The sequence below is a fragment of the Mesorhizobium sp. B2-4-3 genome, from assembly GCF_006442815.1.
Taxonomy (GTDB): Bacteria; Pseudomonadota; Alphaproteobacteria; order Rhizobiales; family Rhizobiaceae; genus Mesorhizobium.
Map to the genome: position 1 here is coordinate 56821 of NZ_VFVL01000005.1, position 113125 is coordinate 169945.

General features: G+C 63.8%; 115 protein-coding genes, 2 tRNA genes, 1 other RNA gene and 1 pseudogene (2 of these 119 running past the window's edge). 68 read left to right on the forward strand and 51 right to left on the reverse strand.

Going from position 1 to position 113125, the window contains the following annotated elements:
• The 5 genes from FJ956_RS07305 to FJ956_RS07330 form a co-directional block, all read left to right on the forward strand.
• Positions 1-356, forward strand: the 3' end of a protein-coding gene (locus FJ956_RS07305; RefSeq protein ID WP_140673076.1) for a cyclase family protein. Its footprint begins 436 nt before the window's first position; 356 of the gene's 792 nt are visible here — the last part of the coding sequence; the start codon falls outside the window, past its left edge; the stop codon is at positions 354-356.
• Between the two features lie 303 nt (positions 357-659).
• Positions 660-2231 (forward strand): NAD(P)/FAD-dependent oxidoreductase, encoded by a 1572-nt coding sequence (locus tag FJ956_RS07315; protein WP_140673078.1) that lies wholly within the window; start codon positions 660-662, stop codon positions 2229-2231.
• Positions 2231-2713, forward strand: a complete 483-nt coding sequence (locus tag FJ956_RS07320; RefSeq protein ID WP_140673080.1) for a MarR family transcriptional regulator — start codon at positions 2231-2233, stop codon at positions 2711-2713. Before FJ956_RS07315 ends, FJ956_RS07320 begins: the two co-directional genes overlap by 1 nt.
• Before the next feature lie 40 nt (positions 2714-2753).
• On the forward strand, positions 2754-4907 hold the full coding sequence (locus FJ956_RS07325) for an indolepyruvate ferredoxin oxidoreductase subunit alpha (protein ID WP_140673082.1): 2154 nt from the start codon (positions 2754-2756) through the stop codon (positions 4905-4907).
• The gene (locus FJ956_RS07330; protein WP_140673084.1) at positions 4900-6468 is read left to right on the forward strand and encodes an indolepyruvate oxidoreductase subunit beta family protein; all 1569 of its coding nucleotides are present in this window, start codon (positions 4900-4902) and stop codon (positions 6466-6468) included. Before FJ956_RS07325 ends, FJ956_RS07330 begins: the two co-directional genes overlap by 8 nt.
• A 32-nt stretch (positions 6469-6500) precedes the next feature.
• On the opposite strand, the gene FJ956_RS07335 is transcribed toward FJ956_RS07330, so the two are convergent.
• Positions 6501-6947, reverse strand: coding sequence for a pyridoxamine 5'-phosphate oxidase family protein (locus FJ956_RS07335; protein ID WP_140673086.1), 447 nt, complete (start codon positions 6945-6947; stop codon positions 6501-6503).
• A 267-nt stretch (positions 6948-7214) separates the two neighbouring features.
• Here FJ956_RS07335 and FJ956_RS07340 point away from each other — a divergent pair, with 267 nt between their 5' ends.
• On the forward strand, positions 7215-7484 hold the full coding sequence (locus FJ956_RS07340) for a hypothetical protein (protein ID WP_140673088.1): 270 nt from the start codon (positions 7215-7217) through the stop codon (positions 7482-7484).
• Positions 7485-7848: 364 nt separating this feature from the next.
• Here FJ956_RS07340 and FJ956_RS07350 read toward each other — a convergent pair whose 3' ends face one another.
• The 11 genes from FJ956_RS07350 to FJ956_RS07395 form a co-directional block, all read right to left on the reverse strand.
• Positions 7849-9039: a DUF1501 domain-containing protein gene (locus tag FJ956_RS07350; protein ID WP_140673407.1), complete on the reverse strand. Its 1191-nt coding sequence runs from the start codon at positions 9037-9039 to the stop codon at positions 7849-7851.
• Between the two features lie 69 nt (positions 9040-9108).
• On the reverse strand, positions 9109-10566 hold the full coding sequence (locus FJ956_RS07355; protein WP_140673090.1) for a DUF1800 family protein: 1458 nt from the start codon (positions 10564-10566) through the stop codon (positions 9109-9111).
• Positions 10567-10664: 98 nt separating this feature from the next.
• A complete protein-coding gene (locus tag FJ956_RS07360) occupies positions 10665-10949 on the reverse strand; it encodes a hypothetical protein (protein WP_140673092.1) in 285 nt (94 codons plus the stop codon).
• 111 nt (positions 10950-11060) lie between these two features.
• Entirely contained in the window at positions 11061-11501 is a 441-nt protein-coding gene (locus FJ956_RS07365) for a periplasmic heavy metal sensor (RefSeq protein ID WP_140673094.1), read from the reverse strand.
• Positions 11498-11947 (reverse strand): hypothetical protein, encoded by a 450-nt coding sequence (locus tag FJ956_RS07370; protein WP_140673096.1) that lies wholly within the window; start codon positions 11945-11947, stop codon positions 11498-11500. The genes FJ956_RS07365 and FJ956_RS07370 overlap by 4 nt, the downstream gene beginning before the upstream one ends.
• Before the next feature lie 74 nt (positions 11948-12021).
• Positions 12022-12561 (reverse strand): RNA polymerase sigma factor, encoded by a 540-nt coding sequence (locus tag FJ956_RS07375; RefSeq protein WP_140673098.1) that lies wholly within the window; start codon positions 12559-12561, stop codon positions 12022-12024.
• 45 nt (positions 12562-12606) lie between these two features.
• Complete coding sequence (locus tag FJ956_RS07380; protein WP_140673100.1) at positions 12607-13050, reverse strand: acid-shock protein; 444 nt, start codon at positions 13048-13050, stop codon at positions 12607-12609.
• 157 nt (positions 13051-13207) lie between these two features.
• On the reverse strand, positions 13208-13396 hold the full coding sequence (locus tag FJ956_RS07385; protein ID WP_140673102.1) for a DUF2158 domain-containing protein: 189 nt from the start codon (positions 13394-13396) through the stop codon (positions 13208-13210).
• Positions 13397-13949: 553 nt separating this feature from the next.
• Positions 13950-14040, reverse strand: a tRNA-Ser gene (locus FJ956_RS30455).
• Positions 14030-14356 carry a hypothetical protein gene (locus FJ956_RS07390; RefSeq protein ID WP_140673104.1) on the reverse strand — a complete coding sequence of 109 codons (327 nt, stop codon included), beginning with the start codon at positions 14354-14356 and terminating at the stop codon, positions 14030-14032. Before FJ956_RS07390 ends, FJ956_RS30455 begins: the two co-directional genes overlap by 11 nt.
• Positions 14343-15005 carry an MltR family transcriptional regulator gene (locus FJ956_RS07395; protein ID WP_140673106.1) on the reverse strand — a complete coding sequence of 221 codons (663 nt, stop codon included), beginning with the start codon at positions 15003-15005 and terminating at the stop codon, positions 14343-14345. The genes FJ956_RS07390 and FJ956_RS07395 overlap by 14 nt, the downstream gene beginning before the upstream one ends.
• 596 nt (positions 15006-15601) lie before the next feature.
• On the opposite strand from FJ956_RS07395, the gene FJ956_RS07400 reads away from it, so the two are divergent.
• Complete coding sequence (locus FJ956_RS07400; protein ID WP_140673108.1) at positions 15602-16258, forward strand: hypothetical protein; 657 nt, start codon at positions 15602-15604, stop codon at positions 16256-16258.
• A 16-nt stretch (positions 16259-16274) separates the two neighbouring features.
• On the opposite strand, the pseudogene FJ956_RS07405 reads toward FJ956_RS07400, so the two are convergent.
• A pseudogene (locus FJ956_RS07405) lies at positions 16275-17024 on the reverse strand (ATP-dependent DNA ligase); the annotation flags it as partial.
• A gap of 34 nt (positions 17025-17058) precedes the next feature.
• On the opposite strand from FJ956_RS07405, the gene FJ956_RS07410 reads away from it, so the two are divergent.
• Together FJ956_RS07410 and FJ956_RS07415 are read left to right on the forward strand one after the other, a co-directional pair.
• Positions 17059-17445 (forward strand): hypothetical protein, encoded by a 387-nt coding sequence (locus FJ956_RS07410; RefSeq protein ID WP_140673112.1) that lies wholly within the window; start codon positions 17059-17061, stop codon positions 17443-17445.
• 12 nt (positions 17446-17457) lie between these two features.
• Positions 17458-17619 (forward strand): tyrosine-type recombinase/integrase, encoded by a 162-nt coding sequence (locus tag FJ956_RS07415; protein ID WP_140673114.1) that lies wholly within the window; start codon positions 17458-17460, stop codon positions 17617-17619.
• Here FJ956_RS07415 and FJ956_RS07420 read toward each other — a convergent pair whose 3' ends face one another.
• Positions 17620-17811 carry a hypothetical protein gene (locus tag FJ956_RS07420; protein ID WP_140673116.1) on the reverse strand — a complete coding sequence of 64 codons (192 nt, stop codon included), beginning with the start codon at positions 17809-17811 and terminating at the stop codon, positions 17620-17622.
• Positions 17812-17887: 76 nt separating this feature from the next.
• A tRNA-Thr gene (locus FJ956_RS07425) sits at positions 17888-17963 on the reverse strand.
• 337 nt (positions 17964-18300) lie between these two features.
• Here FJ956_RS07425 and FJ956_RS07430 point away from each other — a divergent pair.
• A complete protein-coding gene (locus FJ956_RS07430) occupies positions 18301-19497 on the forward strand; it encodes a hypothetical protein (protein ID WP_140673118.1) in 1197 nt (398 codons plus the stop codon).
• Positions 19498-19944: 447 nt separating this feature from the next.
• Here the strand turns inward: FJ956_RS07430 and FJ956_RS07435 are convergent, their stop codons facing one another.
• A complete protein-coding gene (locus FJ956_RS07435; protein WP_140673120.1) occupies positions 19945-21546 on the reverse strand; it encodes a cisplatin damage response ATP-dependent DNA ligase in 1602 nt (533 codons plus the stop codon).
• Between the two features lie 232 nt (positions 21547-21778).
• Positions 21779-22789, reverse strand: coding sequence for a ligase-associated DNA damage response exonuclease (locus FJ956_RS07445; protein ID WP_140673409.1), 1011 nt, complete (start codon positions 22787-22789; stop codon positions 21779-21781).
• A 230-nt stretch (positions 22790-23019) separates the two neighbouring features.
• Between FJ956_RS07445 and FJ956_RS07450 the strand changes: the two genes are divergently transcribed.
• From FJ956_RS07450 to FJ956_RS07460, 3 genes are all read left to right on the forward strand, one after another.
• Positions 23020-23964: a methyltransferase domain-containing protein gene (locus FJ956_RS07450; RefSeq protein WP_140673122.1), complete on the forward strand. Its 945-nt coding sequence runs from the start codon at positions 23020-23022 to the stop codon at positions 23962-23964.
• 200 nt (positions 23965-24164) lie between these two features.
• Positions 24165-24473 carry a hypothetical protein gene (locus FJ956_RS07455; RefSeq protein ID WP_246671974.1) on the forward strand — a complete coding sequence of 103 codons (309 nt, stop codon included), beginning with the start codon at positions 24165-24167 and terminating at the stop codon, positions 24471-24473.
• Between the two features lie 75 nt (positions 24474-24548).
• Positions 24549-25079, forward strand: a complete 531-nt coding sequence (locus FJ956_RS07460) for an AAA family ATPase (protein ID WP_140673411.1) — start codon at positions 24549-24551, stop codon at positions 25077-25079.
• On the opposite strand, the gene FJ956_RS07465 is transcribed toward FJ956_RS07460, so the two are convergent.
• The 9 genes from FJ956_RS07465 to FJ956_RS07505 all read right to left on the reverse strand — a co-directional run bounded on the left by FJ956_RS07465 (position 25076) and on the right by FJ956_RS07505 (position 35523).
• Positions 25076-26017 carry a glyoxylate/hydroxypyruvate reductase A gene (locus FJ956_RS07465; RefSeq protein ID WP_140673126.1) on the reverse strand — a complete coding sequence of 314 codons (942 nt, stop codon included), beginning with the start codon at positions 26015-26017 and terminating at the stop codon, positions 25076-25078. The genes FJ956_RS07460 and FJ956_RS07465 overlap by 4 nt on opposite strands.
• Positions 26018-26057: 40 nt before the next feature.
• Positions 26058-27686: an ABC transporter ATP-binding protein gene (locus FJ956_RS07470; protein ID WP_140673128.1), complete on the reverse strand. Its 1629-nt coding sequence runs from the start codon at positions 27684-27686 to the stop codon at positions 26058-26060.
• Positions 27683-28183: a PIN domain-containing protein gene (locus FJ956_RS07475; RefSeq protein WP_140673130.1), complete on the reverse strand. Its 501-nt coding sequence runs from the start codon at positions 28181-28183 to the stop codon at positions 27683-27685. The genes FJ956_RS07470 and FJ956_RS07475 overlap by 4 nt, the downstream gene beginning before the upstream one ends.
• The gene (locus FJ956_RS07480) at positions 28183-28416 is read right to left on the reverse strand and encodes a hypothetical protein (protein ID WP_140673132.1); all 234 of its coding nucleotides are present in this window, start codon (positions 28414-28416) and stop codon (positions 28183-28185) included. Before FJ956_RS07480 ends, FJ956_RS07475 begins: the two co-directional genes overlap by 1 nt.
• A 143-nt stretch (positions 28417-28559) precedes the next feature.
• Positions 28560-29699 carry an ABC transporter permease gene (locus tag FJ956_RS07485; RefSeq protein WP_140673134.1) on the reverse strand — a complete coding sequence of 380 codons (1140 nt, stop codon included), beginning with the start codon at positions 29697-29699 and terminating at the stop codon, positions 28560-28562.
• The gene (locus FJ956_RS07490) at positions 29699-30793 is read right to left on the reverse strand and encodes a microcin C ABC transporter permease YejB (protein WP_140673136.1); all 1095 of its coding nucleotides are present in this window, start codon (positions 30791-30793) and stop codon (positions 29699-29701) included. The genes FJ956_RS07485 and FJ956_RS07490 overlap by 1 nt, the downstream gene beginning before the upstream one ends.
• A 30-nt stretch (positions 30794-30823) precedes the next feature.
• Positions 30824-32701 (reverse strand): extracellular solute-binding protein, encoded by a 1878-nt coding sequence (locus tag FJ956_RS07495; RefSeq protein WP_140673138.1) that lies wholly within the window; start codon positions 32699-32701, stop codon positions 30824-30826.
• Positions 32701-34581, reverse strand: a complete 1881-nt coding sequence (locus tag FJ956_RS07500) for an extracellular solute-binding protein (RefSeq protein ID WP_140673140.1) — start codon at positions 34579-34581, stop codon at positions 32701-32703. The genes FJ956_RS07495 and FJ956_RS07500 overlap by 1 nt, the downstream gene beginning before the upstream one ends.
• Before the next feature lie 252 nt (positions 34582-34833).
• A complete protein-coding gene (locus tag FJ956_RS07505; RefSeq protein WP_140673142.1) occupies positions 34834-35523 on the reverse strand; it encodes a cytochrome c family protein in 690 nt (229 codons plus the stop codon).
• 193 nt (positions 35524-35716) lie between these two features.
• On the opposite strand from FJ956_RS07505, the gene FJ956_RS07510 reads away from it, so the two are divergent.
• Together FJ956_RS07510 and FJ956_RS07515 are read left to right on the forward strand one after the other, a co-directional pair.
• Complete coding sequence (locus FJ956_RS07510; protein WP_140673144.1) at positions 35717-36445, forward strand: 3-deoxy-manno-octulosonate cytidylyltransferase; 729 nt, start codon at positions 35717-35719, stop codon at positions 36443-36445.
• Positions 36446-36455: 10 nt separating this feature from the next.
• Positions 36456-37319, forward strand: a complete 864-nt coding sequence (locus tag FJ956_RS07515) for a prephenate dehydratase (protein WP_140673146.1) — start codon at positions 36456-36458, stop codon at positions 37317-37319.
• A 256-nt stretch (positions 37320-37575) separates the two neighbouring features.
• Here FJ956_RS07515 and FJ956_RS07520 read toward each other — a convergent pair whose 3' ends face one another.
• From FJ956_RS07520 to FJ956_RS07530, 3 genes are read right to left on the reverse strand one after another with little or no spacing between them, the layout of a single operon-like run.
• Positions 37576-37878, reverse strand: coding sequence for a Dabb family protein (locus tag FJ956_RS07520; protein WP_140673148.1), 303 nt, complete (start codon positions 37876-37878; stop codon positions 37576-37578).
• 10 nt (positions 37879-37888) lie between these two features.
• Positions 37889-38830, reverse strand: a complete 942-nt coding sequence (gene nudC, locus FJ956_RS07525; protein ID WP_140673150.1) for an NAD(+) diphosphatase — start codon at positions 38828-38830, stop codon at positions 37889-37891.
• A gap of 53 nt (positions 38831-38883) precedes the next feature.
• Entirely contained in the window at positions 38884-39303 is a 420-nt protein-coding gene (locus FJ956_RS07530) for an HIT family protein (RefSeq protein ID WP_140673151.1), read from the reverse strand.
• Positions 39304-39487: 184 nt separating this feature from the next.
• On the opposite strand from FJ956_RS07530, the gene ffs reads away from it, so the two are divergent.
• From ffs to FJ956_RS07590, 12 genes are all read left to right on the forward strand, one after another.
• Positions 39488-39584: signal recognition particle sRNA small type (gene ffs, locus FJ956_RS07535), an RNA gene on the forward strand.
• Between the two features lie 106 nt (positions 39585-39690).
• The gene (locus FJ956_RS07540) at positions 39691-41505 is read left to right on the forward strand and encodes a DNA polymerase III subunit gamma/tau (RefSeq protein WP_140673152.1); all 1815 of its coding nucleotides are present in this window, start codon (positions 39691-39693) and stop codon (positions 41503-41505) included.
• Between the two features lie 20 nt (positions 41506-41525).
• Positions 41526-41849, forward strand: a complete 324-nt coding sequence (locus FJ956_RS07545; protein ID WP_140673153.1) for a YbaB/EbfC family nucleoid-associated protein — start codon at positions 41526-41528, stop codon at positions 41847-41849.
• A gap of 217 nt (positions 41850-42066) precedes the next feature.
• Complete coding sequence (locus FJ956_RS07550; RefSeq protein WP_140673154.1) at positions 42067-43053, forward strand: cell wall hydrolase; 987 nt, start codon at positions 42067-42069, stop codon at positions 43051-43053.
• Between the two features lie 90 nt (positions 43054-43143).
• Positions 43144-43749: a recombination mediator RecR gene (recR, locus tag FJ956_RS07555; RefSeq protein ID WP_126079441.1), complete on the forward strand. Its 606-nt coding sequence runs from the start codon at positions 43144-43146 to the stop codon at positions 43747-43749.
• 175 nt (positions 43750-43924) lie between these two features.
• Positions 43925-45202: a lytic murein transglycosylase gene (locus FJ956_RS07560; RefSeq protein WP_140673413.1), complete on the forward strand. Its 1278-nt coding sequence runs from the start codon at positions 43925-43927 to the stop codon at positions 45200-45202.
• Between the two features lie 270 nt (positions 45203-45472).
• Positions 45473-47107, forward strand: a complete 1635-nt coding sequence (locus FJ956_RS07565; protein ID WP_181170092.1) for an ABC transporter substrate-binding protein — start codon at positions 45473-45475, stop codon at positions 47105-47107.
• Positions 47108-47124: 17 nt separating this feature from the next.
• Positions 47125-48192: an ABC transporter permease gene (locus tag FJ956_RS07570; RefSeq protein WP_140673156.1), complete on the forward strand. Its 1068-nt coding sequence runs from the start codon at positions 47125-47127 to the stop codon at positions 48190-48192.
• A 181-nt stretch (positions 48193-48373) separates the two neighbouring features.
• Positions 48374-49300, forward strand: a complete 927-nt coding sequence (gene nikC, locus FJ956_RS07575; RefSeq protein ID WP_140673157.1) for a nickel transporter permease — start codon at positions 48374-48376, stop codon at positions 49298-49300.
• Between the two features lie 10 nt (positions 49301-49310).
• On the forward strand, positions 49311-50147 hold the full coding sequence (locus tag FJ956_RS07580) for an ABC transporter ATP-binding protein (protein ID WP_140673158.1): 837 nt from the start codon (positions 49311-49313) through the stop codon (positions 50145-50147).
• Positions 50144-50890, forward strand: coding sequence for an ABC transporter ATP-binding protein (locus tag FJ956_RS07585; protein WP_140673160.1), 747 nt, complete (start codon positions 50144-50146; stop codon positions 50888-50890). Before FJ956_RS07580 ends, FJ956_RS07585 begins: the two co-directional genes overlap by 4 nt.
• 177 nt (positions 50891-51067) lie before the next feature.
• Positions 51068-52345: a 4-aminobutyrate--2-oxoglutarate transaminase gene (locus FJ956_RS07590; RefSeq protein WP_140673162.1), complete on the forward strand. Its 1278-nt coding sequence runs from the start codon at positions 51068-51070 to the stop codon at positions 52343-52345.
• A gap of 49 nt (positions 52346-52394) precedes the next feature.
• Here FJ956_RS07590 and FJ956_RS07595 read toward each other — a convergent pair whose 3' ends face one another.
• The 3 genes from FJ956_RS07595 to FJ956_RS07605 are packed head-to-tail and all read right to left on the reverse strand — an operon-like array spanning position 52395 to position 54246.
• Positions 52395-52721 carry a type II toxin-antitoxin system RelE/ParE family toxin gene (locus FJ956_RS07595; RefSeq protein ID WP_140673164.1) on the reverse strand — a complete coding sequence of 109 codons (327 nt, stop codon included), beginning with the start codon at positions 52719-52721 and terminating at the stop codon, positions 52395-52397.
• Entirely contained in the window at positions 52721-52954 is a 234-nt protein-coding gene (locus tag FJ956_RS07600; protein ID WP_140673166.1) for a type II toxin-antitoxin system ParD family antitoxin, read from the reverse strand. The genes FJ956_RS07595 and FJ956_RS07600 overlap by 1 nt, the downstream gene beginning before the upstream one ends.
• 38 nt (positions 52955-52992) lie before the next feature.
• Complete coding sequence (locus tag FJ956_RS07605) at positions 52993-54246, reverse strand: FAD-dependent oxidoreductase (RefSeq protein WP_140673168.1); 1254 nt, start codon at positions 54244-54246, stop codon at positions 52993-52995.
• 415 nt (positions 54247-54661) lie between these two features.
• On the opposite strand from FJ956_RS07605, the gene FJ956_RS07610 reads away from it, so the two are divergent.
• From FJ956_RS07610 to FJ956_RS07760, 31 genes are all read left to right on the forward strand, one after another.
• Entirely contained in the window at positions 54662-55951 is a 1290-nt protein-coding gene (locus FJ956_RS07610; RefSeq protein ID WP_140673170.1) for an imelysin family protein, read from the forward strand.
• A 59-nt stretch (positions 55952-56010) separates the two neighbouring features.
• On the forward strand, positions 56011-56322 hold the full coding sequence (locus FJ956_RS07615) for a (2Fe-2S)-binding protein (RefSeq protein WP_140673172.1): 312 nt from the start codon (positions 56011-56013) through the stop codon (positions 56320-56322).
• Positions 56288-56773 carry a bacterioferritin gene (gene bfr, locus FJ956_RS07620; protein WP_140673174.1) on the forward strand — a complete coding sequence of 162 codons (486 nt, stop codon included), beginning with the start codon at positions 56288-56290 and terminating at the stop codon, positions 56771-56773. The genes FJ956_RS07615 and bfr overlap by 35 nt, the downstream gene beginning before the upstream one ends.
• Positions 56774-56785: 12 nt before the next feature.
• Positions 56786-58387, forward strand: coding sequence for a di-heme oxidoredictase family protein (locus FJ956_RS07625; protein WP_140673176.1), 1602 nt, complete (start codon positions 56786-56788; stop codon positions 58385-58387).
• 20 nt (positions 58388-58407) lie between these two features.
• The gene (locus FJ956_RS07630) at positions 58408-59487 is read left to right on the forward strand and encodes an imelysin family protein (RefSeq protein WP_140673415.1); all 1080 of its coding nucleotides are present in this window, start codon (positions 58408-58410) and stop codon (positions 59485-59487) included.
• A gap of 4 nt (positions 59488-59491) precedes the next feature.
• On the forward strand, positions 59492-60595 hold the full coding sequence (locus FJ956_RS07635; protein WP_140673178.1) for a DUF1513 domain-containing protein: 1104 nt from the start codon (positions 59492-59494) through the stop codon (positions 60593-60595).
• A gap of 123 nt (positions 60596-60718) precedes the next feature.
• Positions 60719-61408 carry a tRNA (adenosine(37)-N6)-threonylcarbamoyltransferase complex dimerization subunit type 1 TsaB gene (gene tsaB, locus FJ956_RS07640; protein WP_140673180.1) on the forward strand — a complete coding sequence of 230 codons (690 nt, stop codon included), beginning with the start codon at positions 60719-60721 and terminating at the stop codon, positions 61406-61408.
• Entirely contained in the window at positions 61408-61902 is a 495-nt protein-coding gene (gene rimI / locus FJ956_RS07645) for a ribosomal protein S18-alanine N-acetyltransferase (RefSeq protein WP_140673182.1), read from the forward strand. Before tsaB ends, rimI begins: the two co-directional genes overlap by 1 nt.
• A gap of 126 nt (positions 61903-62028) precedes the next feature.
• Positions 62029-62829: a lysophospholipid acyltransferase family protein gene (locus tag FJ956_RS07650; protein ID WP_140673184.1), complete on the forward strand. Its 801-nt coding sequence runs from the start codon at positions 62029-62031 to the stop codon at positions 62827-62829.
• A gap of 145 nt (positions 62830-62974) precedes the next feature.
• Positions 62975-64384, forward strand: a complete 1410-nt coding sequence (miaB, locus tag FJ956_RS07655; protein ID WP_140673186.1) for a tRNA (N6-isopentenyl adenosine(37)-C2)-methylthiotransferase MiaB — start codon at positions 62975-62977, stop codon at positions 64382-64384.
• 137 nt (positions 64385-64521) lie between these two features.
• Positions 64522-65514, forward strand: coding sequence for a PhoH family protein (locus tag FJ956_RS07660; RefSeq protein WP_226892268.1), 993 nt, complete (start codon positions 64522-64524; stop codon positions 65512-65514).
• A gap of 11 nt (positions 65515-65525) precedes the next feature.
• A complete protein-coding gene (gene ybeY, locus FJ956_RS07665) occupies positions 65526-66023 on the forward strand; it encodes an rRNA maturation RNase YbeY (protein WP_140673188.1) in 498 nt (165 codons plus the stop codon).
• Positions 66024-66050: 27 nt separating this feature from the next.
• Positions 66051-67124, forward strand: coding sequence for a hemolysin family protein (locus FJ956_RS07670; RefSeq protein ID WP_140673190.1), 1074 nt, complete (start codon positions 66051-66053; stop codon positions 67122-67124).
• Positions 67125-67136: 12 nt separating this feature from the next.
• On the forward strand, positions 67137-67607 hold the full coding sequence (locus FJ956_RS07675) for a VOC family protein (protein WP_140673192.1): 471 nt from the start codon (positions 67137-67139) through the stop codon (positions 67605-67607).
• A gap of 184 nt (positions 67608-67791) precedes the next feature.
• Positions 67792-69381, forward strand: coding sequence for an apolipoprotein N-acyltransferase (lnt, locus tag FJ956_RS07680; protein ID WP_140673194.1), 1590 nt, complete (start codon positions 67792-67794; stop codon positions 69379-69381).
• 140 nt (positions 69382-69521) lie between these two features.
• Positions 69522-69944: a helix-turn-helix transcriptional regulator gene (locus FJ956_RS07685; RefSeq protein WP_140645345.1), complete on the forward strand. Its 423-nt coding sequence runs from the start codon at positions 69522-69524 to the stop codon at positions 69942-69944.
• A gap of 164 nt (positions 69945-70108) precedes the next feature.
• Positions 70109-71374: a methionine adenosyltransferase gene (gene metK / locus FJ956_RS07690; protein WP_140673196.1), complete on the forward strand. Its 1266-nt coding sequence runs from the start codon at positions 70109-70111 to the stop codon at positions 71372-71374.
• Positions 71371-72081 (forward strand): tRNA (guanosine(46)-N(7))-methyltransferase TrmB, encoded by a 711-nt coding sequence (locus tag FJ956_RS07695; RefSeq protein ID WP_140673198.1) that lies wholly within the window; start codon positions 71371-71373, stop codon positions 72079-72081. The genes metK and FJ956_RS07695 overlap by 4 nt, the downstream gene beginning before the upstream one ends.
• Positions 72082-72150: 69 nt before the next feature.
• Positions 72151-72483, forward strand: coding sequence for a DUF1778 domain-containing protein (locus FJ956_RS07700; protein ID WP_140673200.1), 333 nt, complete (start codon positions 72151-72153; stop codon positions 72481-72483).
• A 50-nt stretch (positions 72484-72533) separates the two neighbouring features.
• Positions 72534-72776 (forward strand): CopG family ribbon-helix-helix protein, encoded by a 243-nt coding sequence (locus tag FJ956_RS07705; protein ID WP_181170085.1) that lies wholly within the window; start codon positions 72534-72536, stop codon positions 72774-72776.
• Entirely contained in the window at positions 72773-73060 is a 288-nt protein-coding gene (locus FJ956_RS07710) for a type II toxin-antitoxin system RelE/ParE family toxin (protein WP_140673202.1), read from the forward strand. The genes FJ956_RS07705 and FJ956_RS07710 overlap by 4 nt, the downstream gene beginning before the upstream one ends.
• Positions 73061-73215: 155 nt before the next feature.
• Entirely contained in the window at positions 73216-73848 is a 633-nt protein-coding gene (rimP, locus tag FJ956_RS07715; RefSeq protein WP_140673204.1) for a ribosome maturation factor RimP, read from the forward strand.
• A 46-nt stretch (positions 73849-73894) separates the two neighbouring features.
• Positions 73895-75490: a transcription termination factor NusA gene (gene nusA / locus FJ956_RS07720; protein ID WP_140673206.1), complete on the forward strand. Its 1596-nt coding sequence runs from the start codon at positions 73895-73897 to the stop codon at positions 75488-75490.
• A gap of 38 nt (positions 75491-75528) precedes the next feature.
• A complete protein-coding gene (locus FJ956_RS07725) occupies positions 75529-76179 on the forward strand; it encodes an RNA-binding protein (RefSeq protein WP_140673208.1) in 651 nt (216 codons plus the stop codon).
• The gene (gene infB / locus FJ956_RS07730) at positions 76176-78749 is read left to right on the forward strand and encodes a translation initiation factor IF-2 (protein WP_140673210.1); all 2574 of its coding nucleotides are present in this window, start codon (positions 76176-76178) and stop codon (positions 78747-78749) included. The genes FJ956_RS07725 and infB overlap by 4 nt, the downstream gene beginning before the upstream one ends.
• Before the next feature lie 124 nt (positions 78750-78873).
• On the forward strand, positions 78874-79290 hold the full coding sequence (rbfA, locus tag FJ956_RS07735) for a 30S ribosome-binding factor RbfA (RefSeq protein WP_140673212.1): 417 nt from the start codon (positions 78874-78876) through the stop codon (positions 79288-79290).
• Entirely contained in the window at positions 79291-80250 is a 960-nt protein-coding gene (gene truB / locus FJ956_RS07740; protein WP_140673214.1) for a tRNA pseudouridine(55) synthase TruB, read from the forward strand.
• A gap of 315 nt (positions 80251-80565) precedes the next feature.
• A complete protein-coding gene (gene corA / locus FJ956_RS07745; protein WP_140673216.1) occupies positions 80566-81660 on the forward strand; it encodes a magnesium/cobalt transporter CorA in 1095 nt (364 codons plus the stop codon).
• 147 nt (positions 81661-81807) lie between these two features.
• On the forward strand, positions 81808-82119 hold the full coding sequence (gene rpsO, locus FJ956_RS07750) for a 30S ribosomal protein S15 (protein WP_280950871.1): 312 nt from the start codon (positions 81808-81810) through the stop codon (positions 82117-82119).
• 378 nt (positions 82120-82497) lie between these two features.
• Positions 82498-84648, forward strand: coding sequence for a polyribonucleotide nucleotidyltransferase (pnp, locus tag FJ956_RS07755; RefSeq protein WP_140673218.1), 2151 nt, complete (start codon positions 82498-82500; stop codon positions 84646-84648).
• A 195-nt stretch (positions 84649-84843) separates the two neighbouring features.
• Entirely contained in the window at positions 84844-85851 is a 1008-nt protein-coding gene (locus FJ956_RS07760) for a class I SAM-dependent methyltransferase (RefSeq protein WP_140673220.1), read from the forward strand.
• Between the two features lie 123 nt (positions 85852-85974).
• Here the strand turns inward: FJ956_RS07760 and FJ956_RS07765 are convergent, their stop codons facing one another.
• From FJ956_RS07765 to fabA, 4 genes are all read right to left on the reverse strand, one after another.
• The gene (locus FJ956_RS07765) at positions 85975-87528 is read right to left on the reverse strand and encodes a bifunctional diguanylate cyclase/phosphodiesterase (RefSeq protein ID WP_140673222.1); all 1554 of its coding nucleotides are present in this window, start codon (positions 87526-87528) and stop codon (positions 85975-85977) included.
• A gap of 102 nt (positions 87529-87630) precedes the next feature.
• Entirely contained in the window at positions 87631-88443 is an 813-nt protein-coding gene (gene fabI, locus FJ956_RS07770; RefSeq protein ID WP_095765954.1) for an enoyl-ACP reductase FabI, read from the reverse strand.
• 32 nt (positions 88444-88475) lie between these two features.
• Positions 88476-89696, reverse strand: coding sequence for a beta-ketoacyl-ACP synthase I (fabB, locus tag FJ956_RS07775; RefSeq protein WP_140673224.1), 1221 nt, complete (start codon positions 89694-89696; stop codon positions 88476-88478).
• Positions 89697-89811: 115 nt separating this feature from the next.
• Positions 89812-90327, reverse strand: coding sequence for a 3-hydroxyacyl-[acyl-carrier-protein] dehydratase FabA (gene fabA / locus FJ956_RS07780; RefSeq protein WP_112101788.1), 516 nt, complete (start codon positions 90325-90327; stop codon positions 89812-89814).
• A 246-nt stretch (positions 90328-90573) separates the two neighbouring features.
• Here fabA and irrA point away from each other — a divergent pair, with 246 nt between their 5' ends.
• Together irrA and FJ956_RS07790 are read left to right on the forward strand one after the other, a co-directional pair.
• A complete protein-coding gene (gene irrA, locus FJ956_RS07785; RefSeq protein ID WP_140673226.1) occupies positions 90574-91005 on the forward strand; it encodes an iron response transcriptional regulator IrrA in 432 nt (143 codons plus the stop codon).
• Between the two features lie 10 nt (positions 91006-91015).
• Entirely contained in the window at positions 91016-91396 is a 381-nt protein-coding gene (locus FJ956_RS07790; RefSeq protein ID WP_140673419.1) for a DUF4260 domain-containing protein, read from the forward strand.
• A 140-nt stretch (positions 91397-91536) separates the two neighbouring features.
• Here FJ956_RS07790 and FJ956_RS07795 read toward each other — a convergent pair whose 3' ends face one another.
• Positions 91537-92094, reverse strand: a complete 558-nt coding sequence (locus FJ956_RS07795; protein ID WP_140673228.1) for an SH3 domain-containing protein — start codon at positions 92092-92094, stop codon at positions 91537-91539.
• Positions 92095-92364: 270 nt separating this feature from the next.
• On the opposite strand from FJ956_RS07795, the gene FJ956_RS07800 reads away from it, so the two are divergent.
• Positions 92365-93366, forward strand: a complete 1002-nt coding sequence (locus FJ956_RS07800) for a D-glycerate dehydrogenase (RefSeq protein WP_095765949.1) — start codon at positions 92365-92367, stop codon at positions 93364-93366.
• Between the two features lie 6 nt (positions 93367-93372).
• Here the strand turns inward: FJ956_RS07800 and FJ956_RS07805 are convergent, their stop codons facing one another.
• The 11 genes from FJ956_RS07805 to FJ956_RS07855 form a co-directional block, all read right to left on the reverse strand.
• Positions 93373-93786, reverse strand: a complete 414-nt coding sequence (locus tag FJ956_RS07805) for a DUF126 domain-containing protein (RefSeq protein WP_140673230.1) — start codon at positions 93784-93786, stop codon at positions 93373-93375.
• Positions 93783-95036, reverse strand: a complete 1254-nt coding sequence (locus FJ956_RS07810) for an aconitase X catalytic domain-containing protein (protein WP_140673232.1) — start codon at positions 95034-95036, stop codon at positions 93783-93785. The genes FJ956_RS07805 and FJ956_RS07810 overlap by 4 nt, the downstream gene beginning before the upstream one ends.
• A complete protein-coding gene (locus FJ956_RS07815) occupies positions 95033-95521 on the reverse strand; it encodes a GNAT family N-acetyltransferase (protein ID WP_140673234.1) in 489 nt (162 codons plus the stop codon). Before FJ956_RS07815 ends, FJ956_RS07810 begins: the two co-directional genes overlap by 4 nt.
• Positions 95522-95525: 4 nt before the next feature.
• A complete protein-coding gene (locus FJ956_RS07820; RefSeq protein ID WP_140673236.1) occupies positions 95526-96281 on the reverse strand; it encodes a molybdopterin-synthase adenylyltransferase MoeB in 756 nt (251 codons plus the stop codon).
• A gap of 135 nt (positions 96282-96416) precedes the next feature.
• Positions 96417-97556, reverse strand: coding sequence for a DNA replication/repair protein RecF (gene recF, locus FJ956_RS07825; protein ID WP_140673421.1), 1140 nt, complete (start codon positions 97554-97556; stop codon positions 96417-96419).
• Between the two features lie 160 nt (positions 97557-97716).
• Positions 97717-98835 (reverse strand): DNA polymerase III subunit beta, encoded by a 1119-nt coding sequence (dnaN, locus tag FJ956_RS07830; RefSeq protein ID WP_140673238.1) that lies wholly within the window; start codon positions 98833-98835, stop codon positions 97717-97719.
• 201 nt (positions 98836-99036) lie between these two features.
• Positions 99037-100584 carry a chromosomal replication initiator protein DnaA gene (gene dnaA / locus FJ956_RS07835; RefSeq protein ID WP_140673240.1) on the reverse strand — a complete coding sequence of 516 codons (1548 nt, stop codon included), beginning with the start codon at positions 100582-100584 and terminating at the stop codon, positions 99037-99039.
• An 842-nt stretch (positions 100585-101426) separates the two neighbouring features.
• The gene (gene rpsT / locus FJ956_RS07840; RefSeq protein WP_140645317.1) at positions 101427-101693 is read right to left on the reverse strand and encodes a 30S ribosomal protein S20; all 267 of its coding nucleotides are present in this window, start codon (positions 101691-101693) and stop codon (positions 101427-101429) included.
• A gap of 196 nt (positions 101694-101889) precedes the next feature.
• Entirely contained in the window at positions 101890-102663 is a 774-nt protein-coding gene (locus FJ956_RS07845; RefSeq protein ID WP_140673242.1) for an enoyl-CoA hydratase, read from the reverse strand.
• Positions 102664-102710: 47 nt separating this feature from the next.
• Positions 102711-103601, reverse strand: coding sequence for a bifunctional DNA-formamidopyrimidine glycosylase/DNA-(apurinic or apyrimidinic site) lyase (mutM, locus tag FJ956_RS07850; RefSeq protein ID WP_140673244.1), 891 nt, complete (start codon positions 103599-103601; stop codon positions 102711-102713).
• Positions 103594-104832 carry a phosphopentomutase gene (locus tag FJ956_RS07855; protein ID WP_140673246.1) on the reverse strand — a complete coding sequence of 413 codons (1239 nt, stop codon included), beginning with the start codon at positions 104830-104832 and terminating at the stop codon, positions 103594-103596. Before FJ956_RS07855 ends, mutM begins: the two co-directional genes overlap by 8 nt.
• 174 nt (positions 104833-105006) lie before the next feature.
• On the opposite strand from FJ956_RS07855, the gene FJ956_RS07860 reads away from it, so the two are divergent.
• Positions 105007-105900, forward strand: coding sequence for a PhnD/SsuA/transferrin family substrate-binding protein (locus FJ956_RS07860; RefSeq protein WP_140673248.1), 894 nt, complete (start codon positions 105007-105009; stop codon positions 105898-105900).
• A 4-nt stretch (positions 105901-105904) separates the two neighbouring features.
• Here FJ956_RS07860 and FJ956_RS07865 read toward each other — a convergent pair whose 3' ends face one another.
• From FJ956_RS07865 to FJ956_RS07875, 3 genes are all read right to left on the reverse strand, one after another.
• Entirely contained in the window at positions 105905-106531 is a 627-nt protein-coding gene (locus tag FJ956_RS07865) for a TadE/TadG family type IV pilus assembly protein (protein WP_140673250.1), read from the reverse strand.
• A gap of 41 nt (positions 106532-106572) precedes the next feature.
• Complete coding sequence (locus FJ956_RS07870; protein WP_140673423.1) at positions 106573-107136, reverse strand: TadE/TadG family type IV pilus assembly protein; 564 nt, start codon at positions 107134-107136, stop codon at positions 106573-106575.
• Between the two features lie 169 nt (positions 107137-107305).
• Positions 107306-107728, reverse strand: a complete 423-nt coding sequence (locus tag FJ956_RS07875) for a pilus assembly protein N-terminal domain-containing protein (protein WP_041007433.1) — start codon at positions 107726-107728, stop codon at positions 107306-107308.
• A gap of 358 nt (positions 107729-108086) precedes the next feature.
• Here FJ956_RS07875 and FJ956_RS07880 point away from each other — a divergent pair, with 358 nt between their 5' ends.
• The 6 genes from FJ956_RS07880 to FJ956_RS07905 all read left to right on the forward strand — a co-directional run.
• A complete protein-coding gene (locus FJ956_RS07880; protein WP_140673252.1) occupies positions 108087-108260 on the forward strand; it encodes a Flp family type IVb pilin in 174 nt (57 codons plus the stop codon).
• 168 nt (positions 108261-108428) lie between these two features.
• On the forward strand, positions 108429-108947 hold the full coding sequence (locus FJ956_RS07885) for a prepilin peptidase (protein ID WP_140673254.1): 519 nt from the start codon (positions 108429-108431) through the stop codon (positions 108945-108947).
• Positions 108948-109143: 196 nt separating this feature from the next.
• Entirely contained in the window at positions 109144-109956 is an 813-nt protein-coding gene (gene cpaB / locus FJ956_RS07890) for a Flp pilus assembly protein CpaB (RefSeq protein WP_140673256.1), read from the forward strand.
• Positions 109953-111461 carry a type II and III secretion system protein family protein gene (locus FJ956_RS07895; RefSeq protein WP_140673258.1) on the forward strand — a complete coding sequence of 503 codons (1509 nt, stop codon included), beginning with the start codon at positions 109953-109955 and terminating at the stop codon, positions 111459-111461. The genes cpaB and FJ956_RS07895 overlap by 4 nt, the downstream gene beginning before the upstream one ends.
• 14 nt (positions 111462-111475) lie before the next feature.
• Positions 111476-112207, forward strand: a complete 732-nt coding sequence (locus tag FJ956_RS07900) for a CpaD family pilus assembly protein (RefSeq protein ID WP_140673260.1) — start codon at positions 111476-111478, stop codon at positions 112205-112207.
• 45 nt (positions 112208-112252) lie between these two features.
• Positions 112253-113125: the 5' portion of a CpaE family protein gene (locus FJ956_RS07905; RefSeq protein ID WP_181170087.1), read on the forward strand. Its footprint extends 411 nt past the window's final position; only the first 873 of its 1284 coding nucleotides appear in the window; its start codon is at positions 112253-112255; the stop codon falls past the right edge of the window.

Here is a 113125-nt window from a genome sequence, read left to right on the forward strand (position 1 = left end):
TGATGCGCACCGACTGGTACAAGCGCAACGGCTCCGAGGCCGAGTTCCTCAATGCCAACGAGACCGGCCCGCACACGCCCGGCCCGACGGCGGAAGCCATCCAGTTCCTGATAGCCAAGGACATCAAGGGCTGGGGCTCCGAGACGATCGGCACAGATGCCGGCAAAGCAGGAGGAATGGAGCCGCCATTTCCGGCGCACACGCTGATGCACAAGGCCAATCGCTATGGGCTGGCCAGCCTCTGCAACCTCGACCAGCTGCCGCCGAAGGGCGCGATCCTGATCGCCGCCCCGCTCAAGATCGAGCGCGGCACCGGCAGCCCGATCCGCGCATTGGCGCTGGTGCCGGGCAAATAGGCGAGGTGGCGGTCTTCGGGAGAAGATCATGCTTGCGGGCGAAACTCTGATGACGAAGTTGGGGCGACCATCCCGTGGCGTCAGCGCTCTACGGCGCCCCCCTCTGTCCTGCCGGACATCTCCCCCACAAGGGGGGAGATTGGGTGTTTCGGCGCCCCGCTCAATCCTGCACCGTGGACAGTTGGCGAAAGCCGCGATGACGGCTGATCTCCCCCCTCGTGGGGGAGATGTCCGGCAGGACAGAGGGGGGCGCGAAGGAACTCAACATCGCGCGATTGAACTCCCAAGAACGGGGAGTCCCCAATGACCGCCCCCGATCACATCATCGTCGGCAGCGGCATCAACGCCCTGGTCTGCGCGGCGATGCTTGGCGCCAAGGGCGCGAGCGTGCTCGTGCTCGAGCGCAACGACCGCATCGGCGGCTGCGTGCGCACCGAGGAGATCACGGCTCCCGGTTTCGTCCATGACGTGATGGCCACGACCTTCGTCCTGTTCATCACCTCGCCGGCCTTTGCCGCGCTCGGCAAGGACCTTGCGCGGCATGGGCTGGAGTTCTGCCACACCGCCACGCCGACAGGCGTGCTCACGCCCGACGGCAGCCATGCCGTGCTCACCACCGACCGCGCCGCCAACATCGCGGCGCTGAACCGGATCGCGCCTGGTGACGGCGACCGCCACGGCACCGATGTCGGCGGCATCGAGCGCAATGCCGGACTGCTCTTCGGCCTGCTCGGCGGCGCGCTCTGGTCCTATCCGACGACGAAGCTCATCGCCGGCGAAGCCTGGCGGCGCGGTCCGCGCGACCTTGCCGCCTTCATGGGCGGGGCGATGGTGCCCGCGCGGGGCTGGTTGGAAACGACTTACACATCCGATGTCGTCCGCGCGCTCTGGGCGCCCTGGGTGCTGCATGCCGGGCTCGGACCGGAAGACGCCTTCTCCGGCCAGATCGCCAAGGTCATCGCCTTCGCGCTGGAGGCGGCCGGCGCGCCGATCGTCAAGGGCGGCGCGAAAAACCTGCTCGTCGCCTTCGAGGCGCTGATCAGGGAACGCGGCGGCGAAATCCGCGTCAACGCCGACGTCGCCTCGATCGTCCAGACAGGCGGCCGCGCCAGCGGCGTCCGGCTCGCCTCCGGCGAAACCCTGAGCGCCGCGAAGAGCGTCATCTGCTCGGTCACGCCGACGCAGCTCTATGGCCGTCTGCTCGGAGGGGATGCCCCAAAGCGCGACGTCGAAGCGACGCGCGTTTATCGCTACGGCAAGGGCAACTTCCAGATCCACTACGCGTTGGACAAGACGCCGGCCTGGCGCGGCGAAGGCCTCGACAAGGTGGCGCTGCTGCATCTGACGCCGGGGCTCGACGGCGTGTCGAAAGCCTGCAACGAAGCGGTGCGCGGCCTGCTGCCGGAGGTGCCGACGATCTGCGTCGGCCAGCCGCATGCGCTCGATCCATCGCGCTGCCCTCAGGGCAAGGCGATCCTGTGGCTGCAACTGCCGGAGGCGCCGCGCCACATCAAGGGCGATGCCGCCGGCAAGCTCGATGTCCCGGCCGACGGCCGTTGGACCGAGGCGTTGCGCGAGGCCTATGCCGACCGCGTCGAGGCGATCCTCGCCAACCACATCGACGGTTTCCGCGAGACGGTCATTGCCCGCCGCGCCTATTCGCCAGCCGATCTCGAGGCGATGAACGTCAATCTGGTCGGCGGCGATCCCTATGGCGGCTCGTCGACCATCGACCAGTCCTTCCTGTGGCGGCCGTTCAAGGGCAGCCGCAACCATGAGACCGGCATCAAGGGCCTCTACCATATCGGCGCCTCGACCCATCCGGGCGCAGGCCTCGGCGGCGGCTCCGGTTTTCTGCTGGCGGGGAGGCTGTGATGGAACAGAAGCTTCCGGAAAAGCGCCAGCGCATCTCGACCCTCGGCCAGATCGGCCTGCAGCAATTCGCGCCCTATCTGATGAACCGCATCATGGGCCGCTACAACGCCACGCTGCGCGACGACTTCCGCAAGCAGGGCCTGACCATCCCGCAGGTGCGTACGCTGGCCGTGCTGTCGGTCGCCGACGGCGTCACCGTCAACGACCTCTCGGTCTACACGGTGATCGAGCAGTCGACCTTGAGCCGCACGCTCGACACGCTGGAAGGCCAGGGCCTGGTGCGGCGCGAGCAGGGCGTCAGCGACAGCCGCTTCCGCCATGTGTTCCTGACCGATGACGGACGCACGCTCTTCACGCGCGCCTGGCCGGCCATGCACGACGCCTTCGAGGCGATGTTCGACGGTGTCGACGACGCCGAATATGCCGCGCTGATCGCGACGCTGCAGAAAATGCTGAACAACATCCGCAAGCACGAGATCTGATATACGCGCCGCCGCTTGGCGGCAACGGAAGGAGGCGGAGATGGCCGAACGGTCTTTTGCCAAGGAAGTCGAAAAGCTGAGGTTAGGGGCCGGCGAGGAATTCGCGGGCGAGGGCATCCTCGCCATCACCAAGGCGCTCTTGCAATGCGGCGTCGGCTATGTCGGGGGCTACCAGGGCGCGCCGATCAGTCATCTGATGGATGTGCTGGCCGACGCGCAGGATATCTTGGGCGAGCTCGGCGTGCATTTCGAGGCGAGCGCTTCCGAGGCGACAGCCACCGCCATGCTTGCGGCTTCAGTGCATTACCCGATCCGAGGGGCGGCGACCTTCAAGTCGACCGTCGGCACCAATGTCGCTTCGGATGCGCTCGCCAATCTGGCGTCCGGCGGCGTCACCGGCGGCGCGCTGATCATCGTCGGCGAGGACTATGGCGAGGGCTCCTCGATCATGCAGGAGCGCAGCCACGCTTTCGCCATGAAGAGCCAGGTCTGGCTGCTCGACCCGCGCCCGAACCTGCCCTCGATCGTCAAGGCGGTCGAGGATGGCTTCGAGCTGTCGGAGGTCTCGAACACGCCGGTTATGCTGCAGGTGCGCATCCGCTGCTGCCACGTGCACGGCCACTTCACCGCCAAGGACAACCAGCGCCCGCCGATGTCGGTCGCCGATGCGCTGTCGGCGCCGCGGCGCGACACCGGCCGCATCGTGCTGCCGCCTGCTTCCTTCCTGCATGAGAAGGAAAAGGTCGCCAAGCGCTGGCCGGCGGCGGTCGATTTCATCAAGAGCCGCAAGATCAACGAGACGTTCGGGCCGGACCACGGTTCGGTCGGCATCGTCATGCAGGGCGGCATGTATAATTCGGTCATCCGCGCGCTGCAGCGGCTCGGCCTTGCCGACACCTATGGCGAGACCGACGTGCCGCTCTATGTGCTCAACGCCGTCTACCCGCTGGTCGACGACGAGTTCCTCGCCTTCTGCGAAGGCAAGCAGGCGGTGCTGGTCGTCGAGGAAGGTCAGCCCAACTACATCGAGCAGGCCTTCGCCGCGATGCTGCACAAGGCCGGCCGCGGCACCAAGCTGGTCGGCAAGGAGCATCTGCCGATGGCCGGCGAATATACCGGGCAGGTCATGCTCGACGGCATCGGCTCCTTCCTGCGGGCGCACGCCCCGCATCTGCTGCCGGGCGAGGTGCGCGCGCCGAACAAGCTGGGCGAGGGCGTCGATACGGCCGATCTCATCAATGTCGTTCCGGGCCGCCCGCCGGGCTTCTGCATAGGCTGCCCGGAGCGGCCGATCTTCGCCGCGACCAAATTGGTCGAGCAGGAACTCGGCAAGCACCACATCGCCTCCGACATCGGCTGCCATCTGTTCTCCATCATGCCGCCCTTTGATCTCGGCGCCACCACCATGGGCTATGGGCTGGGGCCGGCCTCGGTTTCCGCCTTCAATTCGCCGGACGCAAAACGCCGCTCGATCTCCTTCGTCGGCGACGGCGGCTTCTGGCACAACGGCCTGACCTCCTCGATCGGCAACGCCGTCTTCAACCGGAATGACGGCGTCATCGTCATCGTCGACAACTTCTACTCGGCCGCCACCGGCGGCCAGGACATCCTGTCCTCGCGCGCCTCGAACCGCACCAAGTCGACCAAGCATCCGATCGACGAAGCGGTGAAGGGCATGGGCGTCAAATGGCTGCGCCACATCGATCGCACCTATGATGTCGGCAAGATGCAAGCCGCGCTGCGCGAGGCGCTGACCACCGAGGAGAAGGGGCCGAAGATCATCGTCGCCTCGTCCGAATGCATGCTCAACCGTCAGCGCCGCGAGAAGCCGCTGGTCGACAAGGCGATCAAGGGCGGCGAGCGCGTGGTGAAGCCGAAATTCGGCGTCGACGAGGACATCTGCACCGGCGACCATGCCTGCATGCGGCTGTCCGGCTGCCCGTCGCTGTCGGTGAAGTCGCTCGACGATCCACTGCGCGACGATCCGGTCGCATCGATCGACCAGAACTGCGTCGGCTGCGGCAATTGCGGCGAGGTGGCGGACGCCGCCGTGCTTTGCCCGTCCTTCTACCGCGCCGACGTCGTCCACAATCCGGGCCGCTGGGACCGTTTCCTGGAAGGCGCGCGCCGTGCCGCGATCGGCCTTCTGCAGCGCCGCCGCGAGAGCCGCCGCTTGACGTTCGCCGATGCTTGACCAGGCTTCTCCCCTGCGCCCGAAGGCGGGCGCCTCTGACGACGCGCAGGTGATAAAGATCGCCGTGCTCGCGGTCGGCGGCCAGGGCGGCGGCGTGCTTGCCGACTGGATCACCGACGTCGCCGAGCGCAACGGCTATGTCGCGCAATCGACCTCCGTCGCCGGCGTCGCCCAGCGCACCGGCGCCACGATCTATTACATCGAGATGGCCCGCGACACCGGCCGGCTGCCGGTCTTCGCGCTGTCGCCTTCGCAGGGTGACGTCGACATATTGATCGCCGCCGAGCTGATGGAAGCCGGCCGCGCCATCATCCGCGGTTTCGTCACGCCCGAGCGCACGACGCTGATCACCTCCTCGCACCGCATCGCCGCCGTCTCGGAGAAGATCGAGCCGGGCGACGGCCGCGCCTCGTCGGAGAAGGTGCACACGACGGCGCAAGCCGCGGCCAAGCGCTTCATCGCCTTCGACATGGAGAAGATCGCCGCCGACAACGGCACCATGATCTCGGCCAGCCTGCTCGGCGCGCTGGCCGGTTCCGACGCGCTGCCCTTCACTCGCGAGACTTACGAGCAGGCGATCGGCGCCGGCGGCCGTGGCGTCAAGCCAAGCCTCGCCGCCTTCGGTGCGGCTTGCGACCGCGCGCGTGGGATCGCGGCAGCGCCGGCGACGGCAGCGGAGAAACCGGCTGTCGCGGGAAGCAAACCCGCGCCAAAAGTCAGTGGCCCCGAAACGCTGTTGAAAGGCTGGCAAGAGCTTGCCGGCCGCGTCGCGGCGCTGCCGGAACCGTTGCGCGACATGGCCGAACGCGGGCTGAAGAAGGTCGTCGATTACCAGGACATCGCCTATGGCGGCGAGTATCTCGACCGGCTGGACAGGGCGGTGGCGCTGGACAATGCGGAGCGCGGCTACGCGCTGTCGATCGCCGCGGCAAAGCATCTCGCCAACGCCATGTGTTACGACGACATGATCCGCGTCGCCGATTTGAAGACGCGCTCGACACGCGACAAGCGCGTGCGCAAGGAGGTAGGCGTCAAGGAAGGCTCGGTCCTGCAGGTCACCGAATATTTCCATCCGCGCATCGAGGAGTTCTGCGGCACGCTGCCGGTGGGGCTGGGCAGCTACATCGAAAGCCGCCCGAAGCTTGCCGCCTTCCTCGACCGCCGCATCAACCGCGGCCGCCACATCCGCACCGACAGCTTCACCGGCTTCGCCATGCTGTGGTTCGTCGGCGGCCTGCGCCGCTGGCGCCGCCGCCTGCTGCGCCACAGGGTAGAGGTCGAGCATCTGGAGCGCTGGTACGGCCTGGCGCTCGGCTATGTACCCCTGGACTACGCTTTGGCCACCGAAATCCTGAACTGCCGCCGGCTGATCAAGGGCTACAGCGATACCCACGCCCGCGCCCAGTCGAAATTCGACCGTGTGCTCTCGGCACTGCCCATGCTGAAGGGCAGGGATGATGCCGCCGACTGGATCCGCCGCCTGCGCGAGGCGGCGCTGAAGGATGAGAAGGGCGACATGCTGGACGGCGCGCTGAAGACGGTGGCGACGCTGGGCGGATAGCCCGGCTCTGCAGACGCTCAGGTTGCTGCTGGCTATTCGGCCGCTTCCCGTCCAGAGACCTGCTCGACGAGGATCCGGAAAAAGACATGCGGCAGGCTATCTGAAAGAGGAGGCGTAACAGGCTTGAGCGCCCCGGGCTCCCACCAGTCGGTGTGCTTGCTCAGCAGCGCCCATGCATGGTCGCGCTGGACCTTGTGGCCGACCCGGTCGGGCAGTTCCTCATAACGGCCTTCGACGATCACGCTTCGCCAGCCGCGCCCCTGCGTGTGTTCTCCCACCTGCGCGCACACCAGGGGATTCTCCTGCATCCAGTCGACCTTCTTGCCCAGCAGGGAAAAAGCGTAGAGGTGGCTGTCGGCATAGGCGTAGTTGAAGGGCACGACATAGGGCTGTCCGTCCTTCGCGCAGGCCAGATGTCCGGTGCGATTGGCCGCCAGAAATTTTGTGCATTCCAGGGCGGAGAGCGTGCGGATCATCATCGGTGCGGTCTCCCGTTTTTTACCGGCCTTCGGCCTTAACGATCTCCGTCGATCGATTTCTCATGGACCTTAGTGCAGGACACGTCCCGGCTCATTGATATGGATCAATTCGTTATCGGGCGAAGTCCGCGGCCTGCCATGCGTGCCAAGCCGCACCGATCGAGCTGTGGCGAACCGGTCTAACGAAGATGTGATCGGTACTGCTCCGACGGAATTCGGCCATGTCCTCCGTTTCACGGCGGTAGGGATGAATTACGGAGAGAAAGCATGTTTACAAAATACTTACTGCCCGTTGCCTTGGCCGCCGGTACATTGGTGTTGTCCGGCGCCGGCTCCGAGGCTATGCCGATGGCCAAGCCCAATGCTGCGCCGCTGCCGGTCGAGACCGTCGGCTGGCGCTGCGGTCCCGGCTGGCACGTGAGCCGCTGGGGCAGATGCGTGCCGAACGGCCGGGTGATCATCCGCCCGATGCACGTACGCCATTGGCACCCCGGCTTCTGGTTTCACGGCCGCTGGCACCCCGGTTTCTGGAGATGATGGCCCGTCGAGGGGATCGACGCCCGCGCTGGAGACGGCGCGGGCGTTTTTTTGTTGAGTTTCCCGCGCAAGGGGTCAGACAGGATCACAGAGAGACGCTGGCGGGACAGCGCCCCCCTCTGTCCTGCCGGACATCTCCCCCACGAGGGGGGAGATCAGACGTTACGCCGGCTTTCGCCGGTCGCCGGCGTCGTACCGTTTTTCAACATCGCAGAAATTGGCACGGCGCCGGAGCTGCCAATCTCCCCCCAAGTGGGGGAGATGTCCGGCAGGACAGAGGGGGGCGCGAAGGATCGCGACTTATCTCACCTTCCGCCCCCGATCCTTGCACGATCGGCCTATCACTGACGAGCATACTCACGACTCACGCCACCAAATCCCGCATCGGCTTCACCGCCGCCGAATCCGGAAACACCTTGTCGCCAAGCACCGCCGCCGACAGCCCGAACTGGTCCGCCAACAGGCCCTTCAGCACAGCGCGCACATCGCTGGTCGGCGCCAGGTCGCGCTGTTCGTAGAGCTGCGCCGGCTTCAGCCCCGGCCAGTCGGCGATGACGCGGCCGCCCTTGATCGCGCCGCCGGCGAGCAGCGCCACAGTGCCTGTGCCGTGGTCGGTGCCGACCGTGCCGTTGATGCGGGCCGTGCGGCCGAACTCGGTGATCGCGACGACCGCCGTGTCCTGCCAGCGTTCGCCGAGCCCCTTCTCGAATTCCTCGAAGGCGCCGTCGAGGCCGCCGAGCAGATTGGCGAGCCGGCCGGTGGCGCCGCCTTCGTTGACATGCGTGTCCCAGCCGTCGAAGGCGAGCGCGGCGATGCGCGGCCCATCATCGGCCGCCATCAGCCTCGCTGCGCCCTGCGCCGACTGCCGCATACCGGCAGCGTTGTCGAGGCCGCCTTTCGGCTTCATCGTCTTGCCGTCAAGCACGTCGCCCATCGCCATCCGATCGGCGTCGAGCCCTTTCTGCAGCGCCGCCGCCAGCACAGGATCGCGGTGGTTGTAGAGGTCGAGCACGCGCTCCGCCAGCGCATCGCCGGGCGTCGGCAAGGCCTGCGGCGCCCAGCCGAGCACGGGTGCTGCGCCGCGGATCACCAGCGGCGTCGACGGCCCGACGGCCAACCCGCCGAGCTTCGCCACGCGTTCGCCCGCCGGCAGGCTGGCCAAAGCTCGGTTGAGCCAGCCGGTAGTGGCGTTGCCGGGGCCGGGCAAGCCGCTTTCCAGCACGTCCTGGCCGTCGAAATGCGAGCGGTCGCGGTAGCCGGTCGCGGCCGCGTGCACCACCGCCGCCTGGCCTGCCTTGAACAGGCGCGCAAACACCGGCATTGCCGGGTTGACGGCGAAGAAACCATCGAGCGGCAATGCCGGGTTGGCGCCTGAGAGCGAAAGCGCGATATCGCCATGCAGGCCGGCATAGTCCGGATCGCCGACCGGTCCGACCGTCGACAGCCCGTCCAGCGCGCCGCGCAGCACGATGACGATCAGGCGCGGGTCGCGATTGTCGGCCGCGCGGGCAAAGCGCGGCAGATAGGCCCAGGCAAACAGCGCGCCGCCGGTCATCAAGACGGCACGGCGGGACAGGTTGGGAGTTTCGCAGAGAAGGCTCACGGGTTCATCTCCATTGCTAGGTCACCGGCGCTGGAATTCGGGCGCCATCAACAGCAGCGCCAGGCCCTGCTGCTTGGACTCCGCGCGTGAAATCGCCTGCCGTGTCTCGGCCGAGACGGAGGTGCCGATCAGCGACGCCAGCGTCTCGTCGGGATCGCCGATGTCGTCCGCCTGCTTCGCGGCCTGCCAGGCGATGTCCAGCCGCGTCTTGAGGCCTTCGGCGGAAGCCCATGCATCCGTCCGGTCGGGAAAGCCGTTCGGCCCCGGCGGTCGCCATAGCGGCTCGCCGAGCACGCTGAGCCAGCGAAGCGATCGTTGCGGTTCGTTGCCGGCGGTAGTGCCGACCGCCCGCCGCAGCGCGACGACATAGTCCAATGGCGAACGCAGCTTCGTGAGCGGCACCGACCAGGCTTCGGACATGTCGATCAGCGTCAATGCGATCGAGCGCAGGTCGCCATCGGTCTTGGTGAAGACCGTGGCCAGGCGGGCGACAGCCGCCGGCGGCGGATCGTCCGCGATGAAATGGCCCGCAAGCTTGGTGGCGATGTGCCGCGCGGTGGCCGGATGACGGGCAATGTCGTTGAGCGCCGCCTCCGCCTGGCCCATGCCGCCGTCGGGATAGGTCTTGCAGAGCAGCACCGCCTTGCCCGGCTGATGCGCATTGGCGTTGAAGACGAAGCTTCCCGGCTCTCCCAATCGCCCCTCGCGTCCGGCCATCGTCCAGCCGGTCAGCATGCCGGCGAAGCTGGTGACGTCGGCTTGGGCATAGCCGCTGCCGACGCCCAGTGTGTGCAATTCCAGGATCTCGCGGGCGAGGTTCTCGTTGAGGCCGCGTCCACGTCGCTTGCCGGCTCGGGAATCGGGGCCAATGGACTGCTGGTTGTCGAGATAGAACAGCATGGCCGGGTGGTGCTCGACGGCCAAAAGCATGTCGGCGAAGCGGCCGAGCACGAAGGGGCGGATCGCCTCGCGCTCGAAGGCGCCGGCGCATGCCCGCACGACCGGTGCCTTGGCGACGGAGACGCAGAAATGGCTCGACCAGAAGCCGACCAGCCTCTCGACGAAGCCCGGTGTCGCGGCGAGCGCCTTGTCGAAACGGGCCTGCGCCTCGTCGCGGTAGATATCGGCCTCGACACGCGGCACTGCGGGTTTGGCTTTTGTCCCGATCGAGCCGGCCGGGTCTTCCGCGGCCATCGGCTGCATGGCGGCCGCCGCCTTCTCATCTCGCGCCGCCTTGCGTTCCATGGCTGCCGCCATGCTGGCCTGGATAGCCGCGGTGCTGTCCAGCAGCCCGGCATTCCGCGGATCGTCGGGGGGAATAAGCGCGATGTCCTGCTGCTTGAGCTCGGCCTTGAGGTAGCCGCGCGGATCGGCGGCGATCTTGCCGAAATCGTCACCGGGTTTTGCGCCGAGGCCGAACCGGTTGAGCGCGACCAGGGCGGGGTCCGGCGAGAAGGAATTTGCAAACGGTGCGGCCAACAAAGCCTCCGTTGGACCCGACGCCGATCACGTCGGTTTCATGGATCATAAGGGATCCTCACGACGCCGGCCGCAGCACCGGCGTCATGAGTGGGCCGTCACCAGCGGCGCCAGTGGTGCCAGCGATGGTAGGGATGCCAGACCGGGCCGATATAGACGCGCGGTCCGCTCCAGTAATAATAACCAGGATAGATCACGCGGCGGTTGGGCACGCAGCGGCCCCAGTGGTTGGGATGCCAGCCCGGACCGCAGCCCCAGGCGACATGCTCGATCACCGCCGGTGGGGTGACCGGCGCGATCGGCATCGCCGAGGCAGCGCTTGCGGCGGCCGTTCCGCCGATGGCGAGCGCGGCCGCGATCGAATATTTTGTCAGACTGTTCATGGGATACTCCCGAAGGTTTCGAGGTTGAAGAGAACCTGCCCGCCGCAAAGGCGGTCGCAGGCCTGTCCCTCTTTTCCTTGAACGGGGCGTGTCCGCTCTTTCCGTCGCCGCCTATGGCGATTTTTTTGCCGGCGGCTGCCTGCCGGCACGCCGAAGCAAGGCGTCGGCCAGAAGCTGACGGTCTTCCGACGAGCCCGATGCGGCGAACTCGATGATGCGTTGCTCGAGCCGGGTGCGCACGGTGACATCGGCATTGCGCGCGCGCTCCAGGGCGGCGGCAAGCGCATTGGTGTCGAGAGTTGGCTGTTGCAGGAGGTTCGCCGCCTCGCGCCGCGCGGCCTGGCCGTCGAGGATCACGTCCCGCGACTCCCGGCGCACCTCGCGCAATGCCTGGCGGAAGACCTTGCGGTCGGCGGCCGGCAGCCTGCCGCCGGCCGATTCCAGCGAATAGCCCGGATTGGACTTGCCGATCAGCCAGCCCGCTCCGCCCGCGAGCGCGCCGATCAGAAAAACATTCAGCACCAGCGATGCCGCAACAAGACGGGGGCTCATAGGTCTTCCTCGTAAGGATCGGCGTCGGGACCGGCATCGCCGAACGACGTCGCGTTGGCATCCATGACATAATGGTCGGGCTGCATGTCGGGGTTGACGATGGTCACCAGCGCCAGGCCGGCCACGGCGCCGGCCAGGCCGACACCGGCAAGCCCGAAGCCCAGCCACCAGAACCGGCGGCGGCGTTCCTGCCTGACCTCGGTCGCGGCTTGGGCGACGATCGCGCGATGCAGTGCCGGGCTGGGTGCTTCGACGCGATGCCGGTCGAGCATGGCGTCGAGCCTGCCGGCGCGCGCCAGGATGGCTCGGCCCTCCTTGGTGTCGGCAAACAGCATCGCTGCCGCTTGTTCGGCCGGCGGCCAGCGGTGCAATGCGCCGCCATAGGTATCCGCCAGCGCGGCGAAGCGCCCGGCATCCATTGGCCCGTCTGCGGTCCTCTCAGCCATCTCGTTCCCCCTTCCACCGTTTTGACGTGGCCCCCCACGCCGCAGTCCTCAGAAGTCGCAGTCCCTGCGAGATCTCAGTCATCGCCATCTCCCGCAAGCATGGCCTGCAACGAGCGACGACCCCGCGCGAGCAGGCTTTCCAGCGCATCGACGCTGACCTGCATGGCGCCGGCGGCCTCGATGTTGGACAGCTCCTGATAATACACCAGCACGATCGCCTCGCGCTGGCGCGGCGCGATACGCTGCAGCGCTTGGTTGACCCTGCGCTCTTCGTCGCCCGGCATTGCATCGGGAAGCGGCGCTTCATCGGCCACCTCCGGCAGCTCGTCCGTCGTCCATTCGCGCCGGCGCCGCAGCCGGTCGTAGCAGAGATTGAGCGCGACGCGATGGATCCAGGTGTCGAAGCGCGCCTGCCCGTGGCGCCAGCCGGAGGCGTTGCGCCAGATGCGCACGAAAGTCTCCTGGGCGACGTCCTCGGCCTCCGCCGCGTCGCCGAGCATCCGGGCGGCCACGGCCAGGATGCGCGGCAGCTTGCGCGCCACCATCGCCTGCACGGCGGCGGGGTCGCCGGCGCCGATGCGGCGTACCAGCTCCTCGTCCGGATCGGCGCCCATCACGTCGGGCGCTCGCGACTGTCATTGTGCGGCATAACCTCTTGGTCATTGCTCCTGATTGGGAGCGGTTTTATGGCCCGGCCTCTCGTCGGCGCTAAGCACGCCGTCGCTATTCTTGTCGAGCCTGGCGAAGCGCTTGGCGAGGAAGGCGTCAAGCTCGCCCTTGTCGACGAAGCCGTCCTTGTTGGTGTCGATGCGCGCGAAGGATTTGGCTGGATCGCCCTTGGCCTTGCGCTCGGTCTGGAAAGCGGTCCATTCGGCGAGGCTGACCTTGCCGTCATTGTCCGTATCGGCCCGCATGAACGCCTTTTCCCGGCGCGCCTCGAACTTTTCCAGTGTCAGGCCGGACTTGGTTTGGTCAGACTTGGTGGCCGGAGCCGAGGTGCTCGGCGCCGTCTGGGCCGGGGCAGGGGGCGGCGTCGTTGTCTGGGCGACCGCGGCCGCGGTCTGCAAGCCAAGGGCAACGACAAATATCGTTTGGCGGATCATGCTCTCGTCTCCGGTTGGGCGCGGCCATTGGCGGCCACGCTTCAGCCGTTAAACGCGAGGCAAAGCAAAATCCGTCGGTCCTTTTTCGACCGGACAAAAAGTCCCCGGGATCCGGCCCGACCGGACCGGATCGTCCCTGAAGGACCGAAAGCGACGACTATCTCGGGTGGTCGACGGCCACCAACTGGTCCGGCTTGAAGCCGGCATGCTGCGGGGTCCAGACGTCGCCTTCGCGGTTGAACCAGTGGCACAGATACGTGCCGGAAGCCGCACCGTCGCTGACGGTCATTTCCGGGCCTCCGGATTTCAGCCTGACGACGTCTCCGGTCTTGAAACTATTGGGCATTTCGACCTCCCATGCTGACCGGAGTTTCCCACCAACAGCGATTCCCGACAATGGCCGAGATGCGCCGATGACGTGGTGCAGGCGGGAAGGCGTGGAAAACTGGTGCCGCTAGCGTGATCCGCGAGGCAGCACTGTCATATCAAGGCTTTTGAGCTCCACTGATTGGCTGCCTTCTCCGCCCGGGAGGACGATCATGGACCTTTCTTCCGACAATTTGCGGCATGGGCGCACAGGTGGAAGCCCGGCTCGCTTTTTGTGGTTAGGATTTGAGGTCAGCAAGCCGGGCTATGCGCCGACCGATGGGCGGGGGGCTTGGGGTTATCAGCCGGCGCGATCGCGAGACTGTCTGATTTGCCTGCCAGCCCACAATCGACCGAGGTCCGTCCTGCCAAACGCATTGGTCCGAAAGGACCAAAGATATAGCCCCTTATTCCGTTGGGGCAGATTGCCTCCGCCGGTGACGTTTTGTCACCTGACCCCATTGCCTATGGTTCACGGGCAGACCGCTCAAGGCTCGGCCTCCGGTAACGGCTTGGTTCTCGTGGAGAAATTTTGGGGCCGCTTACGTGACTCGAACACGCGACCCCATCATTACGAATGATGTGCATTTTATGATTTTATTGAGTTTTCCCTTTAAAAAAGGCCGGAACAGAGCGAAAACATTCGATGGTTTCTGTACGGTTTCTGTGCGATGCGCATTCGTCCTGATGCCCGCTTCATGCAGGCGCTCGGGATCGTGCCTACCTGAAAATCGAACAGGATTGGGCGCCACCGCTCGGCCGCGAATGTGCCGACCAGCGATTGCAGTTCGTCGGCGGGCTCCTCGATGCCGATCGCGCGCAGCGCGGCGACGCCCGCGGCGATCGATACCGGCCCAGGGTTCTCGGTGAGCAGTTGCTCGAGCGCGGCAATGAGGTCAGACGCCTCATCGCCTTCTACGATAGCCTCAGTTGAGGTCATCACGCTCGGAGCGCTGGTAACCTCCAGCCACCGACTTCCTTTCCCGTAACATAGTGAGAATCACATTAACCGCCCCCATGAACTTTGCCTTTGGGCCAAACTCCGCTAGTCCCGCGTGTATCTCAGCGAGACTATTTACATGGTCGATCACGACCTGATCTTCGAATGAAAGAACTTTATGCGCATGGGCAAACTTGTTTCGCAACTTGCGCAGGCGGTGTAGTTCAGACCAGAGGGCGGAATCAATGATACCCATGGATTTTGCTAGGTCTATCTTTGCGCTAAAGGTCGCTAGAGGTGCCGATCCTTTGAAAAGAGATCTATCTAAGTGCCTATCCATGCCCGGCATATGACCGAATATCAGCTCAGTTAATTCGTTATCCACCAACTGAACGTACACTAAAGCCACAGCGTGCGGCCCCTGGCTCATCACGGCGTCTGTCATTTGGTTAAAAATGCCAATGATTGTTGCCTGTTGCTTTTGAATGTTCGTGATTTCAACTGCTATCGCGGCTTTCGACTTCTTAAAAAAATCAAGTTTCTCTTCTATGGTTGCGTCTTTGGGGGGGTGAAGCGATATCGCCGCAATCCTCTCTTCAGTCGCCACTCGTGACTTCTCGAGCATGGCTCGTAACTCTTCTGAGTTCACTGACGATTTCTCCCAAGATCACGCCTCGACGAACCTATAACATCTAAACTCATTCCCGTCTGTGGTGCTCGGCGTGTCGTCATGCCGGATCCTCGCGCCAGATCGGCACTCGGTTGATCTTGATCGCCACCAGGCGGCGGATGCGCAGCCCGACGGCTTCCCGGCCGGTCGGCGCGAATGCCTAGACGTCCAGCCGTCCATGATCGCGGCCGTTCTCGCACTTCATTCGCTCCATGAGTGAGTCGACATCGACGTCTCCGAAAATCTGGATCAGATCGGAGGGCTGGTAGCAGTGCTGGCGCTTACAATAGCGGCACCGGATGCGCACCAGGCGCATGGTGTCGTTAAGCGCGGACAGCGGGTAATCGCGTCGCTTCGGGCTATAGGTCTCCGGCATGAGAACGAAATGAGAACAAATTCCTTGCCCGTCAAGCCGGTTTGTGGAATCTTTTCACCAGAGCTGCGTACCGGCGCATCCCCCGACGAAGTTTCCGGCCGAGCCCCGAGTCGCGCTTTGTAGCGATAGTTTTATTGTGCAGCACCGTTGCGAAAGAGCCCAGCCGAGCTAGGATTGTCCGGCGCGGGGGGAGATGTGAATGGAACGCAGTGAAGCATGGTTTATTGCGATTGTAGCGGCGGTGATGGGTTTCATTCTTGGCAGTGCCTGGTCGGACGTCACTCATCACTCAAGCAAAGGCTGGCTCTATGACTATCAGACGCTAATTGCCGGCTTTGCTGCGGTCGCTGCGGGTTTTGTAACCGTCAATGCGATGACAAAGTCAGATGAACGGCAAAAGGAATTGACCTTACGGGGAGCAAAACTCTTAGCAATGAGGGCAGCTGTCGTGTCCCGTTATTTCTACAACCTCATCGTTGAGTTCTCGGATTCGTCAAAAGTATTTCGTGACAGGTACGATGTTCCATCTCCTCCAATGTTTAGCGCTCAAGACGTGGCAAAGGTCAGAGCTTTTCAATCCCGGTTGACCACTGGTTTGAGTTTCGAGTCCATAGCTTCGGCTGTCCCGATTTTTCCGCCCACCATGGCAGCCCGATACGAAATTCTGAAGTCTGTAAAGGAAAAATCTGACATACTTACTAAGCTCTTCGAGTCCATCATAAAGACAAAGGCGACAGTGCCGGCGGAGGCGATAAAAAAGGCGGCCATTAATTTCGCCGAGACCATTGAGTTTTCTGCACCTCACATTACGTTATTTGCAAAGGATTTGGAACAACTTGAGAGTAGTGTTAAATGACGCATGTAAATCTAACTTAGCGGTCGTGGCGATGTGCTTCGTCATAAAAATCCTGCAGCGAGGCGTGCCGCAGGTCTTCCTCCCCACGTAAGTGCTTCACTCGGCCGATCAATCCCGGCTTAACCCACTGCGTGGCCGGCCGCTTCATGCCCTTTGGCGCCGGCCCGGCATGCTCCTGGACGCGCTGCCAAAGCCGCTCGCGCATTTCGCGGTTCAAGGTGATGAAAGCCGACCCCACATAGCGCCCTGTGCCGCGCTCTGCCATCAAGGCAAAGGCCGGCTTGCCGGGCTCGCGCTCGACGCCAAGCAGCTCATACTCGTCGATGCTGTAGCATTTCGCCTTCTGCCAATTGGTCGAGGGGCCGCTTCGATAAACGCTGTCCTTGCGCTTGGAAACCACGCCCTCAAGCCCGGCCCGGTCAACAAGATGAAAGATCGATCGAGCGTCGCCGGGTAGCGCTTGACTGAACTGGATGCGCTTCCCGGTCGGAATAATCGCCTCGAGGATCTCGCGCCGATCGGTCAGCGGCATGTCGAGCAAGTCGTGGCCGTTGAGATGGAGAAGGTCGAACGCGACAAAATAGAGGTCGTGCTGTCGGCGCGTGATCGCTTTGCGCAGCTCTGCGAAATCCGAAATGCCAGCGTCATTCAGGACGATGATCTCGCCGTCGATGATTGCGGTGTCGGCCTGCAGCTCACCGGCGGCCTTGGCGGGGTCGCGGTATTTCGACGTCCAGTCGAGGCCTCGCCGGGTGAAAATGCGTACGACCCGCCGCCGCCATTCGAAATGGTGCCGCTACATGGTCGGTATCAACCGCCACCTTGCCCGCTTCATATTGCTCGGGCTCTACACCGGATCGAGAAAGCAGGCGCTGCTTGGCGCACAGTGGATGGCCAACGTCTCGGGCGGCTGGATCGATCTGGGACGGGGTATCATCCACCGCAAGGCGGCAGAGCAGGAAGAGACGAAGAAGCGTCAGCCAGCTGCGAAGCTCGGGCGGCGCATCCTTGCGCACCTGCGGCGCTGGAAGCGGCTGGACGACGCCGCACGGGCCGAGGCGGCGGGCAAGCGACCGGCCGAGGAACAGCACTTGCCCCTGCCGCTTTTCCTCCATGTCGTTTCATGGCGTGGCGGCGGCGTCGGATCTGTGCGCACTGCCTGGGAGGCCGCCGTTGAACTGGCCTGACTCGACGACGAAGTGACGCCGCACGTTCTCAGGCACACGCGCGCCACGTGGATGATGCAGGCTGGCGTCGACAAATGGCAGGCGGCCGGCGCGCTCGGCATGTCGCTTCAAATGCTGGAAGAAAACTACGGCCACCATCATCCCGACTGGCAGCGCGAAGCGGCCGAGGTCTGACTATTTCCGCCCCTGCCGGAAATAGGCCACCGCTCTCGCGATCAGCGCCAACACAAAAAGAACCCCCACAAAGACTGTGAAGGGATAGCCGGAAGACCCGGTCGAGCACCCATCCGCTCCTAGACAATCAAACGCCGCCGCGAGATCGGTGCTTAGCAAGAGGGCAGTCATGCAGAAAAGCGAGATCTTCATGCCTTCCCCAAATCGACCGTTTCTGTGCGGTTTCTGTACAAATCGGCCAGGACGTTCGGCTAAGTGCTTGAATTTTTGGTGCCGCTTGCGTGACTCGAACACGCGACCCCATCATTACGAATGATGTGCTCTACCAACTGAGCTAAAGCGGCCCGGGAAGCGTCAGGCTTCCAGAATGGGCTGGGTGATAGACTCAACCGCTCGCTAATTCAAGATGGGCAGCGGTGAATTCCAGCCTCGTTGGCGGCAATTCCGATCTAGGGTTACCGCGCAACGGGCGCAGGCGCGGCCCGTGGCGGCGTGCGGGCCGCACGTCCTTCGCACTTGGCTGGCCGGCGCGACCGCGCCGGTGGTGACGAAAAATGTTGATTCTTAAACAAAAAATGCCGAAATGGCTTTGGCCGGCAAGGCAGCCGCTCGCCGTTGATCGATTGGTCGCCTGCGGCTGACGATCAGACAACCGTGAGCGAACGCGCAGAGGGAGCTCGCTTGGACCCCATCGAGAAAGCGATCCGCAATGCCTTCGAGAAAGGCAATGCCGAGGACCGGGCGTTCCGCGAGAAGGTCTATCGATCGGCCTTTGCCGCGCTCGACCGTGTCCTGCAGGCCAATCCGAACGTCACGGTCGAGGCCGCCATCAGCCGCCGCAAGGCGGTGCAGGCCAAGATCACCGAGATCGAATCGGAGTTCCTGCCGGCCGTGCCCGATGTGACGCTGCCGCCGGAAAACGTCGCCTCGGCCGGCAATGGCGCGCCGGATCCCCGCGTCGAAGCGCCGGCCGTGTCGGCCGCGCCGTCGGTCGACGCGCCGCTGCCGCCATCGCAATCCGCGGCCTCACCCTCGATCACCGTCGACGGCCCGGTGCAGCCCGATGCTTCGGACCAGCCGCGCTCACGCGTGCTGCCGCGCGTGCCCGACATCATGCCGGACGAGACGGCGCTTCCCGACGCGCCGTCGCTCGACGATTCGCCGGGCGCTCCCGTCGGCAACGGCGCTGAGGTCGCGCCCGACCGCGACGAGCGGCGCATCAGGGGGCGGCGCTTGCCGCTGACCGCGATCTTCGTCGTCGCGACGCTGTTCGCGGCCGCCGGCATCGGCCTCTATTTCGCCAAGCAGACCGGCGTCTTCAAGACGGCGGCCGAGCTCGACACCGGCCCGCCGGAACCGACGCCGACGCTGGACGACGAGGATTCCACGCCGCCGGCCGAACCCGGCTCGCCGCAGAAGCCGGGCGAGGCCGACCAGTCGAAGAACTGGATCAACGTCTTCTCGCCGGCCGATCCGACCCGTGTCAGCACGCCGTCCGACGCCGCCGCCGAGGTGATGAAGGACGACACCGGCCAGTTCCTGCGCATCCGCTCGGGCGCGTCGGGTTCGGCCATCGCCTTCGATGTCGGCCAGGGCGTGCTGGAGAAGCTTGCCGGCAAGCACGCTATGTTCGACATCGTCGCCCGCTCGGAAGAAGGCAAGGAGACGCAGATATCGGTCGATTGCAATTTCGGCGATTTCGGCGATTGCGGTCGCAAGCGCTACGCGGTCGGCCACGAGCGCAACGAATATCTGTTCGATGTGCAGTTCCCGGACAAGCATCCGGGCGCGGCCGGCACCATCGCCGTCAATTCCGATTTTGACCAGAAGGGCAAGTCGGTGGATATCTACGAGATCCGCGTCTCGATAGCGGAATAGTTGAGCAGGCAGATGGCCGATTGCCAAAGTCGGCGCTTTGGGCCGACTGGGGTCATGCTTTCTAGTGCCACTGCACAGGGATTTTGACCGGTCGGCTCTGTTTGCATTGGCAGGTGGCATGCGTTGGAGATTGGCCAAAACGCCCATCGCGATCGTCATTCTAGGGCGGAGCAGGAGCGAAGCTCCGTCGCGAAGACCCTGGAATCCATGCCGTTACCTTCGCCAAGGCGTGCAACGGAGCAGAATTCTGCACCGCGGCAACGCTTCCAAGTCACGGCATGGATTCTATGGTCTGCGCCGCGTCGCTGCGCTCCTTGCTCCGCCATAGAATGACGAGGTTGGGGCGGCTTCAACCAATCCCCGGCGTTTGCGCTGATTTCACGCAAATGAAAGGAAAATCTTGCACCAAGACAAAACGGCAACCTTCAAAATCCCTGTGTCAGGGAACTAGCCATCCAGCAACGCCTGCAGCGTCTCTATCCGATCGGCCTCCGCCGCCGGCTTGTCCCAGCGCAGCCGAGAGATGCGGGGAAAGCGCATCGCGACGCCCGATTTGTGGCGCGTCGAGCGGTTGAGGCCTTCGAACGCCACCTCCAGCACCAGGCCGTTCCCGCGGTCGGCGCGCACCGAGCGCACCGGCCCGAAACGCTCGATCGTGTTGTCGCGCACATATTTGTCGATCTCTCTCAACTCCTCGTCGGTGAAGCCGAAATAGGCTTTGCCGACCGGCACCAGCTCTTCCGAACCCTCGGGGCCGGACCAGACGCCGAACGTGTAGTCGGAATAAAAGCTCGAGCGCTTGCCGTGGCCGCGCTGCGCATACATCAGCACCGCGTCGATGGTGTGCGGGTCGCGCTTCCACTTGAACCAGGGCCCTTTCGGCCGGCCGGCGAGGTACGGCGAATCCCAGCGCTTCAGCATCACCCCTTCGATGATCGGATGCGGCGGCGCCTGGCGCAGCCGCTCCAGCGTCTCCCAGTCGGAGAACGCGACCAGCGGCGAGAGATCGAAGCGGCTCGGGTCGAGCGTCTTGACGAAAGCCTCGAGCCGCTTGCGGCGCTCGCCGAAGGGCAGCGCGCGCAGGTTCTCGCCGTCGATCTGCAGCGCGTCGTAGCAACGCATGAACGCCGGATATTGCTGCTGGATCTTCGGCGACACGCTCTTGCGGTTCAGCCGCTGCTGCAGGTCCGAAAACGTGCCCGTCGCCTCGCGCGGGTCGCCGACCAGCAGCTCGCCGTCCAGCGCCGCTTCGAAATTCATGGCCGCGGCGAGGTCCGGGAAGGCACCCGACACGTCGTCGCCGGTGCGCGAATAGAGCCTGCGGACGCCGCCTTCGCACACCGCCTGCACGCGGATGCCATCCCATTTCCATTCCGCCGCATAATCGGCCGGGTCGAGCTTTTCGAGATCGCCGTCGTCGACGGCATTGGAGAGCATCACCGGCCGGAACAGCGCGAGCGCGGCGCTCCTCGGCTTTTCCGCCCGGCCCTCCAGCCAGGCGAACAGTTCGGCGTAAGGCGGCGCCAGACCGTGCCAGAGCTCCTCGATCTCGGCGACGTCGACTTGGCCGAGGTCGGCCAGCGCCTGCTTGGCGAGCCGCGCCGACACGCCGATGCGCAAGCCGCCGGTGACCAGCTTGATAATGGCGAAGCGCGCCGAGATGCCGGCGTCGTCGAGCAGCCGCGCCAGCACCTTCGGTCCGTCGGAGCGGCTTGCCGCCTGCAATTTGCCGACCACTTCGGCAAGCGTCGGGTGATCGTTGGGGATATGTCCTTGCGGTTGCGGCCAGACCAAAGACACCGTCTCGGCGAGGTCGCCGACATAGTCGTAGGAGTAGCCGAACAGCACCGGATCCATGCGCTCGACCACCAGCGCGCGCAGCATCGCCGGCTTCACCGCCGCGATCGAGAGATCGCCCGTGATCGCCGCCAGCGCCAGCCCGCGATCGGGATCCTCGACGCCGCGGAAATAATCGGTGAGCAGCGTCAGCTTGCCGTTGCGCGACGGCGTCAGCACGAGACGGTCGAGGAGCTCGGCGAAGCGGTTCATGGGCGCCAAGCCAATTGCGAGAGCCGGCGCGAGGCCCCCCTCTCTGGCCTGCCGGCCATCTCCCCCTCTAGGGGGGAGATCGGATGTCGCGCCGGCTTTCGCCAATCTTCGGCGCCGGTAGAGATGTGCCGGCGTTCAAGCTGCCAATCTCCCCCCTTGAGGGGGAGATGTCCGGCAGGACAGAGAGGGGGGCCGTAGAGCGCTGCGATGGCGATTGGCAAACTATGTCCCATCAATCGCCCTCGTCCTCATATCCCACGAGATGCAGCGGCCTCGCCGCAATGCCCTCCAGCTCGCACCAGCGCACCAGTGCTTCCTCGCGGCCATGCGTGACCCAGATTTCCTCCGCGCCGGTTTCCTTGATCGTGATGATCAGCTCGTCCCAATCGGCATGGTCGGAAATGATCAGCGGCAGCTCGACGCCGCCCTGCTTAGCCCGCTGGCGGATGCGCATCCAGCCCGAGGCGAAGCAGGAGATCGGGTCCGGAAAACGCCGCGCCCAGCGGTCGGCGAAGGCCGACGGCGGGCCGACCACGATCGCGCCGGCGAAATCGGCCTTGCCGCTGCTTTCGACCGTCGCCGGCTCGATCCGGCCGAGATCGATGCCTTGGCTCTGGTAGTACTCGCTGAGCTTGGCCAGCGCGCCATGGATATAGATCGGCCTGTCGTAACCGGCATCGCGCAGCAGCCGCATCACGCGCTGCGCCTTGCCGAGCGCATAGGCGCCGATCAGGTGCGAGCGTTCGGGAAATTGCGCCGCCGACTTGAGCACGCGGGCTATCTCCTCATGGTCGGGCGGATGCCGGAATACCGGCAGGCCGAAGGTCGCTTCGGTGATGAAGACATCGCACAGGACAGGCTCGAACGGCAGGCAGGTGGCGTCCTTCTGCCGCTTGTAGTCGCCGGAGGCGACGATGCGCATGCCCCCATACTCGACGCAGATCTGCGCCGAGCCCAGCACATGCCCGGCCGGATGGAAGGTGACGGCGACGCCGTTGATGTCGATTGTCTGGCCGAGCGCAGCCACCTGCGTGGTTCCGGCGAAATCCTCGCCATAACGCAGCCCCATGATGTCGAGCGTCTCTTGCGTGGCCAGCACCGAGCGGTGGCCGGATCGCGCATGGTCGGAATGGCTGTGCGTGATCAGCGCCCGCTCGACGGGCCGCACCGGGTCGAGGAAGAAATTGCCGGGCGGGCAGTAAAGGCCCTCCGGCCGGGGCTTGAGCAGGTCGCTGGCGCGCATGGCTTTGAACATAGTAGCTAAATTTGCCGCGGGAAGCCCGTTGCAGGAGACTGCTGACTCGTCCTGGATCGCAATCGAGGCTCGTTGAAACGCCATCACGATCAAGCTCTTTGTTGGAGCACGATCTCTCTGCGAAAACCGGTTCCCACTTTTTGCTTCGCTGACCTTCGGTTCGGGATCATGCTATGGAGCCAGCCGCCGGCCCGCCTCGCCGGTGGGATTCTTCAAAGATGAAACCGCTCCAGGCCTCGTCGGGTGACTTGAACGCCGACCGCCGCGCCGATTTCGCCGAGATGCTGCTCGCCTCGGGCGAGCCGGCGCAGGCGGCCGAGCTTCTGCTTGGCGCGCTGGAACTGGCGCCGCGCTGGGCCGCCGGCTGGTTTCGGCTCGGCGAGATGCAGGAGGCGGTTGGCCTGCCCGATCAAGCCGCGCAAGCCTGGGCCATGGCGCTGAAGCTGGACCCCGCGGATCGCCTCGGCACCGCGCTCGAGCTTCAGCTGATCGGCAAGGCGCCCGCCGCGGCGGCGCCGCCCAGCGCCTTCGTCGAGACCTTGTTCGATCACTATGCCGACAGTTTCGAGGACTCGCTTGTCCGCAAGCTCGGCTACGGGCTGCCGGATTTTCTCGGGCGTGCCATCGGCAAGGCAAGGCCCGGCCGGTTCAGGCTGGCCCTCGACCTTGGCTGCGGCACCGGCCTGATGGGCGAAAGGCTGCGCCCTTTCGTCGACCGGCTGGAGGGCTACGACATCTCGGCCGGCATGCTGAGGAAGGCGAGGGCCAAGGGCATCTACGACCTGCTGGCCAAGGCCGACCTTCAGCATTTCTCCCGCACCGGCGACAGAGCCGATCTCGTGGTCGCGGCCGACGTGTTCATCTATGTCGGCGCGCTCGACCGTATCGTCGGCGCGGTTGCGAACATGCTTGCCGATGGCGGCATATTCGCCTTTTCGCTCGAGACGCTTGTCGGCGGCGGCGATTTCGCCCTTTTGCCGTCACGGCGTTATGCCCATTCCGAGGCCTATGCGCGGCGCCTGCTTTGCGCCAACGGCCTTGCGGTCCTGTCGCTGGAAAGCATGATTATCCGGCACGACCGGCGTGACCCGGTCGAGGGCCTGGCCATCGTGGCTGGCTTCCCTGCTACAGCTACCGAGGCGGGGAATCCGGCAACGGCATGAGGTCGACCTTGCTGCGAAAAAGCCTGAATGGCATGGTCCGGGTTGCGCGGGACGGATACCGAGTCTTTGTTTTGCGCAATTCCGGACGAAAAACCACGACGCACTTTTCCTGGAATTGCCCTAGGGAGATATCCATGCGCTGGACCATGGTTGCGTTGGCGTCTTGTCTGACGGTCTCCGGCTGTGTCGGAGGCACGTCGATGGCCGAGCGTCAGGACGAGGACGTCCAATCCTCATTGCAGTATGACGATGTGCCTTGCGATCAATTGCTGGCGCAGCGCAATCAACTCGCGCGGCAGAACAATCTGCCTGTCACCGCCAAGCCGGGCTTCTCCAATCCGGCGATGGGCTTCGGCCCGTTCATGCCGGATGTGCGCTCCAAGGCCCAGCGCGCCAGCAACAAGGCGAGCGGCGAGATCGACGCCATGAACCGTTCGATCGACCGCCGCGACTGCGGCAAGCCGAAGAAGAAGGAGACGGCCGGCCTGCCCGGCTCGAAGCCTTCCTGAGTATCCGATATTCGATATTCTGTTTAACGCTCGGCTGGACCGACGAGCGTTTGATCGCGCTTGAAAGACCGCCCGATGAACCTCTCAGACCTCGGCGACCGCATCTGCATCCTGGGCCCGTCCAACAGCGGCAAGTCCACCCTTGCCGACGCGATAGCGCGCAAGCGCGGCCTGGAAGCCGTTCACCTCGATCAGCTCTTTCATCTGCCCAATACGGATTGGGAGCAGCGTCCGAGGGCCGAATTCATTGCCCTGCACGATGCAGCCATCGCCCGCGAGCGTTGGGTGATGGACGGGAACTATTCGGTTTGCATGCCGCAGCGCCTTCGGCGGGCGACAGGCTTGATCCTGCTGGATATCTCCACCCCCGCAAGTCTTTTGCGGTACTTTCGGCGAACGCTGTTCGAGAAGGACAGGCTCGGCGCTCTGGAAGGCAGGCGCGACAGCGTCAAATGGGACATGATCCACCACATCGCCGTCACCACGCCGCGAAACCGCAGGAAATACCGGGCGATGTTCGAAGAACTCGAGCTGCCGAAGCTGCGGCTGTCTTCGCTGCGGGCGATCAAGCAGTGCTTTCGGGGCTGGGGTTTGACTCCCGACTAATATCCCGCCTTGCGGTCGACCAGGTTCTCGAGCTTTTCGCCGCGCTCGAAGGCGGCCATCTGGCGAAGCATGATCGGCACCAGATGGGCCGGGTCCGAGGTCGCGGCCGCATGCGGCGTGACGAATACTTTCGGGTGGCTCCATAACGGGCTGGTCTTCGGCAGCGGCTCGACCTCGAACACGTCGAGGCTCGCTTCCTTCAGCGTGCCGTCGTCCAGCGCGCGCAAAATGTCGGCATCCTTCTGCAGCCGTCCGCGCCCGGCATTGATCAGCACCGCGCCGCCAAGGCCGTTGCGCCGGCGCAGTTCCTTGAGCAGCCCGTAATTGACGATGCCCTGGGTTTGCGGCGTGAGCGGCAACAGCACGACGAGGATGTCGGTGGCATTGAGGAACGGGATCAGCCCCGCCTCGCCGGCATAGGTCGAAACGCCTTTCATCGGCCGCTCGCTGCGCGACCAGCCGTTGACGGCGAAGCCGAGCGACAACAATGCCGAAGCCGCGGCGCTGCCAAGACTGCCAAGCCCCATGATGCCGACGGAGATGTCGCCGGCCGCCCGTTGCGGCGGCTCGTGCCAAATCTTCTTTTGCTGCTGGGCCCGGTAAAGCGAGGCCTGGCGATGGTGGTCGAGCACGCGCCAGACGACATACTCGACCATGTGCTGGGTAAGATTGTCGGCGACGATCTTGACGATCGGCACGTCGGGCAGGCCGGGATCGGCAAAGATGTGGTCGACGCCGGCGCCGATCGAGAAGATGGCGCGCAGATTGGGCAGCGACTTGAGAAGGTTGGGCTTCTGCTTCCACACCACCGCATAGGCGATCGACGGATCATTGGCGCCGTTCGGCTCCAGCACGACCTCGCGCTCGGCCGAGAGCAACTCGTGCCAGCGCTGCGGGTGGATGCCCGTGAGGGCAAGCAGGATTTTGCCTTTTTCCATTCTCGGATTTTTCTTCCCTGTTTCGCCAGTGCGGGTCCGACTACTCGCTGACCACGCCGGTCGGTGCCGTCTCGATCTTGAAGGCCGCCGCCATCAGCGCCCGCGTATAGTCGGTTTGCGGGCTGCTGAAAATCTGCGCGGAAGGTCCCGCCTCGACGATCTGACCATTGCGCATGACGATGACGTCATTGGCAAGGGCGCGGACCACCTTGAGGTCGTGGCTGATGAAGAGATAGGCGAGATTGTGCTTGGCCTGAAGGCTGCGCAAAAGGTCGACCACCTGCGCCTGCACGCTCATGTCGAGCGCCGAGGTCGGTTCGTCGAGCATGACGAAACGAGGGTTCAACACCATGGCGCGGGCGATGGCGACGCGCTGGCGCTGGCCCCCGGAAAACTCGTGCGGGTAGCGGTGGCGCGTCTCGGGATCGAGGCCGACCTCCTTCAGCACGGCGACCACCTTGTCGTCGCGCTGGTCGGCCGAGAGCCTGGGCTCGTGGATCTTCAACCCTTCCTCGATGATCTCCGAGACCGACAGGCGCGGGCTGAGCGATCCGAAAGGGTCCTGGAAGACGATCTGCAGTTCGCGCCGCAGCGGCCGCATGGCGCCGAAGGAGAGCTGGTTGATGTCGCGTCCGTTGAAATTGATCGTGCCGGTCGAAGAGATCATCCGCGCGAGCGCCAGCCCGAGCGTCGTCTTGCCCGAGCCGGATTCGCCGACCACGCCAAGCGTCTGGCCGGCGCGCACCGTGACGTCGATGCCGTCCACGGCCTTCACATGGTCGACCGTGGTCCGGAAGAAGCCTTTCTTGATCGGGAACCAGACCTTGATGTCCTTGCCGGTCATGACGGACTTGGCGCCCGGGTCGGTTGTGGGCGGCTTGCCCTTCGGCTCGGCCGCCAGCAGATGCTTTGTATAGTCATGCCGCGGATTGGCGAAGATTTCCCCGGTTGGGCCGCTCTCGACGATCTTGCCCTTGGTCATGACGCAGACGCGGTCGGCGATCCTGCGCACGATGCCGAGATCGTGCGTGATGAACAGCAGCGACATGCCCTTGCGGGCTTTGAGTTCCGCCAGCAATTCGAGGATCTGCGCCTGCACGGTGACGTCGAGCGCGGTCGTCGGCTCGTCGGCGATCAGAAGCTCCGGCTCGTTGGCCAAAGCCATGGCGATCATGATGCGCTGGCGCTGGCCGCCGGAGAGCTGGTGCGGATAGGCGTCGAGGCGTTTCTGCGGATCGCGGATGCCGACCTCGTTGAGCAGCTCCAGCGTGCGGGCGCGGGCGGCTTGGTCGCGCAGGCCCTGATGCAGCTGCAGCACCTCGACGATCTGCTGCTCGATCGTGTGCAGCGGGTTGAGCGAGGTCATCGGCTCCTGGAAGATCATGGTGATCTTGTTGCCGCGCACGCCGCGCAACGCCTTCTCGTCCATGGCGAGCAGGTTGGCGCCGCTGAACAGGATCCTGCCCGACGGATGGCTGGCGGCGGGATAGGGCAGGAGCTTCAGCACCGACAGCGCCGATACCGATTTGCCCGAGCCGGATTCGCCAACCAGGGCAACCGTCTCGCCCTTGGCGATGTCGAATGAGATATGGTCGACGGCGATCGACTGCTTGCCGCCTTGCGCGAAGGCGACGCTCAGGTCCTGGACGGAAAGGAGGGGAGCGGTCATCCTTCCATTTCCGTAATGATTCTATCGAGAACGGAAATTTCCGGTCGGATAATCGAAATCTCGGCTGTCAATTGCGGAGGAACGAGTCTGTCCGGTGCGACAGAATAAGCGCCCTTCAGTCTGGTATCGGCAGTCAGGAATTGTGCGCAGCCGAAGTGCATTGCCGTGGAGAGGTGAATCGCATCGGGTAGCCTGAGAGAAACGAATTTTGAACGAAGCTGTGCCGCGTGCCACAGGACTTCACGAGTTACCATCCCGATCGAAACAAAGGCATTACCAATCGAGATATTGTCATAAAGCTCGATAAGCGAATCATTGCCCTTTTTCAGAGGGTCCACCATCAACTCAGCCAACACGATCTCGCTTGTCGCGATAAAAGGTTGCTTTCTGCCCTCGTTCAAAGAGACGAGCTGAAGCAGTTTTCGTGCAAGAGCATCATTATTTTCGAAAGCGTAGATGAAAATGTTCGTATCGACGTAAAGCCGGAAGGCGGCCATCAGTCCTCCCACTCGTCACGGAGGGCGCGAACACGCGCCACGGCCTCTTCGAGGCTTGTCCCTGGAGCGTTGGCCTGGGCGTTCCGCATAAGTTCAAGCAGTTGCTTGCGGCCAAGGGGCCGTTTGGCCTCCTCTTCCACGGTCACTGTAACCGAGGCATTCAAAGCTATACCCTCTCGCAACTCGTCCGGAAGTTTCGATGCGGGATAATGCTCGAGGATGACCTTATTCATAATTCCGTCCTCTCGTGGATCGCGGCGCGGAAAACGTGCGGATACCGCTCATGATCGCCGGCAGTTTCGCCAATTGATACCTACGTCCACCTTAATTCGTATCGTCACACTGAGAATATAACATGCCGGGTACCAGTCCGCAGTCATTTGAACGTCTTGCGCGGATCGAATGCGTCACGCGTCGCCTCGCCGATGAAGACCAGCAGGGACAGCATCAGCGAGATCACGATGAAGCCGGAGATGCCGAGCCAGGGCGCGTTGAGGTTGCGCTGCGCCTGTTTCAGCAATTCGCCGAGCGAGGCCGAGCCGGGCGGCAGGCCGAAGCCGAGATAGTCGAGCGATGTCAGCGTCGAGATGGAGCCCGAGAGCAGGAAGGGCAGGAAGGTCAGCGTCGCCACCATGGCGTTCGGCAACAGGTGCCGGAACATGATGGTGAGGTTCGGTACGCCGAGCGCCCGCGCCGCGTTGACATATTCGAAGTTGCGGGCGCGCAGGAATTCGGCCCGCACCACGCCGACTAGCGCCACCCATGAAAACAGCAGCATCAGGCTGAGCAGGATGAAGAAGCCCGGCGGCAGGATGGCCGAGACGATCAGCAGGAGGTAGAGCACCGGGATCGCCGACCAGATCTCGATGAAACGTTGAAAGAGAAGGTCGGTCCAACCGCCGAAATAGCCTTGCACCGCGCCGGCCGCGACGCCGATCAGCGACGACCCAAGCGTCAGGATCAGGCCGAACAGAACCGAGATGCGGAAACCGTAGAGCACGCGCGCCAGCACGTCGCGGGCCTGGTCGTCGGTGCCCAGCCAGTTCCAGTTGCCGACGGTGCAGTTCTCATCGGCCTCTCCCTTCGGGTACTGATTGCAGCGCGTTTTTTTGTCGTAGAGCCAGGACGGCTTTGCCGGGGCCGGTTCCGGAATGGCGTTGTTGACCGTCTGGTAGGAGTAACGGACCGGCGGCCAGATCATCCAGCCATTGGAGTTGATCTCGTCCTGGATCACCGGATCGCGATAATCGGTGACGGCGTAGAAACCGCCGAACTTCTCCTCCGGATAGGCGACCAGAACCGGAAACAGGATCTCGCCCTTGTAGGAGGCGATGATCGGCTTGTCGTTGGCGATCAGCTCGGAAAACAGCGACAGCACGAACAGTAACAGGAAGATCCAGAGCGACCAGTAGCCGCGCCGGTTGGCCTTGAAATTCTGCAGTCGCCGCTGGTTGAGCGGCGACAGAAATGGCCTGCGAGGCCGCGCCGGCGCGCTTTCGACCGCGGCCTCGGCCATCAGACGTCTCTCCGCTCGAAGTCGATGCGCGGATCGACCCAGGTGTAGATCAGATCCGACAAAAGGCCGACGAACAGGCCAAGCAGCGAGAAGATGTAGAGCGTGGCGAACACCACCGGATAGTCGCGGTCGATCACCGACTTGAAGCCGAGCAGTCCGAGGCCGTCGAGTGAGAAGATGTTCTCGATCAGCAGCGAGCCGGTGAAGAAGGCCGAGATGAAAGCGCCCGGAAAACCGGCGATGACGATCAGCATGGCGTTCCGGAAGACGTGGCCGTAGAGCACCTTGTGCTCCGACAGCCCCTTGGCGCGCGCGGTGACCACATATTGCTTGCGGATCTCCTCAAGGAAGGAGTTCTTGGTGAGCAGGGTGGTCGTCGCGAAAGCCGACAGCACGAGCGCCGTCAGCGGCAGCGTCATGTGCCAGAAATAGTCGGCGATCTTGCCGGGCCAGGACAGCTGGTCCCAGTTGTCCGAAACGATGCCGCGCAGCGGAAACCAGTCCCAGAACGAGCCGCCTGCAAACAGCACCATGAGCATGATGCCGAACAGGAAGCCTGGAATGGCATAGCCGACAATGACGACGCCGCTGGTCCACACGTCGAAGGTGGAGCCATCCTTCACCGCCTTGCGGATGCCGAGCGGGATCGAGATTAGATAGGATAAAAGCGTGATCCACAGGCCGATGGAGATGGAGACCGGCATCTTCTCCAGGATCAGGTTCAGCACCGAGATATCGCGGAAATAGCTGTCGCCGAAATCGAAGCGGCTATAGTTCCACAGCATCATGCCGAAGCGCTCGAGCGGCGGCTTGTCGAAGCCGAACTGCTTCTCCAGCTTCTTGATGAATTCGGGATCGAGGCCTTGCGCGCCGCGATATTTCGAGCCGACATCGCCGGCAACGTCGAAATTGCCGCCGCCGGCGTCGCCGCCACCGCTGCCGAGGCGATCGTTGCCGCCCTGGTTGGTCAGCCGTGCAATCACCTGCTCGACCGGGCCGCCCGGCGCGAACTGAATGACCGCGAAGGAAATCGCCATGATGCCGAACAGCGTCGGGATCATGAGAAGAATGCGGCGCAGGATATAGGCGCCCATCAGGCGACCGACCCCGCACAAACGTTCATGTCAGGCTTTGCCAATCTTTGCCGCCTTGCCCTTGTCGACCCACCACAGCGCTTCGACCGGAAAGCCGAAATCGGGTTTCTGTTCGGGGAAGCCGAACATGTCCCAATAGGCGCTTCGGTGATTCGCCAGATACCAACTTGGAATCCAATCGCGCCGCGCGCGCAAGGCCCGGTCCAACGCGCGCATGGCGGTGGTCAGGCTTTCACGATCCTTGGCGGCGCCGACGGCATCGATCAGCGCATCGACGGCGGGGCTTGCAACGCCCGACAGGTTGCGCGAGCCCGATATTGCGGCGCTGCGCGAGTGGAAGAAAATTTCCAGATCGTCTCGGGTCGGCGTGGCGCTGAAATTGAAGGCGGCCGAGAGCAGGTCGAAATCGAATGTCGATTGCCTGAGCTGGTACTGCGCCGAATCCACCAAGCGGATCGAGGCATCGATGCCGATAGCTTTCATGTTGGCGACCCAGGGCGAATAGACCTGCACGAAGGTCTCGTCGTCGACCAGGAATTCGGCGGCCAGCCGCCCGCCCTTGCCGTTGACCACGAAGTCGCCGGAGCGTTTCCAGCCGGCCTGAGCGAGCAACTTCAATGCCGCGCTCAGTTGCTTGCGGTCCCGCCCGGATCCGTCCGATGGCGGTTGCGTCACCGCTTCGCCGAATGTCTCCGGCGGCAGCTGGTCGCGCAGCGGCTGAAGCAGCGTCAGCTCCTGCGGCGTTGGCATGCCCGCGGCCCGGAAGTCGGACTTTTCGAAGCAGGACTGCGAACGCTCATAGGAACCATAGAAGAAGTTGCGCCGCGTCCATTCGAAATCGAAGCAGAGCGCGATCGCCTGCCGCACGCGCGGGTCCTTGAATTGCTCCCGCCGCTGGTTGACGGCGGTGGCCTGCATGGAAGGCGTGGTTTCAGCCGGGAACTCATGCTTGATCACCTTGCCGGCGGTAAAGGCTGGAAAGTCGTAGGCCGTCGCCCAGACGCGCGACGTGAATTCCTCGCGGTAGAGTATCTCGCCCTTCTTGAAGGCCTCGAACCCGGCCGTGCGATCCTGGTAGAATTCGATGCGGATGCGCCCGAAATTGTTCTGGCCGCGATTGACCGGTAGGTCGTTGCCCCAGTAGTCGGCCACGCGCTCATATTCGATCCAGGCGCCCGCCGACCAGCGCCCGACCTTATAGGCGCTAGAGCCGAGCGGCGGATTGAGCTGCGAGGAATCGAATGGATTGGCCGTGTAAAAGGCCTTCGACAGGATCGGAAATCCGACGACGTTGAGGATGGTGCGGGCCGATTGCTTGCCGGAGAATTTGAGCTCGACGGTGTGAGTGTCCTTCGCCTCGGCATCTTCCAGATGCGTCAGCGACAGCGCGTAGTCCGGATGCCCTTTGTCTTTCAGCAGCTTGAAGGTGAAGGCAACATCGTCGGCGGTGAGCGGCGTGCCGTCATGGAAGCGCGCCTGCGGGCGCAGCGAGAATGTGAAGCCGTTGCGGTCGTCGGAGATTGTGACTCCGTCGGCGATCAGTCCATAGACCGCGTCTGGCTCGTCGAGTGCCCGCACCATCAAGGAATCGAAGCACATTTCCATGCGCTGCGGAGAATCGCCCTTGGCGACGAACGAATTCAGCGTGTTGAAGGTCTGCGGGCTCTGGTTGGCGCCCCAGTTCGGCGGCGAGAAGTTGAAGATGCCGCCTTGCGGCGCATCGACATCGACATAGTCGAAATGGGTGAAATCGGGCTTGTATTTGAGGTCGCCGAAGGCCGACAGGCCGTGCAGCTTGACACCGGCCGGGGTGTCGGCAAAGGCCCGGCCGGGCAGCAGGGCGGCGGCTGTGGCCGCGGCGCCGAGCGCCAGGAAGTCGCGGCGAGGAAGCAAAATCCGCCGCCTCATCAATTGAGGCCCTTGTACTTGGCGGCCAGCGCCTTTTCCTTCTCGGGGTCGATCCACCAGGAATCGATATCGGCGCCGCGGTAACTTGGCTGCTTTTCCGGCATGCCGAACTTGTTCCAATAGGCAAGCCACACCACCGCGCGATAGAATTGCGGGACCACATAGTAGTTCCACAACAGCACCCGATCGAGCGCGTGGGTGGCCGCGACGAGGTCGTCCCGATCGGTCGCGAAGATGATGCGGTCGACCAATGCATCGACAACCGGGTCCTTGATGCCGGAATAGTTGCGCGATCCGGGCGCGTCGGCGGCCTTCGAGCTCCAGAAATCGCGCTGTTCGTTGCCCGGCGATTCCGACTGCTGCAGCAGGTTGGTGATGACGTCGTAGTCGAAATTGTTGACGCGGTTGACGTATTGGCTGGGATCGATGATCCGCAGCGTCGCATCGACGCCGATCTTGCGCAGGTTGGCGATATAATTGCCTGAGAGGATCTGGTCCGTGTCGGACGTGCCGAGGATCTCGAATTTGAACGGCGCGCCGGTCTTGGCGTTCACCATCTTGCCGCCCTTGATCACCCAGCCCGCCTGGGCGAAGAGGTCCACCGCCTGCTTCAGATACTTCCGTTCCGCCTGCGGCGAGTCATAGACCGGCAGCTTGAATTCCTGGGTGAACAATTCAGGCGGCAGCTTGTCTCGATACTTCTCCAGGATATCGAGCTCTCTGCCTTGCGGCAGCCCGCTCGACGCCAATTCGGTGCCCTGGAAATAACTTTTCGTGCGCGTGTTGGAATTGAAGAACAGCGTGCGGTTCATCGTCTCGAAATCGTAAGGATAGGTCAGCGCTTCGCGCACCCGGCGATCCTGGAACAGCGGCCGGCGCTGGTTGAGCATGAAAGCCTGCATCGGCTCCGGCGAGGTGGTCTTGAATTCCTTTTTGATCACGTCGCCGGCGCTGATGGCGGGAAAATTATAGGCCGTCGCCCAGCGCCTCGAGCTGTTTTCCGGCTTGATGTCGTCCAGCCCGCCCTTGGTGAAGGCCTGCCAGGCGGCGTTGTCGTCCAATATATAGGTGAAGCGCTGGGTATCGAAATTCTCGCGACCGATCTTCACCGGCAGCTTCGCACCCCAGTAGTCGGGCACGCGTTGCCAGACGATTTCCGAACCCGGTTTGAAGCTGGCGATCCTGTAGGCCGCGGAGCCCAGCGGCGGCTCCAGCGTCGGCCTGGTGATGTCACGCTTCTTGCCGTTTGCATCGGTGCCTTCCCACCAGTGCTTCGGCAGCACGACGAGATCGCCGAGAATCCGGGGCAGTTCGCGGTTGCCCTTCTGGTTGAACTGGAACTCGACCTCGCGATCCGAGATCGCGACCGCCTTGGTCACGTTCTCGAAATAGCGGTTGTACATCGGGCTGTTGGTCTTCAGCACCTGGAACGACCAGATCACATCGTCGGCGGTGATCGGCTGGCCGTCATGCCATTTGGCGCGCGGATCGAGCCTGTAGGTAGCCGAGGAATAATCTGGCGGATATTTGTAAGCCTCGGCGATCAGTGGGTGGTAGGTGCTACCCTCGTCAGTCGCCTGGTCCATCAGCGTATCGTAGAGCAACCCGCCGCCAAATTGAGCGAAGCCGGAGGCCGGCGATCCCTGCACGACATACGGATTGAAGCTGTCGAAGGTGCCGACGACGACCGAATTCAATGTGCCGCCCTTGGGCGCATCGGGATTGACGTAATCGTAGCGCTGAAAATTCTCACCGTATTTGGACTCGCCCATCAGCGAGGACGTCGTACGCCACTCGTCGGCGAAGCCGGCCTGCAGGCTGGCGGCGAAGGCGAGCGCGAACGCCGATGCGAAAAGCGTGCGGAAGCGGCCAACCTTCATGCGTTCTCCTCGTCGCGAGCAACTGGAGCGTTCATCGTTTACGAAAACGACGGCCCTCTATCGCTTTGTCTCAACGCAATTCCGAACGGAAACCGGTTCCCCTTCCTGGAATTGCTCTGACCACCCGCAATCTAGATCATTTGACGCCGGTGGAAACCGCAAGTGCCGCCTTTGTCGCCGCCCATGCAGCTTTCCTAACAGAAAAGCCGGGACGAACCCGGCTTTTCCAAGGAAGTCTCTGCGACAAATTGTTTATTGGGCAGGCGCCGCGGGCTTGGCCGGAGCGGATCCCTCGGCCGGCTTGGCCGGCGCAGCGCCTTCCGCGGGCTTCGCGGGTGCGGCACCTTCCGCCGGCTTGGCGCCTTCGGCGGGCTTGGCTTCGGCCGAAGCACCCGGCTGCGGCAGCGGCTTCGGATTGTCCGACAGCGTGCGCAGATAAGCGATCACATTGGCGCGGTCTTCATCCTTCGGCAGGCCGGCGAAGCCCATCGCAGTGCCCTTCACGAACTTCTTCGGCGACGTGATGAAGTGGTTGAGATTGTCGTACGTCCAGTGCTCCTGGCCGCCCTTGGAGAAATCCTTCATGCCCGCCGAATAGGCGAAGCCTTCGTGCTCGGCGACGGGGCGGTCGACGATGTCCCAAAGATCCGGACCGACCTTGTTCGGGCCGCCCTTCTCACCCGAATGGCAGGCCTGGCACTTCTTGAAGATGGCGGCGCCTGCCTCGGCATTGGCGGTGGCGAGCAGATCGGCGATCGGTTTGGCTTCCGCTGCGGGAGCAGCCGGACCGCCTTCGGTCGGTTCCTGCGCTTCGATGGCGAAGCCGGGCTTTTCGGGCGCCGGAGAGGCGAACAGCCCGTCCGAGACGAGGCCTATGGAAAAGACGAGGAAGCAGGTTCCCAGAAATCCGCCGAGCAGCTTGTTGATTTCGTTGGAATCCATACGCCCCTTGCTCCCTTTTCCGGCGGACCGTCCCGTCCACTCCGTCCGTCGGTATCGCGAACTGCCTCGAAAGGTCAGTCAAATCGGGCGGAAACTAGGTCTTTTGCTCTGGCGTTGCAACACCTATAAGGGCGCTTCCAGTGAGACCTTTTGCCACTTTTCCATCCGCGTTTTTCGACCGCCCTGAAATCCGATGTCAACCTTGATCCTGATCCCCGCCCGCATGGCCTCGACGCGTCTGCCGGGCAAGCCGCTGGCCGACATTGCGGGCGCGCCGATGATCGTCCATGTCGCCCGCCGGTCCGCCGAGGCCGGGCTTGGCCGCGTGGTGGTGGCGACCGATACCGAAGCCGTCGCGCAAACCGTACGGGCGTATGGCTTCGAGGCTGTCATGACCCGCGCGGATCACGAATCGGGCTCCGACCGCATCTTCGAGGCGCTGGCGGCCCTCGACCCCGAAAAACAGGTGGAGACGATCGTCAACGTCCAGGGCGACCTGCCGACCATCGATCCCGAGATCATCGGCGCGTCGCTGCGGCCGTTTGAGGACAAATCGGTCGATATCGCCACACTCGGCGTCGAGATCGTGCGCGACGAGGAAAAGACCAACCAGAACGTGGTCAAGATCGTCGGCTCGCCGCTGTCGGCGACACGGTTGCGAGCGCTCTATTTCACCCGCGCCACCGCGCCCTGGGGCGCTGGGCCGCTCTACCACCACATCGGCCTCTACGCCTATCGCCGTGCGGCGCTCGAACGTTTCGTGGCGCTCAAGCCTTCGCCGCTGGAGCGGCGCGAACGCCTCGAGCAGTTGCGCGCGCTGGAAGCCGGCATGCGCATCGACGCCGAGATCGTCAAATCGCTGCCGCTTGGCGTCGACACCCCCGGCGACCTGGAGCGGGCGCGAAAAATCCTCTCAAGCTGAGACATCCGTGATGGCTGACAAGACCAACAGAATTTCCTTCCAGGGCGAGCCCGGCGCCAACTCCGACACGGCCTGCCGCAACATGTTCCCGTCGATGGAGCCGTTGCCCTCCCCGACCTTCGAGGACGCCTTCAACGCGGTCGAGACCGGCAAGGCCGAGCTCGCCATGATCCCGATCGAGAACACCATCGCCGGGCGCGTCGCCGACATTCACCATCTCTTGCCGGAATCGAAGCTGCACATCGTCGGCGAATATTTCCTGCCGATCCACTTCCAGCTGATGGTGTTGCCGGGGGTGAAGCGCGACGAGATCAAGACCGTCCACAGCCACATCCATGCGCTCGGCCAGTGCCGCAAATACATCCGCAAGAACGGCTGGAAGCCGGTGATCGCCGGCGACACGGCGGGTTCGGCCAAGATGGTGTCGGAGGTCCGGGACCGCACAATGGCCTCGCTGGCGCCGGCTTTGGCCGCGGAGCTCTATGGGCTCGATATCATCGAGAAGAATGTCGAGGACACTGACTCGAACGTCACCCGCTTCGTCGTGCTGACCAAGGACAAGCAATGGGTGGAGCGCCCCGCGCCGGATGCAAAGATGATGACCACCTTCATCTTCCGTGTCCGCAATGTGCCGGCCGCGCTCTATAAGGCCATGGGCGGCTTCGCCACCAACGGCATCAACATGACCAAGCTCGAGAGCTACCAGCTCGGCGCCTTCACCGCGACGTTGTTTTACGCCGACATCGAAGGCCACCCGGACGATCCGCTGGTCAAGCTGGCGCTGGACGAGCTGCGCTTCTTCTCGCGCGAGATGCGCATCCTCGGCGTCTATCCGGCCAGCGCCTCGCGCGAGCAGTGGAAGGTCGCGGATTAGGGAATTGTACCTGCGGGGTTGGCCGAAACGCTTGAGCTTCGTCATCCACGGGCGAAGCAAGGAGCGAAGCGACGCGCGCAGACCCGAGGATCCATTCCGTGACTTCGACGCGTTGCATCGGTCCAGAATCTGCTCCGCTGCACCCTCGGGCCGAGGTCACGGCATGGATTCCAGGGTCTTCGCTTCGCTACGCCCTGGAATGACGATGTCACAGTTGGTCCGGCTAATCTCGGACGCCGCTTAACAACCCCCATTCTCAGCCAAACCCCAGCGGCACGTAGTCGATCTCCATGAACTTATCGACCTCGGGCACCCAGCGGTCGCGCACGAAGGCGACATGGTCCGGGTGCTCGTTGTAGCGCGTGTAAGCCGCCTGGTCGGCGAACTCCATCGAGAAGCCGAACTGGTAATCGTTCTTCGGGCTCACCTGCCGCAACTGCTCGAAATGCGCGACGCCCTTGATCCCGGTCAGGATCTTCTTCGCGTCGTGCAGAAAGCGCTTCGTCTCCAGCGACTGCAACGGGTGCTTCAGCGCGAACACGACGGTGTGACGGATCATTCTTCTGCTCCTATTCGCTGTCGACCCAGGCGCGGATGAGGTGATGGGCGATCGCCCCTTTCGGCGGTGTAATCAAGCCGTCGGCGTGCGTCCTGTCCAGCATCGTGCGCACTTCGTCGCGGAAAAACCAGCGGCAGTCCTCCAATTCGTTGAGGTCGGCCTGAATATCCTCGTTGAGCGGCTCGCCGAAACAACCGATCATCAGCGAATAGGGGAACGGCCAAGGCTGGCTGGCATGGTAGACGACGCGGCCGAGCCGGATGCCGGCCTCTTCAAGCGTCTCGCGCCGCACCGCCGCCTCGATCGTCTCGCCGGGCTCGATGAAGCCGGCGAGCGCCGAATACATGCCCGGCGCGAAATGCTTGCCGCGCCCCAGGATGCATTTCTCTTGCGTTGCCGTCAGCATGATCGCCACCGGGTCGGTGCGCGGGAAATGGTCGGTGCCGCAGGCAGGGCAATGGCGCCTGTAGCCGCCGGCCCGCATTTCCGAGCGGTTGCCGCATTTCGAGCAGAAGGCGTGGCTGACGTGCCAGGCGAGAAGCGCCGCCCCTTGCGCCAGCGCGCCGGCGGCCGCATCGTCGACCAGCCCTTGCATGTAGACGGAACGATAGTCGATCGCCTTGACCGTCTCGGGGAGTTTTTCCGGCTCGACGCCGGCGGGCACCGCCAGCACCGGGCCCTCCTCGGAAAGGCCGAGCAGCACGCCCTGGCCGAGCGAAACCTCGAAGGCCTGGCTTTCATCCGCCTTGAACCAGGGATCGAACGTGCCGTCGTCGAGCTTGAGGTAAAGCCGGCCGGCATGCATCAGCATCAGCCGCGCGGTCCGGTCGGCCAGCGCTTTTTCGACCGCGTCGTCGGCGCGGTTCTCGGACTGCCGGTCGATCCGGTTGCCGGCGAAACCGACGAATTGACTGGGCTCGCGCAAGGGCGCGTCGAACAGGCGAAAGCTCATGGGAACTCGGGGTGTGCTGAGGACTCGGGGGTGCGGAATGGACACTGGTCAGCTTATAGCGCCGCCTTGATCGTTTCGGCAAACCGCCTGATATCGGAGCGCTGGTAGGGTTCGCGCATGCCATGCCCCCAGACCGGTCCCGGCCAGCCGGGATCGCCCTCGGAGCGGGCGACGACATGGACATGCAACTGGCGCACGATGTTGCCCAAGGCACCGGTGTTGATCTTGGTGCATCCGGTCACCCGTTTCAGCGCCTGCGCCACCATATTGGTCTCGAAGGTCAGCATCGCCTGGTCGAGCGGCGTCAGGTCGTGAATTTCTTCCACGCCGGGCCGCTGCGGCACCAGCACCAGCCATGGCCAGCGGCGGTCGTTCATCAGCCTGAGCTCGCAAAGGCCAAGCCACATAAGCTGCTCGCTGTCCGCCTCCAGCCGGGCGTCCAGCGTGAATCCGGCCTCGAGGCCAGGCAGCATGAGCGTTTCCTTCGCTTTTGTTGTAAGCATTTTCCAAACCCGGAACGCTAGAGCGGCGGCAAGGTGGCTGCAAGCGATTCATTGACCGCCATTATCGATTTGAAGGACTTTCCGCCTTCGAAGCGGCTACGGGTTCTGGCTCGGCCCCTTGCATTTCGCCGCCGAATTGCCGATATGGAGCGCGGGAGGTTGGTGGTGGACGATCCACTCGCCAACCGGGTCAGGTCCGGAAGGAAGCAGCCCTAACGAGCCCGGAACGGGTCATTGTTCCAGCCTCCCACCTCTTCGCCTTTCTCCCGCGACATTGACGGCCCCGAGCCGTGCGGGTGAGACTATGCGCAGGAATCGGCCGCCTTCCGTCGCGGTCCTGGGAGCTTTTGACGGCGAATGAGCGAAGCCGGAAATTTGGGGCCACAAAGCCTGGAAACAGGTAAGGCCGCCGCTTATCGCGTCCTGGCGCGCAAATATCGCCCGTCGAATTTCTCCGAGCTGATCGGCCAGGAGCCGATGGTCCGCACGCTGACCAATGCGTTCGCCACCGGCCGCATCGCCCAGGCCTGGATGCTGACCGGCGTGCGCGGTGTCGGCAAGACGACGACAGCGCGCATCCTGGCGCGGGCCCTGAACTACAAGACCGCGACCGTCGATCAGCCCTCCGTCGACCTTTCGATCCCTGGTGAGCATTGCCAGGCGATCATGGAAGGCCGCCATGTCGACGTCATCGAGATGGATGCCGCCTCCCATACCGGCATCGACGACATCAGGGACATCATCGACCGCGTCCGCTACGCGCCGGTCTCGGCACGCTACAAGGTCTACATCATCGACGAAGTGCACATGCTCTCCACACAGGCCTTCAACGGCCTGCTGAAGACGCTGGAAGAGCCGCCGCCGCACGTCAAATTCATCTTTGCCACCACCGAGATCCGCAAGGTGCCGATAACGGTGCTGTCGCGCTGCCAGCGCTTCGATCTGAGGCGCATCGATGCCAGCGCGCTGGTCGGGCATCTGTCTTCGATCGCGGCCAAGGAAGGCATTGCCGTCGACGACGAGGCGCTGGCGATGATCGCGCGGGCTGCCGAAGGCTCGGCGCGCGATTCGCTCTCCATCCTCGACCAGGCGATCGCCCACGGCAGCGGCACGGTGAGCGCCGAGGCGGTGCGCGCCATGCTCGGCCTTGCCGACCGCGCCCGCATCATCGACCTGTTCGAGCATGTCATGAAGGGCGACGTGGCGGCGGCGCTCGCCGAGTTCCGCGCGCAATACGACACCGGTGCCGATCCTGCCGCCGTGCTTACCGATCTTGCCGAGTTCAACCACCTCGTCACCCGCCTGCGCTTCGTGCCGGCCGCCGCCGCCGATGCGTCGCTTTCCGAGGACGAGCGCCGGCGTGGCGCCGAATTCGCCGGCACGCTTTCGGTGCGCGTATTGTCGCGGACCTGGCAGATGCTGCTCAAGGGCATTCCCGAGGTGCAGTCCTCCAACCGCCCGGTCAGCGCGGGCGAGATGGTGCTGATCAGGCTGGCGCACGCCGCCGACCTGCCGACGCTGGACGAGGCGCTGAAATCGCTGGAAGGCGCCGCCCCGCTGCCGAATGGCGCGCCGCGCGCCAACGCAGCGCCGGCCGGCAATGGCGGCAGCGCGAGCCCCGTCGCGCAGACCCGGATGCCTGCTTCCACCGGTGGCGGTGCCCAGACGATGCGCCTGGTCGAAACACAGCCCGCGCCCGCCGCCTTCGTTCCGGCGCCGGAGCCGGTCGCCGAGGCGCCCGCCGTTCCGGTCAAATCGCTGGCCGACATCGTCGCGCTTGCCGACGCCAATCGCGACATGGCCTTCAAGGTGCTGCTGAAACGCTGCGTGCGGCCGGTTCGCATCGAGCCCGGCCGTCTCGACGTCACCTTGACCGACGACGCGCCGAAGATGCTGCTCAACGACCTCACCGCCAAGCTGCGCGCCTGGACCGGCCGCAACTGGCTGGTGTCGCTGTCGAAGGAAGAAGGCGGCCAGACATTGGCCGAGATGGAGACGACGAAGCGGGAGAACGCATTTTCCGACGCCAAGAGCGACCCGACTGTCGCGGCCATCCTCGCCCGTTTTCCTGGCGCCAAGATCATCGACGTGCGCATCCCGGACGTGCCGGACGTGGAAGAAGCCGAGGCCGACCTGCCGGTCGAGCCGGCGGCCGATGACGACGAGACCTGAAACATTTAGAGGACCACCCGATGAAAGATCTTCTCGGCCTTATGGGCAAGGCGAAGGAAATGCAGGCCAAGTTCCAGGCCATGCAGGACGAGATCGCCACGCTTGAAGCCACCGGCCAGGCCGGCGGCGGTCTGGTCAGCATCACGCTTTCCGGCAAGTTCGAAATGAAGGCGCTGAAGATCGATCCGTCGCTCATCAAGGCGGACGAAGCCGAGATCCTGGAGGACCTCATCCTGGCCGCCCACAATGACGCCAAAAATAAGGTCGAGCAGATCATGCAGGAGAAGACCAAGGCGTTGACGGCGGGCTTGCCGATCCCGCCCGGAATGAAATTGCCGTTCTGAGGCGGTGTCCGCCAGTTAATTGATTATGAACGGAAATTGAGTCCAGGCTGCAATATTAACCATTTTGCCGGCGATGCTCACGGGCACATTTCGCGGCATTCATAAAGTTTTACCCAAGTCCGGAAGTTGCTAACCCTCTAGCCATCTTTTTGCCCGAAAGAGTCTCATTCTTGCCACATCTCGGGGCGGGCTGGCATCTGGACATGAGGCTTTTTTGGTGATCGCGACGCGATGGAAGACGCCGCTGCTGCTTATCGGCATCGTCACTTCCCCCTTGCTCCTGGCCGGCTGCAGCCAGACCACTTCCTCCCATGGCATGTCGGTTTCGGGTCTGACCGATGCCCTTACGCCGAGCTTCCTCACGCGTTCCTCCAGCCACTCGCTGAAGGACAAGGAATGCTTGCAAAGGGCAATGTTCTTCGAGTCCAACCGGTCGAGCCGCGACGGCATGATCGCCGTCGGCACGGTCGTCATGAACCGGCTTCGCTCCGGCCAGCACGGCAACACCATCTGTCAGGTTGTCGGCGAGCCGGGCCAGTTTGCTCCGGGCGTCATGACGCGGCCGATGAACTCGAAGGCCCTGCCGGACGTCGAGGCGGCGGCCGATGCGGTGCTAAGAGGCGAACGCAAGGCCAAGCTCAAGAACACGATGTATTTCCACACCGCCGGCCTGCACTTCCCCTACAAGAACATGCATTACACCATGGTTGCCGGCGGCAACGCCTTCTATGAGAAGCGCGGCCGCAACTGGCAGCCGCTGCCGGACGAGCCGATGGTCGCCATGAACGTGGACGACCAGCAGAAGTCAGGCAGGCAGAAGCCCGCGGCCGACGCTCCGGTGCTCGTGGCTTCCGCCGAGCCGATCGTCAAGACGATCGTCCGTCCGGACCCGGCAAAGCAGGCCGCCTTGGCCGCGGCCGCGCGGACCGAAGACGCTTCCGCCGAACAGACCTATGCGACGGCTTCTGTTGCACCTTCTGCCAAGTCCGGCCGTCTGGCGCAGAAGCAGATGGTCGTGGCGATGCAGGAGCCCATGGCCGAACCGGACGCCTCGCGTTTCGGCGGCACGCTCAAGGGCCGCTACGTCACTTCGGTGCCCAGCGCGCCGCAGGAAGCGGCGATGGGCTTCCAGTCGACGCCTGAGAACACCGACGCCATCGGCGCGATGATCGTCAGCCAGGACCGGCCGCTCGAAGCCAACTGAACCCGATTGCATCCAACACAAGGCCCGCCATGGCAGCATGGCGGGCCTTGTGCCGTTGCTGGCTGTCCTGAAAAATCCTAGATCAAGGCGATGTCGAAGAGAATCGCCGGTCCGGAAATCGAACGCCTGATCCAGCTCCTGGCCAAGGTGCCGGGGCTTGGGCCGCGCTCGGCCAGGCGCGCCGCGCTTCATCTCATCAAGAAGAAGGAACAGCTGCTCGAGCCTCTGGCCGCCGCCATGGGCGAGGCGGTCGACAAGGTGCGCATCTGCTCGACCTGCGGCAATGTCGATACATCCGACCCTTGCATGATCTGCACCGACCCGCGCCGCGACGCCGGCACGCTGATCGTCGTCGAGGACGTCTCGGACCTCTGGGCGCTGGAGCGCGCCGCGGCCATGAACGTGCGCTACCACGTGCTTGGCGGCACGCTGTCGCCGCTCGACGGCATCGGTCCGGACCAGCTCAACATCCGCTCGCTGGTCGACCGTGTCGCCGGCGGCGAGGTGAAGGAAGTCATCCTTGCCGTCAACGCCACCGTCGAGGGGCAGACGACCGCGCATTATTTGACGGATCAGCTGTCGGGCTTCGATGTGAAGGTGACGCGGCTCGCGCATGGCGTGCCGGTCGGCGGCGAGCTCGACTACCTCGACGAAGGCACGCTGGCGGCCGCGCTGCGATCGAGGACTGCGTTTTGAAGTTGGCGGTGAGGGGACCTTGGAAATGACAGCATTCCTTCGCGCCCCCCTCTGTCCTGCCGGACATCTCCCCCACAAGGGGGGGGATCGGACGTCATGCCGGCTTTCGCCAATCTCCGACGTCGACGGAAGAGGCGCGGCACCAAAACTGCCGATCTCCCCCCTCGTGGGGGAGATGTCCGGCAGGACAGAGGGGGGCGCGACGGAACGCGGCTTTTCTAGGAACGGCTTCGTATTTCTTCTGATCGCGATATTCGGCTTCATTCTGACCATCCCCACTCACGCCGCCCCCATCGACGACCAGTTCCAGGCTTGGCTCCAAACTGACCTCTGGCCCGAAGCCAAGTCCAAAGGCATCTCCAAAAAGACCTTCGACGCTGCCTTCCTCGGCGTGAAGCCGAACCTCAAGCTGCCCGATCTCGTCCTGCCCGGCGAGAAGCCGACCACGCCGCAGAAGCAGCATCAGGCCGAGTTCGGCCCGCCGGCCAACTACTTCGCCGAGAAGATCATTCGGGCCGTCACCTCGGGCGGAAGGACGCGCGAGAGCGCCAACGCCCGGACGCTCGGGCTGATCGAGAAGCGCTACGGCGTTCCGGGCGAGATCGTGCTGGCGATCTGGGGCCGCGAGACCGGCTTCGGCGCGGCCAAGATGCCGTACGACGCGTTCGAGGTGCTGGGCACCAAGGCGTTCATGTCGACCAAGAAGGACTTCTTCCGCGCCGAGGTGCTGGCGGCGCTCGAAATCGTCGAGCGCGGGCTGGCGCCGGTCAATGCGATGAAGTCCTCCTGGGCCGGCGCGCTCGGCCAGCCGCAATTCATGCCGACATCGTTCCTCAAGCACGCCGTCGACTTCGACGGCGACGGCCGGCCCGACATCTGGAACTCGACGCCCGACGTGCTCGCCTCGATCGCCAACTACCTCGTCCATTACGGCTGGGTGAGGGGGCGCGGCTGGGGGACCGAGGTGACGGTTCCGGCAAATGTCTCCTGCTCGCTCGAAGGACCCGACCAGGGCAAGAAGATCTCCGACTGGGTGGCGATGGGCATCAGGCGCGTCGACGGCAAGGCGTTTCCGGCGAGCGAATTGAAGGCCGAGGGTTTCCTGCTGATGCCGGCCGGGCGCAGTGGCCCGGCCTTCGTCGTCACGCCGAACTTCTATGTGATCAAGCAATACAACAACAGCGATCTCTATGGCCTGTTCATCGGCCATGCCGCCGACCGCATCGCCAAAGGTGACGCCACGTTTGCCGGCACCTGGGGCGCGGTCGGCGATCTCCATCGCTCCGATATCGCCGCCCTGCAGCGGGCGCTGGAGGCCAAGGGCTACGATGTCGGCAGCTCCGATGGCCTGCCCGGCTTCAAGACCCGCCGCACGATCGGCATCTGGCAGGCGAAGAACGGCAGGCCCGCCACCTGCTTTCCCGATGCGGGTTTGGTCGCGCAGCTGAAATAGCGGTGCATCCAGCCCACGGACTGAAGCAGATTTTTTCCCGATTTCCGGCTTCAATTAGCCGGCACATAGGTCGACTCGTTGCGCCCGGTTCTGATCCAATGCGCTGTCTTGCACATGCGCGTTGCCGCTTTGGTACGCCGTCGAATAGGGAGTTGACCAACTGGACAAAAAACACGACGGTAAGCGGTCAAAGCCGCCGCTGGCCTTGCAAAGAACAATACAGCCCTGAGCCGGGAACTCAGGTCAACAAGACAGGGAACGATCACCATGATGCTGGAAAAGTTTGCTCTCCGCTCGCGCGCCTTGCTTGCGGGCGCCGCGCTGTCCGCGCTGCTCGTCGCGCCCGCCTTCGCGGTCACGCCCGCCGATACGCTGGTCGAGGGCTTTGCCATCGACGACATCATCTCGATGGACCCGGGCGAAGCGTTCGAGCTGTCAACGGCCGAGGTCACCGGCAACACCTATGATCTCCTGGTCCGCCTCGACCTCAGCGACACATCCAAGGTAAAGGGCGACCTTGCCGAGAGCTGGACCGTTTCCGATGACGGCCTGACCTATACTTTCAAGCTCAAGCCCGGCATGAAATTCGCGTCCGGCAATCCGATCACCGCGGCCGATGTCGCCTATTCCTTCGAACGCGCCATCAAGCTCGACAAGAGCCCGGCTTTCATCATCAACCAGTTCGGCATCACCGGCGACAACGTCACCGAAAAGGCCAAGGCCGTCGACGACACCACCTTCCAGTTCGTTGTCGACAAGGCCTATGCGCCGAGCTTCGTGCTCAACTGCCTGTCGGCCACCGTGGCCTCCGTCGTCGACGCCAAGCTGGTCAAGGAGCACGTCGCCGCCGCCACGCCGAGCGCCGACTACAAATGGGACAACGACTTCGGCAATGCCTGGCTGAAGACCGGCTATGCGGGCTCGGGCCAGTACAAGCTGCGCGAATGGCGCGCCAACGAGGCCGTCGTCCTGGAGCGCAACGACAACTACAACGGCGAGAAGGCCAAGCTTGCCCGCGTCATCTACCGCAACATGAAGGAAAGCTCGGCGCAGCGCCTGGCGCTCGAGGCCGGCGATATCGATGTCGCCCGCAACCTCGAGCCGAACGATCTCGACGCCATCGCCAAGAACGCCGACCTAACCACCACCAGCGCGCCGAAGGGCACGGTCTATTATATCAGCCTCAACCAGAAGAACCCGACGCTCGCCAAGCCCGAGGTGCGCCAGGCGTTCAAATATCTGATCGACTATGATGCGTTGAGCACGACCATCCTCAAGGGCATCGGCGAAATCCACCAGTCCTTCCTGCCCAAGGGCGACCTCGGCGCAATGGATGACAATCCCTTCAAATTCGATGTCGCCAAGGCCAAGGAACTACTGGCCAAGGCCGGGCTGCCGGATGGCTTCAAGGTGACCATGGACGTGCGCACCGGCCAACCGACCACCGGCATGGCGGAATCGATCCAGCAGACGCTCGGCCAGGGCGGCATCCAGCTGGAGATCATTCCCGGAGATGGTAAGCAAACACTGACCAAATACCGCGCCCGCAACCACGACATCTATATCGGCCAGTGGGGCCAGGATTATTTCGACCCGAACTCCAACGCCCAAACCTTCGCCTCCAATCCGGACAATTCCGACGCCGCCAAGATCAAGACGCTGGCCTGGCGTAACGCCTGGGACATTCCGGACCTCACCAAGGAGACCGAGGCGGCACTGCTGGAGAAGGATTCGGCCAAGCGCGCCGACATCTACAAGGACCTGCAGCAGAAGATCCTCGACACCAGCCCCTTCGTCATCATCCATCAGCAGCTCGAAGTGGCCGGCTTGCGCAAGAACCTCAAGGGCTTTGCGCTCGGCCCGAGCTTCGACACCAATTTCGTCGGCCCGGTCTCCAAGGAATAGTGTCTTCGGACGCGCCCGTGAGCGTAGCTGAAAACCAGGCGGTGGCGGGGCGCGGCAGCGCCCGCGCCGTCGCCGTCCTATCGTCGCTCGGCCGCTTCCTGGTCATCGCGGTGACGACCTATCTCGGCCTTCTCGCGGTGACCTTCTTCATCGGCCGCGTCATCCCGATCGATCCGGTCCTGGCCGTTCTCGGCGATCGCGCGCCGACCGCCGTGGTCGAGCGCACGCGCCGCGAGATGGGCCTCGATCTGCCCTGGATCGAACAGTTCTACCTCTATGTCAAAGCGGCGCTGAGAGGCGACTTCGGCACTTCGGTGCTGACCACCAATCCGGTGATGTCCGATATCCGCCGCGTCTTCCCGGCGACCATCGAGCTGGCGACGCTGGGCACGATCATCGGCGCCGTCATCGGCGTGCCGCTCGGCGTGCTGGCCGCGGTCAAGCGCGGCAGCTTGATCGACCAGGTCGCGCGCGTCGTCGGCCTCATAGGCTATTCGGTGCCGATCTTCTGGCTTGGCCTGCTCGGGCTGGTGCTGTTCTACGCCAAGCTGCAATGGATCGCCTTTCCGGCCCGCCTCGATGTCGTCTATGAATACACATTCACGCCGATCACCGGCTTCTACCTGCTCGATGCCGCGATCCAGGGGCAGTGGGACGTCTTCTATGACGCCTGGCGCCACATCGTCCTGCCGGCCGCGCTGCTCGGCTACCTGTCGCTCGCCTATATCAGCCGCATGACCCGCTCCTTCATGCTGAACGAGCTGGCACAGGAATACATCGTCGCGGCGCGCGCCAAGGGCCTGTCGGAGACGCGCATCATCTGGGGCCATGCGCTGCGCAACGCCGCCGTGCCGATGGTGACGGTGATCGCGCTTTCCTATGCCAACCTGCTCGAAGGCTCGGTATTGACCGAGACCGTCTTCTCCTGGCCGGGCATTGGCCTCTACATTACCAACTCGCTGCAGAACGCAGACATGAACGCCGTGCTCGGCGGCACCATCGCCATCGGCTCGGTCTTCATCGCCATCAACCTTTTCTCCGATCTGCTCTACCGGCTGCTCGATCCAAGGACGAAGACCGGATGAGCGGAGGTATCGCATCTTTGGGCTTGGCCGCGGTCAATCACCCCCACTCCGGCCCTTCGGGCCCGGGGGAGAGGAAAAGCTGGTCGCATGCCTGGCGCCTTTCCTCTCCCCCGTCGAACGGAGGAGAGGTGGTCTGCGTAGCAGACCGGAGTGGGGGTCGACAGCTTCAAGAGGCATCGTCATGACCGCCTTCGACGCCGGTCCCTTCTCCCGTCGCGCGTGGCTGCTCAGCGACCGGCCGGCCTCCCGCCTGCAGGCAAGGCTCGGCCGCGCCTATGTCGCCTGGCGTCGCTTCTCCGCCAATCGGCTGGCGCTGGTCGGCATGCTGATCATCATCGCGCTGCTGGTGGTCGCCGCCTTTGCCGATGTGCTGGCGCCGTATTCGCCCACCATCGGCGATCTCAAGAATGCCCGCCTGCTGGCGCCGGGCGCCGCGCACTGGTTCGGCACCGACGACCTCGGCCGCGACATCTATTCGCGCATCGTCTATGGCTCGCGCTGGACGCTTTATGTGGTGATCCTCGTCGCCATCATCGCCGCACCCATCGGCCTTTTGGTCGGCACGATCGCCGGTTATGCCGGCGGCTGGACGGACACGATCCTGATGCGCATCACCGACATCTTCCTCGCCTTTCCGAAGCTGGTGCTGGCGCTGGCTTTCGTCGCCGCGCTCGGCCCCGGCATCGAGAACGCCGTGCTGGCGATCGCCATCACCTCATGGCCGCCTTACGCGCGCATCGCGCGGGCCGAGACGCTGACGGTACGCAACTCCGACTACATCAAGGCGGTGCAGCTGATGGGCGCTTCGCCCTTCCGCATCGTGCTGCGCCACATCATGCCGCTCTGCATCTCCTCGCTGATCATCCGCGTCACGCTCGACATGGCCGGCATCATCCTGACCGCCGCCGGCCTTGGCTTCCTCGGCCTGGGCGCGCAGCCGCCGTTGCCCGAGTGGGGCGCGATGATCGCGTCCGGCCGCCGCTTCATCCTCGACCAGTGGTGGGTGGCAGCAGCCCCAGGCGCCGCCATCCTCATCGTCAGCCTCGGCTTCAACCTGCTCGGCGACGGCCTGCGCGACGCGCTCGATCCCCGGAGCGGCGACCAATGAGCGGCGACCAATGAGCGACACGCTTCTCGAGGTTGACGATCTGCGCGTCACCTTCCCGACCCGCACCGGCCTCGTGCAGGCCGTGCGCGGCGTCTCGTTCTCGCTCGGCCGTGAGCGGCTGGGCATCGTCGGCGAAAGCGGCTCCGGCAAATCGCAGACCGGCCGCGCCATCATGGGCCTCACCCCGCCGCAGGCCGAGGTTTCGGCGAAGAAGCTCGCCTTCGACGGTATGGATCTGCTTTCCATATCGCCGCGTGAGCGCCGAGCGCTGCGGGGAAACCGAATCGCCATGATCCTGCAGGATCCCAAATATTCGCTCGACCCGGTGATGACCATCGGCCGCCAGATCGTCGAGACGCTGCGCACGCATGAAAAGGTCTCCAGGGCCGAGGCGCGCGAGCGCGCGCTCGCCATGCTGCAGGCGGTGCAGATCCGCGATCCGGCCCGCGTCTTCGACCTTTACCCGCACGAGGTCTCGGGCGGCATGGGCCAGCGCGCCATGATCGCCATGATGCTGGTCACCGGACCCGAGCTGATGATCGCCGATGAGCCGACCTCGGCGCTCGACGTCACGGTGCAACTCGACGTGCTCAACATCCTCGACAAGCTCGTCGCCGAGCGCGGCATGGGCCTGATCTTCATTTCGCACGACCTGCGCCTGGTCTCGTCCTTCTGCGACCGCGTCGTCGTCATGTATGCCGGCAAGGTGGTCGAGCAGATCAAGGCTTCCGAACTGCGCGATGCCCAGCATCCCTACACGCGCGGCCTGCTCAACTGCATGCCGAGGATCGGCTTCGAGCGCCATCCGCTGCCGGTGCTCGACCGCAAGCCGGAGTGGGCGGCATGACGGCTTGCATCGCTGTCGAAGGGCTGGAAGTGGTTTTCGACCGTTTTCGCGCGCTGAAGGGCGTCAGCCTCGAAGTGAGGGAAGGCGAATCCTATGGGCTGGTCGGGGAGAGCGGTTCCGGCAAGTCGACACTGCTGAGGGCCATCACCGGCCTCGCGCCCGTTTCTTCCGGCACCATCACGGTCAACGGCAAGAGGCTCGGCAAAACCCGCGACAAGGCGCTCTATCGCGAGGTGCAGATGGTCTTTCAGGATCCGTACGGCTCGCTGCATCCGCGCCAGACGGTCGACCGCCTGCTTCAGGAGCCTCTGGCCATCCATGGCATGGCCGATGGCGAGAAGCGCATCGAGCGCGCGCTGGACGAGGTCGGCCTCGGCAAGGGCTTCCGCTTCCGCTACGCGCATCAGCTCTCCGGCGGCCAGCGCCAGCGGGTGGCGATTGCCCGTGCCCTGATCCTCGAACCTTCGGTCCTTTTGCTCGACGAGCCGACCTCGGCGTTGGACGCCTCGGTGCAGGCGGAGGTGCTGAACCTGCTGGAAGAGGTGCGGCGCCGCCGCAAGCTGACCTTCCTGATGGTCAGCCACGACCTCGCCATCATCACCCATATGTGCGAGCGGCTGATGGTGATGCAGAACGGCGAAGCGGTGGAGACACTCACGGCCAGCCAGTTGATCGGGCATCGTGTGAGTGCGGACTATACGCGCAACCTGCTCAGGGCGAGCGAGGGGTTTGTGAGGGTTTAGCTCGCAATTGCCAAGCCGCGTTCCTGTCCGGTGTTATCGGTGTCTGGGGCAGGCCCAATCGACTGGGCCATGGTGCCGACTTGAGCAAAACGTGAAATAAGGTCAGAAGAAGCCAGCACCGGCATCAACAGGAATGGGCCCAGTCTCGATGAGGGATGGGCCCGATTGAGGGACGATATGAAGAATTCAGCCATTTCCGAACGCAAGAATCAGTCGATCTCGCGCGGCGTCGGCATGACGACGCAGATCTATGCTGATCGCGCCGAGAATTCGGAAATCTGGGACGTCGAGGGCCGTCGCTACATCGACTTCTCGTCCGGCATCGCCGTGGTCAACACCGGCCATCGCCATCCCAAGGTGATCGAAGCGGTCAAGGCGCAGCTCGACCGTTTCACCCACACCTGCCACCAGGTCGTGCCTTATGAGAGCTACGTGCATCTCGCCGAACGGCTGAACGGCATGCTGCCCGGCAAGTTCGACAAGAAGACCGTCTTCGTCACCACCGGCGCCGAGGCGGTCGAGAACGCCATCAAGATTGCCCGCAACGCCACCGGCCGCCAGGCGGTCATCGCCTTTTCCGGCGGCTTCCATGGCCGCACCTTCATGGGCATGGCGCTGACCGGCAAGGTCGTGCCCTACAAGGTCGGCTTCGGCGCCATGCCTGCCGATGTCTTCCACGCGCCGTTCCCGGTCGCGCTGCACGGTGTCTCGGTCGCCGATTCGCTCGCCGCGCTCGACAAGCTGTTCAAGGCCGATGTCGATCCGGGTCGCGTTGCCGCCATCATCGTCGAACCGGTGCAGGGCGAGGGCGGCTTCTACGAGGCGCCGCGCGATTTCATGTCGGCACTTCGCAAGATCTGCGACCAGCATGGCATCCTGCTCGTCGCCGACGAGGTGCAGACCGGCTTTGCCCGCACCGGCAAGATGTTCGCCATGGACCATCATGACGTGGCGCCCGATCTCACCACCATGGCCAAGAGCCTCGCCGGCGGCTTCCCGCTGTCGGCCGTCACCGGCCGCGCCGAGATCATGGACGCGCCCGGCCCCGGCGGGCTCGGCGGCACCTATGGCGGCAGCCCGATCGGCGTCGCCGCGGCGCACGCCGTGCTCGACGTCATCGAGGAAGAAAAGCTCTGCGACCGCGCCAATGCCCTTGGCGCCAGGCTGAAGCAGCGGCTGGACTCGATCCGTGACGACGTGCCGGAGATCGTCGACATCCGCGGCCCGGGCTTCATGAACGCCGTCGAGTTCAACGACGTGAAGAAGGGCCTGCCCTCGGCGGAGTTCGCCAACGCGGTCAGGCTGAAGGCGCTGGACAAGGGCCTCATCCTGCTCACCTGCGGCGTCTACGCCAACGTCATCCGCTTCCTGTCGCCGATCACCATCCAGGACGGCGTCATGACCGAGGCGCTGGATATCCTGGAGACCTCGATCCGCGAGGCGCGGGCGGCCTGAAGGGCGGTCCATATTTCCTGAAGACTTACGCCAAAGCGATTGAATGCCGTCAGGAATTCGGATTCTGTAACCAGGCCGGAATATCCCTCTTGGCGTGCAGAACCCGCCACACATCGACGTGGTCGGTCTGGTCGAAATAGAAAATCAGGTACGGATAGCGCTTGAATTGCACGCTACGCAGACCGGGCAATCCGATTTCATAGCCAAACCTCAGAGAGCCCGACGCCGGATGGCGGGCTATCAGTTGATAGGCGCCTTGGAGATCGTCGACGTAGCCCAACGCCACGTGCGGACCAGCTTCGCGTGCATAATAATCAACGGCGTCCTCGATATCCCGCAAGGCAAGGGTTCGAGGAACAATTGCCTTTGTGGCCACTAATTATTGCCTTGCGCTCGTTTCCGCAGCGCTGCGAAATAATCATCGTCAACGGGCTCACCCGGCGCGGACGACGCGCCCTCTAGGAGCAAGCGGCGCAAAAGTTGACGATCCTGATCGTGGCGGATCAATTCACGCACATATTCGCTGCTCGTGCCATAGCCTCGGTCAGTCACTTGCTGATCGACAAAATTCTTCAAGTTGTCGGGCAGTGAAATATTCATCGTGCTCATTCAGCCATTTTATGGCCTATGGCAAAAATTGGCAATCTCTACGCGTTTGCTCTGGCCGGTTCGTCCTGACTGAAGGCCGCAAGCGCCGCTTTCAGCGCATCCGGCCCGCCCGCCACTGTCTGCGGCGTCGGCGAGAAGCGGGCGCCGAGCATCTTGCGGCCAAGCATGTGGTCGGCCGGCCGATTGACGGATTCGATGCCGAGCAGTCGGTCGCCGGCATAGTGGTAGATCGAGAACTTGTTGTCGGCGAGATCGCCCAGCACGACATGGTGATCGCCGCCTTGGGTCAGGCCCACCATCTGCAGCTTCATGTCGCCGATATCCGACCAGAACCATGGCACGGCCGAAAAGGGTTCGGCATGGCCGAGGATGGTACGGGCGGCAAGCCTGGCCTGGTCGGTGGCGTTCTGCACCGATTCCAGCCGCACGTCGCCGCCGGTGAACCAGTGCCGGTAGAAGGCCGCGTCGCCGATGGCGAGGATTTCGGGAACAGAGCTTTGCATATGCTGGTCGACGCGGATGCCGTTGCCGATGGCCAAGCCGGCGGCTTCCGCCAGTTCGACATTGGGCACCACGCCGATGCCGATGATCACCATTTGCGCCGGCAGGCGCTCGCCGCCGGACGTGATCGCGGCCGAGACGCGGCCGTTTTCGCCCTCCAGGCGAGCGATGGTGGTGCCGGTCAGGATGCGCACGCCGATCGCTTCCAGGCGCTGGCGCACATGCGCGGCGATGACAGGCGCCACGGCGCGGCCAAGCAGCCGGTCGACGGCCTCGACGACGGTGACGTTGCGGCCGGCGGCTCTCAGCGTCGCCGCGATCTCCAGGCCGATGAAGCCGCCGCCGAGAATGACCACGTCCTCGGTTTGGGCGCTGAGCTCGCGGATCGCCCGCGCGTCCGCCAGCGAGCGCAGCGAGACCACGCCGGCAAGGCCGGCGCCGTCGAGCTTAAGCAGGCGCGGCCGTGAACCAGTCGCGAGGATCAGCCGGTCGAAGGCAAGTCTGCCGCCGCCCGCCACCTCGATCCGACATGATCCGGCATCGATGCTGTCGATGCGCACGCCCGGCCGGTAGTCGATGTTGTTGCCGGTGTAGAAGGCTTCGCCGCGCAGGGGCTGCGGCTTGGCCTCGGCGTCCTTGATGAAGGTCTTGGACAGCGGCGGCCTGTGATAGGGCAGTTCCTTCTCGTCGCCGATCAGGACGACAGGCCCTTCATAGCCCTCTTCGCGCAGGCTGGCTGCCGCCTGCACGCCGGCATGGCCGGCACCGACAATCACAACCCCGTTCGTCATCGCAATCCTTTTGTCTTGGAAATCTAGGCTCTTGCGCCAAGTGGCGATTGTCTGCCACCGCTGCAAGGGTAGGCGTCCGGGTCGCACCCAGAACGGCTGCCTGTCAATCCTGTCTCCCGGTCGGGCGATCGTCTTAAAGTTGATAATCCTAGTTTAGAATAATTCTAAACTATTGTTTCAATTGAATTTTTTCTGCCACGCTAGTTGACTCCCGGCCTCTCCGTCGCTTTATGGAGAGCTGCGCGCCATGCGCATCCCTTTGATGTCTGGGCCTTGAACCCTTTCGATTGGAGGCAAGTGGGTGTCTTTTTATCGCGAACCGCGCATCGACGCGGCCACCATTTTTCCCGGCATGCTTATGCCTCGGCGCGGGTGGGCGCCTTTTGTTGAATTTCCAAGGAACTGGAGAAGGATAATGACGGCACGTAACGGCGGCAGGCTGGCTGCGATCTGCGCCACGGCTGCACTGACGGCGGCGGTGTTCGTGTTGCCGGCGAAAGCCGAGACAGACGCGAAGGCGGTGATCAAGACCTATGCCGACATCGCGCTGGCCAAATACGAGGATTCGCTGACCACCGCGCAGGCGCTGGACAAGGCGGTGGATGCGCTCATCGCCAGCCCCTCGGCCGAAACATTGAACGCCGCGCGCGAAGCCTGGAAGGCGGCGCGCATTCCTTACCAGCAGACCGAAGTCTACCGCTTCGGCAACAAGATCGTCGACGACTGGGAAGGCAAGGTGAATTCGTGGCCGCTGGATGAGGGCCTGATCGATTACGTCGCCAAGAGCTATGGCGCCGAGTCGGACGAAAACGCGCTCTATACGGCCAACGTCATCGCCAACAAGGAAATCGAGATCAACGGCAAGAAGGTCGACGCCTCGAAGCTGACGCCCGGGTTCCTTTCGGGCACGCTGCAGGAGGCCGGCGGCGTCGAAGCCAATGTCGCGACCGGCTATCACGCCATCGAATTCCTGCTCTGGGGCCAGGACCTGCACGGCACCGGCCCGGGCGCCGGCGAGCGACCCTTTACCGACTACGACCTAAAGAATTGCAGCAACGGTAATTGCGACCGCCGCGCCGAATATCTGAAGTCGGCGAGCGATCTTCTGGTGTCGGACCTGCAGGAAATGGTCGGCAACTGGAAGGAAGACGGCGCCGCGCGCAGGAACCTGACCGACGGCGACGCGAATGCCGGCATCTCCACCATCTTCACCGGCATGGGCTCGCTGTCCTATGGCGAGCTTGCCGGCGAGCGCATGAAGCTCGGCCTCCTGCTGCACGATCCGGAAGAGGAGCACGACTGCTTCTCCGACAACACCTACATCTCGCATCTTTATGACGCGGTCGGCATCCGCGACGCCTATCATGCCAGCTACAAGCGGCTCGACGGTTCCGTCGTTTCGGGTCCGTCGGCATCCGATATGGTGAGGGCCGCCGATCCGGCGATCGACAAGGAGTTGTCGGGCAAGCTCGACACCACCGTCGCCAAGATGGAGGCCATCCAGGCGCGCGCGCTGGCCGGCGAGGCCTATGACCAGCAGATCGCCGAAGGCAACACCGAAGGCAACGCCACTGTCCAGGCGGCGATCGACGCCTTGATCGACCAGACCAAGTCGATCGAACGCGCCGTCGGCTCGCTCAAGCTGAACCAGATCGCCTTCGAGGGCTCCGACAGCTTGGACGCTCCCGACAAGGTGTTCAAGTAGGGCTAGACACATCCCAGCTAAGCGGCGCCGTGGCCGGCGCCGTCAGCCAGAGCAAGTGAATGCTGATCTGCCATTGCAATATCATCACCGAGAAGGAGATCGAGCAGACGATCGTCGGCCTGCTGGATGAGGATCCCTGGCAGCTGATCGTGCCCGCGAAGGTCTACCATGCGATGCGCAAGCGCGGCCGCTGTTGCGGCTGTTTCCCAAATGTGGTGGAAACGATCATTCGGGTCACCGAGAACTACCACGCCCGCTCAGAGGTGGGCGGCGTGGACATCGTTTCACACCTGGATCGCGTGAGAGGCTTGCGCGTCCAATACGGGAGCAGAAGCCATGAAAGGCGAACCGCAGGTCATCGAGCGGCTTAACGAAGCTCTGTTTCTGGAGCTTGGAGCCGTCAACCAGTACTGGGTGCATTATCGTCTGCTCGAGGATTGGGGCTACACCAAGCTGGCAAAGAAGGAGCGGGCGGAATCGATCGAGGAAATGCATCACGCCGACCGGCTGATCGCGCGCATCATCTTCCTCGAGGGCCATCCCAATCTGCAGTCCGTCGCGCCGTTGCGCATCGGCCAGAACGTCAAGGAAGTGCTCGAATCCGATCTCGCCGGCGAATATGACGCTCGCACCGCCTACAAGCGCTCGCGCGAGATTTGTCACGAAGAAGGCGATTTCGTTTCGATGAAGCTGTTCGAGGACCTTTTGACCGACGAAGAAGGACATATCGACTTCCTGGAGACGCAGCTCGACCTGCTTGCCTCGATCGGCGAGGAAAAGTACGGCCAGCTCAACGCCGACTCGGCCAACGAGGCGGAGTAAGGACATGCGGGAATGCGGCGCCCCGTAGATTTTTCGCGCCGCGCGCGGCGGGCTTCAATCGATGGCTTGTCGCTTCGGAAGACCCCGCGATACCGGATCGGTCGCGGGGCGTCGCTTTTGCTGGCGGTCATGCTTTCCGCGCCCGCCATGGCCGGTGAGCCAGCCGCTCTGCCGACGAGCCGCAGCGACCTGACGCCGAAGGATCAGGCGCGGGTTCTGGCGGTCACCAGGCCAACGACCGATTTTACCAGGCCCGAGCCGTTCGAGCTGATGCAGGGCGGCGCCGGCACGTCGCGCAAGGACGTCAACCGCGATGCCTTCTCGCAATCCTCCGCTAACATCACTTTCGAGGAAGAGGGCAGCTTCAAGCTCGGCAACGCGCTGTTCCGCAAGAACTGGGTGTCGTCGCCATCCTCGACCCAGGCTTCGGACGGGCTCGGCCCGCTGTTCAACGAGCGCGCCTGCCAGAACTGCCATCTGAAGGATGGCCGCGGCCGTCCGCCGGAAGGCGATGCCGGATCGACGTCGATGTTCCTCAGGCTTGCGCGCGACGCCGGCAGCGCGGAGGAGAGAGCCGCGCTTGCCGACCACGAGCTGCTGAACTTTCCCGATCCGGTTTATGGCACGCAACTGCAGGATCTTGCGGTGCCCGGGCTCAGGGGTGAGGGCCGCATGCGCGTTGAATATTCCGAGGAAAAGGTCGCGCTCGGCGACGGTGCCGTGGTTTCGCTACGCAAGCCGCGCTATTCGGTGGAAAATCTCGGCTATGGCCCGCTCGATCCGCGCACCACGCTCTCGCCTCGGCTGACGCCGCCGATGATCGGGCTCGGCCTGATCGAGCAGATCGCGGCTGCCGATATCCTTGCCCATGCCGATGCGGATGACCGCGACGGCGACGGCATTTCGGGCCGGCCGAACATCGTGCGCGACGAGCTGAGCGGCGCGGTGACCCTGGGCCGCTTCGGCTGGAAGGCGCAGACCGCTTCGATCCGCCAGCAGGCGGCCGATGCCTTTGCCGGCGATATCGGCATCTCGACGCCGGAAATGCCGAAGCATTGGGGCGATTGCACCAAGGCGCAGACGGATTGCCTTGCCATGCCGGACGGCGTGCAGCAACGCCTCGGCACGGCCGAGGCGCCGCCCCCGGTCATGGACCTCGTCACCTTCTATTCGCAGAACCTGGCCGTGCCGGCACGGCGCGGTATCGGCCAGCCTGACGTGCTCGCCGGCAAGAAGCAGTTCTACGAGATGGGCTGCATTTCCTGCCACACGCCGAAATTCGTCACCATGCGCGGCACGCCCAACAAGGCGCAGGCCTTCCAGCTGATCTGGCCCTATTCCGACTTCCTGCTGCACGACATGGGCGAAGGCCTTGCTGACGGGCAACGGGTAGGCGAAGCGAGCGGCAGTGAGTGGCGCACCCCGCCGCTCTGGGGTATTGGGCTCACCGCGACAGTCAACGGCAACAGCTTCTATCTGCATGATGGCCGCGCCCGCACGCTTGCCGAGGCGATCCTGTGGCATGGCGGCGAGGGCCAGAAGGCGCGCGACGGCTTTGCCGGGGCCGCCGCGGCCGATCGCGATGCGCTGATAAAATTCCTGGAGTCCTTATGATGTCGAAACATGTCGCTCTGATGTCGAAACGCCTGGCCGCCGCGCTTGCCCTTCCGCTTTTCCTGGCGATCTCCCTGCCGGCATCGGCCGCGGTGAAGGCCTCCGATGTCATCGGCCGCGCGATCGACGGCTTCGTCCGCCCCGCCTATGCCAGCCTCGATGAGCATGCGGCCGGCCTGACCAAGGCGATGCACCAGCTTTGCGAAGCGCCGTCCGGACAAAATCTCGAAGCGGCGCGCGCGGCGTTCTCCGGCACGGTCGAGGCCTGGTCGGCGGCCGAGATCATCGCCTTCGGACCGATCAAGGAGAACAACCGGCTGGAGCGCATGCTTTATTGGCCGGACCGCAAGAGCATCGGCCTGAGGCAAGTGCAGGCCACGCTGGCGTCCAAGGATCCGTCAGCTACCAATCCGGCGCAACTGGCGCAAAAGAGCGTCGCCATGCAGGGCCTCGGCGCGCTCGAATATGTGCTTTACGGCGACGGCGCCGAAACGCTTGCCGGGAAAGACGATCCTTACCGCTGCGCCTATGGTGAGGCGGTTGCCGGCAATGTCGAAGCGATGGCCGGCGAGGTGCGCGATGCCTGGCAAAAGCCCGATGGCTTCGCATCGCTCTGGGCCAATCCGGGGCCGGAAAACCCGCTGTACCGCGATGGCAACGAAGCGGTGACGGAACTGGTCGGCGTCTTCATCAACGAGCTGGAAATGATCCGCGACGTGCGGCTCAAGGGCTTTCTCGGCGCGAAACCCGATGCCGACAAGCCGAAACAGGCGATTTACTGGCGTTCGCAGAACACGACGGCTTCGCTCGCCGGAAATCTCTCCGGCATCGACCAGTTGTTCCAAGCCTCGAAGCTTGGCGACGCGCTGCCCGCCGATGCGCAATGGATGGCCGAATCCATCTATATCCAGCTCAGCAACGCCGTGGCGACTGCGAAATCGATCGCCGGTCCGATCGACAAGACCCTCGCCGATCCCGCGCAGCGCGACAAGCTCGAGCATTTCGCGCTGATAACGTCGAGCCTGTCGACCTTGATCGGCACCAGGGTGACCGCCGAATTCGGCCTGACCGCCGGCTTCTCCTCGCTGGATGGAGATTGATGCCGTGAGAACCGCCCTCATCGATCGCCGCGATTTCCTGCGCGCCGCGGGCGCGGGCTTTGCCGCCGCCATGGCGCCGCGTGCCTGGGCCGACACGCTTGCTGCGGACGCGGTGTTTGCCACGGCTTTCGTCAAGCGCGACGGCAGCTTCGGCGCCGCCGTGCTCTCCGAGGCGGGAAAGATCCTGCACACGGTCGATCTGCCGGATCGCGGCCATGACGTCGCCTTCGATCCGGTGTCGAAGCGTTCGGTGGTCTTCGCCCGTCAGCCCGGCACTTTCGCTGTCGTCTTCGACCGTGCCGGTCGCGACAAGCCCTTGACCATCGCCAGCATCGCCGGCCGGCATTTCTTCGGCCATGGCGTGTTCTCGCCCGACGGCGCCTTGCTCTATGCGACGGAGAACGACTTCGACAACGCGGCAGGTGTCGTGGGTGTCTACGACGCGCAGGAGAAATTCAACCGCATCGGCGAATTCCCGACCTATGGCATGGGGCCGCACGAACTGCTCCTGCTTGGCGACGGCCGCACTTTAGCCATCGCCAATGGCGGCATCGAAACCCATCCCGACTATGGCCGGGCCGAGCTCAACATCGCGACGATGAAGCCGTCCTATACGCTGGTCGACCGCGTCACCGGCGACCTCATCGAAAAGCATGAATTGCCGCCAGCGCTGCATCAGCTGTCGATCCGCCACATGGATCGCGACCAGGCAGGCACGGTCTGGTTCGGCTGCCAATATCGCGGGCCGGCGACCGACCGGCCGGCGCTGGTCGGGCGCGCCGCGCGCGGCAAGGAACTCGAGCTCTTGGAGATGCCGCAGGATGTGCTCTCCGGCTTCCGCAATTATATCGGCTCGGTCGCCGCCAACGCCGCGACAGGCACGGTCGCCGTCACCTCGCCGGAGGGCAATTCGCTGGCCGTCCTCAACGCCGCCAGCGGGCGCGTGGTCGCGACCAGAGCGCTGGTCGAGGTCTGCGGCCTTGCGCCCGACGGCGCCGGCTTCATGGCAACGACGGGCGCCGGCGAGATCGTCGGCGCCGGCGCCATCCGTTCCGAGCCTGACTATGTCTGGGACAACCACATGCTGCGCATCGCGGTCTCGGCCTGACACCAAGATTTCGCTGTGGCGCCGAAGCAAAGCCGCTTAATATTTATGCACCGTGGCCCTTGCGGCGGCGGGCCGTGGCGGGCACAGGGAATTGTTCGTCAACGGCCACATGAAGCTGCCCATATGAAGCTGCTTGCCATCGACTGTGCCGCCAATCTCTGCGCCGCCTGCGTCTATGACTCGGGCGCGGGGAAGGAGCTTGGCCGTGAGGTGCGCGATCTCGGCAAGGGGCATGCGGAGCATCTGATGGCCGTCATCGAGACGGCCCTGCAAGCCGGCGGGATCGGCTACCCGGACCTCAACGCTGTTGCCGTCTCGATCGGACCCGGCTCCTTCACAGGCCTGCGCGTCGGCGTCTCGGCAGCGCGCGGCCTGGCGCTGGCGCTGAAAATCCCGGCGATCGGCGTGACGACGCTGGAAGCCCTGGCGGCGGAGGGTGCGAATGCCTTTCCCGGGCGCGCGGTGCTTGCCGCGCTCGATGCCGGCCGCGAGGAAATCCACGCGGCGCTCTATGATAAAGTGTTAGTCGAGACTTACCGACCTGCGGTGGCCATGCTTTCCGAGGCAGTGACCATGGCCATCGGCGCCGACGCGGTCCTGGTCGGGACCGCCGCGCCGCAGATTGCCAAGGCGGCGGGTCGTGCCTTCGAAACTGGTCCGGTGGCCGCCACAGCCGACATCGCGACCTATGCCAGGCTGGCCTCGGCCAGGGAGCCGGGCGAAAAGCCGAAGCCGCTTTATCTGCGCGGCGCGGACGCCAAGCCGCAGGCGGGTTTCATTCTGCCAAGGCAGGACAAGGGAAACGATTCCTGATGCGCATACCGTTCTTTCAGCCGCGCCGCAGGGACTATGCGCTGGAACCGCTGACGGTCGCCGACAGCGCCGCTGTTTCGGTGCTGCATCGCGAGGATTTCGTGCGGCCCTGGACCGACGGCGAATTCGCAGCACTCCTCGAGCAGGATACGGTCTTCGGCTATGCCGCACGTGAGACCGGCCAAGGCTCCAAGCCGCCGGTCGGCTTCGTGCTGGCGCGGCTGGCGGCCGGCGAGGGCGAGATACTGACCGTGGCCGTCGCCCGTAGCCATCGCCGCCAAGGCCTTGGCTGGCAGTTGATGGATGCGGTGCTGCGCGAGCTTCATGCGCAGCGCGCCGAAGCGCTCTTCCTCGAGGTCGACGAGACCAATGCGCCGGCGATTGCGCTTTATCGCAGGCTCGGCTTCCGCCAGGTGGGCCATCGGCCCAACTATTATCGTTCGACCGAGCACGGTCCGACCGGCGCGCTTGTCATGCGCCGCGATCTTCGCTAGCCACAGGCGCGCATGACCCCGAAAATCGGCTCCGATTTTCGGAAAGGATCATGCGCCAAGTGGGAGTGTTACAGCGTCCTTTGCGCGCCCAAGGCGCGCGGCGCTGTAATGTTGGGGCCGGAGCGAATGATCAAGAAATTGCGGATTTTCCTGGCGCTCGGCTTTGTCGTCGTCTGTTCACTGGTGCTGGTGCCTCTGCAGATCCTGTCGATGAAGACGGGCGTCTGGCCCGAGACCTTCATACTAAAAATCTGGCATCGCATGATCCTTCGGGCGCTGGGCATGCGGGTGCATGTGAAAGGTGCGCTTGCCCGGGAACGTCCCGTTCTGGTGGCGGCCAACCACATTTCCTGGACCGACATCATGGTGCTCGGCTCCTTTGTCGATGTGAAGTTCATCGCCAGGGCCGACATGGAAGGCTGGCCGCTGATCGGCATGCTGTCGAAGCTGCAGCGCACCGTCTACATCGAGCGCGAGCGCAGGCGCACCTCCGGAGACCAGGCGAGCGAGATCGCCAAGAGGATGTCTAAAGGCGACGCCATGGTGCTGTTTGCCGAAGGCTCCACCGGCGACGGCAACCTCGTGCTGCCGTTCAAGAGCACCTTGTTCGGCGCGGCATCGATGGCGATTTCGGAAGGAGCGGCGGACCAGGTCTTCATCCAGCCGGTGGCGATCGCCTATACGCGCCTCCACGGCATGCCGATGGGTCGTCGCCATCGGCCGATGTCCGCCTGGATCGGCGACCAGGATTTGATGCCGCACCTGAAAACGCTGCTTGCCGAAGGCGCGATCGATGCCGAGGTGCATTTCGGCGAGCCTGTGCCTTTCTCCAAGAGCTCGAACCGAAAGGAAACGGCAAGGCTGATGGAAGCCAGGGTGCGCCAGATGATGCAGGCCGTGCTCGCGGACCCGGCCAAGAGCCGGTAGCCGATGCATGTCGCCCAAAGTGCGTAGCGGTTTTGGGATGACGACATACATAAAGAAAAAAGACTTGAAGCCCGTCCTGTCGGGACGACCTGCTTCAGGCAGATTCGTCTGTTTTTTGTCACGGAAAGGCGCTAGAAGCCGCCCGATGGAATTGAACACGATTGAAAGCCACGGCATCGGTGCTGCCGCCGAGCATTCGGCCGGCACGGACCGGACGGCGAAAAAGGTCTTCGTCAAGACCTATGGCTGCCAGATGAATGTCTACGATTCCCAGCGCATGACCGATGCGCTGGTCGCCGACGGCTATGTCGCCACCGACGCCGTCGAAGACGCCGATCTGGTGCTGCTCAACACCTGCCATATCCGCGAAAAGGCAGCGGAAAAGGTCTATTCCGAGCTTGGCCGCATCCGCGACATGAAAGCCGAACGCGCCGTGGCCGGCCGCGAGCTCTTGATCGGCGTCGCCGGCTGCGTGGCGCAGGCCGAAGGCGCCGAGATCATCCGCCGCGCGCCAGCGGTCGACCTGGTCATCGGCCCCCAGACCTATCACCGGCTGCCCGACGTGCTGGCGAGGGTCCGTGGCGGCGAAAAGATCGTCGAGACCGAGTACGCCGTCGAGGACAAGTTCGAGCATCTGCCGCAGCCGAAGCGCGCCGAGCTTGCCAGGCGCGGCGTCACCGCTTTCCTGACGGTGCAGGAAGGTTGCGACAAGTTTTGCACCTTCTGCGTCGTGCCTTACACGCGCGGCTCCGAGGTTTCGCGCCCGGTGGCGCAGATCGTCGCCGAGGCCGAGCGCCTGGCCGAGGCGGGTGTGCGCGAGGTGACGCTGCTCGGCCAGAACGTCAACGCCTGGCACGGCGTCGGCAAAAATGGCGAGGAATGGGGCCTTGGCCGTCTGCTGTTCCGTCTGGCGGAAATCCCCGGCCTGGCGCGGCTGCGCTACACCACCAGCCATCCGCGCGACATGGATGACGAACTGATCGCCGCGCACCGAGATCTGCCGGCGCTGATGCCCTATCTGCATCTGCCGGTGCAATCCGGCTCGGACCGCATCCTCAAGGCGATGAACCGCCGGCATACGGCGCGAGACTATCTGGCGCTCATCGAGCGCATCCGCGCCGCCCGAACCGACATCGCCATGTCCGGCGACTTCATCGTCGGTTTCCCCGGCGAGACCGAGGAAGATTTCGAGGCGACGCTGCAACTGGTGCGCGAGGTGAACTATGCCTCGGCCTTTTCGTTCAAATATTCGCCTCGCCCCGGCACGCCGGGCGCCGAAATGGATGCCCATGTCTCGGAAGCGGTGAAGGACGAGCGTCTGCAGCGTCTGCAGGCTCTCCTTCTCAGGCAGCAGCAGGATTTCGGCCTGAGCCTGGTCGGCAAGACCATCGGCACGCTGATCGAGAAGCCTGGCCGGCAGGCCGGCCAGAAAGTTGGCCGTTCGCCCTGGCTGCAGCCGGTTATTGTTGACGACAAGGCCGGCGGAATCGGTGACATTATCGAGGTACGAATCACAAGGACGGGCTACAACAGCCTGTTCGCCGAGTTGGTCTGATGCATGTCGCCCAAAAGTGCCCTGCGGTTTTGGGACGACGACATGCATAGCCACAAGCCTCGGCAGATGAGGAGAGACGGTTGAGCGCTGCTGAACTGAAGAATCCGCCCCAGAACCAGGCGTCCGGGGCCTCCGACATGGCGCACATCGTACTGACCTTCGACAACAATAAGCTAGCCAGCGCCCTTTACGGTCAGTTCGACGAGAATTTGGCCCGGCTCGAGCAGAAGCTCGGCGTCGACATCCGCTCGCGCGGCAATCAGCTGACGATCAAGGGCTCCGCCGCCGCCGCCGAACAGGCGCGCCGCGCGCTGGATACCCTCTACGGCATCCTGCAGAAGGGCGTCGACATCGGACAGTCGGACGTCGATGGCGCGGTGCGCATGGCGATCGCCGCCGACGACCAGCTGACGCTGCCGACGATGGAGCGCAAGGGCAAAGTCTCCGCCGCGCAGATCGCGACGCGCAAGAAGACGATCTATGCCCGCTCGCTCAACCAGGACGCCTATATGCGGGCGCTGGAGCGTTCCGAAATGGTGTTCGGCATCGGTCCGGCCGGCACCGGCAAGACCTATCTGGCGGTGGCGCATGCGGCGATGCTGCTAGAACGCGGCATGGTCGAGCGCATCATTCTGTCGCGTCCGGCCGTCGAGGCTGGCGAGCGGCTGGGCTTCCTGCCCGGCGACATGAAGGAGAAGGTCGATCCGTATCTGAGGCCTCTCTACGACGCGCTTTACGACATGATGCCGGCCGACAAGGTCGAGCGGGCGATCGCGGCCGAGGTGATCGAGATCGCACCCTTGGCCTTCATGCGCGGCCGCACGCTGGCGCATGCGGCGGTGATCCTCGACGAGGCGCAGAACACCACGCCGATGCAGATGAAGATGTTCCTGACCCGTCTCGGCGAGAACTCGCGCATGATCGTCACCGGCGATCCGACCCAGATCGACCTTCCGCCCAACACCAAGTCTGGTCTGGTCGAAGCGCTGCGCGTCCTCGACGGGGTGCCTGGTATCGTCACGGTCCGCTTCAACGAGGGCGATGTGGTGCGCCACCCGCTGGTCGCCGAGATCGTCAAGGCCTATGACCGCGACGGCAAGCTGGCGCGAGGCTTGGGCGCCGAAAGCTGATTATAGGCCCTATGGCTCAAAATCCGGAATTTGGCGGCGAAGCGCCGGTCGATATCGATATTTTCGTCGAGGCGGGCGCTTGGCCTGCGGAAGCCGAATTGACACGCCTCGTCGATCGCGCCGTTGCGGCCGCTTTTGCCGAGACCGGCGCGGGCGGCGCTTCCGAGCTCAGCATCGTCTTTTCCGACGATGCCCATATCCGGACGCTCAATGCCGAATGGCGCGGCAAGGACAAGCCCACCAACGTCTTGTCTTTTCCGGCTTTTTCGTTCCCGAAAGGCGGCAAGCTGCCGCCGATGCTGGGCGATATCGTGCTGGCTTCCGAGACGGTATCTCGCGAGGCGGCACTGGAAGACAAGCCGGTTGCGAACCATATCACCCATCTCGTTATCCATGGCCTGCTGCATCTTTTGGGCCATGATCATGAGACCGACGCCGAGGCCGAGGAGATGGAAGCGATCGAGCGCGCGGCGCTTGCCAGACTTGCCATTCCGGATCCCTACGCGTAACAAAAAAGCTCAATTGACCCGATGGCGATGAACGACACACCAGAAACTGCCGCCCGTCCGGACGCCGGCAGTGCTGCCAAGCCTTCCGAAAAGACGGAAGAGGGCTCCAGTCCGAGTATTCCCGCCGGCAGCGCGGCCGCGGAGTCGACGCATGCCGGTCCTTCGCTCTTCGATCGCGTGCTCGGCCTGTTCCGGCACCGCAACGGCACCAGCCTGCGCGAGGAGATTGCCGGCGCGCTCGCCGAAACGGCGACCGACGCTGAATCCTTCTCGCCCGGCGAACGCGCCATGCTCAACAACATTCTTCGCCTGCGCGAAGTGCGGGTCGAGGATGTCATGGTGCCGCGCGCCGATATCGAGGCGGTCGAGATCAACACGACGCTTGGCGACCTGCTCGGCCTGTTCGAGCAGTCCGGCCATTCGCGCATGCCGGTGTATTCCGAGACGCTGGACGATCCGCGCGGCATGGTCCACATCCGCGACGTGCTCGCCCACATCACCAAGCTCGCTCGCGTCAAGAAGGGCCGCAACAGAGCGAAGGCGCCGGTGTCGACCGCGCTCGACCTTACCCAGGTCGACCTTGCGCGCACCATCGGCGATCTCAGCCTGATCCGCCCGGTGCTGTTCGTGCCACCCTCGATGCTTGCCTCCGACCTGATGGGGCGCATGCAGACGAACCGCACGCAGATGGCGCTGGTCATCGACGAGTATGGCGGCACCGACGGCCTCGCCTCGCTGGAGGATATCGTCGAGATGGTGGTCGGCGACATCGAGGACGAGCATGACGACGACGAGCCGATGATCACGCAGACCGGCGACGGCGTCTTCGTCGTCGACGGCAAGGCCGAGATCGACGAGGTCGCCAAGATGATCGGCGAGGATTTCGCCGCCGGCGAGCACGGCGAATATGTCGACACGATCGGCGGCATGATCTTCAACACGCTCGGCCGCGTCCCCGCTCGCGGCGAAGTGGTGCAGGCCATCCCAGGTTTCGAGTTCCACGTGCTCGACGCCGACCCGCGCCGCGTCAAGCGTGTGCGCATCGTGCAGAGCCAGAAAGGCGAGCGTCGCCGCCGTGCCGCGCGCGCCGAGCAGGCCTGATATCGCCGTCCGATGGCGATAGACGATCCGTTCAAGCATGCCGTTCTCGGCTCAGGCGTCTTCTATAAGGATCCGCGCGCTGCATTGACCTGGCTGCAGGCGGCCTTCGGCTTCGAGCCGAGCATGGTGGTAAGCGACGCCGACGGCCGGCTTGTCCATGCCGAAATGCGTTTCGGCGACGGCTACATCATCGTCGATTCCGAATGGGCCGAGCATGTCGCCAGCCCGGCCTCGGTCGGCGGCAAGAACACCCAAGCCATCTATGTCCGTCTGCTGCAAGATATCGACGCTCATTGCGAAGAGGCACGTGCGGCCGGCGCGGAAATTCTTCAAGAACCGACGGATCATTTCTACGGCGAGCGTCAATACCGCGCCCGCGATCCCGAGGGTCATGTCTGGACGTTCAGCCAGACCCTGCGCGTTGTCCCGAAGGACGAGGCCGAGCGGCTGAGCGGCCTGCGGATCGAGGGCTGGCACAACTGAGCATTTTGCAGCCAAGCGGAACCGCTTGGCGTTGCAGAAATGCGGCTAAGGCAAAGAGCTATGGCGGGATACTGGTTGCCGCTGTAGCGCGACGGTGTATCAGGCTGCGCTTATCTGGGTTTGGATCGGGCGGCGCAGCCTGTTAAACCTCTAGCTCCCTGATTCGCGCGACTTGGGAAGCTTGATGCTGCGCTTTGCCGGCCGGATAATTCTGCTGTGGGGGTGGCGGCGGGCGCTGGTGGCGTTTGCCGCCGGAGCGCTGGCGGTGCTTGCCCAGGCGCCGTACGATTTCTTCGCCGTCTGCTTCGTGTCGTTCCCGGTCCTGGTCTGGCTGCTTGACGGCGCCACCGGCGAGGCTTCCGATGGCTGGTTCCGGCGCTTGCGGCCGGCTTTCGCAACAGGCTGGTGGTTCGGCTTCGGCTACTTCCTCGCCGGTCTCTGGTGGATCGGCCAGGCCTTGCTGGTCGAGGCCGACAATTTCGCCTGGGCCTTGCCCTTCGCCGTCGTCGGCATCCCCTTCGCTCTGGCCTTCTTCTATGGCTTTGCCGCCGTGGTGGCGCGGCTGCTCTGGAGCAGCGATATCGGCCGTATCGCCGCCCTTGCCTTCGGGTTCGGCCTTGCCGAATGGTTGCGCGACTTCCTCTTCACCGGCTTTCCCTGGAACGCCGTCGGCTATGCGGCGATGCCTGTGCCGCTTCTGATGCAGAGCGTGTCGGTGACCGGCATGATCGGCATGAACGCGCTCGCCGTCTTCCTGTTTTCGCTACCCGCGCTGGTGGCGGCGCGCCGGCATCTGAGGCTGGGCGTTGCCCTGTTCGTCGTCCTCGCCGCCGCCCATGTCGGCTTCGGCTATTTCAGGCTCGCCATGCCCGCCGAGCCGGCGACGCGATCCATCGACGTCCGCATCGTCCAGCCCGCGGTCGACCTCAGCGAAAAATGGGACGCCTCGGTGCGCGACCGCATCTTCGCGACTTTGCTGGGGATATCGGAGAAAGCGCCCGAAGAAAGTCACGCCAAGCCCCAGCTCATTCTGTGGCCGGAGACATCGGTGCCGTTTCTCTTCACCGAGCGTCCGGACGCGCTGACGGCACTGGGCGACATGCTGGCCGACGGCCAGATGCTGGTTGCCGGTGTCGTGCGCGAGGAGGGCGGATCGGCCAATGCCGGCAGCCGTTATTACAATTCCGTGGTGGCGATCAACGACAAGGGCGAGATCGTCGATGCCGTCGACAAGGTGCATCTGGTGCCCTTCGGCGAATATCTGCCCTTCGCCGACCTGTTCGAACGCTTCGGCATAGGCCAGCTCGTCGCCGGACCGATGAATTTCGCCGGCGGCAACGAGCGCCATCCGATCGCCGTGCCGGGCGGCCTGCGCGCCGCGCCGTTCATCTGCTACGAGGTTATCTTTCCCGATCTCGTCGCCGCCGACTCTGCGTCATCTGACGTAATCGTGAACGTCACCAACGACGCCTGGTTTGGCGACACGCCAGGCCCGTATCAGCATTTCAGGCAGGCCCAGATTCGGGCCGTGGAAAATGGATTGCCGCTGCTGCGCGCGGCCAACAATGGCATCTCCGCAGTCGTCGATTCGCGCGGGCGCATTATCGACGCGCTTGCCGTCGACGCGCGCGGCGCCATCGACGCGCATGTGCCGGTTTCTGGGCGCGCCCTCCTGTCTGCGAAACAGCGGCGCATTAACGGATTGCTGATCATGTTGCTGTTTGCGCTGATTGCCTTCACATTGAATGTAAGGCAGCGGCTACGGGTGAATTGACAGTCGGCACATTAGAAACTCATACTGTAACGCCTAAAATTTTCTCGAAGTCGGTTGGAGGGTTCTGTTGGGGCAGGTGGCTCCGGCTTCATATGGGCGGAACAAAATAGAAAAAGCCGGAAAAATTCGGCGAGGAAAAAATGACAGAAGAGAACAAGAAGAAGCCGAATCCGATCGACATCCATGTCGGGAGTCGCATCCGGCTGCGTCGCAATATGCTTGGAATGAGCCAGGAAAAGCTGGGTGAGAATCTCGGCATCACCTTTCAGCAGATCCAGAAGTACGAAAAGGGCACGAACAGGGTTGGCGCCAGCCGTCTGCAGGCGATCGCCTCCATCCTGAGCGTTCCTGTCGCCTTCTTCTTCGAGGATGCCCCGGGCGAGGAGGCCGGCGGCGGCAATCGAGGATTTGCGGAAGACTCCTCGATGGCGTTCGCCATCGAATTCTGCGGCAGTCCCGAAGGGCTTCAGCTCAACCGGGCATTCGTCAAGATCGGCGATGTCAAGGTGCGCCGCCGGATCATCGATCTGGTCAAGGCGCTCTCCGCCGAGGATGCCGATTGATTTGCCTAATGCCGCCGGCGGCGCTCTGCCGCCGGTGGCATAGCCGGCCTTATCTACATTCATGCCAGATCCGTCGCGCCGCTTGACGAGCGGCGCCCGGCACCGCTAACACGTGGCGCGCCAAAATCGGCAGCCTGCCGATCTTTTTTCAAGAGGGGACACCCGTGACGCGGCAGAATTATCTCTTCACCTCGGAATCCGTCTCCGAGGGTCATCCCGACAAAGTTTGTGACCGTATCTCCGACGAGATCGTCGATCTGGTCTATCGCGAGGCCAAGAAGACGGGCATGGATCCGTGGAAGGTGCGCGTCGCCTGCGAGACGCTGGCCACCACCAACCGCGTCGTCATCGCGGGCGAGGTCCGCGTCCCCGACACGCTTTTGAAGAAGGACAAGGCGGGCAACGTCCTCAAGGATGTGTCCGGCCACCCTGTGGTCAACCCGGCCAAGTTCAAGTCGGTTGCCCGCAAGGCGATCCGCGAGATCGGCTACGAGCAGTCCGGCTTCCACTGGAAGACCGCCAAGATCGACGTGCTGCTGCATGGCCAGTCGCCCGACATCGGCCAGGGCGTCGACAATGCCGCCGATCGCCAGGGCGAGGAAGGCGCGGGCGATCAGGGCATCATGTTCGGCTACGCCTGCCGCGAGACGCCCGACCTCATGCCGGCGCCGATCTATTACAGCCACAAGATTCTGGAACTGCTGGCGGCGGCACGCCATGAAGGCAATGGCGAGGCCGGCAAGCTCGGCCCGGACGCCAAGAGCCAGGTCACCGTGCGCTATGCCGACGGCAAGGCGGCGGAAGTCACGCAGATCGTGCTCTCCACCCAGCATCTCGATGAGAGCTGGGACTCCAAGAAGGTCCGCAAGGTGGTCGAGCCCTATATCCGCGAGGCGCTTGGCGAGTTGAAGATCGCCGAGGACTGCAACTGGTACATCAACCCGACCGGCAAGTTCGTCATCGGCGGGCCTGACGGCGATGCCGGCCTCACCGGCCGCAAGATCATCGTCGACACCTATGGTGGCGCGGCACCCCACGGCGGTGGCGCCTTCTCGGGCAAGGACACCACCAAGGTCGACCGCTCGGCCGCCTATGCGGCGCGCTACCTTGCCAAGAACGTGGTGGCGGCCAAGCTTGCCGACCGCTGCACCATCCAGCTCTCCTATGCCATCGGCGTCGCCCAGCCGCTGTCGGTCTATGTCGACCTGCACGGCACCGGCAAGGTGGACGAATCGAAGCTCGAGGATGCGCTGCGCAAGGTCATGGACCTGTCGCCGTCGGGCATCCGCCGTCATCTCGATCTCAACAAGCCGATCTATGCAAAGACCTCGTCCTACGGCCATTTCGGCCGCAAGGCCGGCCGCGACGGCTCCTTCTCCTGGGAGAAGACCGATCTTGCCAAGGCGCTCAAGGACGCCGTCGCCGCCTGACGCCAGCGGACGCAAAGGACAGGCCGAGCCGGGCGACCGAAGGCTTCTTCGGTCGCCGGCATGGCAAGACTATACGCCCGCAGCAGGCGATCGCCCTCGAAAGCGGTCTGCGCGAATACCGGGTCGACCTGGCGGCGGAAGCGCCGGCCGATCTCAAGACCTTGTTCAAGGCACAGGTTTCGGCGCTCCAGCTGGAAATCGGCTTCGGCGGCGGCGAGCACCTGCTGCATCGCGCGACGGAATCGCCGGCAACCGGCTTCATCGGCGTCGAGCCTTTCGTCAACGGCATGGCCAAGATGATGACGGCGCTTGCCAAGGCGCCGCTTGCCAATCTGAGAGTCTATGACGACGACGCCACGCGCCTGCTCGACTGGCTGCCGCAAGCCTCGCTCGACGGCATCGATCTGCTCTATCCCGATCCATGGCCGAAGAAGAAGCACTGGAAGCGGCGCTTCGTCGGCGCGGCCAATCTCGGCCGCTTCGCCCGGGTGCTGAAAGCGGGCGGCAGGTTCCGCTTCGCCTCCGACATCGACAGCTATGTGAACTGGACGCTGCTTGCCTGCCGCGATCACGGCGCTTTCGCATGGCAGGCCGAGGACGCTTCCGGTTGGCACCGGCCCTATGAGGGCTGGCCCGGCACGCGCTACGAGGCCAAGGCCATCCGCGAGGGACGGCGGCCCGCATATCTGACCTTTATCCGGAAATAGAAAGGTCGGGCGGGCCTCTGTATTGCATATAGCGCTACAGATCGCTGTATTGCAGGGCAGGAGACAGTCATGGCCGCCTCGGTTGAACGTAAGGAATATCCGATCTCGATCCGCCTGCCGGAAGCGGACGTGGCGATGATTGATCGTGCCGCCACTCTGCGCGGCCAATCCCGCACGGATTTCGTGCGCGACGCCGCCGTGCGCGCGGCCGAGGATGTACTGATGGATAACCGTCTTGCTCGCATGAGCCCGGAAGGGTTCGCGGAGTTCATGGAGGTTCTGTCGGCCCCGGCCGCGCCGGTTCTTGATATGGTCGAACTGGCAAAGCGGTCGGCGCCTTGGGAAGCTGGTTATACGACGAAGCGCTGCGTCGCCGCTCCGCCTCACGACGTGCGGAATTGACGAACCAACTTGGTTCCACCACATTCATAATGAACCAGAATGGAGACAGGATGATGAGCGCCTTCACCGTACGGCTTCCGGATGAGACTGTGGCCAAGCTCGACCAACTTGCCGAAAAGGTGGATCGCTCCCGTTCCTACGTCGCGGCTCAAGCGATCGAAGACTATGTCGCCAGGGAAGAATGGCAACTTGCCGAGATCGAGGCCGGCCTTGACGAAGCCGATCGAGGAGAATTTGCAAGTGAGAAGGATTTGGCCGGCGTCATAGCGAAATACGTCAAGTCCGAACCATGAAGCGGATCCGCTGGACAGAGCGCGCCGTGCGCCGTCTCGACCAGATTGGCGCTTTCATCGAAAAGGACAATCCATCAGCCGCGGCACGGGTCGTTGCACGGATCGTTTCCTGTGCGGACAAGCTCGCCGAGCAACCCGCCATGGGACGGGTCGGGCGGGTGAAAGGGACACGAGAGCTGGTCCTGGCTGATATCCCGTACATAATTCCCTACCGTGTTGTCGGGAGCGAGATCGAGATACTCACCGTGATGCATGCGGCTCAGCGATGGCCACGCCAATTGTAGACACATGCCGCAGCCTTTGCCTGCAGACTTGAAACGCAATTCGGGATCGTCTATATCAGGCTCAAATTCTTGGTCGATATGACGAAGAGTGGGTCCACCCGGTCCCGCTCTTTTTTGTTACCTGCCGGCCGGAAGCAGAAAGCGACAGGGATCTGATGACTGCAGCGGCAAGCGAGGCCGACGACCGTATCATCCGCGAAAGCGGTATCGATGCGCGCATTGCGCTGATCGTGCAGCCGGTGTTGAGAGCCATCGGCTTCCGTCTCGTGCGGGTGCAACTGACCGGCCAGAACGGGCTGACGCTGCAGATCATGGCCGAACGCGAGGACGGCACCATGACCGTCGAGGATTGCGAAGAGGTCAGCCGCGCCGTGTCGCCGGCGCTCGATGTCGATGATCCGATCGAAAAGGCGTATCATCTGGAAGTTTCGTCGCCAGGCATCGACCGGCCGCTGGTGCGCAAGTCGGATTTCACCGCCTGGACCGGCCATCTGGTCAAGCTGGAGACATCGGTTCTTGTCAGCGATCGCAAGCGCTTCAAGGGCAAGATCGCCGAGGCGGATGCCGACGGCATCCTGATCGAGCGCGACAAGGCGGCCTATGGCGAAGAGCCGACGGTGCGCGTGCCTTACGACGCGATCGCAGAGGCCCGGCTGGTGCTGACCGACGATCTCATCCGCGATGCCCTGTCGAAGGACAACCGGGCGCGCAAGGAAGCCAGGAAGCGCCGCGGCGAAGCGGAAGACGCCGCCGCCGGCGAGGAAAATGAAACCGAACAGGAAAGTTGATTGAGTGGCCGGGCTGTATGCCCGGCGCGAAATCGGGAGAAAGACAATGGTTGTAAGCGCCAACAGGCTTGAACTGCTGCAGATCGCCGATGCGGTCGCGCGTGAAAAGTCGATCGACAAGCAGATCGTCATCGCCGCCATGGCCGATGCGATCCAGAAGGCGGCGCGCTCTCGTTACGGCCAGGAGACCAACATCCGCGCCGACATCAACCCGAACACCGGCGAGATGAAGCTGCAGCGGCTGATGGAGGTGGTCGAGGCGGTCGAGGACTACGCCACGCAGATCGCGCTTTCCACGGCCCGCGAGCGCAATCCCGATGCCCAGGTCGGCGACTTCATCGCCGAGCAGCTGCCGCCGATGGATTTCGGCCGCATCGCCGCCCAGTCGGCCAAGCAGGTCATCGTGCAGAAGGTGCGCGAGGCCGAGCGCGATCGCCAGTATGACGAATACAAGGATCGCATCGGCGAGATCGTCAACGGCACCGTCAAGCGCGTCGAGTACGGCAACGTCATCGTCGATCTCGGCCGGGGCGAGGCGATCATCCGCCGCGACGAGCTGATCCCGCGCGAGAACTACAAATATGGCGACCGCGTGCGCGCCTATGTCTATGACGTGCGCCGCGAGCAGCGCGGGCCGCAGATCTTCCTGTCGCGCACGCATCCGCAGTTCATGGCCAAGCTCTTCACCATGGAAGTGCCGGAAATCTACGACGGCATCATCGAGATCAAGTCGGTCGCCCGCGATCCGGGCTCGCGCGCCAAGATCGCCGTCATCTCGCGCGACAGCTCGATCGATCCGGTCGGCGCCTGCGTCGGCATGCGCGGCAGCCGCGTCCAGGCGGTGGTCGGCGAGTTGCAGGGCGAGAAGATCGACATCATTCCGTGGTCGCCATCGGCCGCGTCCTTCATCGTCAACGCGCTGCAGCCGGCCGAGGTCGCCAAGGTGGTGCTCGACGAGGACGCCGAGCGCATCGAGGTGGTGGTGCCGGACGACCAATTGTCGCTGGCCATCGGCCGCCGCGGCCAGAATGTGCGCCTGGCCTCGCAGCTCACCGGCTGGGATATCGACATCCTGACCGAGCAGGAGGAGAGCGAGCGTCGCCAGAAGGAATTCGTCGAGCGTTCGGCCCTCTTCATGGAAGCCCTCGACGTCGACGAGATGGTCGGCCAGGTGCTTGCCTCGGAAGGCTTCACCAGCGTCGAGGAAGTGGCTTACGTCGATTCCGGCGAGATCGCCTCGATCGACGGCTTCGACGAGGATACCGCTTCGGAAATCCAGACCCGCGCCCGCGAATATCTGGAAAAGATCGAGGCCGAGCACGACGAGAAGCGCAAGGCGCTCGGCGTCAAGGACGAACTGCGCGAGATCCCCGGCGTGACCACCGCCATGATGGTGACGCTCGGCGAGGACGGCGTGAAGTCGATCGAGGACTTCGCCGGCTATGCCGCCGACGACCTGACCGGCTGGAAGGAACGCAAGGACGGCGAGACCAAGGTCTATCCTGGTGTGCTCGCCTCGCATGGCGTCTCGCGCGCCGAGGCTGAAGAGATGGTGCTGGCCGCACGCAAGAAGGCTGGCTGGATCACCGAAGACGAGCTTGTGGCCGAAGAAGCATCGGCTGACGAAGCCGTTGGTGCGTGAGGTGAAACCGCATCGCACACAACCCGCCCCAGGACGAGATGAACGATCGCACTTGCATCGTTACGCGCAGGCAGGCCGAAGCGGATGAACTGATCCGCTTCGTCGTCGGCCCGGATTCGGCCGTCGTCCCGGACATCAAGAGAAATCTGCCCGGCCGCGGTTGCTGGGTTACCGCCGACCGCCTACATATCGACAAGGCAGCGGCCAGGAAACTGTTTGCCCGTGCTTTCAAGGCGCAGGTGACCGTTCCGGCCGACCTCGGCGGCATGGTCGACGGTCTGCTCTCCAGATCCGCTCTGGGCATGCTCGGCCTTGCTCGCAAGGCCGGCGCCGTCGTTCTTGGCGCTGCCAAGGTCGAAGGCGCGGTGCGCGACGGGCAGGCGCTTCTGGTGCTGCATGCGACTGAGGCTTCGGACGATGGTGTCCGCAAGATCAGTCAGGCGCGGCGGGCGACCGTCCATCTCGGCGGTCCCGCCACCCTTGCCTACAAACTTTTCTCCGAGGCTGAGTTGAGCTTGGCATTGGGGGGTACAAATGTGATACATGCTGCCGTTCTCGCGCAGGACGCGGGACAGGCGGTTGAGAAGCGCGTTGTTGCGCTCGACCGATATCGGGGCGGTACCCCGAACGATCTGGCAATGCTTGCGGCCGTTGCTGACGAAGATGATGCCGCAGAGGATATGGAATGAACGATACGAAATCGGGCGACGATAAGACGTTGAGTGTTACGCCGAAGAAGACCTTGACGCTGAAGCGCCCCGGCCTCGAGCAGGGCACCGTGCGCCAGAATTTCTCGCATGGCCGCACCAAGTCGGTCGTGGTCGAGACCAAGAAGCGCAAATTCTCGCTGCCCGGTGACAAGCCGGAGCCGGTGGCTGCGTCCGTCTTCACGCCGAAGCCCGCCGCTGCCCCTGTTGCCGCCGCCCCTGTCGTGCAGGAAGCGCCGAAGGCGCCGCCTCCGCCGCCGGAGCGTTCCGGCATGGTCCTGAACGAACTCTCGCGCGGTGAGATGGAAGCGCGTCGCAAGGCGCTGGAAGGCTCCAAGGTCCGCGAGGCCGAGGATCGCCAGCGCGCTCAGGAAGATGCCAAGCGCCGCACCGAGGAAGAAGAACGCCGCAAGCGCGAACGTGACGAATCCGCGCGCCGTCAGGCCGAGGAGGAGGCACGCCTCCAGACTGAGGCCGAGGCCCGCCGGCGCGCCGAGGAAGAGGCTCGTCGCCGCGCGCCGCTGGCGGCGGATGTCGCCACGGTTGACGACGAGGAGGAGGCTAAGCCGAGACGTACCGGTGCCGGTGCGAGTGCGCCGCCGCGCCGTCTTGCGACGCCGGAAGTGGCACGGCCGGCCAAGCCGACAAAGAGCGAGGAAGATCGCCGCCGTGGCAAGCTGACGCTGAACTCGGCGCTGTCGGATGACGACGCGCGCGCCCGCTCGCTGTCGTCGATGCGTCGCCGTCAGGAAAAATTCAAACGCGCGCTTCACAATGAACCGCGCGAGAAAGTCATGCGCGAAGTGATCCTGCCCGAAACCATCACCATCCAGGAACTGGCGCAGCGTATGTCCGAGCGCGCCGTGGACGTGGTCAAGTTCTTCATGAAGCAGGGCCAGATCCTCAAGCCGGGCGACGTCATCGACGCCGACACGGCCGAGTTGGTCGCCTCCGAATTCGGCCACACGGTCCGCCGCGTCGCCGAGTCCGACATCGAGGAAGGCCTGTTCAACATCGCCGACCGCCCGGAAGACCTTGTGTCGCGTCCGCCGGTCGTGACCATCATGGGCCATGTCGACCACGGCAAGACCTCGCTGCTCGACGCCATCCGCAACGCCAATGTCGTCTCCGGCGAGGCCGGCGGCATCACCCAGCATATCGGTGCCTACCAGATCGAGAAGAACGGTCAGAAGATCACCTTCATCGACACGCCCGGCCACGCGGCCTTTACGGCCATGCGCGCCCGAGGCGCGCAGGTCACCGACATCGCCGTGCTGGTGGTGGCGGCCGACGACAGCGTGATGCCGCAGACGATCGAATCGATCAGTCATGCCAAGGCGGCCGGCGTGCCGATCATCGTGGCCATCAACAAGATCGACAAGCATGACGCCGACCCGCAGAAGGTGCGGACCGAATTGCTGCGCCACGAAGTGTTCGTGGAATCGATGGGCGGCGAGGTGCTGGACGTCGAGGTTTCGGCCACCAAGGGCACCAATCTCGACAAGCTCTTGGAAGCGATCCTGCTGCAGTCCGAAGTCCTCGACCTCAAGGCCAACCCCGACCGCACCGCCGAAGGCGCGGTCATCGAGGCGCAGCTGGACAAGGGACGCGGTCCGGTCGCCACCGTGCTGGTGCAGACCGGCACGCTGATGCCGGGCGACATCATCGTCGCCGGCAACGAGTGGGGCCGTGTGCGCGCGCTCGTCAACGATCGCGGCGAGCATGTGCCGGAAGCGCCGCCGGCAATGCCGGTCGAGGTGCTTGGCCTCCAGGGCACGCCGCAGGCGGGCGACCGCTTCGCCGTCGTCAACAACGAGGCGCGCGCCCGTGAGATCACCGAATACCGCCAGCGCCTGGCGCGCGACAAGGCGGTGGCCAAGCATGCCGGCCAGCGCGGCTCGCTCGAGCAGATGATGTCGCAGCTGCAGACGAGCGGATTGAAGGAATTCCCGCTGGTCATCAAGGGCGACGTGCAGGGTTCGATCGAGGCGATCAATGCCGCCCTTGAAAAGCTCGGCAATGACGAGGTACGCGCGCGCATCGTCCATGCCGGCGCCGGCGGCATCACCGAAAGCGACGTCTCGCTCGCCGAGACGTCCGGAGCGGCGATCATCGGCTTCAATGTCCGCGCCAATGCGCAGGCGCGTGCGGCCGCGGCCGCGGCCGGCATCGAGATCCGCTATTACTCGATCATCTACAACCTCGTCGATGACGTGAAGGCGGCGCTTTCCGGCATGCTTTCGCCGGAGCGGCGCGAGACCTTCATCGGCAATGCCGAGATCCTCGAGATCTTCGACATCTCCAAGATCGGCAAGATCGCCGGCTGCCGTGTCACCGAAGGCAAGGTCGAGCGTGGCGCGGGTGTTCGCCTGATCCGCGACAACGTCGTGATCCACGAAGGCACGCTGAAGACGCTGAAGCGCTTCAAGGACGAGGTTTCGGAAGTGCCGGGCGGCCAGGAGTGCGGCATGGCCTTCCAGAACTACGAGGACATGCGTGTCGGCGACGTCATCGAGTGCTTCCGCATCGAGATGGTAACCAGAACGCTCTAGTTCAGGTATACTTGCCGAATAATAACGGGTGGCGGCCGAAAGGCTGCCGCCCAGACCCCTTATGCATGTTGAGACATGTGGCGCGGTCCCATCCCGCGCTTCACGATTTCAGGACCAGAGAAAAATGCCCCGTTCGACACCGTCAGGCCCCTCCCAGCGCATGCTGCGCGTCGGCGAGCAGGTGCGCCATGCCCTTTCCGAGACCTTGCAGCGCGGCGAGATCATCGATCCGGTGATCGAGAACAGCGTCGTCTCGGTGTCCGAGGTGCGCATGTCGCCCGACCTCAAGATCGCCACCGCCTTCGTCTCGCTCCTCGGCGCGGGCGATGCCGGCGCCGTGATCGAGGCGCTCAACAAGCACGCGAAGTTCATCCGCGGCCGTGTTTCCGGCGCGCTCAGGCAGATGAAGTACATGCCGGAGTTTCGCTTCCGGCTTGATACCTCCTTCGACAATTTCGCGAAGATCAATGAGTTGCTGAAATCGCCCGAAGTCGCGCGCGATCTCGGTGACGGCAAGAACAACGATAAGGACGAGGAATAGGTGGCGCGTCGCGGCAAGAAGAAGGGGCGGCCGGTCTCCGGCTGGGTGGTGCTGGACAAGCCGGTCGGCATGGGTTCGACCGAAGCGGTTTCCAAGATCAAATGGCTGTTCCAGGCCGAGAAGGCCGGCCATGCCGGCACGCTTGATCCGCTCGCCTCCGGCATGCTGCCGATCGCGCTCGGCGAGGCCACCAAGACCGTGCCTTACGTGCAGGACGGCGCCAAGGTCTATCGCTTTACCGTCGCTTGGGGGCAGGAGCGCTCGACCGACGACCTCGAAGGCCCGGCGACCAACAGTTCCGACCGTCGACCGGACGAGGCGGAGGTGAGGGCGCTGCTGCCGAAATACACCGGCGTCATCATGCAGACACCGCCGCAATTCTCGGCCATCAAGATCGCCGGCGAGCGCGCCTATGACCTTGCCCGTGAAGGCGAGACGGTCGAGATACCAGCGCGCGAGATCGAGATCGGCCGCCTCGACATCGTCGAGCATGATGCCGACAAGACTGTTTTCGAGGTCGAATGCGGCAAGGGCACCTATGTGCGCTCGCTGGCCCGCGACATGGGTCGCGACCTCGGCTGCTTCGGCCACATCGCCGAATTGCGCCGCGTCGAGGTCGAGCCGTTCACGCCGGATGATTTCGTCACGGTCGCCGAGCTGGAAGCGGCCCGCTTTGGCGAAAAGAATGACGACAAATCGGACGAAATAGACGCCCCGATCGATTTCAGCGCCATCGATGCGCTGCTTGTCGAAACGGCGGTGGCGCTCGATTGCCTGCCGCAGGTCGCGGTCAGCGACGATGCGGCGACGAAGATCCGCCTCGGCAATCCCGTCATCATTCGCGGCCGCGACGCACCGGTCGAGGCCGAGGAGGCCTGCGCCACAGCGCGCGGCAAGCTCGTCGCTATCGGCGCCATCGAGCAGGGCATGTTCAAGCCCAAGCGGGTCTTTGTCGGGTGAATCCGGTCTAAGCGCATGTCGCCCAAAAGTGCGCAGCGGTTTTGGGAGAACGACATGCATCGACACGAAGACTTAAAGCGCGTCGACTGAATCCGTCTCAGCGCGACGCGCTTTAAGTGTTTGTTATTTACGCAATTCCGGACAGAAAACCGCTGCGCACTTTTCCTGGAATTGCTCTAATCTAATGCATGTCGCGCAAAAGTGTGCAGCGGTTTTGCGATAACGACATGCATGAAAACAAAGGCCTAAGCGCGTCGCCTGAATCCGCTTCAGCGCGACGCGCTTAGGCCCAATGCTGAGTCCCGAGGATATCTCATGGCCAAGGCTGATGCAGGCAAGAAGCGGGCATCGCTGAAAACCCGCCGGCCACCGGTCGGGGCGTCGCCCGGCACGCTTATCGCCGATCCGGCGGCGCGACGCAGCGAGCTTCGGCTGACGCTGATCTCGCCCGAGAAATACAAAACCATCGACAATGCCTCGATCGACGATCTCAACGCCCATTGCGAGAAATGGCCCGTCGTCTGGCTGGATTGCACCGGACTTGCCAACATCCCGCTGATCGAGGAGATCGGCCGCATCTTCAACCTGCATCCGCTGGCGCTTGAGGATGTCGTCAACACCGGCCAGCGGCCCAAGGTGGATTTCTTCGAGGACCACGCCTTCGTCGTCATGCGCATGATCGACGATGTCACCTCGCATCGCTACGAGCAGATCGCGCTCTTCTTCGGCGGCAATTTCGTCGTCACCTTCCAGGAGCGCGAAGGCGATCCGTTCGATCCGGTGCGCAAGCGCATTGCGGGCGCGATGCCCAACCGCCTGCGCTCGCGCGGCGCCGATTATCTTGCCTACGCGCTGATCGATGCCATCGTCGACAGCTATTTCCCGCCGATCGAGGCGGCAAGCGAAGCGGTCGACGGCATCGAGGACGAGATGCTGAACAAACCGCACAAGCACCAGATGCGGCAGCTGCACGAATTGCGGCGCGACGCCAACGTGCTCAAAGGCGTGCTGTGGCCGATGCGCGACGCGCTGGCGACGCTGATCCGCAACGACGTGGCCTTCGTGAAGGCCGAAACCAAGATCTTCTTCAACGACACGCTCGACCATTCGCTGCGCCTGATCGAGCTGGTCGAGAACCAGCGCGACATGCTCACCGGCCTGATCGAGATGCATGTCTCGCTGACCCAGGCCCGCACCAACGATGTCATTTCCTATCTGACGATCGTCTCGGTGATCTTCATGCCGCTGACCTTCCTGGTCGGCGTCTGGGGGATGAATTTCGATCCGGAAAGCTCACCCTGGAACATGCCGGAGCTGAAATCCTATTACGGTTATCCGGCGGCAATTTTGTTCATGGCGGTTGTCGCTGCCGGGCTGATCCTCTTCTTCAAAGGGAAGAAGTGGCTATAGCCGCTGAACCCTTTGTTTTCACGGCAAGACCTGCGACAAGCCGGCTTGACATTTGGGCTGGTGTTTTTTCCGGAATTGCACTATATGCGCCGCAGCTTCGCGCCCTGACGCGTCGCTTGCACTGGCCCCTGCTGGACGACATCCCGGCTGTGGGCGTCCCGTTTCCTCCAACAGATAAGGAAAAGCACGATGTCGATTACTGCCGACCGCAAGAAGGAATTGATGACCGAATTCGCAACCGCCAAGGGCGACACCGGATCTCCGGAAGTCCAGGTTGCCATTCTTTCCGAGCGCATCAAGAACCTGACCGAGCACTTCAAGGACCACAAGAAGGATAACCATTCCCGCCGTGGCCTGCTTGCTCTGGTCTCCCAGCGCCGCAGCCTGCTTGACTACCTCAAGCGCAAGGATGACGGGCGCTATCAGACGCTGATCGACAAGCTCGGTCTTCGTCGCTGACGAATTGACCGGCGGGCTCTCCTCGGAGGGCCCGCCGGTCACGCATTGGCGCATCGGTCGATCCGGTGCGATAATGCCGGAGCGCGACGCGCTCTTGAATTCGCATTCGCGCAGGGCGCGTTCCGGAAACAGCGGTTTCCGGCGTCATGCGCAAGCCGGCCGATCGGTCGGCCAAATACGGTTCCGGACGCGCAGAGGGCCATTCGGAACCGCCCCATGGACGGTCATGGGGCAGGATTGCAGGATGCTCGCTCGGCTTATGAGCCGGACCTACGAGCCTCCCGTTGTCTTGCCCGTGGCTGCCCGAAGGAAGCCAGGAAAGGGAGAACCCGTGACCGTTAGGACGGCGCGGCCCTTTCCGCATATGAAGGACAAGACATGTTCAATCAACACAAAGTGGAAATCGAATGGGGCGGCCGTCCGCTCATCCTGGAAACCGGCAAGATCGCGCGCCAGGCTGACGGCGCGGTGCTCGCCACCTATGGCGAGACCGTCGTTCTCGCTACCGTCGTTTCGATGAAGGAGCCGAAGCCCGGCCTCGATTTTTTCCCGCTTACCGTCAACTACCAGGAAAAGACCTACGCCGCCGGCAAGATCCCGGGCGGCTACTTCAAGCGTGAGGGCCGTCCGAGCGAGAAGGAAACGCTGGTTTCCCGCCTGATCGACCGTCCGATCCGTCCGCTTTTCGCCGACGGCTACAAGAACGACACCCAGATCGTCGTCACCGTCGTCCAGCATGATCTCGAGAACGATCCGGACATCCTGTCGATCGTCGCCACCTCCGCTGCGCTCACACTTTCCGGCGTGCCCTTCATGGGCCCGATCGGCGGCGCCCGCGTCGGTTACATCAACGGCGAATATGTGCTCAACCCGCATATCGACGAAATGCAGGAATCCAAGCTCGACCTCGTCGTTGCCGGCACCGGCGACGCTGTGCTTATGGTCGAATCCGAGGCCAAGGAACTCTCCGAGGACCTGATGCTCGGCGCCGTCGTGTTCGGCCACAAGGGCTTCCAGCCTGTGATCGACGCGATCATCAAGCTGGCCGAGGTCGCCGCCAAGGAGCCGCGCGACTTCACCGCGCCGGATCATTCCGCGCTTGAAGCCGAGATGCTGAAGATCGTCGGCGACGAGCTTCGCGAGGCCTACAAGATCACCGACAAGCAGAAGCGCTATGCCGCCGTCGACGCCGTCAAGGCGAAGGTCAAGGCCGCGTTTGCGCCGGCCGAAGGCGAAGAGGCCAAACACACCTCCGAGCAGATCGGCTCGGTGTTCAAGGAACTCCAGGCCAAGGTCGTGCGCTGGAACATCCTCGACACCGGCTCGCGCATTGATGGCCGCGACCTGAAGACGGTCCGCAAGATCGTCTCCGAAGTCGGCGTCCTGGCGCGCACCCATGGTTCGGCGCTGTTCACGCGCGGCGAGACCCAGGCGCTGGTCGTTGCCACGCTCGGCACCGGCGAGGACGAGCAGTATGTCGATTCGCTGACAGGCATGTACAAGGAGAAGTTCCTCCTTCACTACAACTTCCCGCCCTATTCCGTCGGCGAGACCGGCCGCATGGGTTCGCCGGGTCGCCGCGAGATCGGCCACGGCAAGCTCGCCTGGCGCGCCATCCGCCCGATGCTGCCGAGCGCGGACCAGTTCCCCTACACGCTGCGCGTCGTTTCGGAGATCACCGAGTCCAACGGCTCGTCCTCGATGGCGACCGTGTGCGGCACCTCGCTGGCGCTGATGGATGCCGGCGTGCCGCTGGCAAAGCCGGTCGCCGGCATCGCCATGGGCCTGATCAAGGAAGGCGAGCGCTTCGCGGTGCTCTCCGACATCCTCGGCGACGAGGACCACCTCGGCGACATGGACTTCAAGGTCGCCGGCACCGCCAATGGCGTCACCTCGCTGCAGATGGACATCAAGATCGATGGCATCACCGAGGAGATCATGGGCATCGCTCTGGCCCAGGCCAAGGATGGCCGCCTGCATATCCTCGGCGAGATGGCGCATGCGCTGTCCGGCGCCCGCGCCGAGCTCGGCGAATTCGCGCCGCGCATCGAGGTCATGCATATCCCGACCGACAAGATCCGCGACGTCATCGGCTCCGGCGGCAAGGTGATCCGCGAGATCGTCGAGAAGACCGGCGCCAAGATCAACATCGAGGACGACGGCACGGTCAAGATCGCTTCGGCGAACGCCAAGGAGATCGAGGCGGCGAAGAAGTGGATCCACACCATCGTCGCCGAGCCGGAAGTCGGCGAGGTCTACGAAGGCACCGTCGTCAAGACGGCCGACTTCGGCGCGTTCGTCAACTTCTTCGGCCCCCGAGACGGTCTCGTCCACATCTCGCAGCTCGCCAATGAGCGCGTCGCCAAGACCTCAGACGTCGTCAAGGAAGGCGACAAGGTCTGGGTCAAGCTGATGGGCTTCGACGAGCGCGGCAAGGTCCGCCTGTCGATGAAGGTCGTCGATCAGACGACCGGCAAGGAAATCGTCCAGGACAAGAAGAAGTCGGACGGCGAGGAAGACGCCGCCTGATCGGTTTATGCATGTCGCCCAAAAGTGCGCAGCGGTTTTGGGATAACGACATGCATCAAACGAAAAGCTACGGATAATCCAAGACGGGCGCGCCGCGAGGTCGCGCCCGTTTTGTTTCGGGGCTATTCCAGGAAAAGCGGGAACCGGTTTTCCGCCCGGAATTGTGTCGGACAAAGGGTCCTACGGAGCAGGTGAATGGCCGCGGAGCCGCTGAAGACGCTGTTCTACCCGTTCGAGGCCGAGGCGCTGCCTCTGCCGCGAAAGGATGCCAGCGTCCTTTTTCTCGGCGCCGAGCCCGGCTTCCGCTTGCCCGCCGGCTTCGATGCGGCGCTGCATCTCGTGCAAGGCTTTCGGCCACATTTTCGAACCCTGCAGGCGTCCGGCTACGCGGTCACGCCGCGCGCCGAGGGCACCGGCTTCGACCAGGCGTTGGTGCTTGCGGGCCGTCATCGTGGCCAGAACGAGCAGCGCGTCGCCGACGCCATCGAACGCACCGTGCCGGGCGGATTGATCGCGGTCGCGGGTGGCAAGGAGGATGGCATCGACAGCCTGCGCAAGCGGATCAACGCGCTGGCGTCGCTGGAAGGCCATCTGCCGAAGCACCACGGCGTCGCCTTCTGGTTCAGGCGAACCGGTACGGAGGCCGCCGCGACGCTGCGCGCCGGCAACCCCGATCTTGTCGTCGACGGCGGCTTCAAGACCACGCCTGGCATGTTCTCTTTCGACCGTGTCGATGCGGGATCGAAATTGCTGGCCGCGCACCTGCCAGGCGATCTCAAGGGCAATCTCGCCGACTTCTGCGCCGGCTGGGGCTATTTGGCGGCCGAGGTCATGCAGGGCTCGCAGGGCCTCACGTCCATTGATCTCTATGAAGCCGATTTCGAAGCCCTGGAAGCGGCCAGGTTGAACGTCCATGGCGCCATCGAGCCTCGCTTCTTCTGGATCGATCTGCTCACCGAGGCGGTCGAACGGCGCTACGACGCGATCGTCATGAACCCACCCTTCCACAGCGGCCGCGCCGCCCAGCCTGACATCGGCGCCGGCATGATCCGCGCCGCATCGAAGGCGCTGAAGCCGGGCGGCCGCTTGTTCATGGTCGCCAACCGCCAGCTTCCTTACGAACAGGTGCTGTCGACGGCCTTTGCCAGCCACACCGAGATTGCGCGCGACGGGATGTTCAAGGTGTTTTCGGCGCGCCGCTGAAGCAATTCCAGGAAAAGTGTGAAGCGGTTTTCCGTCCGGAATTGCGTCGTCGGGAAAAAGCAGTTTCAAAAAAGTGTGAAGCGTTTTCCGTCTGGAATCGCGCCAGGAAAAGAGCGACGTGCTCTATTGCACGCTGACGATGCGGGCGGGTTCGTGCGTGCCGAAGGCGGGCCGTGCTTCGCCGAGCTCGACCTTGAGCGGCGCCGGCCGGCCGAACAGATAGCCCTGCACGACCTCGCAGCCGGCCGCTCGGAGCAGGGTGGCCTGGTTCTCGGTCTCCACGCCTTCGGCGATGATGCCGACGCCCAGCGCCCGCGACAGCCCGACAATGGTCGAAACGATCGCGCCGGAGCTGGAGTCGGTGTCGATGCGGCTGACGAAGGAACGGTCGATCTTCAGCTTGCCGAAGGAGAAATCGATCAGGTAGCTCAAGTTGGAATAGCCGGTGCCGAAATCGTCGACCGCCACCGAGATGCCCATCTCGGCAAGCTGCTCCAGGATCGCCGCGGCGCGGTCGCGGTCCTGCATCATCGCCGTCTCGGTGACCTCCAGCTCCAGCCGCGACGGCTTGATGCCGGTCGATTCCATCACTTCCTGCACGATGCCGACGAAATCCCTGGTCATGAACTGGACCGGCGAGATGTTGACGGCGACGAAGCAGTCCTCCGGCAGGTAGCGGGCGTCGCTGCAGGCCTTGCGCAGCACCCACTCGCCGATCGGATTGATCATGCCGGTTTCCTCGGCGATCGGAATGAATTCCATCGGCGGGATCATGCCGCGCTCCGGATGCTTCCAGCGGATCAGCGCCTCATAGCCGACGATGCGGCCGCTCGGCAGGTTGAGCTGCGGCTGATAGTGAAGGCTGAAGTCGCCGCGGTCGAAGGCGGTCTTCAACTCCGACTCGATCCACTGCCGGTAGTCGGCCACGCGGCCCATGTCGGCGTGGAAGACGGACCAGTTGCCGACGCCGCTGGCGCGCGCATTCTGCAGCGCCAGGTTCGAGCGGCGCAGGATGAGCACTGGGTCGACGCCGTCCTTCGGCATCGCCACGATGCCGACTGACAGGCTGACCGACTGCAGATGGCTCTGCAGCTGATAGGGCTCCATCATCTCGTTGATGAGCTTCTCGATGAGACGCTCGATCGAACCCCTGATGTCGCGATCCGGCAGCAGCACGCCGAATTCGCCGGCGCCGATGCGCCCGATCACCGCGTTCTTCGGCATGTTGTCCTTCAGCCTGCCGGTGAAGGCGCGGATCAGTTCGTCGCCCTGGCTGTAGCCGATGGCGTCGTTGATCTGCTTGAAGCGGTCGATATCGATGTCGATGAGGAACACCGGCTCGCCGGTTCGGATCGTCCCGGAGGCGGCCTCGGCTATCTTGCCAACCATGGCCTGGCGCGACAAAAGGCCGGTCAGCTTGTCGAAATGGGTTTCCTTGAAGACATAGGCCGCCGATTCATCGACGCCGGCAAAGAACGAGAGTGCTGCTCCGCCAGCGGCAAGGGCGCAGAGAGCGGAAATGACAGCCGCCATCGTTTCGGCCGGCATGCCGGCCATGCCGTCGCCGAAGCCGAACCGCAGCCCCCATAGTCCAAGGATGAAACTGCCCATGCCCGAGCTGGCGATGGTGATCAGCCGGAACAGCGGAGTCCGTTTCGGATTGCTGACTGCAGGCATGCATGGCCCCTAGATTAGGGGGCCTTATAGCGGATATCTCCTTAAAATGAGTTTCCGCCAATGCATCCAATTTTACTGGAACGCTACTGCCGCGACGGCAAACTATTCGCGCGTGCCGTCGTTCTGCTTCAGTTCTTCCAGTGCCGGCATCGAAACGATATGATAGCCGGAATCGACATAGTGGATTTCACCGGTGACGCCCGACGACAGGTCAGAGAGCAGGTAGAGCGCCGAGCCGCCGACTTCGTCGATGGTCACGGTGCGCCGCAAAGGCGAGTTGCGCTGCTGGTAGGAGAACATGTGGCGGGCATCGGACACACCGGAGCCGGCCAGCGTCCGCACCGGCCCGGCCGAGATGCCGTTCACCCTGATACCGCGTGGGCCGTAGTCGTTGGCAAGGTAGCGCACGCTGGCCTCCAGCCCGGCCTTGGCGACACCCATGACATTGTAGTTCGGCATCACCCTGACCGAGCCGGCATAGGTGAGCGTGATCATCGAGCCGCCATTGCCCATCAGCGCGGCGGCGTTGCGGGCGATCTCGGTGAAGGAATAGCAGGAGATCACCATGGTGCGCACGAAGTTGTCGCGGCTGGTGTCGGCATAAAGGCCCTTCAGCTCGTTCTTGTCGGAAAAACCGATGGCGTGCACCACGAAATCCAGCCCGCCCCAGGCCTTGCCGAGGGTCTCGAAGGTCGCGGTAACCGAGGCGCTGTCCTCGACATCGCAGGGCACGATCAGCGAGGCTCCCACTTTCTCGGCAAGCGGCTTGACCCGCCGTCCGAAGGCGTCGCCCTGGTAGGTGAAAGCGAGCTCGGCCCCGTGTTCCGACAGCTTCTTGGCGATGCCCCAGGCAATCGAATGGTCGTTGGCGACACCCATGACAAGCCCGCGCTTGCCCTTCATCAACCCTTCCATGCCTTGGCAATCCTTATGAAAAAACGCTGGTCTTACGCGGAATAGCGCTGGAAAATCAGCGTTGCGTTGGTGCCGCCGAAACCGAAGGAGTTGGACAGGACGGTGTCGATCTTGGCGTCGTCGATACGCTTGCGCACGATCGGCATGCCCTCGAATTCCGGATCGAGCTCCTCGATATGGGCGCTCTCGCCGATGAAACCGCCCTGCATCATCAGGATCGAATAGATCGATTCCTGCACGCCGGCCGCGCCCAGCGAATGGCCGGTGAGCGACTTGGTCGAGGTGATGTAAGGCATCTTGTCGCCGAACACCTCGCGAATGGCGCCCATTTCCTTGGAATCGCCGACCGGCGTCGAGGTGCCGTGGGTGTTGATGTAGTCGACCGGCGAAGACACCGTGGCAAGCGCCTGGCGCATGCAGCGCATTGCGCCTTCCCCCGAAGGTGCGACCATGTCGTAGCCGTCGGAAGTCGCGCCGTAGCCGACGATCTCAGCGTAGATCTTGGCGCCGCGCGCCTTGGCGTGTTCCAGCTCTTCCAACACCAGCACGCCGGCGCCGCCGGCGATGACGAAACCGTCGCGGTTGACGTCATAGGCGCGCGAGGCGGCCGATGCATTGTCGTTGAACTTCGACGACATGGCGCCCATGGCGTCGAACAGGTCCGACATGGTCCAGTCGAGATCCTCGTGGCCGCCGGCGAACATCACGTCCTGCTTGCCCCACTGGATGAGCTCGTAGGCATTGCCTATGCAATGTGCGGAGGTCGAGCAGGCCGACGAGATCGAATAATTGACGCCGTGGATCTTGAACCATGTGGCCAGGGTGGCCGACGCCGTCGACGACATCGCTTTCGGCACGGCGAACGGGCCGATGCGCTTGGGGCTGTTGTTCTTGATCGTGGTTTCGGCCGCTTCGACGATGGTGCGGGTCGAAGGCCCGCCGGAACCCATCACGATACCGGTCCGCTCATTGGTGACGTCACCTTCGCTTAAGCCGGCATCGGCGATCGCCTGGTCCATGGCGACGTGATTCCACGCAGCGCCCTGGCTCAGGAAGCGCATGGCGCGGCGGTCGATCATCGGGGTGGGATCGAGCGTCGGCGCGCCCCATACCTGGCAGCGGAAGCCGTGTTCGGCGAAGGAATTGGAAAAGCTGATGCCTGATTTGGCATCGTAAAGCGAGCTCTGCACCTCATTGGCATTGTTGCCGATCGACGACACAATGCCGAGCCCTGTCACTACGACCCGTCTCATTCGCAACTCCTTCCCGCGTATTCGGGCGAAAGACCTAGCCGGTTTTCCCCTTGATCATACGCAAATAAACTGACGTGGCGTCCGTTGGCTACGCGGGCGCCGTGGCGGAAAACGGTCAGGCGGCCGACTGCTTGGACAGGCCGACCTTCAGATCCGTAGCCGCATATATGGGTTCGCCATCCGCCTTGAGCCAGCCATCGGCGATGCCGAGCACGAGGCGGCCGCGCATCACGCGCTTGAAGTCGATGCCATATTCAACCTTTTTCACCGACGGCGTCACCATGCCCTTGAACTTCACCTCGCCGGTCGACAGCGCCATGCCCTTGCCGGGTTCGCCCAGCCAGCCGAGATAGAAACCGGTCAGCTGCCACATGGCGTCGAGGCCGAGGCAGCCCGGCATGATCGGGTTGCCGATGAAGTGGCAGGCGAAGAACCACAGGTCCGGCTTGATATCGAATTCGGCGCGGATGAAGCCCTTGTCGAAAGCGCCGCCGGTCTCGCTGATCTCGGTGATGCGGTCGAACATCAGCATCGGTGGGTAGGGCAGCTGGGCATTGCCCGGCCCGAACAGGTCGCCGCGGGCGCAGGCGAGCAGTTCTTCGTAATCGTAGCTGGACTTTTGATCCGCCATCAAACTTCCGTCCCCGTGTTCTTCGCGGGCGGCAGGGCGCCCTTGTCGTTGGTTTCCTAACACACTCTGTTTGCGGCCGGAAACCGGCGTTTGCGCTTAACCCGTGCGCCTGCCCGGGTCAATCCGCGCTATTGATCGCATTCGGACTACAGAATATATGTCGGCTGATGTCCGGTTTTGGCTTTTGACGTCTTTTTGCCATGCTGGACCTGTTGATGGGCTGGGCAGCAAAGCTTCGACGAGAAGATGGATTCGGGCTACCGGAAGGAAAATGTCGCTGTGGACAAGCGGGTTCGCGAAGCCGGCCTGAGGCCGACGCGCCAGCGCATTGCGCTGGCCGACCTGCTGTTCGCCAAGGGCGACCGCCACCTTTCGGCCGAGGAACTGCACGAAGAGGCGCTCGCCGCCGGCGTGCCGGTTTCGCTGGCGACGGTCTACAACGCGCTCCACCAGTTCACCCAGGCCGGCCTGCTGCGCATCCTGGCGGTCGAAGGCTCGAAAACCTATTTCGACACCAACACCTCCGACCATCATCACTTCTACGTCGAGGGCGAGAACCGGATTTTCGATATCGAGAGCGGACCGGTAACCGTCTCCAACCTGCCGGCGCCTCCGGAAGGTATGGAGATCGCCAATGTCGACATCGTCGTGAGACTACGGCCCAAACGCTGCGATTGATCCCATGACGATGCGGCCTGTCGACCTGATTGTCCGGTTTGAATGGGCCACCGTCGCCGCGTTGGCTATCGTTTGCTATGCAATCTCCGGCTTTTCCTGGTGGCTGTTTGCGCTGCTCATCCTTGCGCCGGACCTGTCGATGCTGGGCTACCTCGCCGGGCCAAGCGTCGGCGCCGTCACCTACAACGCCTTGCATATCCTGATTGCCCCGCTCGTCCTTCTGCTTGCGGGCGCCTTGCTCGCCGGCCCGATCACGACCGCCGTGGCGCTCATTTGGATCGCGCACATCGCCATCGACCGTGCCCTCGGCTACGGCCTCAAGCTGCCTACCGGTTTTCAGGATACGCATCTCGGCCGCATCGGCCGCGACCGCAACCGGGCGACTGGTTAGGGCGTGTCGAGATTCGGGTCAGGCCGAGTCGAGAATGGCGGTTTTCGAGAACCGGAGCGGAGCGTACTTAAGGTACGTGAGCACCGGAAGCGCAGAAAGCCGCCATTCGCAGGCCGGCATCACCCGAATATCGACACGCCCTAGTTCTTGACCTTCTCGCCCGGATAGGCGCCCCAGACCTGCGACTGGGCCATCCAGCCAGTGTGGCCGTCGAAGGTCATTTCGCACCATTGGCCGTCGCATTTCTTGATCGAGCCGATCACGCCCGGCTCGATGATGGCGATGACACCTGCATCCTTGTCTGGCTCGTTGAGCAGGTTGATTCGCCCGCTCTTGCCGCGCTGCCAGGGCGCGACGATTGCGGTGCGGCGGCCGGAGAGCAGCGACTGGTTGATCCAGCCTTCCGAGCCGTCGGCATCGCGCACGCGGCGCCAAGTGTCGAATTCCTGGATGACTTCCATCGGCAGGCCGGCCTTCAGATACATCCAGTTGACGGAATAATTGGCGCCGGGTCCGACGCGCGAGTTGACTCTTGCCGGCTTGAGACTGACGAAGCGCGGCAGCGGCAACCCGCTTGGGCCGAGCGTTATGGTCTGCACGGGAGCGGCGGCACTCTGGGCGAACGCCTGCGGCGCGCAAAGCAGGGCGCCAAGAATGGCTGCGCTGAAGGCCAGGCGAAGCGACGCGAAACCAGACACTTTCGTTCCTTTCGGCGCCGGTCCGTGCGGATGAGCGCCCCTTTTTCTTTGTCTTCGGCGGCACCGCTTGTTACAGGAGTGGGCTGATGCCGCGATTGGCTGCAAGTTTCGCCGGTCTTGGTTAAAGAGGTCTCAACGAGATCGGTTTCGAGAGCATGATCCCGAAAAGTGGGAACCGGTTTTCGGAAAAGATCATGCTCCAAAAAAGAGTAGGATCAGGATGACGATTCAACGAAACGTCATCCTGATCGAGGAAGCTTCGGGGATAAAATGGCAGGCAAGAAACGGCCCCTCGTCGTCATCACGCGCAAGCTGCCTGACCCGGTCGAAACGCGCATGCGCGAGCTGTTCGACGCGCGCCTGAATGTCGAGGACCGGCCGATGACGCAGCCGGAACTGGTCGCGGCGGTCAAGGAAGCCGATGTGCTGGTCCCCACCATCACCGACCATATCGATGCCGCGCTGATCGCCCAGGCCGGCGAGAACCTCAAGCTGATCGCGAATTTCGGCAACGGCGTCGACAAGATCGACGTCGCGGCCGCCGCCAAGAAGGGCATCACCGTCACCAACACGCCGAACGTGCTCACCGAAGACACCGCCGACATGACCATGGCACTGATGCTCGCCGTGCCGCGCAGGCTGGCCGAAGGCGCCAATGTGCTGACCGGCGAGAAGAAATGGGCCGGCTGGTCGCCGACCTGGATGCTCGGCCGGCGCATCTGGGGCAAACGTCTCGGCATCGTCGGCATGGGCCGCATCGGCACGGCGGTCGCCAGGCGGGCCAAGGCGTTCGGCCTCTCCATCCACTATCACAACCGGCACCGCGTGCTGCCGGCGGTCGAGGAGGAACTGGAGGCGACCTACTGGGAAAGCCTCGACCAGATGCTGGCCCGCATGGACATCATCTCGGTCAACTGCCCATCGACGCCGGCGACGTTCCACCTTTTGTCCGGCCGTCGCCTCGCGCTGATGCAGCCTTCGGCCTACCTCGTCAACACCGCGCGGGGCGATATCATCGACGAGGAATCGCTGATCAAACTCATCCATGACGGCAAGATCGCGGGCGCCGGCCTCGACGTCTACGAGCACGAGCCGGCACTGAACAGCAAGCTGTTGAAGCTCGCCGCCAAGGGCAAGGTGGTGCTGTTGCCGCACATGGGCTCGGCCACGCTCGAGGGCCGCATCGACATGGGCGAGAAGGTGATCATCAACATCCGTGCCTTCTTCGACGGCCACCGTCCGCCGGACCGCGTTTTGCCGCTCAGGACCTGAAAAGGTTTAAACGGCGGCGGTCACTGCGCCGTCCGGGGCGACCGTGACGGCGGCTCCGCGGTAGCTGTCGAATGCGCCGCGTTCGAGCCGCACCGCCATCGGCGTTTCCCAGCCCATTTCCCTGGCGACGATCAGGCCGAGCAGCAGAATGGCGTCCGGCTCGTGCAGCACCAGGGCGGCCGGCGCGCGGCCGTTGTGGACGAGCTCCATCAGCACCGCCGAAGCGGATGACGAGCCGATCGTGCCCGGCAGGAACAGCACCCGGCCGGCAATGACTTCGCCATGCTGCGGGTGGCGGACATCGGCGATGCGGCCTGTCTCCGGGTCGACGCCGCCCCAGAAGCTGATCGGCGCCGTCAGCACCAGCGCTTCGCCTTCACCTGCTCTGCCCGGCACCAGGATTTCGGCCGTGGCGCTCATGCGGCGATCTCCGTGAAGACCGGCTTGCCGAGGATCGCGCTTTCGACGCAGTCGGCGAGCGAGGCGTAGAGCACCGCATAGCCGGTGTTGCCCGGCGCGTAATGCGCGAACTTGCCCGAATTGGTCATCAAAACGCCGCCTGCAAGGTCCGGCATGATCGGCGTCACCACCACGCAGGTGTCGGCGACGATGGCGACGCCGCTGGCTTCAAGCTGCTTCCGCCGGCCATTCTGCTCCAGCAGGGCAAGCGCGTGGCGGCCGGTGCAGGCATAGATCGGCACGGCAAGCTTGCGTCCTGCGATCAGCCGTTCCAGGCTGTCGAGCTCGGCGTGCGACAGATGCGGGCTGCCGATCGCCACCGCGTCGATGGTTTTTGGCGCGGCCGCGGTCGACAGGCCGGCGCGCGCCGTCGCCACCATGTCGGGCGTCACGCGGATCGCCGCCTCCGGCTCCGGCCCGGCCAGGATGGTTTCGACGTCGGGTGCCTCGGGCGTCACGCCGGCAATGTGGAACAGGCCGACCGCGCCGGACGATGCGGCCGCCGCGCCGAAGGCTTTCAACGCGTCCTCGCCGGGATGACCGGTCACGCCGGTCACGACACCGATCGCATTGCCCACCTCGCGGCCATAGAGGCTGCCCAGCACCGGCCAGGCGATCTCCGAGGCAAGGAAGGACGGCGACAGGTCCGAGACATCGAAGACAAGCTTAGCCCGGCGGTTATCAGGCCGATGCAGGCCGCAGTCAGGCGCTCTGGCAGTGATGGCGCAGGCAATATCCAGAAAGTCGCCATAGCGGTTGGTGCGCGCCCCCAGCACCGAATTGCAGAAGACGACCGCGTTGGACTCGCCCCAGGCGACGTCGCTGCCGGGCGCGGGCCTGTGCCCGGCCTGGTAGGGCGCGCAGGTCCAGCTCTGCTCGCAGCCCAGCTTGCGATAGGCCTCCATCATTCGCCGCGCCATGCCGCGCTGCGGCTCCTCGAGGCGAATGCGCGAGCAACCCATCAGGTCGAGCGCTCCGACATTGAGCGTCGAGCGCACCGCGACCTTCGCGCCGCCTTCGACCAGTCTCTCGGCGAACAAGGTACCGGAATCGCCGTGGTAAAGCGCCCCGTCGATATGGGTGGAAGCGATCGGGATGAGCCGTGGCGCGCCGAGCAGGCGGGCGCTTTCGGCGACGATGCGCATCGCCATTGCCGCGCCGTCCCGGCCAGCGGCGATCGCCTGTTCTTCCGGGCTGAGGGCAAGGCTCAAGACAGCACCTTGCGCATGGTGATGGAGGTCGGCCTATCATAACCTTTGTGCGCCGTGCGCTCGGTCTCGCGAAAGCCGAGCCGGGCGAAGGCCGCATGGTTTGCGGTCAGTTCGATACGGGTCTGAAGCTCGATCGCGTCCTTGCCGCGCTTGCGGGCAAAATCCTCGATCGCCAGCATCAGCAGTCCGCCGATGCCGCGCCCCTGAATACCGGGCTCGACGGCAAGCTTGCCGACGTAGAAGTCATTCGCCCTCTCCAGCGCGAACACGCAGCCGACGATCCGCCCATTCTCCACAGCCAGGAACGCCGTCTCCTGCCTTGCCTTGTGCCGCAGGTTTTCCGGCGTCAGTCGGTGCGCCGATGACGGCGGGTCGATGACCCCGTCCATATAGGCAAAGGCGCGCCGGATCAGCGCGAGCAAGTCGCTCCATTGGTCGAAATTCGCGGCAAGGCCGACTATGGAGATGCCGACGCTCTGGTCCATGCGCTCAGACGGCCTTGTAGCGGATGGTGTCGAAGCGGGCCGTGAGCCCGTCATAGAGCAGCAGCCGGCCGATCAGCGGCTCGCCTATGCCGGCAATCAGCTTGATCGCTTCCATCGCCTCCAGCGTGCCGATGACGCCCGTCAGCGCGCCGACGATGCCGGCGACCGCGCAGGACGGCACCAGCCCTTCGGGCGGGGCTTCGGGGAACAGGTCGCGGTAGCTGGGGTTGCGCTTGCCGTCGGCTCCTGTCTCGAACGGCTTCAGCACCGTCACCGAGCCGTCGAAGCGCCCGACGGCGGCGGTCACGAGGGGCTTCTTCTCGCTGGCGCAGGCATCGGCGACCGCGTATCGCGTTTCGAAATTGTCGGAGCCGTCGACGACGATATCGTAGCGGGCGACGAGGGCAGGGGCGTTCTCGTCCGTCAGCCTCAGGAGATGCGATTCCACCATGACGTTGGGGTTGATGCGCTTGATCGCTTCCCGTGCGCTGTCGGTCTTGGCCATGCCGATCGTGTCTGTCCCATGGATCACCTGCCGCTGCAGGTTGGACAAGGAGACCGTGTCGTCATCGACGATGCCGAGCGTGCCGACGCCGGCGGCGGCAAGATATTCGAGCACCGGAGCGCCGAGCCCGCCGGCGCCGATCACCAGCACCCGCGCCCGTTTCAGCTTCTGCTGGCCCGGCCCGCCGATCTCGGGCAGCACGATGTGGCGGGCATAGCGTTCGAGCTCTTCATCGGTCAGCGCGGCATTGGTCATGGCCGGACCTTATCGCTGGCACAAGGCGTTGTCATGTACGGGCAAGGCGCAGCCTTGTCCCGCGGGGCATGTACAGGCACGGCGAAGCCTTGTCCCGCAACGCAAACGCAAGCACCCGCCAGGGTCTTCAAGAGATCACCCGGTCACGCCAACACTGCCGTGATCGACCGTCAGGAACTGCGCTCTGCCCTCAAGGCTGGAAAACAGCGCGGCATCCGTGCCTGTCATGAAGGCCTGGCAGTTCAGCTCCTCGAGGATGGAGAACAGCGCCGCGCGCCGACCCGCGTCGAGATGCGCGGCGATCTCGTCCAGGAGAAGGATTGGCGTCAGGCCCGACATCTCGCCGGTCAGCCTGGCATGCGACAGCACGATGCCGACCAGCAGCGCCTTCTGCTCGCCGGTCGAACAGAGCTCTGCCGGCATCGACTTCGGCCGATGCCGGACCACGAGATCGGAACGATGCGGGCCGTCCAGCGTGCGGCCGGCGGCGCGGTCGCGCTCGCGGCCATTGGCAAGCGCGCGGCGGAAGTGCTCCTCGACATCGACGGCCGGCGCGACGGCGACCTCGCTCTCCAGATCACCGGCAAGGCTGATGTCGGCCTGCGGAAACGGCCCGCTGCCAGGCAACCTGTCGATCATGGCGGCAAGCAGACGCACCAGCTCGGCCCGCGCCGCGGCGATCGCCACCCCGGTCTCGGCCATCTGCGTCTCGATCGCGTCGAACCAGGCGCCGTCGCGGGAACCTTCGGTAAGCAATCGGTTACGGCTGCGCATGGCTTTCTCATAGTCGAGCGCGCGCTGGCCGTGGCCGGGGTCGATCGCCAACACCAGCCGGTCGAGGAAGCGGCGGCGGTCGGCCGCCGGTCCGGGGAACAGCCCGTCCATCGCCGGCGTCAGCCACACGACCCGCAGCCATTCCAGCATATCCTCGGCCGATCGCGCCGGCGCGCCGTTGATGCGCACCTTCCTGCCGCCTTCGCCGGCGGCGTCGCCGCCGGAAATTCCGGTGCCGATCTCCACCTGTCCCTCGGGTCCCTCGATGCGAGCATGCAAGGCGAAGCCGCCGTCGCCGCCTTCGCGCGCCACATCGCCATAGGGCGCGCGGCGCAGGCCACGGCCCGGCGTCAGGAACGAGATCGCTTCCAGGAGATTGGTCTTGCCGGCGCCATTGTCGCCCGACAGAACCACCGCGCCGGGCGCGAGCTCGAGCGACAGCGTCGCGTAATTGCGGAAATTCGTAAGTATAAGCTTACTTACATAGCTTTGCTGCCGAATCTGTTTCGCATCCGAGTTCACGGCGACACATCAGGTTCGTCAGAGCAATTCCGGGAAAAGTGCACAGCGGTTTTCCGTCCGGAATTGCGAAAGACAAAAGCGCAATTCCAGGACGAGTGCACAGCGGTTTTCCGTCCGGAATTGCGTCAAGAGACTGAGCCTAGACTCGCATCGGCATCAGCACGTAGAGCGCGGTTTCGTCGGCCATGTCGTGGATCAGCGTCGGCGAGCCGGCATCGGCCAGCATGAACTTGGCCTCCGTGCCGGTGAGCTGGGCCGCGACGTCGAGCAGATATTTGGCGTTGAAGCCGATCTCGATCGGATCCGACGAGTAGTCCGCCGCCAATTCTTCCGTCGCGCTGCCCGAATCCGGATTGTTGACCGCGAGCGTCACCTGGCCTTCATTGATCGAAAGCTTCACCGCTCGGCCGCGCTCGGAGGAAATGGTCGAAACGCGATCGACCGCGGCGGCGAAACTCTGCCTGTCGATGATCAGCTTCTTGTCGTTGCCGGTCGGAATGACGCGCTGATAGTCGGGGAAGGTGCCGTCGATCAGCTTCGAGGTCAAAACGACGCTGCCGATGGTGAAGCGGATCTTGGTGTCCGACAGTTCCGTGGTCACAGCCACGTCGGGGTCGTCGACCAGCTTCTGCAGCTCGCTCACCGTCTTGCGCGGAATGATGATGCCCGGCATGCCTTCGGAGCCTGCCGGCGCGTCGATCTCGGCCCGCGCCAGGCGATGCCCGTCGGTCGCCACCGAGCGCAGCTTCAGTTTGCCGCCCACCTCATGCGTGTGCAGGAAGATGCCGTTGAGATAATAGCGCGTCTCTTCGGTGGAGATGGCGAATTGGGTCTTGTCGATCAGGCCCTTGAGCGCAGCCGATTCCAGCCGGAAGATATGCGAGAACGAACCGGCCGAAAGCTCCGGGAAATCGGATTGCGGCAGGCACTGCAGACGGAAGCTCGAACGACCGGAAGTGACGGTCATCGCGTTGCCGTCCTCATCAGTCTTCAGCATCACCTCGGCGCCGTCGGAAAGCTTGCGCACGATGTCGTAGAGCAGATGCGCCGGCACCGTCGTTGCGCCGCCGCGCTCGACCTTGGCGGGCGTCGCTTCCGTCACCTCAAGGTCGAGGTCGGTGGCCTTCATCTCGAGGCTGGCGCCCTCGGCGCTGAGCAGCACGTTGGACAGGATCGGTATGGTGTTGCGCCGCTCGACCACGCGGTGGACGTGGTTGAGGGACTTCAAGAGATTTGACCGTTCCAGGATAACACGCATGACGAAACAGGCTCGCTTCAATGAATGAACGGGTCACCGGCAGGCAGCATCCCGCGAAAGCCCTGAAAGGCTTTCAGAATCTGTGTAAGCTGACAGTAAAAAGCCTGCGAAGGCAAGCCCGCGCTACCGGTTCCGGCCGGTAGCGCGGGCTTTCTGGGGATAAAGCCGACGAAGCGCGTCGCCGATTATTTCTGCGCCCCTTCAGGCCTGGTCGTTGATCAGTCTTCTGAGCAGTTCGAGTTCCTGCGCCAACGTGTTGTCCCCGCCCGAAAGGTCCTCGATCTTGCGCACGGCATGCAGCACGGTCGTGTGGTCGCGGCCGCCGAAGCGGCGCCCGATCTCCGGCAATGAGCGCGGCGTCATCACTTTCGACAGATACATCGCCACCTGCCTCGGCTTGACGATGGTGCGCGTGCGCCGGTTGGACAGAAGCTCCGTCTTCGACACGTTGTAGTGGCGCGCCACGATGCGCTGGATGTCCTCGATGCGCACCCGCTTCGGCTCGCCAGAGCGGTAGATGTGACCGAGGATCTCGTCGATGCGGTCGATGGTGATCTGCGGCTCGAAGGACTGGCGGAACAGAAGCTGGTTGAAGGCGCCTTCGAGCTCGCGCCCGCTGCCGGTCACCGTGCGCGCGACATGCTCCAGGATCTCGTCCGAGATGTCGAGCGAGGTGTCATCGGTCTTGGTGCTGGCGCGGCGCAGTTTCAGCATGCCGAGCCGCATGGCGTAATCCGGCGCCGACATTTCCAGCGCCACGCCGCCATTGAGGCGCGAACGCACGCGCGGCTCCAGCGATTCCAGTTCCGAGGGCGGCCGGTCGGCCGCGACCACCACCTGCTTGGCGCTGTCGAGCAGCATGTTGATGAGGTGGCAGAATTCGTGCTGGATCGACTTGCCCTGCAGGAACTGCATGTCGTCGATGATCAAGAGATCGATGTCGCGCAGCTGCTCCTTCAGCGTCAGCGCATTGTTGTCGCGGATCGCGGTGGCGAAGCGCCACATGAAATATTCCGCCGTTAGATAGACGACGCGCGACTTCGGGTTGTGCCGCAGCGATTCCGCGGCGATCGCCTGCAGGAGGTGCGTCTTGCCGAGCCCGACGGTCGCATGCAGGAAAAGCGGGTTGAAACGCACCGCGCTCGACTGCGATTCCGCCACCGCCCTGGCCGCAGCGAAGGCCACCCTGTTCGACGGCCCTTCGATGAAGGAGGCGAACGTGTAACGCGGGTCAAGCGGCGACCCCAGCACATTGTGGCGGAACTCCGGTTCCGCGGACGCGCCCTGGCGGGGCGCCGGCACCCGTTGTTCCATGCGCCCGGCGCTCGCGGTCCCGTTGGCGAGCGCGGTATGCGTTTGCTTGGTCATCTTGCGCGCCGGCGCGATTTCGGGCTCGACATGGTTGCGCCCCTGCCGTGTCGCGGTGCGCACGACGATCTCGATCTTGAGGATGTCCGGATCCTCATGCCGCCACAGCTCCGTGATAAGCTCGAGATAATGGCCGTTGATCCAGGACCTCAGGAAGGCTGTAGGCACCGAGATGCGGATGATGCCGCGCGACGCCTCGGCGACCTTCATGCGACCGAACCAGCTCGAATAGACCTCGGCCCCAAGACGCGCCTTCAGCTGGGTCTTGACCCGTTCGAACTTCTGTTCCGCGTCGCTGGATGCTGCCACGTCGCCCCCTCCGACAAAAGTTGCTGGAAATGGAAGCTCGCCCGCTAGCTCCCTCTCGATGCCGCTTTGCATGATCAAAATTCCTTGTCCTCTCGTACCCTTTTTCCCGCCGGGGATGCGCCTCCAGCATCCTTGGTCCGGCGACCTCATTTCGCCGCGATGCCGCTGCCGCCGCCGGCAACGATCGTCGCAACTCGCGCAAGGGACCAGCTGCCGGCTCCGCACGCCGGCCTCCGACAACGACAAGGCAATACATCACCCTCCGGCGAAAACGCCGGCGAGACATCGACTGCCATGTACAATTACGCCAGTCCCCTACCCGCACCGAAGAGACAAACCAAGCCACACGCGGAATTGCTCCACGTCATGAATTCCGCCATTTTGTGCTGGCCGATTCAGGCTGGGTCAGGGGCTACAGCCCGTCCCTTCGATGGATGGACATTACCGAAATCGCTGTGGATAGGGCAAGGCCACATCTAACGGTTTTTTAACGAATCTGGTTACCAGACGGGGCTTGAAATCGGGTGCTGCGACGGCACATTTTGACAAAGCCATTGTGATTCAAACCCTTTTCCGGCGAATATGAAAAAGGCCGCCCGAAACGAAATATTCTGAAATAATTCTCTTGACAGCTACTTCTCCCCCGCCGCTCGACCTTGAGTTGAACAAGCTGTGGATGACCGGCTGTAAGCCTTTGAAAAAACTACGGATTTTTTGCCAGGCAAATTTGGGCAGTTGCCGCGGGGAGGGCGTGCCGGTATCAGCGGCGTTGAATATGCCGGCAAAACATTACTGGCATTGGAACCGCGTCGCAATGGTTGCTTGCGAGCAATTTTTTTAAGTACTTGCCGGCAAACGAAAAAACCCGGCCTGTGCGACCGGGTTCAACATCGATGGATTAGGGATTAAGTCGGTCAGGCCGACAGCGTCTTGACCCGCTGGGCAAGCCGCGAAACCTTGCGGGAAGCAGTGTTCTTGTGGACGACGCCCTTGGTGGCGGCGCGCATCAATTCCGGCTCCGCCGCCTTGAAGGCTGCCACCGCCGCGGCCTTGTCGCCGGCGGCCAGCGCCTCTTCGACCTGGCGCACATAGGTGCGGACACGCGAGCGACGGTTCTTGTTGACCGCCGCGCGGCGGGCGATCTTGCGCGTTGCCTTTTTGGCCGAAGACGTATTGGCCATGATGCCTCTCTTCCGATCTGGTGGGCGCCAGCGGGGTGCCGCAGGGCGCAAAAAACAAACGGGCAGCCACAGGGCCGCCTCGGTTGGTGCGGCTTATAGTTCAGCTTTTCCGGCGCGTCAACGCCACTTGGCGGTCTTTTTGGGGACTGAAAGCGCATCAAGCCATGACCCGCCTTCAGTCATTGGGCAACATGCCCTAGCGGTTGGTGAAATTCGGCTTCCGCTTCTCGACGAAGGCGGTCATGCCTTCCTTCTGATCATCGAGCGCGAACAGCGAATGGAACAGGCGGCGCTCGAAGCGCAGCCCTTCGGCGAGCGTCGTCTCGTAGGCGCGGTTGACGGCCTCTTTGGTCATCATGACCGACGGCAGCGAGAACTCGGCGATCCTGGCCGCCGCCTTTAGCGCCTCGTCGAGCAGTTCGGCGACCGGCACCACGCGCGATACCAGCCCGCTGCGCTCGGCTTCGGCCGCGTCCATCATCCGCCCGGTCAGGCACATGTCCATCGCCTTCGACTTGCCGACGAAGCGGGTCAGCCGCTGCGATCCGCCCATGCCCGGCATGACGCCGAGCGTGATTTCGGGCTGGCCGAATTTGGCGTTGTCGCCGGCGATGATGAAGTCGCACATCATGGCCAATTCGCAGCCGCCGCCGAGCGCGTAGCCCGCAACCGCCGCGATGATGGGCTTGCGCGTGCGCGTGAATTCCTCCCAGCCGACGAAGAAGTCCTGCGTGTAGGCGTCGGCGAAGGACATCGCCTGCATTTCCTTGATGTCGGCGCCGGCGGCAAACGCCTTTTCCGAGCCGGTAAGCACCATCGCGCCGATCTCAGGATCGGCATTGAACGCGCTCGCCGCCGCCACGACCTCCGCCAGGACTTGCGAATTCAGCGCATTGAGCGCCTTGGACCGGTTCAGCGTGATCAGCCCGACCTTGCCGCGCGTCTCGACGATAATGGTTTCATAGGCCATGGCTCGCTTCCTTCCGCGGCAGTGGGATGATCGGTACCGTTCCTAGCTCACCGCTGACAGGTCCGGCAATAGAAGGTCGAGCGGCCGCTTTGCACGATGCGCTCGATGTGGCCGCGGCAGCCGGGCTTCGGACATGGCTCGCCCTCGCGATCGTAGACTGCGAAGGAATGCTGGAAATAACCGAGCGATCCGTCGGCCTGGACATAGTCGCGCAGCGAGGAGCCGCCAGCGGCGATCGCGTCGGCGATGACCGAGCGGATCGCCTCGGCAAGGCGCGCGCTTTGCTCTTTCGCCTTCTTGGCCGACCCGGCAATGGTACCGGCTTCGCGCAGCGGCGAGAGGCTGGCGCGCCACAAGGCCTCCGCCACATATATATTGCCGAGTCCGGCGATCAGCCGCTGATCGAGCAGTGCTGCCTTGAGCGGCGATCTGCGATCCTTCAGCAGCGAGGCGAGCAGGGGGCCGTCGAGCGCGTTGCCGGTCGGCTCGATGCCGAGCCCGGCCAGCATCGGATGCGTGTCCGGCGCTCCTTCGGCAAACAGCATGAAGCCGAAGCGCCGCGGGTCGTTGAAGACGACGCGGGAGCGCTCGTGCTTCGGCGAGACGACGTCGAACACGACATGGTCGTGCGCGGCGCTTTTCGAGCGCTCGTGATGGAAGGTGCCGGGGATGTCGCTGCCCGCGGCGGCTTCGACGCGGAACGATCCCGACATGCCGAGATGACAGATCAGAACCAGGCCGTTCTCGATATGCATCGTCAGGTATTTGGCGCGCCGGCCAAGCGCCGTCACGGTCTTGCCGGTAAGCCGCTCCGAAAAGCGCTCGGGAAAAGGAAAGCGAAGGTCGGGCCTGCGCGCCTCGACCTTGACGAGCCGCGCCCCTTCCAAGACCGGCTGCAGCCCGCGCCGGACGGTTTCGACTTCGGGCAGCTCAGGCATGGCCGCCTATCGTTGCAAGGAAGGATGTTCCGTGGCGACCGGCGGCCAGGCCGAGGTGGTCCGCGACGGTTTCGCCGATATCGGCGAAGGTCGGCCTGAGCCCGATGTCGCCGCCCGTCAGCCCCGGCCCCGTGCCGATCACCGGAACGCGTTCGCGCGTATGGTCGGTGCCGCGCCAGGTCGGATCGTTGCCATGGTCGGCGGTGAGGATCAGGAGATCGCCCGGCCCGACGCGCGACAGCGCCTCCGGCAGCCGTCGGTCGAACGCCTCGAGCGCGCCGGCATAGCCGGCGACGTCGCGGCGGTGACCGAACTCGGTGTCGAAATCGACGAAATTCGCAAAGACCAGGTCGCCGTCGCCGGCGTCGTCCATCGCGCCGAGCGCCTTGTCGAACATCGCCATGTTGCCGCCGGCCTTGCGCACTTCCGAAATGCCGCGATGAGCGAAGATGTCGCCGATTTTGCCGATGGCGATGACCTTGCTGCCGCGCCCGGTCAGCCGGTCGAGCAGGGTCGGCTCCGGCGGCGGCACCGCATAGTCGCGGCGGTTGTGGGTGCGCTGGAAGGTGACGGGCGTCTCGCCCACGAAAGGTCGCGCGATCACGCGTCCGATCTTGAGCGGATCGACCAGCCGACGCACCGTGAGGCAAAGCTCATAAAGCCGCTCCAGGCCGAAATGCGTTTCATGCGCGGCGATCTGCAGCACGGAATCGACCGACGTGTAGCAGATCGGCTTGCCGGTGCGGATATGCTCTTCGCCGAGCCGTTCGATGATCTCGGTTCCGGGCGCATGGCAATTGCCGAGGATTCCCGGCACCTTGCCTTCGCGGATGATCGCTTCGGTCAGTTCGGCCGGAAAGGCAGGCACGGTGTCGGGGAAATAGCCCCAGTCGAAGCGCACCGGCAGGCCGGCGATTTCCCAGTGGCCGGAGGGCGTATCCTTGCCGCTCGACACTTCCTGCGCGGCCCCGTGGAAGGACGAGGCAAGCAACGGCGTATCGACCTCGAACGTGAGCCCCGTCGCCGTCTGTGCCGCCCGGCCAAGACCGAGCGACATCATGTTGGGCACGGCCAGCGGCCCGTTGCGCAAACCCTCCCGATCGGCGCGACCATCGGCGCAGGCCTGAAAAATATGTCCGAACGTGTCGGCGCCAGCATCGCCATAGCGTTCGGCGTCAGCCGCGCCGCCGATGCCGAAAGAATCGAGAACGAACAGGAACGCGCGCGCCATGGGTATCTTTGTTGTCAGTCCTGGCTGCCAGACATAAGGTTCCCCGGCGGGGTTGGCAAATCGGAAACCAAACCGCAACGGCTTGGCGCCATAGTTGCGGCGAGGCGCAAGTGCGGCGGGAGCGAAACAGATATGGCAAGGCGCGGCAAAACCGCGGCAAGGCAGGCCGTGAAAATGTGCGCGGCTGCTCTCGCGGCGTTCGGCGCTGCCGCCTGGCCGGCACGCGCCGACTGGCGTGACGACATCGGCACGTTCCGTATCGGCGTCGTCGCCGAACCGGGCGGCGGCAACACCGTCCCCGGGCTCACGCGCCTGACCGACGCCTATGCCAATGCGCTCGGCATGAAGGTCGAGTTCGTCGTTGCGCGCGACTATGCGGCGCTGATCGAGGCACAGGCGAGCGGACGCGTGCAGTACGCGGTCTATTCGGCTCTCGCCTACGCCACGGCTTCGGAGCGTTGCGGCTGCGTCGAATCTTTGGTGGCGCCGGTCGATGCCGACGGCGCCGTCGGCATCCGTTCCGTCCTGGTGACGCGCGACGGCAAAGTGCCGGACCTTGCCGCCATGGCGTCGCACCGGATCGCGATCGCGCCCGACGACAACGTCGGCGGCGCGCTGCTGCCGCTGGCGGCTCTGTCGGCTGAAGGCGTCAGGATCGCGCGGGATTCGCCCTTCCTGGCGCGCGCCGCTTCGGCCACCGCGGCCGAGACGATGCTGGCCGGCGGCGAAGCGGACGCCCTGTTCGGCTGGGAGCCGGCCGGCGCCGACGGCCAGCCCGGCCATTCCGACGGCACGGTCGCGCGGCTGGCGGCGGCCGGCATCCCCGAGGCGTCGCTTCGCGTGTCGTGGACCTCGGGCCTCTTGCGCTACGGCCCGCACGCAGTCCGGAGCGATCTCGACCCTGAGGCAAAGCGCCGGCTGACGGTCTTCCTGACCAATCTCAAGTCACAGACGCCCGATGTCTACGACCTGCTGGAGCGGGCGCATTCCGGCGGTTTTACACCGGCCCTGCCGAAGGACTACGCGATGGCTCTGGCCATCGTGCGACTGACAGGCGTCAAGGAATAGCCCGTCAGCAGTCGTTGCAAGGAATCTTCGGGCTCCGGCGAGGCCTCAGATAGTAAGTCTCGCTCATCTTGATGTTGCTGAAGGTGGACAACAATCCAAGCGCCTTCTGATCCTTGTTGTCCTTGTCCCACATGATGACGGGCGTATAGCCAAGGTCGCTTTCCACCCGGATCAGGAAAGTGTTGCGGATCATCAGCGTCGAGGGGACGGTCGTGATGTCGCCGGGCGCGGCATCGGCGCTATAGGTGTTGCCCACCAGCTTGCGCGACCACACTACCGTCACTGTCGGCGCCGCGTCGTCCGACATCTGTATTGCGGTGATGATGATCGAGGGAGCCGAGCGGTTATAGGGCAGAAGCGTCGTGCCGCCGATCTTCATTATAGCGTCGAGGTTGGCCTTCACGACCGTCTGCTGTTGAGTTACGAGATCGGCCACCATGCTGCCGATGCGGCTGACCTTCTTGCTGGTCTCGATAGCCTGCGAGGCTTCCATCGTGATGAAATACATGATGAGCAGCACGGGCACGATAAAAGCAAACTCGATCGCCGCGACCCCGCGCCGATCGCGGCCAAACCGCCTTGCTCGCGCCACGATGGCCGAAATCCCCCAATGTGCCCCCGCACGGTACATCCTGTCCTCCAAGCTGCCGCAGTCTCAGCCGTCCACTGGCCTCAATTGTCGTCGAATGGTTCGTTCTGCCAGGTCACGGACGCGAAATGCAGCGTGGTGCCGTCAGTGAAATTCTGCATCTGTTTGGCCAGCAGATCCGTCATCACCGGCCATTTGTAGAACACCCGCAGCATGTTGATCGATTCGGCCAGCCCGGGCGAAACTGTGAAGGTCTTGTCACCTCCGCCTTGCGTCGGCACGATGTTGTTGCCGTCTATTCTGAAGCCCGCCGTTGCGGCGTCCGCGAAGCTCGAATATTCGCGCAGATCAACGAACAATCCCGGGCAGTCCTTGGCCACGATGATTTCCAGGCGACTGCAGATCAGCTGCTTGACGGAGGCTTCGGTGACGTTCGTCTTCTGCAACTGTCCGGTTCGCAACTGGCGGGCGACATCGTCGGTAATGTTGGCCATCACCTCCTGGCCGGCGAACGAAATGCAGCTCTCGAGGATGGCGAAGACGAGAAGCGCGAACGGGATGGCCAGCAGCGCGAATTCCATCGCCGTGCTGCCGCGCCTGTCGCTGAAGAAGCCGAGGCGCGATCTGGCGTGCGCCTTGCTGTCCATGCCATTGCCGGATGTGGCATCCTTGCTCATTTTGCGTTCCTGCCGATCCCTTTGCGGTACCGGCGGCAAGGTTAGCGAAAACCCGTTGAGGTCCGGTTTGGATGATCGTTAAATTCGTCGGGCAAGCCTTAAGCTGTCTTTAATGCCCGTGGGTTCGCGCTCGCAGGGCTTAGTGCCCGGCGCTCATTTCGGCTTCGGAAGCCTTCTCGGCCTCGCTCTTGAACGCGCTCTCGCAATAGGGTGTGCAGGACATGGTCTGGACTTCGGCGCGTCTGTAGATGCGCACCGAGGAGGCGGCTTGTCGCACCACGGTCACCTGTTCATCGATGATCGGGCTGCCGTCCGAATCGAGCACCACCATATTGGTGACACCGAAGCCCTTGCCGGTGAGAACGATGGTCGAGGCGTCCTGCACGGAGGCGTCGGCGATGGCCGGATTGCCGATGACGACCGTGTCGGCCGCGCGTGACAATTTGACGATCTTTGCCTGGTTCATGGTGACTTCTATGCCGGCGCCGGCCCTGGCCGGCATGACCAAGGCGGCAGTTGCCAGCAGCGCGGCGACTGGAAACAGCGATCTCGACAAAGTCATTGAAGCGCTCCCGGCGGGCAGATTCTTCAACGGAACATGAACGAGATTGGTGAAGCAACGGTTAAGCCGGGCCCGGCATGATCAAGGATCGGCTTGCATGGTGCGGCATGCGTCGATGGCGCTTGCTGTTTTAGGAATATTGCACAAGCGCCGGTTTCCACCGGTTCCCCGGGGGCGAGGGCTGGCTGGCGATGTTTAGGCCACGGTTAACCACGCAGCGCGTTCGCCACCGGAAAGGAATCGGTAAGGCTGTTTATTAAGCCGATCGAAACGGCTTCTCCCTAGATTTGCAGCATCCGATCAACCGCAAGAGAAAAGTTGACGGAAGTGCTGTAACACGTGGAGTAGGAGCTCTCGAATGTCTAATCTCATTGCACGCTTCGTGAAGGACGAATCCGGCGCGACCGCCATCGAATATGGTCTGATTGCGGCTCTCATCGCGCTCGCTATCATGATGGGCGCTTCCCAGCTCGGCGGCGCGCTGAACGCCAAGTTCTCCGGCATCGCTGGCACGCTTAACGGCCTCAACTAGTAACAGGCAGCCGATAGCACGCCGTTGACCAAACGAAGGGCCGCCATGGCGGCCCTTCGTCGTTGGAACGGCTCTCTGCGGGCATGCGCGATTCGAGCGGCCGCTCTCATCAATCGTTAATCCGATATGCCTAGGCTGACGGCAGATTTCATCGCAGGCATCGCGTCCATGATCGAAGCTGTCATCTTCGTCGTCTTTCCTTTCTGCATGCTTTTTGCGGCGATCTCGGACACGCTGTCGATGACGATCGCCAATCGCGTGCCCGTGCTTCTGGTGGCGACCTTTGCGCTGATCGCTCCGCTCACCGGCATGGATTGGGCGACCTATGGCTGGCACTTCGCGGCAGGCGCCCTGGTGCTGGCAGTGACATTCGGTCTTTTTGCCCTCGGCGGGATGGGCGGCGGCGACGCCAAGCTTCTGGCCGCGACGGCGGTCTGGATGGGCCTCAACATCAACCTGATCGGCTATCTGGTGACGTCGGCTTTCATCGGAGGCCTGCTGACCGTCGCAATCCTCGCTTACCGGAAATCGCCGCTCCCCATGTACACCGGCCACAACCGATTTCTGCGCCATTTCGCGGACGAGAGCGTTGGCGTCCCATATGGCATCGCGCTGGGCGCGGGTGGACTGATCACTTTCCCGGATTCGCCACTGATGGTCTGGGCGCTGGAGCAGCTCACGACATAGGCCTGCGATATCGATGTCGGCGATCCCGAGGCGGCCTAGCCGCCTTTTTTGTTAACGGCGGGGCCGTTCCATCCAATTTGAGTAAACCTTAAATTAATCACGATCGTAAGCATTACATTAACCTTGTTTTGACGATTGCAGCTGCAAAGTCCGGCCTGGCGAGGTGGTTTGCCATCAGGCGAAGGGTTTCGGACGAATGCCAGCATCCCGATTGATTATTCTGGGCGTGGCTGCGGTCGCGGCGGGTGGCGCGGGCTATGTGGCGAAGAACATGGTCGTCGCGCCGCCGCCTCAGGTCGTCGTCGATGGGCCCAAGCAGCCGGCGATCGCATTGCAGGATGTGCTGGTGCTTTCCGGCGACGTATCGATGGGCAGCCAGCTCGCCAACAACATAAGCTGGGAAGAATGGCCCGCCGATGGCGTCAACGCCAACTTCATCACGCGCGCCGCCGAGCCTGACGCGGTCGAAAAGCTCAAGGGCTCGGTCGCCCGCGTAGCCATGTATACCGGCGAGCCGTTGCGGCGCTCCAAGCTGGTCGGCGAGGGGCAGAGCTTCATGTCGTCGATCCTGCCTTCCGGCACGCGCGCCGTCGCGACCGCGATATCGGCCGACACGTCCGCCGGCGGCTTCATCCTGCCCAACGACTTCGTCGACGTCATCATGACCCGCCGCGCCGACACCGGCAATGGCGGCAGCGGCTTCAACACCGAGACGATCCTCAAGAACATCCGCGTGCTGGCCATCGACCAGACCATCCAGGAAGATGAGGAAGGCAAGAAGACCAGGGTCGGCCAGACCGCGACGCTGGAGCTGACGCCACAGCAGGCCGAGATCATCACCGTGGCGCAGCAGATGGCGGACCGCCTGACGCTGGCGCTGCGGCCGATCACCGACATCCATGAAAAGAATACGGACGAAGCCGACTATCTGGTCAACGGCAATGGCCGGCGCGGAACGGTGCGGCTGATCAAGTCCGGCGAGGTTTCCGAGGTGGGAGCAAGGAAATGAGGCCAAACGGTAAACTGCTGCCTGTCCTGGCCGCCGCGGCGATCGGTTCTTTCCTGGTCGGCACCAGCGCCCCGGGACTAGTCGAAGCCAAGGCCGCGAGTGCCGGCGTGTCGGCTTCCGTCGCCACGCAGCGCGTCAAGCTCGGCCTTAACAAGTCTGTGGTTATCGACCTGCCGAGCGACGCCTACGACATCCTGGTCGCTAATCCGGCGGTTGCCGATGCCGTGACCCGCACGGCGCGGCGCATCTACCTGTTCGGCAAGGCGGTCGGCGAAACCAACATCTTTGTCTTCGGCCCCAATGGCGAGCAGATCGTCAGCCTGGATCTGGCCGTCGAGCGCGACGTCGCCGGGCTGGAAGATTATCTGAAGCGCTTCATTCCCTCCTCGCAGATCAAGGTCGAGTTGCTGAATGACAACGTCGTCCTGACTGGCATGGTCGACACGCCGCTCGATTCCAAGCGCGCGGTCGACCTGGCGACCATCTTCGTGTCCGGCGGTGAAGCGACGACGGGTCAATATTCGCAGACCGCCGCCGGCGGCTCGGTCAATGGCGGCGTCGACATCAACAACCCCGACCAGGAGCGCCGGACCTCCAAGATCGTCAACCTCTTGCAGATCATCGGCGACGATCAGGTGACGCTGAAGGTGACCGTCGCCGAAGTCAGCCGCTCGGTGATGAAGCAGCTCGGCGTCAATATGGTGGGGAACGGGGGCTCCAACGGCATAACCTTTGGCTCCGCCGTCGACACCTATCCCGGCCTCGGCAAGCCATTGTCCAGCTCAGGCTTCGACTTCAAAAGTTCGTCTCTGCAAGGCACCATCACCGCCATGGAACAATCCGGCGTCATGAAGACGCTGGCGGAGCCGACACTGACCGCCGTTTCGGGCGAGAAGGCGACGTTCAAGGTCGGTGGCGAGTACAACATGGTGAGTACCGTCTCCAACAACAAATCGACAGACAATCAGACTGGCGAAAGGACATGGACGGCAGACAAGGTCGAATACGGCATCGGGCTGGAGTTCCAGCCGGTGGTGCTGTCTGCCGGTCGCATCAGCCTCAAGGTAAGGACCGCGGTTTCAGAGCCCACTACCGAAGGTTCGTTCGCGCTGGGCGACACGAACATCATATCGCTGCGCAAACGCTTGGCGGACACCACGGTGGAATTGCCATCCGGCGGCTCGATGATGATCGCCGGCCTCGTCCGCGACGATGTCCGGCAGGCCGTCGACGGCTTGCCCGGGCTGACAAAAATCCCCGTGCTCGGCACGCTGTTCCGCAGCCGCGATTTCGTGCGCAACGAAAGCGAGCTCGTCATCATCATCACGCCCTATCTGACACGGCCGGTGGCGCGCAACGACCTGGCCAAGCCGGATGACAACTTCAATGCGGCGAGCGACGGCGCCGGCATGTTCCTCGGCCGCGTCAACCGCGTCTACGGCACCATGCAGACCGACCGACCGCCGGGTCGCTACCACGGCGTCGTCGGCTTCATCTACAAATGAGTGGGAATGCGGATATGTCCAAGTCAGCATCGAAGGTCATGACGGTCCGGACAGCATCCGGCATCGCAAGGATCCGTCGGCAGGTGGTCCCGGCGCTGGCGGTCATGCTTGCGGCGTCGCTAGCAGGCTGCGCCAACCGCGACAGCGTAACCGTCGGGTCGATACCGGACGATTACCGCACGACCCATCCGATCGTCATTGCCGAGAAGAACCAGAAGATCGACCTGCCGGTCGGCGCCGGCGATCGAGGCATGACCGGCGCGCAGCGCGATACGCTGCTCGGTTTTCTCGACGGCTACGACAAGAGCGCCGCCCCGTCGCTGACCATCGCAATCCCGCGAGGCTCGGCCAACGAGGTGGCGGCACTGGTCGCGGGACGCGACTTCGCACGGGTCGCCATGGCGGCGGGCGTCAAGCGCAATCGTATCGTCATGACGTCCTATCAGTCGGATGTGCCGGAGGCGTCCGCGCCGGTGCGTGTCGCCTTCGTCGCGGTGCGGGCACAGACCGACAAATGCGGCCGTTGGCCTGATGACCTGACGGAGACGTCGGAGAACAAGCACTACGCCGACTTCGGCTGCTCTTATCAGAACAATCTCGCGGCCCAGGTGGCCAATCCCAACGATCTGATTGGGCCGCGCAAGCAGTCCGACATCGATGCCGAAAATCGCGGCGCGGTGATCGACACCTATCGGAGCAGGGGCATCTCGGACGAGTTCCTCGGCAATTCGGAAGTGACTTACTGAGCCGCGCCGGACGACGAAGAGAGCAGTCACGGAAAGAGCATGACGATGAGCAATCTTGCCTACGACACGCCCGCGGAAACCGGCGACCTTTCGCAGCAGGACATCGCCGCCATGCAGGCGCTGCGTCCCGTGCCGCGCATTTCGATCCAGGCCTTCTGCGAGACCGAGGGGGTCGCCAATCCCGTCGAGCGCGCCGGCGAGGATCGCCGGATGGCCAAGGCCCATCTCAAGGTCCATATGGGCGGTATCCCGACCGCGATCGAGTTCTACCAGTCCGCGCCGACACCGAACCTGATCCTGCTGGAATCGCGTAGCGAACCGCAGCAGTTGCTCGAACAACTCGGCCAACTCGCGGAATATTGCGATCCGTCCTCCAAGGTGGTGGTCATCGGCCACTACAATGATGTCGGGCTCTACCGGGAGCTGATCCGGTCGGGCATTTCCGAATATGTCATCGCGCCGGTCTCGATGACCGACATCGTCAGCGTCGTGTCGTCGATCTTCGTCGATCCGGAAGCGGAACCGATTGGCCGGTCGATCGCCTTCATCGGCGCCAAGGGCGGCGTCGGCTCGTCGACCATCGCTCACAATGTCGCCTGGGCTATGTCTTCGCTGTTCAAGTCCGAAGTCGTCATTGCCGATCTCGATCTCGCGTTCGGGACCGCCAACATCAATTTCGATCAGGATCCGGCGCAAGGCATCGCCGAGGCGGTGTTCTCGCCCGAGCGGGTCGACGAGGTCTATCTCGACCGTCTGCTTGCGCAATGCGCCGAGCATCTGTCGCTGCTCGCGGCTCCCTCCACGCTCGAGCGCGTATACGATTTCGACTCCGAGGCCTTCTCGCAGATCATAGAGACAGCGCAGCGCAGCGCGCCTCTGCTGGTCCTCGATGTCCCTCACGTCTGGAGCGGGTGGACG

Bases quoted from the DNA above. Each gene is read 5' to 3' on its own strand.
- FJ956_RS07315 (WP_140673078.1), top strand. From the start codon at position 660: ATGACCGCCCCCGATCACATCATCGTCGGCAGCGGCATCAACGCCCTG.
- FJ956_RS07320 (WP_140673080.1), top strand. From the start codon at position 2,231: ATGGAACAGAAGCTTCCGGAAAAGCGCCAGCGCATCTCGACCCTCGGC.
- FJ956_RS07325 (WP_140673082.1), top strand. From the start codon at position 2,754: ATGGCCGAACGGTCTTTTGCCAAGGAAGTCGAAAAGCTGAGGTTAGGG.
- FJ956_RS07330 (WP_140673084.1), top strand. From the start codon at position 4,900: ATGCTTGACCAGGCTTCTCCCCTGCGCCCGAAGGCGGGCGCCTCTGAC.
- FJ956_RS07335 (WP_140673086.1), bottom strand. From the start codon at position 6,947: ATGATGATCCGCACGCTCTCCGCCCTGGAATGCACAAAATTTCTGGCG.
- FJ956_RS07340 (WP_140673088.1), top strand. From the start codon at position 7,215: ATGTTTACAAAATACTTACTGCCCGTTGCCTTGGCCGCCGGTACATTG.
- FJ956_RS07350 (WP_140673407.1), bottom strand. From the start codon at position 9,039: ATGACCGGCGGCGCGCTGTTTGCCTGGGCCTATCTGCCGCGCTTTGCC.
- FJ956_RS07360 (WP_140673092.1), bottom strand. From the start codon at position 10,949: ATGAACAGTCTGACAAAATATTCGATCGCGGCCGCGCTCGCCATCGGC.
- FJ956_RS07365 (WP_140673094.1), bottom strand. From the start codon at position 11,501: ATGAGCCCCCGTCTTGTTGCGGCATCGCTGGTGCTGAATGTTTTTCTG.
- FJ956_RS07370 (WP_140673096.1), bottom strand. From the start codon at position 11,947: ATGGCTGAGAGGACCGCAGACGGGCCAATGGATGCCGGGCGCTTCGCC.
- FJ956_RS07375 (WP_140673098.1), bottom strand. From the start codon at position 12,561: ATGGGCGCCGATCCGGACGAGGAGCTGGTACGCCGCATCGGCGCCGGC.
- FJ956_RS07380 (WP_140673100.1), bottom strand. From the start codon at position 13,050: ATGATCCGCCAAACGATATTTGTCGTTGCCCTTGGCTTGCAGACCGCG.
- FJ956_RS07385 (WP_140673102.1), bottom strand. From the start codon at position 13,396: ATGCCCAATAGTTTCAAGACCGGAGACGTCGTCAGGCTGAAATCCGGA.
- FJ956_RS07390 (WP_140673104.1), bottom strand. From the start codon at position 14,356: ATGACCTCAACTGAGGCTATCGTAGAAGGCGATGAGGCGTCTGACCTC.
- FJ956_RS07400 (WP_140673108.1), top strand. From the start codon at position 15,602: ATGGAACGCAGTGAAGCATGGTTTATTGCGATTGTAGCGGCGGTGATG.
- FJ956_RS07410 (WP_140673112.1), top strand. From the start codon at position 17,059: ATGGTCGGTATCAACCGCCACCTTGCCCGCTTCATATTGCTCGGGCTC.
- FJ956_RS07420 (WP_140673116.1), bottom strand. From the start codon at position 17,811: ATGAAGATCTCGCTTTTCTGCATGACTGCCCTCTTGCTAAGCACCGAT.
- FJ956_RS07435 (WP_140673120.1), bottom strand. From the start codon at position 21,546: ATGAACCGCTTCGCCGAGCTCCTCGACCGTCTCGTGCTGACGCCGTCG.
- FJ956_RS07445 (WP_140673409.1), bottom strand. From the start codon at position 22,789: ATGCGCGCCAGCGACCTGCTCAAGCCCCGGCCGGAGGGCCTTTACTGC.
- FJ956_RS07450 (WP_140673122.1), top strand. From the start codon at position 23,020: ATGAAACCGCTCCAGGCCTCGTCGGGTGACTTGAACGCCGACCGCCGC.
- FJ956_RS07455 (WP_246671974.1), top strand. From the start codon at position 24,165: ATGGCCGAGCGTCAGGACGAGGACGTCCAATCCTCATTGCAGTATGAC.
- FJ956_RS07460 (WP_140673411.1), top strand. From the start codon at position 24,549: ATGAACCTCTCAGACCTCGGCGACCGCATCTGCATCCTGGGCCCGTCC.
- FJ956_RS07465 (WP_140673126.1), bottom strand. From the start codon at position 26,017: ATGGAAAAAGGCAAAATCCTGCTTGCCCTCACGGGCATCCACCCGCAG.
- FJ956_RS07470 (WP_140673128.1), bottom strand. From the start codon at position 27,686: ATGACCGCTCCCCTCCTTTCCGTCCAGGACCTGAGCGTCGCCTTCGCG.
- FJ956_RS07475 (WP_140673130.1), bottom strand. From the start codon at position 28,183: ATGGCCGCCTTCCGGCTTTACGTCGATACGAACATTTTCATCTACGCT.
- FJ956_RS07480 (WP_140673132.1), bottom strand. From the start codon at position 28,416: ATGAATAAGGTCATCCTCGAGCATTATCCCGCATCGAAACTTCCGGAC.
- FJ956_RS07485 (WP_140673134.1), bottom strand. From the start codon at position 29,699: ATGGCCGAGGCCGCGGTCGAAAGCGCGCCGGCGCGGCCTCGCAGGCCA.
- FJ956_RS07490 (WP_140673136.1), bottom strand. From the start codon at position 30,793: ATGGGCGCCTATATCCTGCGCCGCATTCTTCTCATGATCCCGACGCTG.
- FJ956_RS07495 (WP_140673138.1), bottom strand. From the start codon at position 32,701: ATGAGGCGGCGGATTTTGCTTCCTCGCCGCGACTTCCTGGCGCTCGGC.
- FJ956_RS07500 (WP_140673140.1), bottom strand. From the start codon at position 34,581: ATGAAGGTTGGCCGCTTCCGCACGCTTTTCGCATCGGCGTTCGCGCTC.
- FJ956_RS07505 (WP_140673142.1), bottom strand. From the start codon at position 35,523: ATGGATTCCAACGAAATCAACAAGCTGCTCGGCGGATTTCTGGGAACC.
- FJ956_RS07510 (WP_140673144.1), top strand. From the start codon at position 35,717: ATGTCAACCTTGATCCTGATCCCCGCCCGCATGGCCTCGACGCGTCTG.
- FJ956_RS07515 (WP_140673146.1), top strand. From the start codon at position 36,456: ATGGCTGACAAGACCAACAGAATTTCCTTCCAGGGCGAGCCCGGCGCC.
- FJ956_RS07520 (WP_140673148.1), bottom strand. From the start codon at position 37,878: ATGATCCGTCACACCGTCGTGTTCGCGCTGAAGCACCCGTTGCAGTCG.
- nudC (WP_140673150.1), bottom strand. From the start codon at position 38,830: ATGAGCTTTCGCCTGTTCGACGCGCCCTTGCGCGAGCCCAGTCAATTC.
- FJ956_RS07530 (WP_140673151.1), bottom strand. From the start codon at position 39,303: ATGCTGCCTGGCCTCGAGGCCGGATTCACGCTGGACGCCCGGCTGGAG.
- FJ956_RS07540 (WP_140673152.1), top strand. From the start codon at position 39,691: ATGAGCGAAGCCGGAAATTTGGGGCCACAAAGCCTGGAAACAGGTAAG.
- FJ956_RS07545 (WP_140673153.1), top strand. From the start codon at position 41,526: ATGAAAGATCTTCTCGGCCTTATGGGCAAGGCGAAGGAAATGCAGGCC.
- recR (WP_126079441.1), top strand. From the start codon at position 43,144: ATGTCGAAGAGAATCGCCGGTCCGGAAATCGAACGCCTGATCCAGCTC.
- FJ956_RS07560 (WP_140673413.1), top strand. From the start codon at position 43,925: ATGTCCGGCAGGACAGAGGGGGGCGCGACGGAACGCGGCTTTTCTAGG.
- FJ956_RS07565 (WP_181170092.1), top strand. From the start codon at position 45,473: ATGCTGGAAAAGTTTGCTCTCCGCTCGCGCGCCTTGCTTGCGGGCGCC.
- nikC (WP_140673157.1), top strand. From the start codon at position 48,374: ATGACCGCCTTCGACGCCGGTCCCTTCTCCCGTCGCGCGTGGCTGCTC.
- FJ956_RS07580 (WP_140673158.1), top strand. From the start codon at position 49,311: ATGAGCGACACGCTTCTCGAGGTTGACGATCTGCGCGTCACCTTCCCG.
- FJ956_RS07585 (WP_140673160.1), top strand. From the start codon at position 50,144: ATGACGGCTTGCATCGCTGTCGAAGGGCTGGAAGTGGTTTTCGACCGT.
- FJ956_RS07590 (WP_140673162.1), top strand. From the start codon at position 51,068: ATGAAGAATTCAGCCATTTCCGAACGCAAGAATCAGTCGATCTCGCGC.
- FJ956_RS07600 (WP_140673166.1), bottom strand. From the start codon at position 52,954: ATGAGCACGATGAATATTTCACTGCCCGACAACTTGAAGAATTTTGTC.
- FJ956_RS07605 (WP_140673168.1), bottom strand. From the start codon at position 54,246: ATGACGAACGGGGTTGTGATTGTCGGTGCCGGCCATGCCGGCGTGCAG.
- FJ956_RS07610 (WP_140673170.1), top strand. From the start codon at position 54,662: ATGACGGCACGTAACGGCGGCAGGCTGGCTGCGATCTGCGCCACGGCT.
- FJ956_RS07615 (WP_140673172.1), top strand. From the start codon at position 56,011: ATGCTGATCTGCCATTGCAATATCATCACCGAGAAGGAGATCGAGCAG.
- bfr (WP_140673174.1), top strand. From the start codon at position 56,288: ATGAAAGGCGAACCGCAGGTCATCGAGCGGCTTAACGAAGCTCTGTTT.
- FJ956_RS07625 (WP_140673176.1), top strand. From the start codon at position 56,786: ATGCGGCGCCCCGTAGATTTTTCGCGCCGCGCGCGGCGGGCTTCAATC.
- FJ956_RS07630 (WP_140673415.1), top strand. From the start codon at position 58,408: ATGTCGAAACGCCTGGCCGCCGCGCTTGCCCTTCCGCTTTTCCTGGCG.
- tsaB (WP_140673180.1), top strand. From the start codon at position 60,719: ATGAAGCTGCTTGCCATCGACTGTGCCGCCAATCTCTGCGCCGCCTGC.
- rimI (WP_140673182.1), top strand. From the start codon at position 61,408: ATGCGCATACCGTTCTTTCAGCCGCGCCGCAGGGACTATGCGCTGGAA.
- FJ956_RS07650 (WP_140673184.1), top strand. From the start codon at position 62,029: ATGATCAAGAAATTGCGGATTTTCCTGGCGCTCGGCTTTGTCGTCGTC.
- miaB (WP_140673186.1), top strand. From the start codon at position 62,975: ATGGAATTGAACACGATTGAAAGCCACGGCATCGGTGCTGCCGCCGAG.
- FJ956_RS07660 (WP_226892268.1), top strand. From the start codon at position 64,522: ATGGCGCACATCGTACTGACCTTCGACAACAATAAGCTAGCCAGCGCC.
- ybeY (WP_140673188.1), top strand. From the start codon at position 65,526: ATGGCTCAAAATCCGGAATTTGGCGGCGAAGCGCCGGTCGATATCGAT.
- FJ956_RS07670 (WP_140673190.1), top strand. From the start codon at position 66,051: ATGAACGACACACCAGAAACTGCCGCCCGTCCGGACGCCGGCAGTGCT.
- FJ956_RS07675 (WP_140673192.1), top strand. From the start codon at position 67,137: ATGGCGATAGACGATCCGTTCAAGCATGCCGTTCTCGGCTCAGGCGTC.
- lnt (WP_140673194.1), top strand. From the start codon at position 67,792: ATGCTGCGCTTTGCCGGCCGGATAATTCTGCTGTGGGGGTGGCGGCGG.
- FJ956_RS07685 (WP_140645345.1), top strand. From the start codon at position 69,522: ATGACAGAAGAGAACAAGAAGAAGCCGAATCCGATCGACATCCATGTC.
- FJ956_RS07700 (WP_140673200.1), top strand. From the start codon at position 72,151: ATGGCCGCCTCGGTTGAACGTAAGGAATATCCGATCTCGATCCGCCTG.
- FJ956_RS07705 (WP_181170085.1), top strand. From the start codon at position 72,534: ATGATGAGCGCCTTCACCGTACGGCTTCCGGATGAGACTGTGGCCAAG.
- FJ956_RS07710 (WP_140673202.1), top strand. From the start codon at position 72,773: ATGAAGCGGATCCGCTGGACAGAGCGCGCCGTGCGCCGTCTCGACCAG.
- rimP (WP_140673204.1), top strand. From the start codon at position 73,216: ATGACTGCAGCGGCAAGCGAGGCCGACGACCGTATCATCCGCGAAAGC.
- nusA (WP_140673206.1), top strand. From the start codon at position 73,895: ATGGTTGTAAGCGCCAACAGGCTTGAACTGCTGCAGATCGCCGATGCG.
- FJ956_RS07725 (WP_140673208.1), top strand. From the start codon at position 75,529: ATGAACGATCGCACTTGCATCGTTACGCGCAGGCAGGCCGAAGCGGAT.
- infB (WP_140673210.1), top strand. From the start codon at position 76,176: ATGAACGATACGAAATCGGGCGACGATAAGACGTTGAGTGTTACGCCG.
- rbfA (WP_140673212.1), top strand. From the start codon at position 78,874: ATGCCCCGTTCGACACCGTCAGGCCCCTCCCAGCGCATGCTGCGCGTC.
- corA (WP_140673216.1), top strand. From the start codon at position 80,566: ATGGCCAAGGCTGATGCAGGCAAGAAGCGGGCATCGCTGAAAACCCGC.
- pnp (WP_140673218.1), top strand. From the start codon at position 82,498: ATGTTCAATCAACACAAAGTGGAAATCGAATGGGGCGGCCGTCCGCTC.
- FJ956_RS07760 (WP_140673220.1), top strand. From the start codon at position 84,844: ATGGCCGCGGAGCCGCTGAAGACGCTGTTCTACCCGTTCGAGGCCGAG.
- FJ956_RS07765 (WP_140673222.1), bottom strand. From the start codon at position 87,528: ATGCCTGCAGTCAGCAATCCGAAACGGACTCCGCTGTTCCGGCTGATC.
- fabI (WP_095765954.1), bottom strand. From the start codon at position 88,443: ATGGAAGGGTTGATGAAGGGCAAGCGCGGGCTTGTCATGGGTGTCGCC.
- fabB (WP_140673224.1), bottom strand. From the start codon at position 89,696: ATGAGACGGGTCGTAGTGACAGGGCTCGGCATTGTGTCGTCGATCGGC.
- fabA (WP_112101788.1), bottom strand. From the start codon at position 90,327: ATGGCGGATCAAAAGTCCAGCTACGATTACGAAGAACTGCTCGCCTGC.
- irrA (WP_140673226.1), top strand. From the start codon at position 90,574: ATGGATTCGGGCTACCGGAAGGAAAATGTCGCTGTGGACAAGCGGGTT.
- FJ956_RS07790 (WP_140673419.1), top strand. From the start codon at position 91,016: ATGCGGCCTGTCGACCTGATTGTCCGGTTTGAATGGGCCACCGTCGCC.
- FJ956_RS07800 (WP_095765949.1), top strand. From the start codon at position 92,365: ATGGCAGGCAAGAAACGGCCCCTCGTCGTCATCACGCGCAAGCTGCCT.
- FJ956_RS07805 (WP_140673230.1), bottom strand. From the start codon at position 93,786: ATGAGCGCCACGGCCGAAATCCTGGTGCCGGGCAGAGCAGGTGAAGGC.
- FJ956_RS07815 (WP_140673234.1), bottom strand. From the start codon at position 95,521: ATGGACCAGAGCGTCGGCATCTCCATAGTCGGCCTTGCCGCGAATTTC.
- FJ956_RS07820 (WP_140673236.1), bottom strand. From the start codon at position 96,281: ATGACCAATGCCGCGCTGACCGATGAAGAGCTCGAACGCTATGCCCGC.
- dnaN (WP_140673238.1), bottom strand. From the start codon at position 98,835: ATGCGTGTTATCCTGGAACGGTCAAATCTCTTGAAGTCCCTCAACCAC.
- dnaA (WP_140673240.1), bottom strand. From the start codon at position 100,584: ATGCAAAGCGGCATCGAGAGGGAGCTAGCGGGCGAGCTTCCATTTCCA.
- rpsT (WP_140645317.1), bottom strand. From the start codon at position 101,693: ATGGCCAATACGTCTTCGGCCAAAAAGGCAACGCGCAAGATCGCCCGC.
- FJ956_RS07845 (WP_140673242.1), bottom strand. From the start codon at position 102,663: ATGGCCTATGAAACCATTATCGTCGAGACGCGCGGCAAGGTCGGGCTG.
- mutM (WP_140673244.1), bottom strand. From the start codon at position 103,601: ATGCCTGAGCTGCCCGAAGTCGAAACCGTCCGGCGCGGGCTGCAGCCG.
- FJ956_RS07855 (WP_140673246.1), bottom strand. From the start codon at position 104,832: ATGGCGCGCGCGTTCCTGTTCGTTCTCGATTCTTTCGGCATCGGCGGC.
- FJ956_RS07860 (WP_140673248.1), top strand. From the start codon at position 105,007: ATGTGCGCGGCTGCTCTCGCGGCGTTCGGCGCTGCCGCCTGGCCGGCA.
- FJ956_RS07865 (WP_140673250.1), bottom strand. From the start codon at position 106,531: ATGTACCGTGCGGGGGCACATTGGGGGATTTCGGCCATCGTGGCGCGA.
- FJ956_RS07870 (WP_140673423.1), bottom strand. From the start codon at position 107,136: ATGGACAGCAAGGCGCACGCCAGATCGCGCCTCGGCTTCTTCAGCGAC.
- FJ956_RS07875 (WP_041007433.1), bottom strand. From the start codon at position 107,728: ATGACTTTGTCGAGATCGCTGTTTCCAGTCGCCGCGCTGCTGGCAACT.
- FJ956_RS07880 (WP_140673252.1), top strand. From the start codon at position 108,087: ATGTCTAATCTCATTGCACGCTTCGTGAAGGACGAATCCGGCGCGACC.
- FJ956_RS07885 (WP_140673254.1), top strand. From the start codon at position 108,429: ATGATCGAAGCTGTCATCTTCGTCGTCTTTCCTTTCTGCATGCTTTTT.
- cpaB (WP_140673256.1), top strand. From the start codon at position 109,144: ATGCCAGCATCCCGATTGATTATTCTGGGCGTGGCTGCGGTCGCGGCG.
- FJ956_RS07895 (WP_140673258.1), top strand. From the start codon at position 109,953: ATGAGGCCAAACGGTAAACTGCTGCCTGTCCTGGCCGCCGCGGCGATC.
- FJ956_RS07900 (WP_140673260.1), top strand. From the start codon at position 111,476: ATGTCCAAGTCAGCATCGAAGGTCATGACGGTCCGGACAGCATCCGGC.